This is a genomic window from Geodermatophilus sp. SYSU D00525, assembly GCF_054050475.1.
The window spans coordinates 1-114,437 of sequence record NZ_JBJGZK010000004.1 but is presented as its reverse complement, the minus strand read 5'-3'; the positions used below and the strand labels follow the sequence as shown (position 1 = coordinate 114,437).

Here is a 114,437-nt window from a genome sequence, read left to right as displayed (position 1 = left end):
GGAGGCGCTGCAGGTCAAGGAGGCGCAGGGCGGTGAGGTCACCGTGCTGACCGTCGGCCCGGGCAGCGCCACCGACGCGATCCGCAAGGCCCTGTCGATGGGCGCGGACAAGGCCGTCCACGTGCAGGACGACGCCATCCACGGCTCGTGTGCGATCCAGACCTCGGCGGTCCTCGCCGCGGCGCTGCAGCAGCTCGAGTACGACCTGGTCCTCATGGGCGCCACGTCGACCGACGGCCAGATGGGCGTCATGCCGGCGCTGCTGTCCGAGCGGCTGGGCATCCCGCAGGTCTCGGGCGCCCGCAAGCTCACCGTCGAGGGCTCGACGGTGAAGGTGGAGCGGCAGACCGACGGCGGCTACTGGGCCCTGGAGGCCCCGCTGCCGGCCATCGTGTCCACCTGGGACACCATCAACGAGCCGCGCTACCCCTCCTTCAAGGGGATCATGGCCGCGAAGAAGAAGCCGGTGGAGAGCCGGTCGCTGGCCGACCTGGGCGTGGACGCCTCGGCCGTGGGCCTGGCCACCGCCACCAGCCAGGTCCTCGACTTCGCCGGCCGCCCGCCGAAGGGCGAGGGCGTCAAGGTCACCGACGAGGGCAACGGCGCCGAGGAGCTCGTGGGCTTCCTCGCCGCCCAGAAGCTCGTCTGACCCGGCCCGGATCGAAGCGAAGAGGAGACTGAACAGCCATGGCAGAGGTCCTGGTCCTCGTCGAGCTGAACCCGGCCGACGGCACCGTCCGCAAGGGCACCCTCGAGGCGCTCACCGCCGCACGCGCGCTGGGTGAGGTCTCGGCGGTCGTCGCCGGCGGCCCCGGCGTCACCGCCGGCGCCCGCGAGCAGCTCGCCCAGTACGGCGCGGCGAAGGTCTACGTCGCCGCGTCCCCGGAGATCGACGACTACCTCGTCGCCCCCAAGGCCGAGGTGCTCGCCCAGCTGGTGCAGCAGGCGTCCCCGGCCGCCGTCGTCATCCCGTCCTCCCCGGAGGGCCGGGAGGTCGCCGCGCGGCTGGCGCTCAAGACCGGCAGCGGCTTCCTCACCGACGTCAGCGAGATCGCCGCCGACGGCACCGCCACCCAGGTGGTCTTCGCCGGCCAGCAGATCGTGCACTCGAAGGTGACGACCGGCACGCCGGTCTACACGCTGCGCGGCAACTCGGTCACCCCCGAGCCGGCCCCCGCCGCCGGCGAGGAGGTCCCGGTCGAGGTCAGCCTGTCCGACCAGGCGAAGCAGACCCGCGTGGTCGACCGGGTCGTGGAGCAGAAGAGCAACCGGCCCGAGCTGACCGAGGCCTCGATCGTCGTCTCCGGTGGCCGCGGTGTGGCCAGCGCCGAGAACTTCTCGATCATCGAGGCCCTGGCCGACTCGCTCGGCGCCGCCGTCGGTGCCTCGCGCGCCGCGGTCGACTCCGGCTTCTACCCGCACAGCTTCCAGGTCGGGCAGACCGGCAAGACCGTCTCGCCGCAGCTCTACATCGCCGTCGGCATCTCCGGCGCGATCCAGCACCGCGCGGGCATGCAGACCTCGAAGACCATCGTGGCCGTCAACAAGGACCCCGAGGCCCCGATCTTCGAGCTGGCCGACTTCGGCGTCGTCGGCGACCTGTTCCAGGTCGTCCCGGCCGCCACCGAGAAGATCGCCGCCCGGAAGTAGTCGGAGCACCCCGCTGCAGGGGTCTTTCCGGTCCGTCACCAGATGGGCGCCGATCCCCACGGGGGTCGGCGCCCGTCGCCGTTCCCGGGGGTCACCGGCGTCACCCGAGCGGGTCCGTCGTGCGCGACTAACCTGGGCGGAGTGACCTACCTCGACCACGCGGCGACCACGCCGGTGCTCCCCGAGGTCCTGGCCGCGATGACCGAGCAGCTCGGCCGGGTGGGCAACGCCTCCTCGCTGCACGCGAGCGGCCGGGCCGCGCGGCGGGCCGCCGAGCAGTCCCGGGAGCGGCTGGCCGAGGCGCTGGGCGCCCGCCCGTCGGAGGTGCTGTTCACCGGCGGCGGCACCGAGAGCGACAACCTCGCGGTGAAGGGCCTGTACTGGGCGCGGCGGGAGGCCGACTCGCGCCGGCGGCGGCTCGTGGTGAGCCCGGCCGAGCACCACGCCGTCCTCGACAGCGCCGAGTGGCTGGCCAAGCACGAGGGCGCGGAGGTCACCTGGCTGCGCCTGGAGCCCACCGGGCGGGTGACGCCGGAGGCGCTGGCCGACGCGCTGGGCGACGGCTCGGACGTCGCGATGGCCAGCGTCATGTGGGCCAACAACGAGATCGGCACGGTCAGCGACGTCGCCGCGCTGGCGGAGGTGGCGCACGCGGCCGGGGTGCCGCTGCACACCGACGCGGTGCAGGCCGTCGGCCAGGTGCCGGTGGACTTCGCCGCCAGCGGCGTCGACGCGCTCACCATGACCGGCCACAAGCTCGGCGGCCCGATGGGCGCCGGCGTGCTGCTGCTGCGCCGCGACGCCGAGTGCATGCCGCTGCTGCACGGCGGCGGCCAGGAGCGGGACGTCCGCTCGGGCACCCTCGACGTGGCGGCCATCGTCGGCCTCGCCGTCGCCGTGACCACCGCCGTCGCCTCCCGGCCCGAGCGCGTCGCCCGGCTGGCCGCGCTGCGCGACCGGCTGGTGGCCGGGGTGCTCGAGCAGGTCCCCGACGCCGAGCTCAACGGCGCCCCGCTCGACGACGTCGTGGCGGGCAGGCCCGGGCGGCTGCCGGGCAACGCGCACCTGTCCTTCCCCGGCGCCGAGGGCGACGCGCTGCTCATGCTGCTCGACGCCCGCGGCATCGAGTGCTCGACCGGGTCCGCGTGCAGCGCCGGGGTGGCCCGGCCCAGCCACGTGCTGACCGCGGTCGGCGCCGACGCCGCGCGGGCGCGCAGCTCGCTGCGGTTCAGCCTGGGCTCGCCGAGCACCGGCGAGGACGTCGACGCGCTGCTGGCCGTGATCGCCCCGGTCGTGGAGCGCGCCCGCGGGGCGGGGAGGTAGCGACGGTGCGCGTGCTCGCCGCGATGAGCGGGGGAGTGGACAGCGCGGTCGCCGCGGCGCTGGCGGTCGACGCCGGCCACGACGTCACCGGGGTGCACCTCGCGCTCTCGCCGGACCGGCAGACGCTGCGCAGCGGCGCCCGCGGCTGCTGCAGCGTCGAGGACGCCCACGACGCCCGGCGGGTCGCCGACGAGCTCGGCATCCCGTTCTACGTCTGGGACCTCGCCGAGCGGTTCACCGAGGACGTCGTCGAGGACTTCGTCGCCGAGTACGCCGCCGGCCGCACGCCCAACCCGTGCCTGCGGTGCAACGAGCGGATCAAGTTCACCGCGGTGCTCGACCGGGCGCTGGCGCTGGGCTTCGACGCCGTCGTCACCGGCCACCACGCGCGGCTGGCGGACGGGGAGCTGCGCCGGTCGGTGGACGCGGCCAAGGACCAGTCCTACGTCCTCGGCGTGCTCACCCCCCGCCAGCTGGCCGGGGCGGTGTTCCCGCTGGGGTCGACGACCAAGGAGCGGGTGCGCGCGATCGCCGCCGAGCGCGGGTTCGCCGTCGCCACCAAGCCCGACTCGCACGACATCTGCTTCATCCCCGACGGCGACACCCGCGGCTTCCTCACCCGGCGGCTGGGGACGGCGCCCGGGCCGGTCGTCGACGCCGCCACCGGCGCCACCGTCGGCACGCACGAGGGCACGCACGGGTTCACCGTCGGGCAGCGGCGCGGGCTGGGCATCGCCGTCGGCGACCAGCGGCCGCGCTACGTGCTCTCCATCGAGCCGGTCACCCGGACCGTGACGGTGGGGACCGCCGAGCTCGCCGGCGTCGCGGAGGTCCGCACCGGCCGGCCGACGTGGACCGGGGCGGCCCCGGAGCTCCCGCTGCGCGCGGAGGTGCAGCTGCGGGCGCACGCCACCGCCGTCCCCTGCACGGTGACCGCCGGTGCCGACGGCGGCCTGGTGATCGCGCTCGACGAGGCGCAGCGCGGTGTCGCGCCCGGGCAGTCGGCCGTCCTCTACGCGCCCGACCCGGAGCGGGGCGACCTAGTGCTCGGTCAGGGGACCGTCAGCGGCTGACCGCCCGACACCTGATCGTCACCTGGAGGACGTGGTGCCGGAACCGTCCGTCACCTACCGTGTCGGCCGAGCCACTTCCTGAGCACGGCTACGTAGCTCGGCTCACGACCCCCGCCCGGGCCGCCGTCTCCGATGGCCCGCTCCGCATGTCCTCCGGAGGACTCCTTGCGCCGAACGCGCTTCCCCCTCGCCGCCGCCGTCGCGGTGGCGACCACGGCCGGTCTCGTGGCCGTCCCGAGCGCGGCCCAGGCCGCGCCCAAGGACGTGACCGTCCAACTGCTGGCCATGAACGACTTCCACGGCCGGATCACGCCGCAGACCGGGACCGACGGCTCGCTGGCTACCTCCCCAGGGCCGAACGGCACCTACGGCAACTCCGACGACGTCACCGTCCCGGTCGGCGGTGCGGCACAGATCGCGGCCACCGTGCAGCGGCTCGAGTCCGCCTTCAAGGACACGACTCAGGGGCCGTCGACCTCGCTGTTCGTCGGCGCCGGTGACCTGGTCAGCGCCTCGCCGTTCGAGTCGAGCGTCTTCAAGGACGAGCCGACGATCGAGGCGCTCAACGCCATGGGCCTGGACGTCTCGTCGGTGGGCAACCACGAGTTCGACCGGGGCACCGAGGAACTGCGCCGCATCTCCGCCGCCACGGACGGCACGTACAGCGACGACGTCGAGGCCTGCGAGGGCGTCACCCCGGGCGTCGACGGCTGCTTCGGCGAGGACGAGCACGCCTTCCACGGCGCCGAGTTCCCCTACCTGGCCGCCAACGTCATCGACAAGGCCACCGGCCAGCCGATGCTGCCGCCGTACCAGGTCTTCCGGACGCCGGCGAACCAGCGCTTCGCGCTCATCGGGGTGGTCACCGAGACCACTCCGACCATCGTGTCGCCGACCGGCATCACCGACGTCACGTTCATCGACGAGGCCGAGGCGATCAACCGCTGGGTCCCCGAGCTGCAGCGGCAGGGCATCCAGGCCATCGGCGTGCTGATCCACGAGGGCGGCACGGTCACCGACCCGAACGCCCAGCCCTTCGTCAACGGCTGCGCCGGTCTGTCGGGCCCGATCGTCGAGATCAACAACCGGACGTCGTCCGCTGTCGACTTGATCATCAGCGCCCACACGCACAACGCCTACAACTGCCGCCTGAACGACCCGGACGGCACGCCGCGACTGGTCACCCAGGCCGGCTTCTACGGCCGTCTCGTGACCGACATCCGGCTGCCCATCAGCCGGACCACCGGCGACGTCAACCGCGCTTCGGCCGCCTACGCGGCCACCAACGTGCCGGTGACCCGCGAGGCTGCCGACCCCGAGGTGCAGTCGATCGTCGACTACTGGAACGCCCGCGCCGCCGAGCCCGGCAACGTGGTCGTCGGCACTGTCAGCGGCCCGCTGCTGCGGGCGCGGGCCGCGGACGGTGTGACCGTCGTCCGCAACGACGAGTCGGTCCTGGGGACCTTCGTCGCCAACGCGCAACTGGCCGGGGCACAGGCGCGACCGGAGCTGCTGTCCCCGGTGGTCGCCTTCATGAACCCCGGTGGTCTGAGGACCGACGTCGCCGCCGGTGAGGTCACCTTCCGGGAGCTCTTCGACGTCCAGCCGTTCAGCAACACCGTCAACACGATCACGCTGACCGGCGGGGCCATCGACGACGTGCTCGAGCAGCAGTTCCGCGGGCTCCCGGACGGGTCGCAGGACCTGGTCCTGTCCACCTCCGACGGCTTCCGTTACGAGTACGACCGCAGCCGGGCCGAGGGGGACCGGGTGTTCGACTGCTCGATCACCATCAACGGCACCCCGGTGAGCCCGACCGGCACCTACCGGGTCGCGGCGAACTCGTTCCTCGCCGGCGGCGGGGACTCCTTCACCGCGTTCCGGACCGGGACGAACCAGGTCACCGGCCCCGTCGACGTGGACACGTCGGAGGACTACCTCCGCGCCAACACCCCGCTGACGCCGCCCACGGGCGACCACGCGATCCCGGTGACGACGCCCAGCTGCGCCGCCTGACCGGGAGGGTGGCCACGGCGGCGGCGGTACTACCGTCGCCGCCGTGGCCACCCCGACCGAGCCCGACCCGACCAGCACCGACCCGAGGCCGGCTCCCGCACCGTGGGGGCCGGCCTCGGGCGTCGGGTCGCTGCCCGGCACCGATCCGGCCGAGGCGCTGCGCGTCGTCCTCGGGGAACTGCCGGGCCTGCCGCACCTGCCCGAGCTGCCCGCCCGCGGCGCGGGCGCCGACCTGCTCGGCCGCAGCGCCGCGCTGCTGGTCGACCTCGCCGTGGACCTCACGCCCGCCGGCTGGCGCCTCGTGCCGCGCCCCGGCCGGGACCTGCGCCGCGCCCAGGAGTTCCTCGCCCGCGACCTCGACGCCCTGCACGACGTCGCCGGCGACCACCGCGGACCGTTCAAGGTGCAGGCCGCGGGGCCGTGGACGCTGGCCGCCGGCCTCGAGCGCGAGCGCGGCGAGCGGGCCGTCGTCGACGCCGGCGCCCGGCGCGACCTCGGGCAGTCGCTGGCCGAGGGCATCGCCGCGCACGTCGCGGCCGTCACCGCACGGGTGCCCGGCGCCCAGGTCGTCGTCCAGCTCGACGAGCCCTCGCTGCCGGCGGTCCTCCAGGGCGCGCTGCCGACGGCGAGCGGCTTCGGCCGGCTGCCCGCCGTCGCCGCCCCCGACGTCGAGGCGGAGCTCGGCGCCGTCGTGGCCGCGCTGCCCGTCCCGGTGGTCGTGCACTGCTGCGCGGACCGGGCGCCGCTGGACCTGCTGCGCGCCACCGGCGCGGCCGGGCTGTCGTTCGACCTCGGGCTGGTCCAGGACCTCGACGCCGTCGGCGCCGCCGTCGAGGCCGGCACCCACCTGCTGCCCGGCGTCGTCCCCGGGACCGACGCGCCGCTGCCGGCGCCGAAGGCCACCGCCTCGCGGCTGCGCGCCTGGTGGCGCGAGCTCGGCTTCCCGGCCGATGCGCTGCACGAGGCGGTCACCCTCACCCCGGCCTGCGGGCTGGCCGGCGCGAGCCCCGCGTACGCGCGGGCGGCGATGGCCCACGTCCGCGAGGCCGCGCGGTACCTGCTGCCCGAGTGACCGACACCCGATCGGGCGGACCGGCACCGGAGTCACACCCGGCGGATACCGTGCCCGCGTGAGCACGGACGCCGAGCTGGACACCCCGCAGGTCCCCGCGGTCGCCGACCGGGAGGACCTCACCGAGGTCCCCGACGACGCGCGCACCCGCCACCGCGACCTCTCCGAGGAGCTCGACCGCTACGCCTTCGCGTACTACGTGCGCGACGAGCCGCTGGTCAGCGACGGCCAGTACGACGAGCTCATGGCCCGGCTCAAGGCCATCGAGGCCGACCACCCGGCGCTGGTGACGCCGGACTCGCCGAGCCAGAAGGTCAACGGCGGGTTCACCGCCACCTTCGCGCCCGTGCAGCACCTCGAGCGCATGCAGAGCCTGGACAACGTGTTCGACGGCGACGAGCTGTCGGCGTGGGCCGGCCGGGTCACCCGCGACGCCGGGGCGGGCGTGCGCTGGCTGTGCGAGCTCAAGGTCGACGGGGTCGCGGTCGCGCTGGTCTACGAGGACGGCCGGCTGGTCCGCGCGGCCACCCGCGGCGACGGGACGACGGGGGAGGACGTCACCCCCAACGTGCGCACGATGGCCGACGTCCCGCAGCAGCTCACCGGCGACGACGTCCCCGCGCTGCTCGAGGTCCGCGGCGAGATCTACTTCCCGACGGCGGCCTTCGCCGACGTCAACGCCGGCATGGTCGAGCAGGGCAAGCCGCCGTTCGCCAACCCGCGCAACGCCGCGGCGGGCTCCCTGCGGCAGAAGGACCCGCGGGTGACCGCCTCCCGGCCGCTGCGGCTGGTGGTGCACGGCCTCGGCGCGCGGCGCGGCTTCGAGCCGGAGCGGCAGTCGGAGGCCTACGAGCGGCTGCGCGCGCTCGGCCTGCCGGTGAGCGACCGGTTCGCGGTGGTCGACGACCTCGAGGCGGCGTGGGCCTACATCGAGCGCTACCGCGAGCAGCGGCACTCGGTGGAGCACGAGATCGACGGCGTCGTGCTCAAGGTGGACCAGGTCGCCCTGCAGCGCCGGCTGGGCTCGACCTCCCGGGCGCCGCGCTGGGCGATCGCGTTCAAGTACCCGCCGGAGGAGGCCACCACCAAGCTCCTCGACATCCGGGTCAACGTCGGCCGCACGGGCCGCGTGACGCCGTTCGCCTACATGGAGCCGGTCAAGGTCGCCGGCTCCACCGTGCAGCTGGCCACGCTGCACAACGCCGGCGAGGTGAAGCGCAAGGGCGTGCTCATCGGTGACACGGTCGTCATCCGCAAGGCCGGCGACGTCATCCCCGAGGTGCTCGGCCCCGTCGTCGCCGCGCGCACCGGCGACGAGACCGAGTTCGTCATGCCGACGCACTGCCCCGAGTGCGGCACCGAGCTGCGGCACGAGAAGGAGGGCGACGCCGACATCCGCTGTCCCAACGCGCGGTCCTGCCCCGCGCAGCTGCGGGAGCGGGTGTTCCACGTCGCCGGGCGCGGGGCCTTCGACATCGAGGTGCTCGGCTACGAGGCCGCGATCGCGCTGCTGGCCGAGCAGCTGCTCGAGGACGAGGGCGACGTCTTCGACCTCACCGAGGACAAGCTGCGCCGCACGTCGTTCTTCACGAAGAAGGACGGCGACCTCTCGGCCAACGGGCAGCGCCTGCTGGCCAACCTGCAGTCGCGCAAGGACGTCCCGCTGTGGCGGGTGCTGGTCGGGCTGTCGATCCGGCACGTCGGCCCGACCGCCGCGCAGGCGCTCGCCCGCGACTTCCGCTCGCTGGACCGGATCGCCGAGGCGTCGGAGGAGGAGCTCGCCGCCGCGGACGGCGTGGGCCCCACCATCGCCCGCTCGGTGCGCGACTGGTTCGCCGTCGACTGGCACCGCGAGGTCGTGGAGAAGTGGCGCCGGGCCGGGGTGAAGCTGGCCGACGCCGGGGAGGACGCCCCGCCCGGGCCGCTGACCGGCGTCACCGTCGTCGTCACCGGGTCGCTGCGGGACTACAGCCGCGACCAGGCGATCGCCGCGATCCAGGAGCGCGGGGGCAAGGTGACCGGCTCGGTGTCGAAGAAGACCGGCTTCGTGGTGGTCGGCGCCGACCCCGGCAGCAAGTACGACAAGGCCGTGCAGGTCAAGGCGCCGGTCCTCGACGACGACGGCCTGCGGGTGCTGCTCGAGGAGGGGCCCGAGGCCGCCCGCGCCGTCGCGACGATCGGCGACGGGAGCGAGCCGGCGGCGGAGTAGGCGCTACGCCGGGGGCAGGTGGGCGACGCTGGCCGCGATCCCGGTGAGGTGGGTCAGCCGCAGCAGCTCCGAGCGGCGGTAGGCGGGCCCGCCCGAGCGCCCCAGGACGACGGCGGTGCGCGGGTCGCCGAAGGGTGCGGCCATCATCTCGACGGCCATCTCCCGCCACCGCTCGGGCAGCCAGTCGTCCTCGCTGGGCAGCAGCCGGGGCGAGGCCAGCGGCATCCACGGCAGCCGCACGCCCTCGAACGCCGGTGCCGCGTCGGAGGCGGCCAGCGCCTCGCAGCCGCCGTCGTCGTCGGCGTGCAGCACAGCCGCCCAGCCGCTGTGGAACACACGCGGCAGCTCGGCGGCCAGCAGCTTGACCGCGGTGCCCTCGGCCGCCCGCGCCAGCCCCTCGAGCAGGTCGAGCTCGCGGTGGGTGTCCAGCGGCCCGGCGAAGGGGCGCAGCGTCTCCACCTGCACGCCGGGCACCGAGTGCACGGCGGTGATCAGGCTGTCGGGCAGCCGGCCGGGCGGGAGATCGACCACGACGTCGTCGACGGCGACGCCGCCGCCGCGCTCGAGCACGTCGACCGAGACGATGTCGACGCCCGCCGTGCCCAGCGCGGTCGCCACCGCGCCGAGCAGGCCGGGGCGGTCGGGCACGACCAGCCGCAGGAGATAGGACACGGGTGCCTCCGCAGGCGACGAGGTGAGCCGATCTCCGTCGATCGTGGTCCGAGCAGCTTCCCGCATGCGCCGCCCGGGGTCGAGCACCGCGCCCGGCCGGACCGGCGCCGCACCCGCCCCACGTACAGTGAACAGGTTGCGTCCCTGGCGCCGGCCGGCGCCGACGACAGGAGTCCTCCCCGAGCATGAGCCCGACCACGCCCGACCGCGGAGCGTCGCCCGCCCTCGGCCGCCAGGACATCGCGCACCTCGCGCGACTGGCCCGGCTGGCCGTCACCGACGAGGAGCTCGACCGCTTCGCCGGCCAGCTGGGCGCGGTCCTCGACTCGGTGGCCCAGGTGCAGCGCGCCGACGTCGAGGACGTCGCCCCGATGACCCACGCCGTCCCGCTGACCAACGTGCTGCGCGACGACGTCGCCACGCCGTGCCTGCCGCGCGACGCCGTCCTGGCCGGCGCGCCCGCCGCCGAGGACGACCGCTTCCGCGTGCCGCGCATCCTGGGGGAGGAGGAGTGAGCGACCTCACCGCGCTGCCGGTCACCGCGCTGCAGAGCGCGCTCGCCGCCGGCGAGACCTCCGCCGTCGAGGTCACCCGCGCCCACCTGGACCGGATCGCCGCCGAGGACGGCGACCTCGGCGCCTACCTGCACGTCGACCCCGAGGCCGCGCTCCGGCGGGCCGGCGAGATCGACGCCTCCGGCACCGCCGGCACGGGGCTGGCCGGCATCCCGGTCGCGCTCAAGGACGTCTTCGTCACCGAGGGCGTGCCCACCACCAGCGGCTCGCGGATCCTCGAGGGCTGGCGCCCGCCGTACTCGGCCACCGTCGCCACCCGGCTGCACGAGGCCGGCACGGTGCTGCTCGGCAAGACCAACATGGACGAGTTCGCGATGGGCTCGTCCACCGAGAACTCCGCCTACCGGGTCACCCGCAACCCGTGGGACCGCGACCGCATCCCCGGCGGCTCGTCGGGCGGCTCCAGCGCCGCGGTCGCCGGCCGGCTCGCCCCGTTCGCGCTCGGCACCGACACCGGCGGCTCGATCCGCCAGCCCGCGGCGGTCACCGGCCTGGTCGGCCACAAGCCCACCTACGGCTCGGTGTCGCGCTACGGCCTGATCGCGTTCTCCTCCAGCCTCGACCAGGCCGGCCCGATGGCCCGCACGGTCATGGACGCCGCCCTGCTGCACGAGGCGATCGGCGGCCACGACCCGGCCGACTCCACCAGCATCGACGCCCCGGTGCCCACCGTCGTCGAGGCCGCCCGCCGCGGCGCCGGCGGCGACCTGTCCGGCCTGCGGGTCGGCGTCGTCCGGGAGCTCGGCGGCGAGGGCGCGCGCGAGGGCTACGACGCCGGCGTGCTCGAGCGGTTCGCCGAGGCGGTCGCGCTGCTGGAGGCGGCCGGCGCCGAGGTGCGCGAGGTGTCCTGCCCGTCGTTCGGGCTCGCGCTGCCGGCGTACTACCTGATCGCGCCGAGCGAGGCGTCGTCGAACCTGGCCCGCTTCGAGGGCATGCGGTTCGGCATCCGGGTCGGCGACGACGGCACCCGCGACATCGACGAGGTCATGGCGCTCACCCGCGAGCAGGGCTTCGGAGCCGAGGTCAAGCGCAGGATCATCCTCGGCACCTACGCGCTGTCGGCGGGCTACTACGACGCCTACTACGGCCAGGCGCAGAAGGTCCGCTCGCTCATCACCCGCGACTTCTCCGCGGCCTTCGACGGCGGCGTCGACGTGCTGGTCAGCCCGACCAGCCCGACGGTGGCCTGGCCGCTGGGCGCCCGCGTCGACGACCCGCTGGCCATGTACGCCGCCGACCTGTGCACGCTGCCCGCGAGCCTGGCCGGCGTCCCGGCCATCTCGGTGCCGTGCGGGCTGTCCGAGGGGCTGCCCGTCGGCCTGCAGGTGATGGCGCCGGCGCTGGCCGACGACCGCTGCTACCGGGTCGCCGCCGCGGTCGAGGCGGCCCAGGGCGCGCCGCTGGCCGACCGGCTCGCGGAGCGTGCCGCGTGACCGGCCCGCTCAAGGTCGCGTGGGGCCTGGTGGCCTTCGTCGTCCTGGCCGGCCTGGTGCTCTGGCTGACCACCGGCCGGGCCGTCTTCGCCGTCTTCATCGTCCTGGGCCTGCTGACCGGCGTCGGTGCCTGGGTCACCGGCCGCAGCACCACCCCGAAGGGAGGGCCCACCCCGTGACCGAGTCCCTCGTCGACTTCGACGACGTCCTCACCCGGTACGAGCCGGTCATCGGCCTGGAGACCCACGTCGAGCTGGGCACCGAGTCGAAGATGTTCTGCGGCTGCTCGACGGCGTTCGGCGCCGAGCCCAACACCCAGACCTGCCCGGTCTGCCTCGGCCTGCCCGGCTCGCTGCCGGTGGCCAACGCCGCCGCCGTCGAGTCGACCATCCGGATCGGCCTGGCGCTGGGCTGCCGGATCGCGTCCTGGTCGCGCTTCGCCCGGAAGAACTACTTCTACCCGGACATCCCCAAGGGCTTCCAGACCAGCCAGTACGACGAGCCGCTGTGCACCGCCGGGCACCTCGACGTCGAGGTGGACGGCGAGACCTACCGCGTGGAGATCGAGCGGGTGCACCTCGAGGAGGACACCGGCAAGAACCTGCACGTCGGCGGCGCCACCGGCCGCATCCACGGCGCCGACCACTCGCTGGTCGACTTCAACCGGGCCGGCATCCCGCTGGTGGAGATCGTCACCCGCCCCGTGGCCGGCGCCGGCGCGAAGGCCCCCGAGGTCGCCCGCGCCTACGTCACCGAGCTGCGCGAGATCATCCAGACCCTCGGCGCCTCGGACGTGCGGATGGAGCAGGGCAGCCTGCGCTGCGACGTCAACACCTCGCTCGCGCCGATCGGCAGCCTGGAGTGGGGCACCCGCACCGAGACCAAGAACGTCAACTCGCTGCGGTCGGTGGAGCGGGCGGTGCGCTACGAGATGCGCCGGCAGGCCGCCGTCCTCGACGCCGGCGGGCGGGTGCTGCAGGAGACCCGGCACTTCCACGAGGACACCGGCAGCACCTCGCCGGGCCGCAGCAAGGAGGAGGCGACCGACTACCGGTACTTCCCCGAGCCGGACCTCGTGCCGCTCGCCCCGGACGCCGAGTGGGTGGAGAAGCTGGCCGCCGGGCTGCCCGAGCTGCCCGCCGCCCGCCGCCGGCGGCTGCAGGAGGAGTGGGGCCTGTCGGCCACCGAGATGACCTGGCTGGTCAACGCCGGGGCGCTCGGGCTGGTCGAGCAGACCGTCGCCGCCGGCGCCACGCCGGCCGACGCGCGCAAGTGGTGGCTGGGCGAGCTCGCCCGCCGGGCCAACGACGCCGGCGTGGAGCTCGCCGACCTCGCCGTCACCCCGGCGCAGGTCGCCGAGCTGACGACGCTGGTCGCCGAGGGGACGGTCAACGACAAGCTGGCCCGGCAGGCGCTCGACGGCGTCCTGGCCGGCGAGGGCGACCCGCGCGCCATCGTCGAGGCCCGCGGCCTGGCGGTGATGGGGGAGTCCGACGAGCTCGTCGCCGCCGTCGAGGCCGCGATCGGCGGTGCCCCCGACGTGGTGGAGAAGGTGCGCTCGGGCAAGGTCCAGGCGCTCGGCGCGCTGGTCGGCCAGGTCATGAAGGCCACCCGCGGCCAGGCCGACGCCCCGACCGTGCGGCGGATGCTCGAGGAGCGCGTCCTCGGCAGCTGAGGCCGGAGCACCCCCGCGGACCTCCGCGGGGGTGCCGCCTCAGACGGGGGAGCTGCCGGTCGACGACGGCGGCAGGATCCGCAGCACCTTGTCGTCGTCCTCGGCGGGGGTGCCGATGCCGTCCCGGTTGGACGTGGTCACCCACAGCCCGCCCTCGCTGTCGAGGACGACCGTGCGCAGCCGGCCGTAGCGGCCGGTGATCAGCTCGGTCGGCTCCTCGCTGACCCCGCCGTCGCCGTCGAGCTGGACGACGTGCACCCGCTGGCCGTCGAGCGCGCCGAGGAACACCGTGGTCCCCGCCGCCGTGCAGCCGCCCAGGCCGCCCTCGGCGTTGCCGACCTCGAGCAGCGGCGCGATCGTCCCGGCGCCCCCGGCCGGCCAGCCGTGGTCGCTGCCCTCGACCAGCTCGTTGAGCTCGTCGGGCCCGGCGGTGGACTCGTCGACGGCGTAGAGCGTGCCCGCCTCGTCGCCGGACGGGCAGACCGCCGTGACGTCGGAGAAGCCGCGGCTGAAGACCGGGCCCGTACCGGTCACGGGCTGGCCGAACACGTCGACGTGCAGCACCTTGCCGCCCAGCGAGGCCGGGTCCTGCGCCAGCGCCGGGTTGCCGGTGTCGCCGGTGCCGACGAACAGGGTGCCGTCGGGGGCGAACACGAGCCCGCCGCCGTTGTGCACCTCGCCGCGGGGGATGCCGGTGAGCACCGGGTTGGGCGTGCCGCCGAGCGGGAAGCGGACGACGCGGTTGTCGGTGGCCGTCGAGACGTAGGCGTAGAACAGCCCGTCCTCGTCGAACGTGGGGGACAGCGCCAGGCCGAGCAGCCCGCCGTCGCCGCCGGTGTCGACGCCGGGCAGGACCATGAGCTCCTGCGCGGGGGACCGGTCGGGGAAGACGTGCAGCAGCCGGCCGGTCTCGCGCTCGCCGACGACCGCGCTGCCGTCGGGCAGCACGACCAGCCCGGTGGGCACGACCAGGTCGGTGGCGACGACGTTCGGGTCCCCGGCGCTGGTGCCGGAGCCGGGGTCCGCGGGGTCGCCGGGCGAGGGCGCCGGGGAGGACTCGGTGGGCGGCGCGACCTCGGGCGGCGCCCCCTCGGGCAGCGGCCGGAAGGGCCCGGCCGGCTCGTAGCCGTCCCCGCCGCAGCCGGCCAGCACGAACGCCAGGGCGACCGCGCAGCCCGCCGCGGCGCGCCGCCGTCCCCGCTGCCGCCTCACCCGCCCCACAGTACGGGCGGAACGCCACCGGCAGCCGCACGCCGGGCGCCGTCCGGCACGCGCGCAGCGCCCCGGAGCGGTGCCCGTCCCCGGTAGGTTGCCGACCTCACCCGGGCGAGCAGCGGAGGCCGGCATGCGCATCGCGGGAGACGGCGGCGGGCGGCCGCGGGTGGTCACGGTCGGCGGCGGCTTCGCCGGGCTCACCGCCCTGCGCCGGCTGCAGCGGCTGCTCCCCGCGGACGCCGCCGACCTGGTCCTGGTCACCCCGACGGACTACCTGCTCTACAGCCCGCTGCTGCCCGAGGTGGCCACCGGCGTGGTCGAGGCGCGGCACATCGCGGTGTCGTTGCGGCGCCTGCTGCCCCGGGTGCGCCTGGTCCTCGGCCGGGTCGAGGACGTCGACCCGGCCGGTCACTCGCTGACCCTGCGGCCCGCGCACGGGAGCCCGACGGCGATGTCGTGGGACCGGCTGCTCCTCACGCCCGGCGCGGTCACCCGCCAGGTGCCGGTCCCCGGGGTCCCCGAGCACGGCCGGGCGCTCAAGACGCTGGTCGAGGCGGTGTTCCTCCGCGACCACCTGCTCGAGCAGCTCGACCTCGCCGACGCCCTGCCCGACACCCCGGCCGGCCGCGCCGAGCGCGCCGCGCGGCTCACCGTGGTCGCCGTCGGCGCGGGCTACACCGGCACCGAGGTGGTCGCCCAGACCCAGCGCTGGCTGCGCCGGATCGAGAGCCGGTGGGACCGCACCCGCGCGGAGGAGGTGCGGTGGGTGCTCGTCGACCTCGCGCCCGCGGTCCTGCCGGAGCTGGGTCCCGAGCTCGGCCGCCGCGCGCTGGACGTGCTCGCCCGCCGCGGGGTCGACGTCCGCCTGCGCACGTCGGTCGTCTCCGCCGACGAGGACGCCGTCGTCCTGACCGACGGCGAGACGATCCCGACCCGCACGCTGGTGTGGGGCGCCGGGGTGGTCGCGCACCCGCTGGTCGGCCGGCTGGGGCTGCCGCTGCGCCGGGGCCGGCTCGCCGTCGACCCCGACCTCGCCGTCCCCGGCGCGGCCGGGGTGTGGGCCGCCGGCGACGCCGCCGCCGTCCCCGACCTCGCCGCCGGGGAGCAGGACGGCGAGCTGCCGGACACCCCGCCGACGGCGCAGCACGCCCAGCGGCAGGGCGCCGTGCTCGGCCGCAACGTGGCCGCCAGCCTGGGCGTCGGGCGGCCCCGCCGGTACCGGCACCGCGACCTCGGCCTGGTCGCCGACCTCGGCGGCTGGGACGCCGTGGCCCGGCCGCTGGGCGTGCCGCTGACCGGGCCGCTGGCCAAGGTCGTCACCCGCGGCTACCACCTCTACGCGCTGCCCGCGATGGCCAACCGGGTCCGGGTCGCGGCCGACTGGCTGTTCCAGACGGTGCTGCCGCCGGAGTCCACCCAGCTGTCGGTGGTCCGGCCCGAGGACGCGCGGATCGCCACCGCGCAGGGGATCGCTCCCCAGGCGGTTCCCGGCCGGGAGGTCGCTGCGGGCGCCTCCTAGGGTCGGGGGCCGTGGCCCCCGAGATCCGCGGCACCGACGTCGTCGGCCCCGACGAGACCCTGACCGTCCTGGTGCCCTCGCGGGCGATGGCCGCGGCGGTGGAGGCGCTGTCCCCGCGGGTGCGCGCGGTCCGCGTCGACCCCTCCGGCGGGCTGCCGGAGGAGGCCGCGCGGGCGCAGGTGTGGGTGCCGCGCAGCGGCGGCGGCCCGGACGACGCCCCGCTCGCCGCCCTCCCGCGGCTGCGGCTGGTCCAGCTGCTCAGCGCCGGCGCCGAGCGCTTCGTCGGCCGGCTGCCCGAGGGCGTCGTGCTGTGCAACGCCCGCGGCGCGCACACGCCGTCGACGGCCGAGTGGGTGCTGGCCGTGACGCTGGCCGCCCAGCGCGGCCTGCCCGAGCTGGTCCGCGCGCAGGACGCCGGCCGGTGGAGCCCGGGCACGTTCTCCTCGCTGGTCGGCGCGCGGGTGCTCGTCGTCGGCGCGGGCGACATCGGCCGCCGGATCGGCGCCATGGTGTCCGGCTTCGACGTCGAGCTCACCTACGTCGCGCGCACCGCCCGCGACGGGGTCCACGGCACCGAGGAGCTGCCGCGGCTGCTGCCCGACGCCGACGTCGTCGTGCTCGTCGTGCCGGTGACCCCGGAGACCACCGGCCTGGTCGACGCCGAGTTCCTCGCCGCGATGAAGGACGGCGCGCTGCTGGTCAACGCCGCCCGCGGGGTCGTCGTCGACACCGACGCGCTGGTGGCCGAGCTGACCGCGGGCCGGCTGCGCGCCGCGCTCGACGTCACCGACCCCGAGCCGCTGCCCGAGGGGCACCCGCTGTGGTCGGCGCCGGGCCTGCTGCTCACCCCGCACGTGGGCGGGGCCGTGCCGCAGACGACCGCCCGCGGGGAGGCCGCCGTGGTCGCGCAGCTGCGCCGGGTGCTGGCCGGGGAGCCCCTGGCCGACGTCGTCGGCGACTACTGACGGGGATCATGGGGGACGTGGCCACCCTCGCGCGCATGCGGCTGAGCCGGGTCGCGCTGCTCCCCGTCGTCTTCCTCGCCGTGTGCGTGCTGCCGTTCGCCGCGGCCTCGCCGTGGGCCGCGCTGGTCCTGCTGCTGCCGCTGCTGGCGGCGGCGTGGGTGCTGCGGGTGGGCGTCGACGTCGACGAGGAGGCGATCACCACGCGCGGGCTGCTCGGCCGGCGCCGGGTGGCCTGGGACGACCTGGCCGGCATCCGCGTGGGCCGCAACGCCCGGCTGGTGCTGGTCACCGCCGGCGGCGGGGAGGTGCGGCTGCCGGTGCTGCGCGCCCGCGACCTGCCCCGGCTGGCCGGCTGGTCCGGCGGCCGCTTCGACGTGCCGGCGCCGCCGGCGGGCTAGCCCGCCAGCGCCCGCAGCCGCCCGGCGCTCTCGCTGCCCTCGGCCGCGGTGTAGACGACCAGCTGCAGCCCGGGGGCGTCGGCGGGCGTGAGCTGGTGGTGCTCGAGCAGCAGACTGCCCACCTCGGGGTGCTCGAAGCGGCGCTCGGCGGAGCTGAACCGGTCGACGTCGTGGCTGGCCCACCCCGCGCGGAACTCCGGGCTGGCCGCCTCGAGCCGGGCGACGAGGTCGACGACCGCCGGGTCGGCCAGCCGCGGGCCCACCTCGGCGCGGAACTGGGTGAGGAACCGCCGGCTGTCCCCGGCCCAGTCCGCCAGCAGCGCCCGCACCGCCGGGTCGGTGAAGACCAGCTCCAACAGGTTGCGCCGGCCCGCGGGGGCGGCCGCCACCCCGGGGTAGAAGCGCTCGTAGGCGCGGTTCCACCCGGCGATCCACCAGTCGGCGGTGATCGCGTAGGCGGGGGAGGGGCCCAGCGCGTCGAGCAGGCGCTGCACGTGCCCGGGCATCCCGCCGGCCGGGTCCGCCGGCACCGCGCCGGCGTGCCCGGTCAGCCGCAGCACGTACCCGGACTCCGCGGGCGACATCCGCAGGGTGCGGGCCAGCGCCTCGACCACCTGGCGGGACGGGCGGATGTCGCGGCCCTGCTCGAGCCACGTGTACCAGGTGTGGCTCACCCCGGACAGCAGCGCGACCTCCTCGCGCCGCAGGCCCGGCGTCCGCCGGGCGCCGCCGCCGGCGGGCAGGCCGGCGCTCTGCGGGTCGACCTGGCGGCGGCGCGAGCGGAGGAACTCGGCCAGCTCCCGTCGGGCGGTGGCGGACACGGCGGCTCCCGGGTGGTGGTGTCGGTACCAGTATCAGCCGCGTCTGGGAGCGCCCCGGGACCGCGCCTACGCTCGCGGCGTGACGACCGTGGACGACCCCCGCACCACCGCCGACGTCAAGCCGCGCAGCCGCGAGGTGACCGACGGCATCACCCGGGCCCCGGCCCGGGCGATGCTGCGCGCCGTCGGCATGGGCGACGACGACTGGGACAAGCCGCAGATCGGCGTGGCCTCGTCGTGGAACGAGATCACCCCGTGCAACCTCTCGCTGGACCGGCTGGCCAAGCGGGCCAAGGAGGGCGTGCACGCCGCCGGCGGGTTCCCGCTGGAGTTCGGCACCATCTCGGTCTCCGACGGCATCTCCATGGGCCACGAGGGCATGCGCGCCTCGCTGGTCAGCCGCGAGGTCATCGCCGACTCGGTGGAGACGGTCATGTTCGCCGAGCGGCTCGACGGCTCGGTCCTGCTCGCCGGCTGCGACAAGTCCCTGCCCGGAATGCTCATGGCCGCCGCGCGGCTGGACCTCGCCAGCGTCTTCCTCTACTCGGGCTCCACGCTGCCGGGGAAGCTCGGCGACCGCGACGACCTGACGATCATCGACGTCTTCGAGGCCGTCGGCGCCTGCGCCCGCGGGCTCATCACCCAGGACGAGCTGGCCGCCGTCGAGCGGGCCGCCTGTCCCGGCATGGGCTCCTGCGGCGGCATGTACACCGCCAACACCATGGCCAGCGTCGCCGAGGCGCTGGGCATGAGCCTGCCCGGCAGCGCCGCTCCGCCGGCGCCCGACAGCCGCCGCGACGCCTTCGCCGTCGCCTCCGGCGAGGCCGTCGTCAACCTGCTGCGCACGGGCATCACCGCGCGGCAGATCATGACCCGCGAGGCGTTCGAGAACGCGATCACCGTGGTCATGGCGCTGGGCGGCTCCACCAACGCCGTCCTGCACCTCATGGCCATCGCGCACGAGGCGCAGGTCGAGCTCACCCTCGACGACTTCAACCGGATCGGCGACCGCACGCCGCACCTCGCCGACGTCAAGCCCTTCGGCCGGTACGTCATGACCGACGTCGACCGCATCGGCGGCGTCCCCGTCGTCCTGCGCGCGCTGCTGGACGCCGGCCTGCTGCACGGCGACACGCTCACCGTGACCGGGAAGACGATGGCCGAGAACCTCGCCGAGATCGCCCCACCGGACCCCGACGGCGCGATCATCCACGCGATGTCCCAGCCCATCCACAGGACCGGCGGCCTGACGATCCTGCACGGCTCGCTGGCGCCCGAGGGCGCGGTGGTGAAGTCGGCCGGCTTCGACCGCGACGTCTTCGAGGGCACCGCCCGGGTGTTCGACGGCGAGCAGGGCGCCATGGACGCGGTCACCGAGGGCACGCTGCAGGCCGGCGACGTCGTCGTCATCCGGTACGAGGGCCCCAAGGGCGGCCCCGGCATGCGGGAGATGCTCGCGGTCACCGGCGCGATCAAGGGCGCGGGCCTGGGCAAGGACGTCCTGCTGCTCACCGACGGCCGGTTCTCCGGCGGCACCACCGGCCTGTGCATCGGCCACGTCGCGCCGGAGGCCACCGAGGGCGGACCGATCGCGCTGGTCCGCGACGGCGACCCGGTCCGGCTGGACCTCACCACCCGCACGCTGGACCTGCTGGTCGGCGACGACGAGCTGGCCCGCCGCCGCCAGGACTGGGCGCCGCTGCCGCCGCGCTACACCACCGGCGTCCTCGGCAAGTACGCCAAGCTGGTCGGCTCCGCGGCGAACGGCGCCATCTGCGGTTGAAGGACCCCGCTGCCCCCCACGCCTCGCGAGCTCGGCGTGGGCCCCTGCAGCGGGGCCGTTCCAGCACGTCACCAGGAGGGGTGAGACCGCCCCCCGGGGCCTGTCCCCGGGGGGCGCCGCTGCCGACACCCCCGGTGTGGACAGGCGGATCGGGTGGCTGCTGGCGTGTGCCGTGCCGGCCGCGGCGGCGTGCGCCCTGGCGGTCGGCGTGCCCGCGCTCGACCCGGTCTCCGACGCCGTCACCGGCCTGGCCGGGCTGCTCACCTCGCTCGCGCTGCTGGCGCTGAGCCGGCCCGGCGACCCCTCCGCCCCGCCGTGGCGGGTGCTCGCCGCCGCCGCGCTGTTCCCCGTCCTCGGCCTGCTGCTGACCACCGCGGCGCGGCCGGACTCCGTGCTGTCCGCGGTGGTGCTGCGCTGGCTGCCCACCGTCCCCGGCTACGTCCTCGTGGTCGTCGCCCTGCTCGGCATGGTCGAGCGGTCCAGCCTGCGGCGCACCTGCCGGCGGACGACGCTCGAGCTCGCCCTCTTCGGCGTCGCCGGGCTCGCCGTCATGCAGTTCCTGCTGGTCGGCCCGGGCAACAGCTGGTCCGCGCTGTCCCTGGGCGCCCGGCTCGTCCTCGGCGCCGCGGTCGTGGCCGCGGCCGCGACCATGGCCGCCGGCCTCACCGTCCTCGGGGCGGTCGAGGCGCACCGCCGGCGCATGGCCGCGGTGCTGCTCGGCGGCCTGGTCCTCCTCTGCGCCGCGCGTGGCACCGCCACCTCCGCGACGCTGCTCGGCGCGCACGAGCTCGTCCCGGTCACCCGCCTGGCCGTCGTCGCCGGCCTGGCGCTGCTGGTCCTCGCCCGCCTGCTCGACCCCGGCACCGGCCCGGACGTGCCCCGCCGCGGCACCGACGGCCGCGCCGACCAGCTGCGCCCGGTGCTGCCGCACCTGGCGCTGGTGGCCGTGGTGGCGCTGGTCGTCGTCCCGCTGGCGCTGGGCACCCGGCCGACCGCGGTCACCCTCGCCGGGGCCCTCGCCTGCGTGGGCCTGGCGGCCGCGCACCGCTGGGTCACCGCCCGCGAGGACCACCAGCGCGGCGCCCGGCTGCGCCGCGACGAGGCCTACTTCCGCAACCTGCTGCACTCCGGCCGCGACGCCGTCCTCGTCCTCGACGCCCGCCTGCGCGTCGGCTGGGTCTCCCCGGCGATGGCCGCGCTGGTCGGCGCCGCGCCGGAGGAGCTCCTCGGCCGCGACGTGCTCTCCGGCGCCGCCGGCCGGCCCGGGACCCTGGAGCCCGCGGACGCCGCCGCGCTGCGCCGGGTGCTCGACGCCGGCACCGACGGCGGCACGGACGGGCTCGTGACGCTGCACGTCCGCGACGCGGGCGGCGCCCGCCGCTGCCTCGAGGTCAGCGTCTCCGACCTGCGCGGCGACCCGGCGGTCGCCTCGGTGGTGCTGCACTGCCGCGACGTGACCGAGCGGGTGGCGCGCGAGCGGGCACTGGAGGAGCTCGCGTTCACCGACGCGCTGACCGGCCTGCCCAACCGGGCCGGCTGGGACGCGGCCCTGGAGCCCGCGACCGCCCGTGCCGGGTCCGCGGTCCTGCTCGTCGAGGTCGCCGGGCTGGACGAGGTCCGCGAGCACGCCGGCCGCGACGCCGTCGCCGCCGTCCTCGTCGAGCTGGGCCGGCGGCTGCGCGCCGCCGTGCGCGGCGACGAGGTCGTCGCCCGGCTCGTCGGCGGCACCTTCGCGGTCCTGGCCGAGGGCGACGGCGACACCGCCGCGCTGCTCGCCGACCGCTGCCTGGCCGTGCTCGAGCAGCCGGTCCCCACCCCCGCCGGCGTCTTCGACCTCACCGCCGCCGTCGGGATCGTCGTGGTCGAGCGGGGGACCGGCGTCGCCGAGGTCGGCGCCCGCGCCGAGCTCGCGGTCGCGGCCGCCCGGGCCTCCCGCTCGGCGCGGGCGACCTGCTGGACGCCGGCGCTCGGCGCGGCCGCCGCCCGCCGGGACCGGCTGCGCGCGGACCTGCCCGGCGCCGCCGGCCGCGGCGAGCTGTGGCTGGCGTTCCAGCCGGTCGTGTCGATGGCCGACAAGCGGGTCTCGGGCGTCGAGGCGCTGCTGCGCTGGCGGCACCCGGAGCTGGGGGAGGTCCCGCCGCGGGAGTTCGTCCCGATCGCCGAGCGGGCCGGGGTCGTCGGCGAGCTGCAGCGCTGGGCGCTGCGGGAGATCACCGCGGCCGCCGCCGTGCTGCCGGACGGCGACGGCGGGCCCCTGCGGATCGGCATGAACGTCTCCGCCGCGCACGTGGCCGAGCGCACCCTCGTCGACGACGTCGCCGGCGCGCTGTCCGCCTCCGGCCTGGCGCCGGAGCGGCTGGTCCTCGAGGTCACCGAGGCGACCGTGCTGGCCGACGGTGACGCCGTGGCCGTCGACGTCGAGGCGCTGCGGCTGATGGGCGTGCACGTGGCCCTGGACGACTTCGGCACCGGCTCCTCGTCGCTGGGCCTGCTCACCCGGCTCCCGGTCGACGTGCTCAAGCTCGACCGGTCCTTCGTCTCCCGCGTCGACCGCGACCGGCAGAGCCGCGCGCTGTGCGAGGCCGTCGTGACCGTCGGCCGGTCCCTGGGGCTGCAGGTCGTCGCCGAGGGCGTCGAGACGCCGGCCCAGCTCGGCGTGCTGCGCGGCCTGGGCGTCGACCAGGCGCAGGGCTTCCTGCTGTCCCGCCCGCTGCCGCTGGCCGACCTCGTGGGGCTGCTGCGCGACGGCGCCGGCCTGCTGTGGCCGGGGCTGGTCGGGCTGTCGGCCGACCCGGTCCCGGCGCCGGCCGAGCCCCCCGCCGTCCGGGCGGGCCGCCGTGGCTGACCGCGCCGCCCGGGCGGTCCACGTCCTGCCGGCGGTCCTCGGCGTCGTCGCCGTCGCCGGCCTGCTCACCGGTGCGCCCGCCTGGCTGGTGCCCGCCGCGCTCGGGGGAGCGTCCGCCGCCTCGGCCGCGGTGCTCGCCGGCTGCGCCGCCCGGCTGCCGGGACGCGCCGGCCGGCCCTGGTGGGCGCTGTCCGCCGCCGGCGCGCTGCTCGCGCTCGGCCAGGCGCTGACCCTCGCCCACCCCGGTCGCGACCTCGCCACCGGCGGCGTCGAGGACCTCCCGACGCTGCTCGGCGTCCCGGTGGCCGTCTCGGCGGCCGTGCTGCTGCTGCCGCCACGGTCGCACCGGCGGCTCGGCAGCCGGGTGCTGCTCGACGGCGTGGTCGTCACCGTCGCCGTCGCCCTGCTCGGCTGCGTGCTGCTCGGCGACCTCGTCGCCCGGACCACCGGGCCCGGCAGCGGCCTGGTCGCGGTCGGCTACCCGCTGGTCGGGGCGCTCCTGTGCGGCATCGGCCTGGTCACCCTCACCGCCGTCGCCGAAGCCCGCCGCCGCGCCGCCGGGTGGCTGCTCGCCGCCTTCGTCGCCATGTCGCTGGTCTCGGTCGCCGGCGCGCTCGGCCGCACGCCGGCGGGCACCGCCCCGGGATGGGGGGTCGTCGTCGTGCTCGGCTGGCTGGCCATGCTCGCCGCCGGCGTGCGCGCCGCCCGGGCCGACGCCGGCGCGCACGCCGCCGCCGACGCCGGCCGCCGCACCCTGCCCCTGCGCGGGGGCGTGCTCGCGCACGGCGCGGCCACCGCCGCGCTCCTCGCGGTCGCCGGCGGCGCCGCCGCCGGCCGTCCGCTGCCCGCGGCCGAGGCCGCCGCCACCGTCGTCCTCGTGCTGCTCACCTCGGCGCGGACGCTGTACTGGGCCGTGGACGCCGCGGCCCTGACCCGCCGCCTGGAGCGGACCGAGGGCTGGTTCCGCGCGCTGGTGCACAGCGGCGACGCCGTGACGCTGGTCCTCGACGGCTCGGGCCGGGTCACCTCGGCGACCGGCCCGGTCACCGAGCGGCTCGGCGTCGCGGAGGAGGACCTGATCGGCCGGGTGCTGCCCGGCCTGCTGCACCCGGCCGACCGGGACCTGCTCGACCGCGTGTCCGCCGCCCTGCGGGACGGCACGCCCGACGGCCTGCCCGCCACCGGCCGGCTGCGCGCCGCCGACGGCACCTGGCGCGACGTCGAGGTCTCCGGCGCCACCCCCGCCGCGGGCCGCCGGTCCGGCGACGGGCTGGTGCTGCACCTGCGCGACGTCACCGAGCGCCGCGCCGGGCAGCGGGAGCTCGAGCGGCTGGCCTACACCGACTCGCTCACCGGGCTGCCCAACCGCGCCCGCTTCATGGCCGCCCTCGACGGCGCCCTGACCCAGGCGTCCCGCGGCCGGCGCTCCTGCGTGCTGCTGCTCGACCTCGACGGCTTCAAGGCGGTCAACGACGTCGCCGGGCACGACGCGGGGGACCGGCTGCTGTGCGAGGTGGCCGACTCGCTGCGCGCCGAGGCCCGCGCCGGGGACCTGGTCGCCCGGCTCGGCGGGGACGAGTTCGCCCTCGTCGTCGACGCCGGCCCCGACGAGGCGCTGGCCCTGGCCGAGCGGCTGGTCGCTCGGCTGGACCGCACGCAGCGGTACGCCGCCCCGGGCGACCCGGAGGGCTCCGGCCCGGTGCTGCGCACCTCCGCCAGTGTCGGCGTCACCGAGGTGGTGGCCGGCGCCGACGCCTCGGCGACCGTCCGGGAGGCCGACCTCGCGCTGCGCACGGTCAAGGCGCAGGGCAAGAACGGCGTCCGGGCGTCGGGGGAGGCGCTGGTGGAGGAGTCCGCCCGGCGCAGCCGGCTGGCCCGCGACCTGCCCGCCGCGATCGAGCGGGGCCAGCTGCGGGTGGTCTACCAGCCGGTCGCCGGCGTGGAGGAGCGCCGCGTCCTCGGCGTCGAGGCCCTGGTGCGCTGGGACCACCCGGTGCTCGGCCCGGTGCCGCCGGAGGAGTTCGTCGGCCTGGCCGAGGAGGACGGGCTGATCGTGCCGCTGCAGCGGTGGGTGCTGCAGACGGCGACCGCCGAGCACGCGCGCCTGGTCGCGCAGGGCCACGACCTCAAGCTCGGCGTCAACATCTCGGTGCGCCACCTGCAGGCCCGCTGCCTGGTCGAGGACGTCACCCGCGCTCTGCAGCGCTCGGGCCTGCCCGCCCGCCTGCTGATGGTCGAGGTCACCGAGAGCGTCCTCATGGACGACGACGAGCGGCTGCTCGCCGAGCTCGCCGAGCTGTCGGCGCTGGGCTGCATCGTCTCCCTCGACGACTTCGGCAAGGGCTACTCGTCGCTGGCCTACCTCGCCCGGCTGCCCGTGCAGGTGCTGAAGATGGACCGCGGCTTCGTGTCCGGCATCGACACCGACCCGCGCGGCGCGGCGCTGGTCGGCAGCGTCGTCGACCTCGGCCGCACGCTCGGCATGGACGTCGTCGCCGAGGGCGTGGAGACCCGCGAGCAGATGGCCGTCCTCACCGCGCTGGGCTGCCGGTTCCTGCAGGGCTGGCTGATCGGCCGTCCCGTCCCCGCGGCCGCCCTGCCGGCGGTGGTCGACGCCTCCGTCCCCGCCCTGCCGAGCGGCCCGGTGCCCGTCGCCGTCCCATGAGACGGACGACACGAGTCCACTGTGTGGGACGGCCTGGTTGACGTCGCGGCGGCCGAGGCGCACAGTGTCCGCGTGCCCTCCGCCTGCCTGCTCCTCGTAGTCGCCTAGCGCGCCGGTCGCCCGACCGACGCGCTACGCCCCTCTGTGCCCGCGGCACGAGGGGTTTTTTGTTGGCACGAGGCCCGGGGCGGGGCCGGCCCGGCGGACAGCCGGGACCCTCCCGCGCCCGGAGCAGACACCCGGAACCCGCACGCCCGTCCCGCCCGTCCGGCACAGGAGACGCCCCGCATGACCAGCACCCCGAGCGAGTCCGCCACCCGAGAGGCCGCCGCGGCCCTCACCGGTGTCGAGACGACGGCCCGCTCGATCGCCGAGTCCGCCGCCGAGCCCGCGACCGGCATCACCGGCGCGCAGAGCCTGGTCCGCTCCCTCGAGGCCGTGGGCGTCGACGTCGTGTTCGGCATCCCGGGCGGCGCGATCCTGCCGGCCTACGACCCGCTGTTCGACTCGCGCGTGCGGCACGTCCTCGTCCGGCACGAGCAGGGCGCCGGGCACGCGGCCACCGGGTACGCGCAGGCCACCGGCCGGGTCGGCGTCTGCATGGCCACCTCCGGCCCGGGCGCGACCAACCTGGTCACCCCGCTGGCCGACGCCTACATGGACTCGGTTCCGATCGTCGCGATCACCGGCCAGGTGCCCAGCGGCGCGATCGGGACCGACGCCTTCCAGGAGGCCGACATCCGCGGCATCACGATGCCGATCACCAAGCACAACTTCCTGGTCACCGACCCGGCGGAGATCCCGCAGCGGATCGCCGAGGCCTTCCACCTCGCCGCCACCGGCCGCCCCGGCCCGGTCCTGGTCGACGTCCCCAAGGACGTCCTGCAGGCGACCACCGACTTCTCCTGGCCGCCGCGGCTGGAGCTGCCCGGCTACAAGCCGACCACCCGCCCGCACGGCAAGCAGGTCCGCGAGGCCGCCGCGCTGATCGCCGGGGCCCGCCGGCCGGTCCTCTACGTCGGCGGCGGGGTGCTCAAGGCCCGCGCCACCGAGGAGCTCGCCGAGCTGGCCGAGCTCACCGGGGCGCCGGTCGTCACCACCCTCATGGCGCGCGGCGCCTTCCCCGACAGCTCGCCGCAGCACCTGGGCATGCCCGGCATGCACGGCACCGTCGCCGCGGTCACCGCCCTGCAGAAGGCCGACGTCCTCGTCGCCCTCGGCGCCCGCTTCGACGACCGGGTGACCGGCCAGCTGTCGACCTTCGCGCCCGGCGCGCTGGTGGTCCACGCCGACATCGACCCCGCCGAGATCGGCAAGAACCGCAAGGCCGACGTGCCGATCGTCGGCGACGCGAAGGAGACGATCACCGAGCTGGTGACCGCGCTGCGCGCCGAGCACGCCGCCGGCCGCACGCCCGACCTCACCGCCTGGTGGGCCCAGCTCGACGACTGGCGGCAGCGCTACCCGCTGGGCTACGACTGGCCCGAGGACGGCGCGCTGTCGCCGCAGTACGTCATCGAGCGGCTCGGCGCGATCGCCGGCCCGGACGCGATCTACGCCTCGGGCGTCGGCCAGCACCAGATGTGGGCCGCGCAGTTCATCCGGTACGAGAAGCCGGGCACCTGGCTCAACAGCGGCGGCCTCGGGACGATGGGCTACGCCGTCCCCGCGGCCATGGGCGCCAAGTACGGCCGCCCGGAGACCACCGTCTGGGCCATCGACGGCGACGGCTGCTTCCAGATGACCAACCAGGAGCTGGCCACCTGCGCCATCGAGGGCATCCCGGTCAAGGTCGCCGTCATCAACAACGGCAACCTCGGCATGGTCCGGCAGTGGCAGACCCTGTTCTACGAGGGCCGCTACTCCAACACCAAGCTGCACCCGGTGGACGACGAGGGCCGGCCCAAGCCGGTGCGCATCCCCGACTTCGTGATGCTGGCCGAGGCGCTGGGCTGCGTCGGCCTGCGCTGCGAGTCCAAGGACGACGTCGACGCCGTCATCGAGAAGGCCATGGCGATCACCGACGCGCCGGTGGTCATCGACTTCGTCGTCGGCGCCGACGCCCAGGTGTGGCCGATGGTCGCCGCGGGCGCGAGCAACGACGACATCCTCGCCGCGCGCGACCTGCGCCCGGTCTTCGGCGACGACCAGGTGTAAGGAGCCCCCGGAGATGACCCGCCACACCCTGTCCGTCCTGGTCGAGAACAAGGCCGGTGTGCTGGCCCGCGTCTCGGCGCTGTTCAGCCGGCGCGCGTTCAACATCGAGTCGCTGGCCGTCGGGCCGACCGAGAACCCCGACCTGTCGCGGATGACGATCGTCGTCGACGCCGAGTCCGCGCCGCTGGAGCAGGTGACCAAGCAGCTCAACAAGCTCGTCGAGGTCATCAAGATCGTCGAGCTCGACGGCGGCGCCGCGGTCCAGCGCGAGCTGCTGCTGGTCAAGGTCCGCGCGCCGCTGGCCGAGCGGACGACGGTGCTGCAGACCGCGGAGCTCTTCCGCGCCCGCGTCGTCGACGTCAACACCGACACCGTGACCCTCGAGGCCACGGGCACCCCGGACAAGCTGCAGGCCCTGCTCGCCGTCCTCGCCCCGCTGGGGATCAAGGAGATGGCGCAGTCGGGCACCGTGGCCCTCGGCCGGGGGCCGCGCTCGATGAGCGGCGCCGGTAGCTTGCGCCCGGTCGACCGCAGCGCCTAGTCCCCGCACTCCCCGCACGAGAACAACCGAAGGAGCACGTACCGCATGGCCGAGATCTTCTACGACGACGACGCCGACCTGTCGATCATCCAGGGGCGCACCGTCGCCGTCATCGGCTACGGCAGCCAGGGGCACGCGCACGCCCTGTCGCTGCGGGACTCCGGGGTGGACGTCCGCGTCGGCCTGCCCGAGGGCAGCAGGAGCAGGGCCAAGGCCGAGGCCGAGGGCCTCCGGGTGGTCACCCCGGCCGACGCCGCCGCCGAGGCCGACCTGATCATGGTCCTGGCGCCCGACCACGTGCAGCGGACGCTGTACAGCGAGTCGATCGAGCCCAACCTGCAGGACGGCGACGCCCTGTTCTTCGGTCACGGCTTCAACATCCGGTTCGGCTACGTCAAGCCCCCCGCCGGCGTCGACGTCGCGATGGTCGCCCCCAAGGGCCCCGGCCACCTCGTCCGCCGCGAGTTCGAGAACGGCAAGGGCGTGCCGTGCCTGGTCGCCGTCGAGCAGGACGCCAGCGGCTCGGCGCTGCAGCTCGCGCTGTCCTACGCCAAGGCCATCGGCGGCACCCGTGCCGGCGTCATCAAGACCACCTTCGCCGAGGAGACCGAGACCGACCTGTTCGGTGAGCAGGCCGTCCTCTGCGGTGGCGCGAGCGCGCTGATCACCGCCGGGTTCGAGACGCTGACCGAGGCCGGCTACCAGCCCGAGGTCGCCTACTTCGAGTGCCTGCACGAGCTCAAGCTGATCGTCGACCTGATGTACGAGGGCGGCATCGCCAAGCAGCGCTGGTCGGTGTCCGACACCGCCGAGTACGGCGACTACACCTCCGGCCCGAAGGTCATCGACCAGCACGTCAAGGACTCGATGAAGGACGTGCTGGCCCGCATCAAGGACGGCTCGTGGGCGGCGGAGTTCATCGCCGACCAGGACGCCGGCGCCCCCGACTTCAAGCGCCGCCGCGCCGAGGCCGAGGCGCACCCGATCGAGGAGACCGGCCGCAAGCTGCGCGGCCTGATGAGCTGGGTGTCGGCCTCCGACGACTACACCGGCACCGCCGCCCGGAGCTGAACGCGCACACGGAACGGCCCCCGCTGCCAGGTGGCAGCGGGGGCCGTTCGGTGTGCGGGGGAGGTCGTCAGTACGCCAGGCCCCGCGAGGCGAAGTACTGCTTGGACTGCGGCTGCTGCAGGAAGAAGACGATCAGCCCCGGCAGCACGAAGCCGAGCAGCGCCGTGAAGTCGAACCCGCCGCCGACGGCCAGCGAGATGACCAGCGTCAGCAGCTGGATGCCGATCGAGGCGTAGCTGCCGAGCAGCAGCAGCCGGGGCGACTTGCCGGTGAGCACCTGGATGCCGCCGACCAGCACGACGACGGCCGTGGCGACCGCCAGCAGGGTGATGATCCCGAGCAGCGGGCTGAGCGCGAAGAGCACGCCGATGCCCAGGACGGCGAGCAGGCCGAACAGCGAGCCCAGGCCGCCGATGACGACGCCGATCACCGCGGCCGCGGTGACCTGCCCGGGACGCTGACCGGCCGGGGCGCCGCCGTAGGGGGAGGGGCCGCCGAAGCCGCCGCCGTAGGGGGCCGGGTTGCCGGGGGGCTGCTGGCCGTAGGGCTGGTGGCCGTAGGGCTGCGCGCCGTAGGGCTGGGCGCCGGGCGCGCCGTACCCGGGCTGACCCCCCGGCGGCGTGTTCTTGTCGAAGCTGGGGCTGGTCATGCTCGGGTTTCCTCCTGGAGGTGGCTCCGCCCGGTCGGCGGTCGGCGGCGGAGTGTAGGGGGCCCGCAGGCGCCCGTGGGGGGTCCGCCGCCGCGGCGTCCCCCCACGGACGGACTCAACGACCGCGGCGGGCGCGGTGTGCCGCGAAGAAGGCCGCGGCCGGCTTCATGGACAGCAGCACGACGATCGCCAGCGCGGCCAGGAAGAACAGCAGGCTGGTGACGATCCCGCCGGCACCGGCGGTGTCGGCGTCGGAGAGGTTGCCGATCAGGCCGAACAGGGTGAAGGCCAGGGCGATCGAGCCGCCGACCAGGAGCATCACCCGACTGCGGCCGGTGAGCGCCCACACCGAGCCCCAGATCATGACGACGGTCCAGATCAGCGCGACCAGGCCGAAGACCAGGATCACGCCGCCGACCGCGCCGGCGACCGACCCGAAGCCGGGGATCTCGTTGTCCAGCTCGTCACCGGCGCTGCTGGCCACGGCGCCGGCGAAGACCAGCAGCAGGCTGATCAGGACGCCGATCGCCCCCAGCACGAAGCCGAGGACCGCCGCGGTCACCACGCCGCCGGGCTTGGCCGGCACGCCGCCCTGGCCGTACTGCCCGTACTGCTGGCCGTAGGGCTGGGCCTGCCCGTACTGGCCGTAGTCCTGCCCGTAGGGCTGGGTCTGCCCGTAGCCCTCCTGCCCGTAGCCCTGCTGCCCGTAGCCCTGCTGCCCGTAGCCCTGCTGCCCGTAGCCCTGCTGGCCGTAGCCCTGCTGGCCGTAGGGCTGGGTCTGGCCGTACCCCTGCTGGCCGTAGGGCTGGGTCTGGCCGTAGCCCTGCTGGCCATAGCCCTGCTGCCCCTGACCCTGCTGGCCCTGACCCTGCTGGCCCTGACCCTGCTGGCCCTGACCCTGCTGGCCCTGGCCCGGCTGTCCGTACTGCTGGCCGTACGACGGGTCCTGGGGCTGACCCTGGCCGGAGGCCGAGGCCCCGCCGGTGTCCTTGCTGAAGTCGGTCATGGTCTCCTCCGGAGGCGCCGGCTCGTCCCGGCGCGTCGCGCCCCAGCGTGCGGGGGGCCACCCGGCAGGGCAAGCGGCCCTCCCTCCGCGGCGGGGGTGTCGTGGCGGCTGGTGCGTACCGTCACCGCCCGGTGATCACGGGCACCCGGACGCGAGACCCCGCCCGGCCACCCGCGTCCCTAGGCTGTGGACCCGTGACCCCGAGCGCGCCCGTCGTCCTGATCGCCGAGGAACTGGCCCCGAGCGTGGTGGAGGTCCTCGGCGGTGACGTCGAGGTCCGCCACGTCGACGGCACCGACCGGTCCGCCCTGCTCGCGGCGCTGGCCGACGCGGCCGCGGTCATGATCCGCAGCGCCACGCGGATCGACGCCGAGGCCCTCGCCGCCGCGCCGAACCTCAAGGTCGTCGCCCGCGCCGGCATCGGCCTGGACAACGTCGACGTCGCCGCCGCCACCGAGCGCGGCGTCATGGTCGTCAACGCCCCGACGTCCAACATCGTCAGCGCCGCCGAGCACGCCGTCGCGCTGCTGCTGGCCGCCGCCCGGCAGATCCCCGCGGCCGACGCGTCGCTGCGCGAGGGCCGGTGGGCGCGGTCGCGGTTCATGGGCGTCGAGGTCACCGACAAGGTGGTCGGCGTCGTCGGGCTGGGCCGGATCGGCCAGCTGGTCGCCCAGCGGCTGGCCGCCTTCGGCACCACCCTCATCGCCTACGACCCCTACATCCAGCCCGGCCGGGCCGCGCAGCTCGGCGTGCGGATGGTGTCGCTGGAGGAGCTGCTCCGCGAGGCCGACTTCATCACCGTCCACCTGCCCAAGACGCCGGAGACCCTCGGGCTGATCGGCGCCGAGCAGCTGGCCACCACCAAGCGCGGGGTGATCGTCGTCAACGCCGCCCGCGGCGGGCTGGTCGACGAGGCCGCGCTCGCCGACGCGCTGCGCTCGGGCCAGGTCGGCGCCGCCGGCATCGACGTCTTCGCGACCGAGCCCACCACCGACAGCCCGCTGTTCGGGCTGCCCAACACCGTCGTCACCCCGCACCTGGGCGCCTCGACGACGGAGGCGCAGGACAAGGCCGGCACCGCCGTCGCGCAGTCGGTGCGCCTGGCGCTGCAGGGCGAGTTCGTGCCCGACGCGGTCAACGTCCAGGCCGGCGGCGTCGTCGCCGAGGACGTGCGGCCGGGCCTGCCGCTGGCCGAGCGGCTGGGCACGGTCTTCACCGCCGTCGCCGGCGGGCTGGCGCAGTCGGTCACCGTCGAGGTGCGCGGCAAGCTCGCCGAGTTCGACGACTCGGTGCTGCAGCTGGCCGTGATCAAGGGCGTCTTCGCCGACGTCGTCGAGGAACAGGTCACCTACGTCAACGCGCCGCTGCTGGCCCAGCAGCGCGGCCTCGACGTGACCCTCACCAGCGACCTCGACAGCCCCGACTACCGCAACCTCGTCCGGGTGCGCGGCGCGATGGCCGACGGCCGCGAGATCTGCGTCTCCGGCACGCTGTTCGGCAAGAACCAGGTGCCCAAGCTGGTCGAGGTCGACGGCTTCGACATGGACCTCGACCTGTCCGGCCACCTGCTGTTCTTCGTCTACACCGACCGGCCCGGCGTCGTCGGCACCGTCGGCGCGGCGCTGGGGGAGGCCGGGGTCAACATCGCCGGCGCGCAGGTCAGCCGCACCACCCGCGGCGGCGAGGCGCTCATGGCGGTCGTCGTCGACAGCCCGGTGGGCGCGGACCTGCTCAGCGACATCGCCGGCCGGATCGGGGCGCGCGAGGCCCGCTCCGCGGACCTCGACCCGCGCTGACCTAGGGTCGTCGCCATGCGCCTGGCTGTGATCGCAGGGGACGGCATCGGTCCCGAGGTGGTGGCCGAGGGCCTCAAGGTCCTGGGCGCGGTCGCCCCCGACCTGGAGACGACGCCCTACGACCTCGGCGCCGCCCGCTGGCAGCGGACCGGCGAGCTGCTGCCGGACTCCGTGCTCGAGGAGCTCCGCGGGCACGACGCGATCCTGCTCGGCGCGATCGGCGACCCGGGCGTCCCGCCGGGGATCCTCGAGCGCGGGCTGCTGCTCCGGCTGCGCTTCGAGCTCGACCACCACGTCAACCTGCGCCCGGCGAAGCTCTACGACGGCGTCCGCAGCCCGCTGGCCGAGCCCGGCACCATCGACATGCTCTGCGTGCGCGAGGGCACCGAGGGCCCCTACGTCGGCAACGGCGGCGTGCTGCGCCGCGACACCCCGCACGAGGTGGCCACCGAGGTCAGCCTCAACACCGCCTTCGGCGTCGAGCGGGTCGTCCGCTACGCCTTCGAGCGGGCGACCGCGCGGCCGCGCCGGCACCTCACGCTGATCCACAAGACCAACGTGCTCACCCACGCCGGGTCGCTGTGGTCGCGGACGGTGGAGGAGGTGTCGGCGGAGTTCCCCGAGGTCACCGTGGCCTACCAGCACGTGGACGCGGCCTCGATGTTCTTCATCACCGACCCTGGCCGCTACGACGTCATCGTCACCGACAACCTCTTCGGCGACATCGTCACCGACGTCGCCGCGGCCGTGACCGGCGGCATCGGCCTGGCCGCCAGCGGCAACCTCGACGCCTCGGGCACCAACCCGAGCATGTTCGAGCCCGTGCACGGCTCGGCGCCCGACATCGCGGGCACGGGCATCGCCGACCCGACGGCGACGGTGCTGTCGGTGGGCCTGCTGCTCGACCACCTCGGGCACGCCGACCTCGCGCGCAAGGTGAACGCCGCGGTCGCCTTCGACCTGTCGACCCGCGACCCGCAGGCGCAGGTCCGCACCGCCGAGGTCGGCGACCGCCTGGCCGCCCTCGCAGGCGGCTGACCGGCGGCTGACCCCGGCCCGGACCTCGCCGTGTGGTGCCCGGCCGCGCCCCGCAGGGTGAGGCGGGGCACCGCCGCGCGCGGTCGGCGCGACGTCAGGGCCGCGGCGCGTACAGCGGCGAGACGTCCTGGTAGAGCCGGACGGACGTCACCAGGCCGTCGTCGCGGCGGTCGGTCCAGGCCGTGGCGCGGACGGTGACCCGGGGACCGCCTTCGCGGTCGTAGTGGTTCAGCGCCTCCAGCACGAAGCGGGAGTCGTCGCCGTAGACGTTCAGCGGTTCGTGCAGCAGGCGCCAGCCCAGGCCGGTGACCGAGCCCCAGAAGGCGCCCAGCCCGGCCGTGACGGCGTCGCGTCCCCGCAGCGGCTCGTCGTTGCCGAACTGCACCGACACCTCCGGGGCGAGGAAGGCCGCGTAGCCCTCCAGGTCGTAGGCGTCCAGCACGGTCAGGTACTCCTGGTACCACGTCCAGCCGGCGTCGGACAGTTGGTTGACGCGCAACGACCCCAGGTCCACGACCCCACTCCTCCCTCGACGGCGTGCGGACGGCGGGCTGCCACCACCAGCGTGCCGACGTCGGCGACGGGGGGCCAGGACCCGGCGATGGGACCTGCGGCCACCGGCGATCAGCGGGGTTGATCGCCGCCCCCCGGACGTGGTCGGATGCCGCGTGTCCGACCCGGACCCGCGTCTCCTCCCCCCGTTCGTGGTCCTCGCCGAGGAGCTGCACTTCGGCCGTGCCGCCGCCCGGCTGCACCTGACCCAGTCCGCGCTCACCCAGCAGGTGCAGCGCCTGGAACGCCAGCTCGGGACGCGGCTGTTCGACCGGGACAGCCACGGCGTGGACCTGACCCCGGCCGGGCACGCCTTCCTCGCCGGGGCGCGCGGGGCCGTGGAGCTGGCCCGTCAGGCGGCCGCCGAGGCACGCCGCGCGGGCGGCACGCAGACCAGGCTGCGGCTCGGCGTGGACATCCACTGTCCCGACCCGTGGGTGCGTCGGCTGCGGCGGTTCGGGACCTCCCGGCCCGACGTCGAGCTGCGGCTGGTCATCCAGCAGCAGGACGACGTGGTCCGGGACGTCCGTGCCGGACGGCTCGACCTCGGCGTGGGGTGGACCGCGCCTCCGGACGGCGACACCTCGGTGGACTGGGCGCCGCTCGTCCCCGTGCCGCTGCACGGGGTCGTGCGCGACGACGACCCGCTGGCGCGCCGGGAGCGGTTGCCCCGCGCCGACCTGACCGGCCGGTGCCTGGTGCTGTACCGGCCCACCGCGGGCACGCGCGCCTTCTACGACTCCTTCCTCGCCGCCCTGACCGACCCGGCCGGCCGGCGGCCGTCGGTCACCCACGTCCCGGTCCTGGACGACGCCCAGGCCGCCATGCTCGACGCGGTGGAGGCGGGACGAGGTGTCAGCCTGTGTCCGGCCGGGGAGCTCGACCGCCGGGCCCGGCCCCGCCTGGTCGCCCTGCCGTTCGACCCGCCGATCGACGCGGACCTCGTCGCCCTGTGGCCCCGCGGCCGCCCACCTGTGCTGCTGCCGGACCTGCGGTCCTTCCTCCGGCGCTGACGGTGCCACGCGGGCCGGCGACCGGTGGCGGCGCGCTAGACTCCGCGGTGATGCACCTGTCCGGCACGATCATCATCGCCTAGCGCGCGGTCAGCACCCCCGACCGCGCGCAGACCCTCCGTACCCGGGGGGTCTTTCTCGTGTCAGGGGCCTGATCGCCGTCGAACCCCCGGGAGCACCCGTGGCCACCGACGCCTCCACCCCAGCCGTCACCAGCGACTTCCACGTCTTCGACACCACGCTGCGCGACGGCGCCCAGCGCGAGGGGATCAGCTTCTCCGTCGCCGACAAGCTCGCCGTCGCCCGGCTGCTCGACGAGATCGGCGTCGGCTACATCGAGGGCGGCTGGCCGGGGGCGCTGCCCAAGGACACCGAGTTCTTCGCCCGCGCCCGCACCGAGCTGAAGCTCCGGCACGCGGTGCTGGTCGCGTTCGGCGCCACCCGCAGGGCCGGCGTCCGCGTCGAGGACGACCCGCAGGTGCGCGCGCTGCTCGACGCCGGCGCGCCGGTGGTCTGCCTGGTCGCCAAGTCCGACGTCCGCCACGTGCGGGAGGCGCTGCGCACCACGCTCGAGGAGAACCTCGCGATGGTCGCCGACACCGTCGCGTACCTCGTCGCCCACGGCCGGCGGGTGTTCCTCGACTGCGAGCACTTCTTCGACGGCCACGCCGCCGACCCCGACTACGGCGTCGCGGTGCTCCGGGCCGCGTTCGGCGCCGGCGCCGAGGTCGGCGTCCTGTGCGACACCAACGGCGGGATGCTGCCGATGGGCGTGGCCCGGGTGGTCGCCGACGTCCGGTCGCGGGTGGAGGGCCGGCTCGGCATCCACTGCCAGGACGACACCGGGTGCGCGGTCGCCAACTCGCTGGCCGCCGTCGAGGCGGGGGTGACCCACGTGCAGGGCACCGCCAACGGCTACGGCGAGCGGGCCGGCAACGCCGACACCTTCGCGCTGGTGGCCAACCTGGTCACCAAGATGGGCCTGCCGGTGGTGCCCGCGGAGTGCCTGGCCGAGCTGCAGCGGGTCAGCCACGCCATCGCCGAGCTCGCCAACATCGCCCCCGACGACCACCAGCCCTACGTCGGGACGTCGGCCTTCGCGCACAAGGCCGGCCTGCACGCCAGCGCGATCAAGGTCAGCCCGGAGCTGTACAACCACCTCGACCCGGCCGTCGTCGGCAACGACATGCGCATCCTGGTCACCGAGATGGCCGGCCGCGCCTCGGTGGAGCTCAAGGGCCGCGAGCTCGGCGTCGACCTCGAGGGGCACGCCGACGCCGTCGGCCGGGTGGTGGACCAGGTGAAGGTGCTCGAGGCCGAGGGCTGGTCGTTCGAGGCCGCCGACGCCTCCTTCGAGCTGCTGCTGCGCTCGCAGCTGCCCGGCGCGCCCGCCCCGCTGTTCGAGCTGGAGAGCTACCGGACGACGGTCGAGCACGGGGCCAACGGCGTCGTGATGAGCGAGGCGACGGTGAAGGTCCACGTCGACGGCGAGCGGATCATCAGCACCGGCGAGGGCAACGGCCCGGTCAACGCGCTGGACAACGCGCTGCGCCAGGCGCTGGTCAGCCGCCACCCGCGGCTGGCCGACGTCTCGCTGGCCGACTACAAGGTCCGCATCCTCGGGTGGAAGGGCGGCACCAGCGCCACCACCCGGGTGCTCGTGGACACCACCGACGGGGTGGGGGAGTGGACCACCGTCGGCGTCCACGACAACATCGTCGAGGCCTCCTGGCACGCGCTGGTCGACGCGCTGACCTACGCCGTCCGCCACCGTTAGGCCGCATCCCGGTCGCGGGGGCCGGAGGCCTCCCGACCGGGATGCGGGGGTGGGCTCAGCGCAGGTCGGGGACGGCACCTGGCCGCGGTGTCGGCCGGTGGGCCGACGGTGTCAGTGGTACTCGTCGAGGCGCCACCACATGGCCAGCGCCATCGCCGGGAGCATCAGCACGTGCCCGGCGGTGAACAGGGCCGACGCCGAGATGGTCCCGGTCCAGTACGGCACCAGCAGCACGACGAACGGTATGTACATCGCCGCGGACATCTCGGCGATCGCCGGCCAGGAGTGACGGCGGAACCGCATCCAGGCGGCCATCCCGATCGCCATGTCCGTCGCCATCACCATCGCGTGGACGTCGGCGCGGTCGTCCAGTCCCGGCCAGAGCCAGGTCCCGACCGGGCCCAGGACCACCATGCCGGCGACCATCGCCACGACCATCTCCAGGTAGTGGCGGACCAGGTGCCAGGTGTGCCGGGTGCGGGTGGGGGTCTGCTCGGGAGAGGTCTGCGTCGTCATGGCGGAGAGCGTCGGGCGCGGCGCCGTCCCCGCCAGGTGCCGGAGGTCACGGCCGCCGGTCACGGTCCGGCGTGACCGGCCTCAGACCAGGTCGAGCGCGCGGGCGCGCAGCGCCGCCTGGGTGCGGTCCCGGGCGCCGAGCTTGCCCAGCACGCTCGTCACGTGGTTCTTGACCGTGCCCTCCGCCAGGTACAGCGCCCGCGCGATCTCCCGGTTGCTGCGGCCCTCGGCCAGCAGCCGGAGCACGTCGAGCTCGCGGTCGGACAGCGGGACGACCAGCGGCTGCGGCCGGGACCGGGGGCCGTCGTCCAGCTGGGCGAAGCGGGCCACCACCTTCGCCGCGACCGACGGCTGCAGCACCGACTCGCCGCGGGCGGCCGACAGGACCGCCTCGACCAGCCGGTCGGAGGAGACGTCCTTGAGCAGGTAGCCCAGCGCGCCGGCGCGGAGCGCGGCGAAGACGTCCTCGTCGTCGTCGAAGGTGGTCAGCGCCAGCACGCGGACGTGCGGCTGCTCCACCCGCAGCCGGCGGGTCGCGCCGATCCCGTCGAGGACCGGCATGTGCAGGTCCATGAGGACGACGTCGGGACGCACGGCCGCCGCCCGCTCCAGCGCCTCGTGCCCGTCCCCGGCCTCGCCGGCGACCTCGACCTCCGGCCGCGCGCCGAGCAGGGTGACCAGCGCCTCCCGGAACAGCGCCTGGTCGTCGACGACGAGCACGCGGACGGCGCTCACCCGGGCACCTCGACCAGCAGCTCGGTGCCCGCACCCCCGCACGGCCCGACGGTGACCCGGCCGCCCACCCGGGCGGCGCGCTCGCGCAGCCCGAGCAGGCCGAAGGTCGGCCGGTCGTCGACGGTGTCGGGGAGGCCGCGGCCGTCGTCGCGGACCGCCAGCCGCACGGTGCCGTCCCCGCCGTAGGCCAGCGTCACCCGGGCACAGGTGGCGCCGGCGTGCTTGCGCACGTTGGTCAGCCCCTCCTGCGCCGACCGGAACAGCGACTCCTCGGTCTCCTCCGGCAGCGGGCGCTCGGGCCCGGTGACCTCGAGCGTGGCGGGCAGCCCCGCGGCCGCCGCCTCGCCGGTCAGCGTCTCCAGCGCCACGCGCAGCGGCGGGCGGGAGACCGGCGCCCGCAGCGTCGCCACCGACCGGCGCACCTCGGCCAGCGCCTCGCTCGCCTGGGACTGCGCCTTCGCGAGCACCTCGTCGGCGCGCGCGGGGTCGGTCGGCAGCACCGCGCGGGCTGCCTGCACCTGCATCTGGACGACGGTCAGGTGGTGGCCGAGCCCGTCGTGGATGTCGCGGGCCAGCCGGTTGCGCTCGCGCGTGGTGGCGAGCTCCGCGGCCTGGGCGGCGTACCCGCGCAGCAGCTCGTTGGCCTCGGCGAGCTCCGCCCGGGCCCGCTGGGCCTGCTGCAGCAGGGCGGTCACGACGGCGGTGAACACCGCGGCGCCGAGCAGCCCGAGCGCGTTGCGGGCGAAGTCGGCCCACCCCATCCCGAGGTGCACCAGCGGCACGACCAGCGTCACCGCCGCGGCGGCGGGCAGGGGGAGCAGCAGCACGCACTGGGCCACCAGCACCAGCAGCAGGAGGGTCGCCCCGACGCCGGCGTGCGCCGCGCCGAACAGCAGGACGCCGAGCGGCAGCTGCAGGCAGACGTGCCCGGCGGTCAGCCAGTACCGGCGCGGGGCCGGCTGCCGGGACAGCCACGGCAGCGCCACCAGGCTGTGCGCCGCGTACGTCGTCCCGAGGGCGACGGCGAGCAGCGGGTGGGGGTCGTCGGTGGCCTCGACCGCGACGGTGAGCAGCGCCAGCAAGGTCAGCACCGCGAGCGCGCGGGTCACCCGGTCACTGTCGCGCCGGCGCCGCGCCGGGGTCAACCACCGGGCCTCCGGAGGGGGCGTCGCCGCCCCTCCGGAGGCGGGCGTCAGCGCCTCGGCTCGACCTCGCCCATCGGGCCGAAGCCGGGGACCGACGGCTCGTCGACGTAGATGATCTGCGGCTGCTCGGCCACGAGCTCCGACATCCAGTCGAAGGCGGCCTTGGCGTGCGGGGTGGCCACGTGCGAGGCGCCGGCGTCGGCGTCCAGGAAGCCCTCGATGCAGACGAAGGTGTTGGGGTCCAGCACGCTGCGGGACCACTCGAAGAACAGGCTGCCCTCCTCGGCGTTCACCGCCGCGGCGTACTCGTCCGCGTGGGCCCGGAACTCCTCGATCTTGTCGGGCCGGACGGGGAACTTGATGACGATCAGGATCACGAGCACTCCTCTGGTCGGTCCGAGTGGGGCCCGGAGGGCTCCGCGCAGGAGCGGCCGCCTGGGCTCCGCCCGATCGGGGCCGCTCCCTGGCCGCGGTGTCGTCCGGAGGACGACAGTGTCACAGCGGGTCGAGCCGGCGGCGCAGCAGGCAGAAGGGATTGCCCTCGGGATCGGCGAGCACGTGCCAGCTCTCCTCCCCGGTCTGCCCGACGTCGGCCCGGGTGGCGCCGAGGTCCAGCAGGCGCTGGAGCTCGGCGTCCTGGTCGCGGTCGGTGGCGTTGACGTCCAGGTGCAGCCGCGGCTTGCCGGGGTCGGGCTCGGCCACCGGGGCGAACACCAGCGTGGGGGCCGCGCCGCCGAAACCGGCCTCCGGGCCGATCTCCACCGCCCCGTCGTCGTCGCGGCCGAGCACCCGGTAGCCCAGCACCTCCGCCCACCAGGCGGCGAGCGTCTCGGGGTCCCGGCTGTCGACGACGATCTCGCTCAGGCGGCAGGCCACCCGGTCACCGTAGGGCGGGCGGCGGGGACGCGCGGGGTCAGTAGCCTCGACGGCGTGCGCATCGTCCGCTTCGCCTCGCCCTCGGGCATGTCCTTCGGCGTCCTCGACGGCGACGGCCAGGTCGCCCAGATCGAGGGCCACCCGTTCGGGACCATCTCCTTCACCGGCCAGCGGTTCGCCCAGGCCGACGTCCGGCTGCTCTCGCCGATCCTGCCGAGCAAGGTCGTCTGCGTCGGCAAGAACTACGCCGACCACGTGAAGGAGATGAACACCGGCGACGCCCCGGAGCGGCCGCTGCTGTTCCTCAAGCCCTCGACGTCGGTCATCGGCCCCGGCGACGCCATCCGCATCCCGGCCGGCAGCACCAACGTGCACCACGAGGTCGAGCTCGCCGTCGTCATCGGCGCCCGCGGCGCGCGCAACCTGACGCCCGAGCAGGTCCCGGGCAGCGTCTTCGGCTACACGATCGCCAACGACGTCACCGAGCGGGACATGCAGAAGGCCGACGGGCAGTGGACCCGCGCGAAGGGCTTCGACTCGTTCTGCCCGCTGGGCCCGTGGATCGAGACCGACCTGCGGGGCCTGGCCAAGGACCCGGCCGACCTGGAGATCACCTGTACCGTCGACGGCGAGCCGCGGCAGGCCGGGCGCACCAGCCAGCTGCTGTTCGACGTCCCGACGCTGGTCTCCTACATCTCGCAGGTGATGACGCTGCTCCCCGGCGACGTCGTCCTCACCGGCACCCCGGCCGGGGTCGGGCCGATCCGGCCCGGCCAGCGGGTCGAGTGCTCGATCGAGGGCCTGGGCTCCCTGGCCAACACGGTCAGCGGCGCCGACACCGCCTCCACCGCGGGCGGCGCGCGATGACGGGCGTGCGCACCCGGTTCTGCCCCTCGCCGACGGGCATGGTGCACGTCGGCCTGCTGCGCACCGCGCTGTTCAACTGGGCGCACGCGCGGCACACCGGCGGCACGTTCGTCTTCCGCATCGAGGACACCGACGCCGCCCGCGACTCCGAGGAGTCCTACCGGCACCTGCTCGACTGCCTGCGCTGGCTGGGCCTGGACTGGGACGAGGGCCCCGAGGTCGGCGGCCCGCACGGCCCCTACCGGCAGTCGGAGCGCTCCGAGGTCTACCGCGAGGTGGCGCAGAAGCTGCTCGCGGCGGGGCACCTCTACGAGTCCTTCTCCACCAACGAGGAGGTCGAGGCGCGGCGCCTGGCCGCCGGGCAGGACCCCAAGCTCGGCTACGACAACGCCGACCGGTTCCTCACCGACGCGCAGAAGACCGCCTTCCGCGCCGAGGGCCGCGAGCCGGTGCTGCGGCTGCGGATGCCCGACGAGGACCTGTCCTGGACCGACCTGGTCCGCGGCGAGGTGCGCTTCGCCGCGGGATCCGTGCCCGACTTCGTCGTCGTCCGGGCCAACGGCGCGCCGCTCTACCCGTTCGTGAACCCCGTCGACGACGCCCTCATGGGCATCACCGACGTGCTGCGCGGCGAGGACCTGCTGCCCTCGACCCCCCGCCAGCTCGCGCTCTACGCAGCCCTGCAGGACGTCGGGGTCGCCGCCGGCACCCCGCGCTTCGGCCACCTGCCCTACGTCACCGGCGAGGGCAACAAGAAGCTGTCCAAGCGCGACCCGCAGTCCAACGTCGACGTGTACCGCGAGCGCGGTTTCCTGCCCGAGGGGTTCGCCAACTACCTGGCGCTGCTGGGCTGGTCGATCGCCGAGGACCGCGACGTGTTCTCCACCGCCGAGATGGTCGAGGCCTTCGACGTCACCCGGGTCAGCGCCAACCCGGCCCGCTTCGACGTCAGGAAGGCCGAGGCGATCAACGCCACCCACGTCCGCGAGCTGCCGGTGGAGGAGTACGTCGCCCGCGTGGTGCCCTTCCTCGCCGGCGCCGGGCTGGTCACCGACCCGCCGACGGCCGAGCAGGACCGGGTGCTGCGCGCGATCGCCCCGATGGCGCAGGAGCGGACGGTCGTCCTCTCCGACGCCGTCGGCCTGCTCGGCTTCCTCTTCACCGAGGAGGTGGCCGTCGACCCGGCCGCGGCGGCCAAGAACCTGCGCCCCGACGACGGCGCGGTGCTCGACGCGGCGGCCGGCGCGCTGCGCGACCTGGCCGACTGGAGCGCCGCCGGCATCGAGCAGGCGCTCAAGGCCGCGCTGGTCGAGGGCCTGGGCCGCAAGCCGCGGCAGGCGTTCGGGCCGGTGCGGGTGGCGGTGAGCGGCCGCACGGTGTCCCCGCCGCTGTACGAGTCGATCGAGCTGCTCGGCCGCGAGCGCACGCTGGCCCGGCTGGCGGCGGCCCGCGCGGCGACGGGGGGCACGACGGGGGACACGGCGGGGTGACCGTCCCGCCCTGGGGACCGCCGCCCCCGGACCGCCCGCCGGCCCCGGAGGACGAGCCCTACACCGGCCCGCCGCCCACCGGCCCGTACGGGGCGCCGCCGCAGGTCCCGGGCACGCCGTACGGGGCGGCTCCGTGGGCGCCGGCCGGGGGAGGAGGGGCCGGGCCGGTGCCCTGGCCGCTGGGTCCCGTGGCGCTGCCGCCGGGACCGCACGGCCCGGCCGGGCACGGCCCGTTCCCGCCCGGCCCCCTCCCGCACGGCCCGTTCCCGCCCGGTCCCCACCCGCACGCCCCGTTCCCGTCCGCGCCCCTCCCTCCCGGCGTCGCGCTGGCCCCGCCGCCCGGGACGCCGCCGCACGACGTGCCGCAGCCCTACCTGCTTGCGATGCGCGCGCGGGACTGGGGCTGGTGGCGGCCGGTGCTGGGCCTGCTGCTGTTCACCGTCGCCTACGGGGTCGCGGCGTTCGTCGTGGTCCTCGCCGTGCTGCTCACCGGCGTCACGCCGGACCTGCAGCTGCTCGACCTGGTCGACCCCGGCGTGCTGCTGCTCACCAACCTCTCGCTGATCGTCGCGATCCCCATCGTCTGGCTGGCGTGGGTGGCCGCCCACGGCATGGCGCCGGGGTGGTCGTCGTCGGTGCTCGCCCGGCTGCGCTGGCGGCTGTTCGCGCCGCTCACCCTCCGGGCGCTGGGCACCCTCGGCGTCGGCATCGCGCTGTCGGTCGCCCTCGGCTACCTGTTCGACGACGGCGAGGTCACCGGCCCGGTCGACGATCTGGCCTGGCTGCTGCTGGTCGTGGTCCTCACCACGCCGCTGCAGTCGGCGGCCGAGGAGTACGTCTTCCGCGGCTACCTGAGCCAGGCGATCGCCGGCTGGATCCGCGACCCGCGCGCCGGCGCCGTGGTGGCCGCGGTGGTCACCGCCGCGCTGTTCTCGCTGGCCCACGCGCCGGGCGACGTCGTCACCTTCCTCGACCGGTTCGCCTTCGGGCTGGCCGCCTCGGCAGTGGTCTTCCTCACCGGCGGCCTCGAGGCGGCGATCGTGCTGCACGCGGTCAACAACGTGCTGGTGTTCCTCCTGGCCGGGACCCTGGGCGAGGACGTCGCCACGGAGGAGGTCCCGGCCGGGGTCGGGCTGCTGTACCTGCTGGTCACGCTCGTGTCGATGGGCGCCTACGTCGCGCTCGTGGCCGCCTCCCGCCGCCGGCTGCGGTTCGAGACCCTGACCGGGGCGCTGGACCTGCGCGTCCCGGCCGTCGACCCGCGGACCGGGGGGTGGTGACACGGGCTCCGGGAACGTCGGGTATCGTCTTCCCCGGCGCCGCGAGGTGCCCGCCAACACCTTGGGGTATGGGGTAATTGGCAGCCCGACGGATTCTGGCTCCGTTAGTCTAGGTTCGAGTCCTGGTACCCCAGCGAGGAAGCACCACCTCCTCAACAGCACGACCCGCACCACCGCACGGCCCCGTCGTCTAGCGGCCCAGGACGCCGCCCTCTCACGGCGGTAGCGAGGGTTCGAATCCCTTCGGGGCTACAGCGCAGCGAGAGCCCCCGGTCACCGACCGGGGGCTCTCGCCGTTCCCAGGGCCGGTCGCCCGGACCCGGTCGCGGGTGCCGGTGCGGGGCGTGGCAGGATGGATCTCGTCCGGCCCCGTCGTCTAGCGGTCCAGGACGCCGCCCTCTCACGGCGGTAGCGAGGGTTCGAATCCCTTCGGGGCTACAGCGCAGCAGGGCCCCCGGCCACCCGGCCGGGGGCCCTGCGCCGTTCCCGGCCCCCGAGTGGCCCATGATCGCGAGCGGACGTAGCGTTCCCAGGGCCCCATCCCGGGCCGGGAACGGAGGCGGACCTGGTGATCCGGACCAGTCGACGGCTGGCCGACGGCCGCGAGATCGTCTACTTCGACGCGGACGGCACGCCCGCCCGCGTCGCCGAGGACACCCGCGACCTGCCGCCCGTCGGCACCCACTCGCAGCTGCGCCGGGACGCGCTGCTCGGCGAGTGGGTCGTGATCGCCGCCCACCGGCAGACGCGCACCTTCCTGCCGCCGGCCGACCAGTGCCCGCTGTGCCCGTCGCGGCCCGGCCGGCCCACCGAGGTGCCCGAGGCCGACTACCAGGTCGCCGTCTTCGAGAACCGCTTCCCGTCGCTGTCGACCGCGGTCGACCGCGACGTGCCGCCCACCGCGCCCGGGGCCCCGCTGGCCGAGCTGCGCCCCGGGTTCGGCCGCTGCGAGGTGGTGCTGTTCACCAGCGACCACGACCAGCACTTCGCCGGGCTGGGCCGCGACCGCGCGCGGCTGGTGATCGACGTCTGGGCCGACCGCACCGCGGAGCTCGGTGGCATCGACGGCGTCGAGCAGGTCTTCTGCTTCGAGAACTCCGGCGAGGAGATCGGGGTGACGCTGTCGCACCCCCACGGGCAGATCTACGCCTACCCGTTCGTGACCCCGCGGGTGGAGAAGGTGCTCGCCTCGGTGCGCCGGCACCGCGAGGAGACCGGCGGGGACCTGTTCGCCGAGGTCGTGGAGTCCGAGCGCACCGGGCCGCGGGTGGTGGCGGCGAACGAGCACTGGGTGGCCTTCGTCCCGGCCGCGGCGCGCTGGCCCTACGAGGTGCAGCTGTTCCCCACCCGCCGGGTGCCCGACCTGCCCGCCCTCGACGACGCGCAGCGGGACGCGCTGGCCGAGGTCTACCTCGACGTCCTCGGCCGCTTCGCGCACCGCATGGACACCCCGATGCCCTACATCGCCGCGTGGAACCAGGCGCCGGTGCGCACCGGGCGGGAGGACTGGTGGCTGCACCTGCAGCTGTTCTCGCTGCGCCGCGCGCCGGGCAAGCTCAAGTACCTGGCGGGCTCGGAGTCGGGGATGGGCGCGTTCATCACCGACACCAACCCCGAGGACGTCGCCGAGCAGCTGCGGAACGTGGTGGTCCCGTGAGTGGGCTGCCCACCGACGAGGAGGCCGCGGCCCGCGCCGTCGCCGCGTTCACCGAGCGGTTCGGCGCCGCGCCCGAGGGCGTCTGGGCCGCGCCCGGGCGGGTCAACGTCATCGGCGAGCACACCGACTACAACGGCGGGCACGTGCTGCCGGTCGCCCTGCCGCACACCACCCGGGCCGCGGTCGCCCGCCGCGACGACGGCCGGCTCGTCCTCGTCTCCGCCCAGCACCCCGGCGCGGACGCCGACGTCGCGGTCGCCGACCTCGAGCCGGGCACCCCGGGGGGCTGGGCCGGCTACCCGGCCGGCGTCGTCCACCAGCTGCGCGAGGCGGTGCCCGGGGGCCTGAGCCTGCTGGTCGACGGCGACGTCCCGGCCGGCGCGGGGCTGTCGTCGTCGGCGGCGCTGGAGTGCGCCGTCGCCGTGGCCCTGCGCGACCTGCTGGACCTGGATCTCGGCCCGGACGAGCTGGTCGACGTCGCCCGGCGGGCCGAGAACGACTTCGTCGGCGCGCCCACCGGGATCCTCGACCAGTCCGCGTCGGTGCTGTGCACCGCCGGGCACGCGCTGCACCTGGACACCCGCGACCGCGGCAGCGAGCAGGTGCCCCTCGACCTCGAGGCGGCGGGCCTGGCGCTGCTGGTGGTCGACTCGGGCACCACCCACAGCCACGCCGACGGCGGCTACGGCGACCGGCGCCGCGAGTGCGAGGAGGCCGCCCGGCGGCTGGCCGTCGGCCTGCTCTGCGAGGCGCCCGGCGTCGACGCCCTCGCGCCGCTGGACGACGGCACCGGGCGCGGCGCGCTGCTGCTGCGCCGGGCCCGCCACGTGGTCACCGAGGACGCCCGCGTCGCGGAGGTCGTCGGCCTGCTGCGGGCCGGCGGCGACCCGCGGGAGGTCGGCCCGGTGCTCACCGCCGGGCACGCCTCGCTGCGCGACGACTTCGAGGTGTCGGTGCCCGAGCTCGACGCGATCGTCGAGACGGCGCTGGCCGCCGGGGCGCACGGTGCGCGCATGGTGGGCGGCGGCTTCGGCGGGAGCGCGGTCGCGCTCGTCGACGCCGCGGCCGTCGACGACGTCGCCGCCGCCGTCACCGGGCGCGCCGGCGCCACCCGTTCCTACGTCGTGGTCCCCTCCGCGGGGGCCCGCCGCCTGTCCTGACCTGACCCGAGGGAGGCCCGAGTGGACGACCTGAGACTGGACGCGGGGTTCGTCGACTACCTGCTGGTGGCCGTCTACTTCGCCGTCGTGCTGATGATCGGCGCCGCCGCCCGCCGGCGGGTGTCCGACAGCCTGGACTTCTTCCTGTCGGGCCGCTCGCTGCCCGCCTGGATCACCGGCCTGGCGTTCATCTCCGCCAACCTGGGCGCGGTCGAGATCGTCGGCATGTCGGCCAACGGCGCGCAGTACGGCATGAGCACCGTGCACTACTTCTGGATCGGCGCGGTCCCGGCCATGCTGTTCCTGGGCGTGGTGATGATGCCCTTCTACTACGGGTCGAAGGTCCGCAGCGTCCCGGAGTTCATGCGCCGCCGGTTCGGCACCGGCGCCCACCTGGTCAACGCGCTCAGCTTCGCCACCGCGCAGATCCTCATCGCCGGCATCAACCTGTTCCTGCTCGCCACGATCGTCAACGCCCTGCTCGGCTGGCCGCTGTGGGTGTCGCTGATCGTCGCGGCGGCCGTGGTGCTCAGCTACATCACCCTCGGCGGGCTGTCGGCGGCGATCTACAACGAGGTCCTGCAGTTCTTCGTCATCGTCGCCGCGCTGCTGCCGCTGACCCTCATCGGCCTGCACCGCGTCGGCGGCGTCGGCGGTCTGGTCGACAAGGTCACCGACGCCGGACGCGCCGAGGAGCTCAGCTCGTGGCCGGCCACGGAGCTCTCCGGCATCGAGAACCCGGTCCTGTCGGTCATCGGCATCGTCTTCGGCCTCGGGTTCGTGCTGTCGTTCGGCTACTGGACGACGAACTTCGTCGAGGTCCAGCGGGCCATGGCGACCAAGTCGATGTCCGCGGCGCGCAGCACGCCGGTCATCGGGTCCTTCCCGAAGATGTTCGTGCCGTTCATCGTGGTGGTCCCGGGCATCATCGCCACGGTCCTGGTGCCGGAGGTCATCGAGGCCCGGGCCACCGCCGACGCGGAGTTCGACTACAACAACGCGCTGCTCATGCTGATCCGCGACACCCTGCCCAACGGCCTGCTCGGTGTCGCGCTCGCCGGCCTGCTGGCGGCCTTCATGGCCGGCATGGCGGCCAACATCTCCGCCTTCAACACGGTCTTCAGCTACGACCTGTGGCAGCAGTACGTGAAGAAGGACCGGCCCGACCACTACTACCTGGTCGTGGGCCGGTGGGCGACCGTCGGCGCCACCGTGGCCGCCATCGGGACGGCGATCATCGCGTCGGGCTACACGAACCTGATGGACTACCTGCAGACGCTGTTCGGCTTCTTCAACGCCCCGCTGTTCGCCACGTTCATCCTCGGCATGTTCTGGAAGCGGATGACGGCGACGGCCGGCTGGGCGGGCCTGGTGTCCGGGACGCTGGCCGCGGTCACCGTCGCCTTCCTCAGCGAGGACGCGTTCGGGGCGGCGTCGCTGGGTGTGCTCCCCATCAGCGGCCAGGGCGCGAGCTTCGTCGCCGCGAGCGCCGCGTTCCTCGTCGACATCGTGGTCAGCGTCGTGGTCAGCCAGGTCACCGCGCCCAAGCCGGTGGCCCAGCTCGCCGGGCTCGTCTACTCCGAGACCCCGAAGGAGCAGCGGACCGACCCCGACGCGCACCGGCTGCCCTGGTACCAGTCGCCGACCAAGCTCGCCGGCATCTCGCTGGTGATGGTCATCATCCTCAATGTCATCTTCCGCTGACGGCAGGAGTCCGGTCATGAGCAGCAGCACCTCGCGCTCCGGCGCTCCGGCGCACCAGGCGGGCGCGTTCGACGTCCGCAACGTCATCGCCGCACTCATCGGCTTCTACGGCGTCGTGCTGGTCCTCGCGGGCCTGTTCGGGAACTCGCCGGCCGAGCAGGAGAAGACCGGTGACGTCAACGCCAACCTGTGGGCGGGCCTGGCCATGATCGTGTTCGCGGCCGCGTTCGCGCTGTGGTCGCGGCTGCGCCCCATCGTCGTCGAGGCCCCGCCGGACCGGCAGGACCCCGAGGACGACGGCAGCGGCCGTACGGTCCCCGGGCACTGACCCCTCGGGCCCGCCGTCCCCACGGACGGCGGGCCCGGGCGCCGCTCAGCAGAGCAGCGCGGCGGCCACCGACTCCAGGTTGCCGCAGACCTCCACGGAGGGCGGGACCCCGCCGGTGTCCTCGACGGCGGGTTCGGCCGGGGGCGTCGTCCCGGTCACGGGCTCGTCGCTGCTCAGCTGCACGAGCAGGACGATGCCCACGGTGACGGCGGCCGCCATGAGGACGGCGATGACGGCGATGAGCATGCGGTGCGTGGCGGCCCACGCGCCGGCCGGGTGGTGGACGGGCACGGTCATCGGGAGCCCCTCTCCGGGTGCGGCCGTGCCGCCCCTGAGGCGCCGGTCCCGGGCGTGGCACACCCGGGGACGACGACGCTGCACCTCCGCCGCGACAGGCGGAATACGTCAGAGTGCGTATCCCGCGGGCGCGGCCGGGCGGCCTAGCGTGACCGGCACGGCCGACGGGGGGTCCGCCATGGCCACCGGGCACCTGCGCGCGCGGGACGCCGAGGACCTGCTCGCCCTGCTCCGGGCGGCGCGGTCCCTGGACCCCGGGCCCGTGCTGCCCTGGGGGCTGCTCGAGGGGTTGCTGCGCCTGGTCCCCGCGGACCTCGACCTGACCTGCCGGCTGGTCGACCACCGGGACCTGCGGACCGTCGTCGTCCAGGGCGTGCTGGCCGACGGGACGCGCGGTGTCGAGCGCGCCGGTGAGGACGCGCTGACGGGCCCCTCCGGCCGGCTGCGCTCCCCGCTGCTCGGGCCGCGGCCCCAGCGCGCGCTCCGGCGCGTCCTGTCCGCCGCGGACCACCACCCGGGCGACGGCGGCGGCCCGCTGTACCCCGAGGTGACCACCGACGTGCCCGGCGAGCTCGTGCTGCCGCTGCGGGCGCCGCTCGGCGAGCTGCCGGCCCTGCTGTTCCTCCGGTCCGACGGCACCCCGTTCGGCGCGCGGGACCGGCGGCTGCTGGAGCTGGCCCGTCCGCACCTGCTGGAGCTGTGGCTGGACGCCGAGCACCGCCGGGCGGGCGTGCCGCGGCTGACCGCGCGCGAGTGGGAGGTGCTCGGTCTGGCCGGCGCGGGGCTGTACGCCGAGGAGATCGCCGCGGCCCTGCGCATCGCCGTCGGCACGGTGCGCAAGCACGCCGAGCACATCCGGGAGAAGTGCGGGACCCACACCGTCGCCGAGGCGGCCGCCCGGTGCCTGCCGTACGGGCCGGGACCGGGTCAGCCGGTCGTGCGGTGGGGCGGCTGACCCGGTCCCGGAGCCGTCGGCGGAACGGGGTGGTCAGCAGATCGGCTTGGCCAGGACGATCGTCATCGCGCCGGGCAGGGTGCACGGGTCGTCGGCCGGGGCCTCCGGGACCGGCACCGGTGCGGCCGGGGCGGGGTCGTCGGCACCGGTCAGCAGCACCGTCAGGGTGACGGCCGCGGCGACGGCGAGGGTGGCCGCGATCGCGAACAGGACGAGCAGGGAGCGGTGGGCGGCGGCCCAGGCGGCGGCCGGGCCGTGGGTGGCGGTGGTCATCGGGAGGCCTCTCCGGTGCGGTACGGGACCGCCCTGGGATGCGCTGGTCCCGGCGGTTCGTGGCCGGGGAGGCTGACGCTCCGCCGGCGCAGGTCCGGGCGGAATACGCCGCGGGGCGTATCCCGGGGACCGGCGGGCGGCCCAGGGTCGGGGCCACCGGCCGGCGGCGGGAGCTCCCATGGGCAGCGGCCACCTGCGCGAGGGCGACCCGGACGCCCTGCTCGACGTGCTGGCGACGGCGTGGCACGACGACCCGGGCCGGTGTTCCCGTGGGCGCTCCTCGACGGACTGCTGCGGCTGGTCCCGTGCGACGTCGACCTGAGCTACCAGGTGCACGACGTCCGGGACCGGCAGTCGCTCCTGCTGCAGGGCGTGATGCCCGACGGGACCCGCGGCTTCCTCACCCTCGAGCCGCAGGACCCCGACGAGGACCGCTTCTGGCAGCTGTGGTGCACGTCGACGTGCAGCTGGCCGCAGCGCACCGGCGACCTGCGCAGCGTCGTCCACACCGGTGACTTCTTCCCCACCGACCGGGCCCGCCTGGCCGACCCGATGCACGCCGAGGTGCTGACGGGGTGCACGGCGGAGCTGATGGTGTCGCTGCCCGCGCCGCCCGGCGAGGCGCGCCGCCTGCTGTTCAACCGCTGGGACCGGCCCTTCACCGAGCGGGACCGGTCGCTGCTCGAGCTGGCCCGCCCGCACGTCCTGGAGCTGCTGCTCGACGCGGAGCGGCGGCGGGCCGGCGTCCCGCCGCTGACGCCCCGGGAGTGGGAGGTGCTGGCGCTGTTCGGAGCCGGCCTGTCGCGGGAGGAGGTGGCCGGCGCGCTGTGGCTGTCGGTGGGCACCGTGCGCAAGCACGCCGAGCACATCCGGGAGAAGTGCGGGACCCACACCGTCGCCGAGGCGGCCGCCCGCGCGCTGCCGCACGCGCCGTCGTCGGTGGTGCGCCGGCTCAGTCGTCCAGGACGGTGACCGGCACCCGCTGCACGAGGTTGTTGGCCATGCCCTGGCGGTTCCACGGCTGCTCGACCGGCTGCGGGCCCTCGGCGTCGGCGGCGCGCACGACCAGCTCGTACCCGCCGGGCTCCGCGTCCCAGGTGCAGGTCCAGGCCCGCCACGCGTGCGGGTGCGCGGGGTCGGCCGGCGCGAGGGCGGCCGGGGTCCAGGTGGCCCCGCCGTCGGTGCTCACCTCGACGGCGGTCAGCGGGGCGCGGCCGGACCACGCCCGGCCGGTGAGCGTCACGGGGCCGGGCCGCAGGAACCGCTCGCGGGTCATGAAGTCGGGGAAGCCGGGCGGGGCCAGCAGGGCCCGCGGGGCGATCCGGGTGACCGGCACCCCGGCCTCGTGCGCCTCGGTCTTCAGCCGGTAGGCGGCCGCGTTCTGGAACCCGTCGAAGGGGTGCTCGAGCACCTCGACCCGGGTCAGCCACTTCACGTGCGCCATGCCGTACCAGCCGGGCACCAGCAGCCGTAGCGGCGCCCCGTGCTGGGGCGGCAGGGGAGCGCCGTTCACGGCCCACACCAGCAGCACGTCGGGACGCAGCGCCTCGGCCAGCGGCAGGCCGCGGGCGTAGTCCTGCTCGACGCCGCGCTCGACCCCGTGGTCGGCGCCGGTGAAGGCGACGTCGACCGCGGCGGGGGAGACGCCGGCCTCCTCCAGCAGCGGTGCCAGCGGCGTGCCGGTCCACTCGGCGTTGCCGACGGCCTCGAGCAGCCACGGCTGGCTCACCGGGCGGGGCTCGAGCCGGGCGCGGCCGTTGCCGGCGCACTCGAGCAGCACCCGTGAGGTGACCGCCGGCCGGCGGCGCAGGTCGTCGAGGTCCAGCCGCAGCGGCCGCTCGACCGCGCCGGTGACCTCCAGCCGCCAGGTCGCCGGGTCGACCGCGGGGATGTCGTAGTGGGTGAGCACGTAGTGGAGGCCCGGCGGCGTGACGTCGTAGCGCAGCGCCTCGAGCGGCAGGCCGTGGTTGCGGGTGGCCAGCGCCAGCTCGTCCAGGCCGATGCCCTCACCGGGCCCGGCGATCCGGGCGCGCCCGCGCTGCCGGGGCTCCGTGGCGGTCATGCGGGCAGTCTCCGCCCCGCCGCGGGCGCGGTGAACCCCTCACCCGGCCGCGCGGGCGATCGCCGCCGCCGTCTCCAGGACGGCGCCGACCACCTCGGGGCTCGGCCGGCGGCCCAGCCGCTCGACCGGGCCGGAGATCGACACCGCGCCGAGCACGGTGCCCGCCGGGTCGCGCACCGGCGCCGACAGCGAGGCGACGCCGGCCTCGCGCTCGGCCACGCTGTGCGCCCACCCGCGCCGGCGGACGTCGAGCAGCGTGCGGGCGGTGAAGCTGGCCTGCGGCAGCAGCGGCGTGACCTCCTCCGGCGGCGCGAAGGCCAGCAGCGCGTGCGCCGCCGACCCCGCCGTCATGGGCAGCCGCGCGCCCACCGGCACGGTGTCGCGCAGGCCGTGCGCCCGCTCGGCGGCGGCGACGCACACCCGCGACCCGCCCTCGCGCACGTAGAACTGGGCGCTCTCCCCGCTGGCGTCGCGCAGCGCCGGGAGGTGCCGGCCGGCGACCCGGGCGAGGTCGGCGCTGCCGTGGCTGAGCTCGGCCAGGGCGGGACCAGGCGCCCAGGTCCCCGCCGGCGTCCGCCGGAGCAGGCGGTGGCCCTCGAGCGCGACGGCCAGCCGGTGGGCGGTCGCCCGCGGCAGGTCGGTGCGCGCGACGAGGTCGGCGAGCGACGCCGGCTCCTGCGCGACGGCGCGGAGGATGGCCACTGCTTTGTCCAGAACGGCGACGGGGTTAGGCTGTCCCACACAGCGATACTCCCATCCCACAGAATGAGACGCCACCGTGGGATGACCCCGACCGGGAGGGACCCCGTGCCGAAGACCCTGGCGGAGAAGGTCTACGACGCCCACGTCGTGCGCAGTGCCGCGGGCGAGCCGGACCTGCTCTACATCGACCTGCACCTCGTGCACGAGGTCACCAGCCCGCAGGCGTTCGACGGGCTCCGGGCCGCCGGCCGCCGCGTGCGCCGGCCCGAGCTCACCATGGCCACCGAGGACCACAACGTCCCCACGCTCGACGTCCTCGCGCCGATCGCCGACCCGGTCAGCCGGGCGCAGGTCGAGGCGCTGCGGAGGAACGCGGCGGAGTTCGGCATCCGGCTGGCCCCGATGGGCGACCGCGACCAGGGCATCGTGCACGTCATCGGCCCGCAGCTCGGGCTGACCCAGCCGGGCACGACGATCGTCTGCGGCGACAGCCACACCTCGACGCACGGCGCGTTCGGCGCGCTGGCGTTCGGCATCGGCACCAGCGAGGTCGAGCACGTCCTGGCCACCCAGACGCTGCCGCAGCACCGGCCGAAGCAGATGGCGGTCACGGTGAACGGGCAGCTGCCCGAGGGCGTGTGGTCGAAGGACGTCATCCTCGCCGTCATCGCGCGGATCGGCACCAACGGCGCCGCGGGCCACGTCATCGAGTACCGCGGCAGCGCCGTCGAGGCGCTGTCGATGGAGGCCCGGATGACGATCTGCAACATGTCGATCGAGGCCGGCGCCCGCGCCGGGATGATCGCCCCCGACGAGACGACGTTCGCCTACCTGCAGGGCCGCCCGCACGCCCCGCAGGGCGCCGACTGGGACGCCGCCGTCGCCCACTGGCGGACGCTGCGCACCGACGAGGGCGCCGTCTTCGACACCGAGGTGGTCCTCGACGCCGCCGAGCTGTCGCCGTTCGTCACCTGGGGCACCAACCCCGGCCAGGGCCTGCCGCTGACCGGGCGGGTGCCCGACCCGGCCGAGTTCGCCGACGACAACGAGCGCCGCGCCGCCGAGCAGGCGCTGGCCTACATGGGCCTCACGCCGGGCACGCCGTTGCGCGAGATCGAGGTGGACACCGTCTTCCTCGGCTCGTGCACCAACGGCCGGATCGAGGACCTGCGCACCGCCGCCGAGCTGCTGCGCGGGAAGAAGATCGACGCCAACACCCGGATGCTCGTCGTCCCCGGGTCGATCGGGGTCAAGCAGCAGGCCGAGGCCGAGGGCCTGGACCGGGTCTTCACCGAGGCCGGCGCCGAGTGGCGCGGTGCCGGGTGCTCGATGTGCCTGGGCATGAACCCCGACCAGCTCAAGCCGGGCGAGCGGTCGGCCTCGACCAGCAACCGCAACTTCCAGGGCCGGCAGGGCAAGGGCGGGCGCACCCACCTGGTGTCGCCGTCCGTGGCCGCCGCCACCGCGCTCACCGGCCGGCTGACCGCCCCCGCCGACCTGGCCGACCTCGAGACCGCTGGAGTCTGAGCCCGATGCAGCCCTTCACCACGCACACCGGCACCGCGGCCCCGCTGCGCCGCAGTGCCGTCGACACCGACCAGATCATCCCGGCCGAGTACCTGAAGCGGATCACCCGCACCGGGTTCGAGGACGGTCTGTTCGTCGCCTGGCGCACCAACGAGCCGGACTTCGTGCTCAACCAGCCGCACCACGCCGACGCCTCGGTCCTGGTCGCCGGCCCCGACTTCGGCACCGGCTCCTCGCGGGAGCACGCCTGCTGGGCGCTGCTCGACGGCGGCTTCCGCGTCGTGATCAGCTCGCGGTTCGCCGACATCTTCCGGAACAACTCGACCAAGTCGGGCCTGCTCACCGTCGTCCTGCCGCAGGCCGACGTCGAGGCGCTGTGGCAGGCGGTCGAGGCCGACCCGGCGCTGCCGGTGACGGTCGACCTGCAGGCCAAGACGGTCGCCTACGGCGACACCACCGTGCCGTTCGAGGTCGACGACTACGTCCGCTGGCGGCTGCTGGAGGGGCTGGACGACGTCGGGCTCACCGAGCGCCACCTGGCCGACGTCGAGGCCTACGAGGCGCAGCGCCCGTCCTGGCTGCCCAGGGCGCTCCCGGCCCTCCCTGCCTGACGCCCGCCGGCCCCGGCGCCCCTCAGGCGGGGGCGTCGGGGTCGGGGCCGAGGTCGCGGTAGTAGTCGGCGAGCAGCGCGCCGGGGCGCCCGCCCAGCGCCCACACGCTGCCCTTGGCCGCCGGCGGGTACAGCCGCCCGGCGACGCCCTCCCAGCGGACGCCGAGGCTCATCAGCACCGACGGGATCGCCCCGCCCTGGCTGCACACCACGGCGACCCCGGCGCCCTCCCGTGGCTCCAGCAGCCGCTCGACGGCGGCCAGGCCCGCCTGCGGGTCGGCGGCGAACTCCTCCTCGCCGAGCTCCGGCAGGTCACGCACGGGCAGCCCGGTCCGCTCGCCCAGCGGCTCCAGGGTCTGCCGGCAGCGCACCCGGGCGGCGGTGAGCAGCTCGACCGGCCCGAACGCCGGCAGGACGTCGGCCAGCTGCCGTGCCTGCCGCCACCCCTTGGTGTCCAGCGGCCGCTCGTCGTCGGGGCCGTCCCAGTCGCTGCGGCTGCCGGCCTTGGCGTGGCGCACCAGCAGCACCGACGGCGCCCGCGGGACGTCGGCGCGGGTCAGGTCGGCCAGCACCCGCCGGTCGTGCTCGTGGGTGACCAGCGCGGCGGCCGCGCCGAGCGGCAGCCAGCGCAGCTCGTCCACCTCGTCGTTGGGCTCGAACGGGTGCTCGGTGCCGACCGCCTGCATGAGCCAGTAGTCCACGTGCTTGGGCCCGGCGGCCACCTCGTAGCGGGTGCGCAGGCTGCGGCGGCCCACCACCACCTGCAGGCCGGTCTCCTCGACGACCTCCCGCACCGCCGCGGCCAGGGCGTTCTCCCCGGCGTCGAGCTTGCCCTTGGGCAGCGACCAGTCGTCGTAGCGCGGCCGGTGCACGAGCGCGGCCTCGACGCCGCCGTCGCCGGCCGGCCGCCAGACCACCCCGCCGGCGGCCGCGACGACGGCCGTGCGCTCAGCCGGCATGCTCGGTCACCCGGTGCATGAGGGCGGCCTGGTAGTCCCGGGACCCGATGCGGGCCCAGTGGCCCTCGGGGCCGAGCTCCCAGCAGCGCACGCCGGGGGCCATGGCGGCGTCGAACACCGCCTGCAGCTCCCGCTGGGCGGGGTCGTCGCACACGCGCAGCAGCACCTCGACCCGGCGGTCGAGGTTGCGGTGCATGAGGTCGGAGCTGCCGATCCACCACTCCGGCTCACCCGCGTTGGCGAACGACATGACCCGCGAGTGCTCGAGGAAGCGGCCCACGATCGAGCGCACCCGGACGGTCTCGCTCAGCCCGGGGACGCCCGGGCGCAGCGCGCAGATGCCGCGGATGAACAGCTCCACCGGCACCCCGGCGCGGGAGGCCTCGTAGAGCGCGTCGATGACCTGCTCGTCGACCAGCGAGTTCACCTTGAATCGGATGCCGGACGGGCGGCCCTCGGCGGCGTGCCGCGCCTCCCGGCGGATCTTCTCCACCAGCCCGGCGCGGACGCCGTGCGGCGCCACCATCAGCTGCCGGTAGGTGGTCTGCCGCGAGTAGCCGGTGAGCACGTTGAACAGGTCGGTGAGGTCGGCGCCCACCCGCGGGTCGGCGGTGAGGATGCCGAGGTCCTCGTAGAGCCGCGCCGTCTTCGGGTTGTAGTTGCCGGTGCCGATGTGGCAGTAGCGGCGGATCACGCCGCTCTCCCGGCGCACCACCAGCGCCGTCTTGCAGTGCGTCTTCAGCCCGACCAGGCCGTAGACGACGTGGCAGCCGGCCCGCTCCAGCGACCGGGCCCAGCTGATGTTCGCCTCCTCGTCGAAGCGCGCCTTCACCTCGACCAGGACGACCACCTGCTTGCCGAGCTCCGCGGCGGTGATCAGCGCGTTGACGATGGGGGAGTCCCCGGAGGTGCGGTACAGCGTCTGCTTGATCGCCAGCACGTGCGGGTCCTCGGCGGCCTGCTCGATGAAGCGCTGCACGCTCGTGGCGAACGAGTGGTACGGGTGGTGGACCAGCACGTCGCCCTCGCGCAGCGTGGCGAACACGCTCATCGGCGTCTCGCCCTCGGACAGCCGCGGGTGGGTGGCCGGCACGAACGGCTCGTCCTTGAGCTCGGGACGGTCGATGTCGTACAGCGCCCACAGCGAGGCCAGGTCGAGCAGCCCGGGCACGGTGACGACGTCGTGCGGGCTGACCTCGAGCTCGGAGACGAGGACGTCGAGGATCTGCGGGTCCATCGTCTCGGTGACCTCGAGCCGGACCGCGGGGCCGAACCGGCGGCGGGCGAGCTCGCGCTCGAGGGCCTGCAGCAGGTCCTCGTCGCGGTCCTCCTCCACCTCGAGGTCGGCGTTGCGCGTGACCCGGAACAGGTGGTGGTCGATCACGTCGAGGCCGGGGAAGAGCAGCGACAGGTGCGCGGCGATGAGGTCCTCGAGGGGCAGGAACGTCGCCTGCGCGTCGACCGGCCCCACCGGCACGAACCGCGGCACGTTGTTGGGCACCTTGAGCCGGGCGAAGCGCGGCGCGCCGGACTCCGGGTCGCGCACCACGACGGCGAGGTTGAGCGACAGGCCGCTGATGTAGGGGAACGGGTGCGCCGGGTCGACGGCCAGCGGGGTGAGGACCGGGAACACCTGGTCACGGAAGTACTCGCGCAGCCGCCGGGTCTCGGTCTCGGCGAGGTCGTCCCAGTGCACGATCCGGATGCCCTCGGCCTCCAGCCGTGGCGTGACGTCCTGCTCGAAGCACACGGCGTGCCGGTGCACCAGCTCCTGGGTCCGCTCGGTGACCCGGGCCAGCTGCTCGCGGATGGTCAGCCCGTCGGGGGAGCGGACGGTCAGCCCGGTGCTCTGCCGCCGCTTCAGCCCGGCGATGCGCACCATGTAGAACTCGTCGAGGTTGCCGGCGAAGATCGCGAGGAACTTGACCCGCTCCAGCAGCGGCATCGAGGCGTCCTCGGCCAGCTCGAGCACCCGCGCGTTGAAGTCCAGCCAGGACAGCTCCCGGTTGAGGAAGCGGTCCACGGGCAGCGGGGGCTGCTCGGCGGGCGCGGGGGTCTCGGGCCCGGTGGTCGGGGACGTCGTCTCGGCTGCCACCCGTTCATCGTGCCCCACGCACGTGAACGACCGGTGCCGTTCCGCGGCACCGGTCAGGCGGCCGGGCGGGGCAGCCGCGGCAGCAGCGCCGCCGTCGCCGTCCCGACGCCGAGGCCGGCGGCCGCGGCCAGGTCCGCAGGCGTGTCGACGTCGCGGCGCAGCCCCGGCCAGTCGCCGTCGAGGGGCACCGCGCCCGCGGCGGCGTGCGCGGCGGCGGAGTCCCGGCCGAACCGCGGGTCCAGGGGCACGCCGGCCGCGGTGAGCAGGGTGGTGCCGGTGCCCGCGGCGTCGGCGACGAAGCAGCGCGGCGCCGCCGCGGCCGCGGCCAGGGCGGCGGCCAGCTCCACCGGCCGCAGCGCCGGCAGGTCCGACGACAGGGCGGCGACGGGGTCCCCGCCGCCGGCCCGGGCGCCGTGGGCGAGCGCCGGGTTGAGCCCGCGGTCGGGCTCGTCGGGCACCGTGCGCGCGCCGAGCGCCCGGACGGTGGCGGCCGCGCGCTCGTCGTCGGTCACGACGACGACGTCGGCCACCGTGGGGCAGGCGCGGGCCGCGGCGACGGTGTCGGCCAGCAGCGCGAGCACCAGGTCCGCGTGCAGCCCCGGACCGCCGCCGGTCAGCGGCACGAGGCGGGTCTTGGCCGCGGACAGCCGCTTCGCCGGGACGACCAGGGACCACCGCACGGCACCATGTGAGCACACCGCCGCGGCCCGCCGCGGACGCCGGGAGGACCCCGGTGCGCACCCGGACCGGCCGGAGGGTCGATCATGTGCCGGTCGTCACGACCGAGCGGAGGTGTGCCGGTGACCGAGGAGCAGTCCTCCGGGACCACTGCGGTACAGCGGCGCGCGCTGCACGAGCGCGGCCGGCTGCCGTGGTCGCTGAAGCTGGCGGTCGCGCTCATCTACCCGACCACGTCGCTGGTGTTCCGGCTGCGCTACCGGGACGGCGACCGGCTGCCGCGCACCGGGCCGGTGCTGCTGGTGGCCAACCACGTGTCGGTGCTGGACCCGCTGGCCTGCGCGCGGCTGGTCTACGACAACGGGCGGGTGCCGCACTTCCTGGCCAAGCAGGCGGTGTTCAAGGGCGTCGTCGGCAAGATCCTCCGGCACGCCGGGCAGATCCCGGTGGCCCGCGGCTCCGCCGACGCCCGCGGCTCCCTGGCCGCCGCGGCGGCCGACCTGGAGGCGGGCAACGTCGTCGTGATCTACCCCGAGGGCTCGGTGACCCGCGACCCCGACTGGTGGCCGATGCAGGCGCGCACCGGCGTCGCGCGGCTGGCGCTGACCACCGACGCGGTGGTGCTGCCGGTGGCCCAGTGGGGCCCGCACCGGGTGCACGACTACCACACGAAGAAGCTGCACCTGCGCTTCCGGGCGCCCGCCGACTACGCCGTCGGGGAGCCGGTCGACCTGTCCGCGCTGCGGGCCGAGGTCCGCGCCGGCCGGCCGCTGACCCCGGACCTGCTCCGGGAGACCACCGACCTCATCATGGGCCGGGTGCGTGACCTGCTGTCCGGTCTCCGGGGTGAGCCGGCCCCCGCCTCGTTCGCCCCCCGGCCGGGGCGGTCGCTGCCCGGCGACCTCCCGGGGAGCGCTGCGTGAGCGAGCTGGACCGCCTCGGGCGGGGCACCCGCGCCGCCGTCCTGGGCGCCGGCTCCTGGGGCACCACCTTCGCCAAGGTGCTCGCCGACGCCGGCTGCACGGTGTCCCTGCACGCCCGCCGGGCGGAGCTGGCCCGGGCGATCGCCGAGACGGGGGAGAACGCCGAGTACCTGCCCGGCGTGCGGCTGCCCCGCGCCCTGACGGCGACCCCCGACGCCGCCGAGGCCCTCGACGGCGCCGACGTCGTCGTGCTCGCCGTCCCCTCCCAGTCGCTGCGCGCCAACCTGCTCGAGTGGACGCCGCTGCTGCCCCCGGACGCGACGCTGCTGTCGCTGATGAAGGGCGTCGAGCTCGGCACCACCAAGCGGATGAGCGAGGTGATCTGCGAGGTCACCGGCGCGGGGCCGGACCGGGTGGCGGCGCTGTCGGGGCCGAACCTGGCGCGGGAGATCGCCGAGGAGCAGCCGGCCGCCACCGTCATCGCCTGCCCGGACGGCGACCGCGCCGCCGCGCTGCAGGCCGCCTGCCACACCGTCTACTTCCGGCCGTACACCAACCAGGACCTCGTCGGCTGCGAGCTCGGCGGCGCGGTGAAGAACGTCATCGCGCTGGCCTGCGGCATCGCCGAGGGGATGGGCTTCGGCGACAACACGCGCGCCTCGCTGATCACCCGCGGCCTGGCCGAGACCACCCGCCTGGGGACGGCCCTGGGCGCGGAGCCCGCGACCTTCGCCGGGCTGGCCGGCCTGGGCGACCTCGTGGCCACCTGCAGCTCGCCGCTGTCGCGCAACCGCACGTTCGGGGAGAAGCTGGGGCGGGGCCTGTCGCTGGAGGAGGCGCAGGCCACCACCCGGCAGACCGCCGAGGGGGTCAAGAGCTGCCGCCCGGTGCTGGACCTGGCCCGCGCGCACGGCGTGGACGTGCCGGTGACCGAGGCGGTCGTCCGGGTCTGCCACGAGGGCGTGCCGGCCGCGCAGATGGTGAAGGAGATCATGTCCCGCGAGGCGAAGCCGGAGTGACCGACGGCTCCACCGGCCGAGCCGGAGGGACGCTGCCTGCCGGGTGGGGCGACGGCACCCGCTCGGTCCGGGCGGGCGACGCCCCGCCGGTACCCGGCACCCCGCTGCGCCCCTCGCCGGTGTTCGCCGCGCCCTTCCACCTCGGCGACCGGCCGCCGCGCGCCGGCGGCGCCGACGCCTATGCCCGCACCGAGCACCCCACGTTCCGGGCGTTCGAGGACGCCGTCGGCGAGCTCGACGGCGGGCGGTGCCTCGCCTTCTCCACCGGCATGGCCGCGGTCACCGCCGCGGTGACCGCGCTGGTGTCGGCCGGCGACCGGCTGGTGCTGCCCGCCGACGGCTACTACGCGACCCGGCTGCTCGCCCGCGACGAGCTGGAGCGGCTCGGGATCCGGGTGGAGTACGTGCCCACGACCAGGATCGGCGAGGTCGCCGCCCGTGGCGACCTCGACGGCGCCCGCATGGTCCTGCTGGAGACCCCCAGCAACCCGCACCTCGACGTCTGCGACGTCGCCGCGGTGGCCCGCGCGACGCGGGCGGCCGGTGCGCTGCTCGCCGTCGACAACACCACCGCCACCCCGCTCGGCCAGCGGCCGCTGGCGCTCGGCGCCCACCTCACCGTGGGCGCCGACACCAAGGCGCTCACCGGGCACAGCGACCTGCTGCTCGGCCACGTCAGCACCACCTCCGACGAGGTGTTCGACCGGCTCAAGGGCTGGCGCGACCACACCGGCAGCACGCCCGGCGCGTTCGACGCGTGGCTCGGGCACCGGTCGATGAGCACGCTGGACCTGCGGCTGGCCCGCCAGGCCGACACGGCCGCGGCGGTGGCGGAGGTCCTCGCCGGCCACCCGGCGGTGACCGGCGTCCGGTGGCCGTGGCTGGCCTCGGACCCCTCGCACGAGCTCGCCACCCGGCAGATGCTGCGGCCGGTCGGGGTCGTCTCGGCCGAGCTCGCCGACGAGGCCGCGGTGTCGCGCTTCCTCGCCGCGAGCCGGCTGTGGACGGCGGCGACCAGCTTCGGCGGGGTGCACAGCACCGTCGACCGGCGGGCGCAGTGGGGCGGGGACGCGGTCCCGGCGGGCTTCCTCCGCTTCTCCTGCGGCATCGAGGACACCCGCGACGTCGTCGCCGACCTCACCGCCGCGCTCGACGCCGTGTCCGCTGCCGCCTGACCCCGGATGAGCCGCACCACCCTCGACCGCGTCCTCGCCGCCGGCCCCGTGCTGCACGCCGGCCGGGACGGCGACTACCGGGCGCTCGCGTGGGCGGCCGGGGAGCCGCACCGGGTGCGCCGCGAGCTGGTCGGGCCGTCGTGGGAGCCGCCGCGCCGCGGGGTGCGGGCGGTCGCCTGTCTCGCGCACGTCACCGACCTGCAGCTGGCCGACGTCTGCTCGCCGGCCCGGTTCGAGTTCTTCCACCGCTTCGAGGCCGACCCGCGGATGCGCGCGCTCGTGCCCATGCACCGGCCGCAGGAGGCGCTGACCGCGCACGCCGTCGACGCGCTGGTGCGCACCCTCAACGGCCTGGCCGGCGCGCCGCGGACCGGTCAGCCGCTGCAGGTGGTGGTCACCACCGGCGACGCCATCGACAACGCGCAGTGGAACGAGCTGGAGCTGTACCTCGCCGTCCTCGGCGGGGGAGTGGTCTCACCCGGCGCCGGGCTGACGGCCTACGACGGCGTGCAGGCCTCGGGGTGGCCGCACGACCTGTTCTGGCGGCCCGACGACGACGGCGGCGTCCACCACGAGCGCTTCGGCTTCCCCGCCCGCCCCGGGCTGCTGGAGGCGGCGTTCGCGGCCTTCGCCGCCGAGGGGCTGCGGCTGCCGTGGCTGGGCTGCCACGGCAACCACGAGGCGCTCATCCAGGGCGTCGGCGTCCCCACGCCCGCGCTGGCCGCCGTCCTCGGCGCCGGGCGCAAACCGGTCGACGTCGACCCCGCCCTGCCGCTGGACGACGCGCTGCACCTGTTCACGCACCGCTCCGAGGTCTTCACCACCGCCACCTCGCGCCCGGTGACGCCGGTGGCCGACCGCCGCTTCATCGACCGCCGCTCGTTCGTCGCCGCCCACCTCGCCGACGACGGGGCGCCCGCCGGGCACGGGTTCACCGAGGAGAACCTGCGCGACGGCACCGCCTACTACGCCTGGGACGGGCTGCCCGGCGTGCGCGTGGTCTGCCTGGACACCACCCGGGTCACCGGCGGCGCCGCGGGCTCGGTCGACGCGGTCCAGGCGCGCTGGCTGGAGGAGCGGCTGCGCGAGGTGTCGTCGTCGGCGCCCGGTCCCGACGGCGGGCGGGTGGCCACCGGCAACGCCGACCGCCTGGTGGTCCTGCTCTCGCACCACGGGTCGGGCACCCTCACCCGCTCCGACGCCCTCGGCGGGCAGCCGGCCGCCGACGACACCGCCCTGGGCGCGCCCGAGCTCCTCGCACTGCTGCACCGGTACCCGAACGTGGTGCTCTGGCTCAACGGGCACACGCACGTCAGCGAGGTGCGGCCGTGGGCGCACCCGCGCGAGCCCGGCCGCGGGCTGTGGGAGGTGACCACCTGCGCCGTCGTCGACTGGCCCGGGCAGGCCCGGCTGGTCGAGCTGCTCGACAACGGCGACGGCACCCTGTCGCTGGTCTGCACGATGGTCGACCACGACAGCCCCGCACGGCCGCCGGCCGCCGAGGACCCGGCCGCCGGGGACCCCGCCGCGCTGGCGGCGCTGCACCGCGAGCTGGCGGCCAACGTGCCGTACGCCGGCCTCGGCTCGCCGCTGGCCGGCACGCCCGCCGACCGCAACGTCGAGCTGGTCCTCCGCGCTCCGTTCTAGGAGGACCCTCCTGCCCCCACCCCTCGCTCCGCTCGGCGCGGGCCCCTGCAGGAGGGCCGTTCCAGCCCGTCACCCGGCGGTGCGGGCGTCCCGGCGGCGGCGGTGGGCGGCGCGGGCGGTGAGCCAGCCGCTGAAGGCCAGGTAGTAGACGACGTAGGCGAACGACAGCGCGACCACGAACGGGTTCGGGTCGGGCAGCTGGGCGACGAGCACGGCGTAGGACACGAACCAGACGGCGGTCAGCGCCATGCTCACCTGCCACAGCGCCTCGGTCCGCGACGGGTACAGGTAGCGCACGGGCACGAACACCAGCACCGAGCAGACGACGAGCACCACGGCCACGGCCACCTGCGACAGGTCGAGCACGACCGCGTAGAACGCGACGACGTTCCAGTAGCTCGGGAAGCCCAGGAAGGTGTGGTCGTCGGTCTTCGCGTCGACCCGGCAGAACTGGTAGCTCGACGCCAGCAGCGGCAGGGCGGCGAGCACCCAGCCGGCCGGCCCGTGCGGCAGCACGCCGGTGGTCCAGAGCAGGACGACGGGGGCGAAGACGTAGGTCAGGTAGTCGACGATGTTGTCCAGCAGCGAGCCGTCGAACCAGGGGATCGTCTCCTTGACCCGCGCGCGACGGGCCAGCATCCCGTCGGTGCCGTCGACCACCAGCGCGGCCAGCCCGATCCACAGCGCGGCCTCGACCTCGCCCTCGATCGCGGCCAGCACGAACAGCAGCGCCAGCACCGAGCCCAGCGCCGTGTAGGCGTGCACCGCCGCCCCGGCCAGCCGCAGGGGGAGCGGGTGCCGGCGCGCGGCGGCGTCCCCCTGGTGCGCCGTCGTCGCCGGAGGCCGGGGGTCCACCGGAGGGGCCGCGTTCTCCCGCATCGCCGACGAGGTTCCCACACCGCCCGGGTGCCGGCCCCGCGGGAGCCGCAGGACGCGCGGGGGCGTCGACTAGGGTCGGCCGCGATGAGCGGAACTCGCAAGGTGCGCGTCGCGGTCGTGTTCGGGGGGCGCAGCGCCGAGCACGCCATCTCCTGCGTCAGCGCCGGGAGCGTGATGGCGGCGCTGGACCCGGAGCGCTACGAGGTCGTCCCCGTCGGCATCGCCCGCGACGGCCGCTGGGTGCTCCCCGACGAGGGCCAGCAGCTGGCCATCGCCGGCGGGCGGTTGCCCGAGGTCACCGGCGGGACGGCGGTGTCGCTGGTCGGCGACCCCGCCGGGCGCGGCCTGGCCGTGCTGGAGCCGGCCGCCGCGATCGGCCCGGCGCTCACCGAGGTCGACGTCGTCTTCCCGGTGCTGCACGGCGCCTACGGCGAGGACGGCACCATCCAGGGACTGCTGGAGATGAGCGGGCTGCCCTACGTGGGGTCCGGGGTGTTCGCCAGCGCCGCGTCGATGGACAAGGAGTTCACCAAGAAGCTCCTGGCCGCCGCGGGGCTGCCGCAGGGTGACCACGTGGTGCTCCGCGACGCCGGGGGTGCGCTGTCGGCCGACCCCGACGTGCTCACCGCCGAGGACCGCGAGCGGCTCGGCCTGCCGGTGTTCGTCAAGCCCTCGCGCGCCGGGTCGAGCATCGGCATCACCCGGGTCACCGACTGGGCGCAGTTCCCCCGGGCGGTGGCCACCGCGGCCGCCGTCGACCCGAAGGTCGTCGTCGAGGCCGCCGTGCCCGGCCGGGAGATCGAGTGCGGCGTGCTCGCCGGCCGCGACGGCGGGCCGCCGGAGGCCAGCCTGCCGGCCGAGATCCGGCTCAAGCCGGGCACCGACTGGTACGACTTCGACGCCAAGTACCTCGAGGACGCCGTCGAGTTCGACGTCCCGGCCGACCTCACGCCCGAGCAGACGCGGATGGTGCAGGAGGCCTCCCGCCGCGCCTACCTCGCCCTGGACTGCGAGGGCCTGGCGCGGGTGGACTTCTTCCTCGGCACCGGGCCCGACGGCCGCGAGCGGCTCGTGATCAACGAGGTCAACACCATGCCGGGCTTCACGCCCATCTCGATGTTCCCGCGGATGTGGGCGGCCAGCGGGGTGTCCTACCCCGAGCTGGTGGACCGGCTGGTCACCTCCGCACTGACCCGTGCGGGCCGGCCGGGGGACCACCGGACCCCCCGGTGACCCCGGGCCGGGTCGCGGCCGTGCTCGCCGGGCTGGTGTGCCTCGTGCCGGCCACGGGCTGCACACCGACCAGCGCCACCCCCGCGCCCGCCCCCGCCACGCCGGAGAGCGTCGAGGAGCTCGGGGAGCTGCTGCTCCACGAGGTGCCCTCCGGCCTCCCGCGGATCCCCGACGCCGACCTGCAGCCCCCCGCCGGCGCCAAGACCGTCGACGACGTGGCCACCTACTCCGAGGACCCCGCCCGGGAGCGCGCGGTGCTGCGCGAGTACGGCTACCGGCACGGCTGGGAGCGCTTCTGGGGCGCCACGACCGGCCCGCTCACCAGCGTCTTCCTCGACCAGTTCGCCGACCCCGCCGGCGCCGCCGCCTACGCGCGCGACCTCGCCGGCAACGACGCCGAGCTCTACGACGGCGTGCTGCACCACGACCCGTCGTCGCTGCCCGAGGGGTGCAGCCTGCTCACCGTGGCCGAGGCCGACCCCGCGACCGGGCTGTCCGGCCCGGCCGCGTTCGCCTGGTGCGGGCACGGGGTGTTCAGCGTGGGGGTCACCGCCGTGGCGGCCACCGAGGAGGCGGCGGGCGACGAGGTCCACGACGCCGTCCGCGCCCAGCTGGAGCGGCTCCCGGCCCCCTGAGCGGTCTCAGCGCGGCGGCAGCGTGTCGGCGATGACGCCGCTGAGCACGGTGACCGGGGCGCTGTCGACGTCCGGCGGCAGGGTCACCTGCACGTACGCCGCGCGGTCGACCGCGGTCCAGGTCGTGGCCTCCTCGGCCTGCTCGACGAACCAGGTGACCTGGTCGATCTGCAGCAGCCCCTCGCCGGCGACCAGGCCCGCGGGCTGCGGCACGCCGCACACCAGGACGATCGGCGGGTCGCCCCAGGCGGCGGCGTAGGGGGTGTCGGAGTCGACCAGCCGCTGCGGCTCCTCCGTCAGGTCGAGGGGCAGCCCCGCCATCAGCGCCGGGCAGTGCGCGTCGGCCTCCGGCGTCGGCGGCGGGACCTCGACCGGCAGCACCGGGAGGTCCTCCGCGCGCTGCTGCGTCGGGGCGCCGCCGACGTCGGCGACCGGGTCCTCGCCGTCGTCGTCGCCGCCGACCACCCGGACCAGGACCAGCAGCGCCACGAGCACCGGCACGACGACGGCGGTCGCGACCAGCGCCAGCCGGCGCAGCGGGTCGCGCGCGGGCGCCGGCGCCGGGTCCGGGGCGTCCTCGCTCAGCGGCTCAGATGTTGACGACGGGGCAGGTCAGCGTGCGCGTGATGCCGTCGACCGACTGGACGCGGGCCACCACCAGCCGACCCAGGTCGTCGACGGTCTCGGCCTCGGCGCGGACGATGACGTCGTAGGGCCCGGTGACGTCCTCGGCCTTGGTCACGCCGGCGATCTCGCTGATCGTGGACGCCACCTGGGCGGCCTTGCCGACCTCGGTCTGGATCAGGATGTAGGCGTGGACCACGGGACGACCTTCCTCGGACGGCTGCGCAGGCGGCTGCCTGCCACGGGCAGGCGGACTGGACCGCAACGTACCCCAGCGACCGGGAGTGACCTGTGACACGGCCCCGTCCGCTGGTCCCGCGCGAGGACCTCGCCGACAGCGTCCGGGTCGTCGGCGAGTTCGGCGTCATCGCCCGGGTGGTCGCCCGCGCCGGCTCCGCGCAGGTGGCGCAGGTCGGCCCCGGCGACGACGCCGCGGTGCTGCGCGTGCCCGACGGCCGGGTGGTCGCCACCACCGACGTGCTCGTCGAGGGCCGCCACTTCCGCCGCGACTGGTCCTCGGCCGAGGACGTCGGGCACAAGGCCGCCGCCGCCAACCTCGCCGACGTCGCCGCGATGGGCGGGGTGGCCACCGCGCTGCTGGTCGGGCTGGCCTGCCCCGCCGACACGCCCACCTCGTGGCTGGAGGGCGTGGCCGCCGGGATGGCCGCCGAGTGCGCGCCGCTGGGCGCCGCCGTCGTCGGCGGGGACACCGTGGCCTCGGCCCCCGACAGCGGCGCCGTCGTCCTGTCGGTCACCGCGCTGGGCGACCTCGGCGGCCGGGCGCCGGTGCTGCGCTCGGGAGCGCGGCCCGGCGACGTGCTCGCCGTCGCCGGGCGGCTGGGCTGGTCGGCGTGCGGGCTGGCCGTGCTGCGCCGCGGCTTCAGCAGCCCGCTGGCCGCCGTGACCGCGCACCGCCGCCCCACCCCGCCCTACCTCGCCGGGCCCGCCGCGGCCGACGCCGGGGCGACCGCGATGTGCGACGTCAGCGACGGCCTGCTCGCCGACGCCGGGCACCTGGCCGCCCACAGCGGCGTCGTCCTGGACGTCGACCGGGCCGCGCTGGTGCGTGCGACCCTGGAGCCGCCCGGTCCGCTGCAGCAGGTGGCGGCGGCCCTCGGCGCCGATCCGCTGGCCTGGGTGCTCACCGGCGGGGAGGACCACGCCCTGCTGGCGACCTTCCCGCCGTCCGCGGTGCTGCCGGAGGGGTGGGTGCCGATCGGGCGGGTCGAGGAGGGGGAGCCGGGGGTGTCCGTCGGTGGGGAACCCGCGGCCGCGGTCGCGGTCGCGGTCGGTGCGGAGGGGACCGGGCATGTCCACTTCGGCTGAGGTGCGGCTGCGCGACGGGTCGGTCGCGCGGCTGCGCGCGGTGCCCTACGACGACCCGCTGGCCCGCGACCTCGTCGGCCGGGTGCAGCAGGAGTACGTGGTGCGCTACGGCGGGCCCGACGGCGCCGTCGTCGACCCGGCCGAGTTCGTGCCCCCGGCCGGGCTGTTCCTCGTCGCGGAGGTCGACGGCGAGCCGGCCGGCTGCGGCGCCTGGCGCCGGCACACCGAGGGGGACGACCCCACCGTCGTCGAGGTCAAGCGCGTGTACGTCGTGCCGCGCTTCCGCCGGCGCGGCCTGGCCCAGGTGCTGGTCACCGCGCTCGAGGACTCCGCGCGCGGTTCGGGGTACCGCTCGGTCGTGCTCAACTCCGGCGACCGCCAGCCCGAGGCGCTCGCGCTGTACGGGGCGATGGGGTACACGCCCGTCCCGGGGTACGGCATCTACGCCGGTGAGGCCGGGGCGGTCTTCCTGGGCCGGCGGATCGGCGACGACATCGACGACGAGGACGAGGAGCGGCCGTGGGCGTCGTGACGATCTCCGCGTCCTACGGCGCGGGCGGGCCGGAGGTCGGCCCCGCCGTCGCCGAGCGGCTCGGCCTGGCCTTCCACGACCGGGCGATCCCCGCGCAGGTGGCCGGCCGCCTCGGCGTCTCCCAGGACGACGCCGAGGCCAACGACGAGCGGGTCGTGCGCGGCCTGTGGCGGCTGGTGGCCTCGCTCGGGGCCATGCCCGACCCGGTCGGCGGCGTGATGCCGGCGACCACGCAGCCCGACGAGCGGGCCTACCGCGAGCACACCGAGCGGGTGCTGCGCGAGATCGCCGACGGCGCCGGCGGGGTCGTGCTCGGTCGCGGCGGGGCGCTGGTGCTGCGTGACCGGCCCGACGCCCTGCACGTACGGCTCGACGGCCCGCCCGGGGCCCGGCTGCGGGCGGCGGTGGCGCGCTACGGCCGCCCCGAGGCCGAGCTCCGGCAGGAGCTCGAGGCCAACGACACCACCCGCGAGGCCTACGTCCGGCACTTCTACCGGTGCGACCCGGCCGCCGCCCGGCACTACCACCTCGTCCTCGACGGGACGGCGCTGCCGCTGCCGACCGTGGTGGACCTGGTGGTCACCGCGGCACGGGCCCGCGGCATCGGCGCCCGCTAGTCGGCGCACGCGAAGGACCCCGGAGGTCACGACCTCCGGGGTCCTCGGCGCGGGGCGGCCTCCGGTCAGGAGGCCCGGCGATCAGGCGCGGACGACCTTGCCCGCGCGGATGCACGAGGTGCAGGCGTTGATCCGCTTGCGGTTGCCGGGGGCGACGAGCGCCCGCACCGACTGGATGTTCGGGTTCCAACGGCGCGGCGTGCGGCGGTGCGAGTGCGACACCGACATACCGAAACCGGGCCCCTTGCCACAGACATCGCACACGGCAGCCACGGTGGATCACTCCCAGAGAATCGATTTTCAGACGGCGGCGCACAGGCGGCGACCGCGAGACCGTCGCCCAGCATAACCGCTCCTCCGCGGAGCCGTCGCCGAGGTCGGACGAGGACCGGGTCCGTCCGTCTCCGCAGGTACCCTCCGCCCGTGCTGCAGGCGCTGGACGACGCCGCGGTCGGTCGCTGGTGCCGGGCCGCGGTCACCGCGCTGTCCACGGGACGGCGCAGCCTCGACGACCTCAACGTCTTCCCCGTGCCCGACGGCGACACCGGCACCAACCTGCTGCTCACCGCGCAGGCGGCGGTCGCCGAGCTCGACGCCGCGGCGGGGCGCGAGCCGGCCTGGGCCGCGCTCACCCGCGGCGCGGTCCTCGGCGCCCGCGGCAACAGCGGCACGATCCTCGCCCAGCTGGTGCGCGGCCTGTCCGACCAGCTCGCCGGCCGGGAGCCCGCCGACGGCCCGGCGCTCGCTGCCGCGCTGCAGAAGGCCGCCGACACCGCCTACTCCGCGGTCGCCGACCCGGAGGAGGGCACCTTCCTCACCGTCGCCCGCGCCGGCGCCGAGTGCGCCGTGGAAGCCGTCGCCCAGGGGCGCACCACCCTGGCCGACGTCGTCACCGCCGCCGCCGACGGCGCCCGCGCCGCCCTGGAGGCCACCCCCGGCCAGCTCGACGCGCTGCGCGACGCCGGCGTGGTCGACGCCGGCGGCGCCGGCCTCTCCCTCGTCCTCGACGCCCTGGTCGCCACCGTCACCGGCGTCGAGCCCGCGCGCCCGCCGCTGGTGCCCCGCCCGGCGCACCCCGCCGACCCCGCCGACGTCCCGCACCAGCCGCCCCCCGGCCCCGGCAGCGAGGTGCAGTACCTGCTCGCCGACACCGACGAGGCCGCCGTCACCGCCCTGCAGTCCCGGCTGGCCGCCCTCGGCGACAGCCTGGTCGTCGTCGGGGTCGACACCCCCACCGGCCGGCAGTGGAACGTGCACGTGCACACCAGCGACGTCGGCGGCGCCATCGAGGCCGGCATCGAGGCCGGCCGGCCGCACCGCATCACGGTCACCCCGCTGGCGCCCGTCCGCCCCGCCGCCCCGGTGCCCGGCCGCCGCGCCGTCGTCGCGGTCGTGCCGGGGGAGGGCCTGGCGCAGCTGTTCTCCGGCGAGGGCGTCCGCGTGGTCACCTGCGGGCCCGACGGCGTCGACGAGGACGCGCTGCTCGACGAGGTGGTCGCCTCGGCCGCCGGCGACGTCGTCGTCCTGCCCAACGACCCCGCGCTGACCCCGGTCGCCGCCCGCGCCGCCGCCCGGGCCCGGGAGGCCGGCCGCGACGTCGCCGTCGTCCCCACCCGCTCGCCGGTGCAGGGCCTGGCGGCCATCGCCGTCGCCGACCCCGCCCGCCGCTTCGGCGACGACGTCATCGCCATGGCCGAGGCGGCCGCGGCCACCCGCTGGGCCGAGGTCACCGTCGCCGAGCAGGAGGCGCTCACCAGCGCCGGGTTCTGCCGGCCCGGCGACGCGCTGGGCTCGGCGGAGGGCGACGTCGTGGTGGTCGGGCGCGACCTGGCCGCGGTCGCCTGCGACCTGCTCGACCGGCTGCTGTCGGCCGGCGGCGAGATGGCCACCCTCGTCGTCGGGCCGGACGCCGCGCTCGGCGACACCGTCTGCGCGCACCTGGCCGCCGTCCACCCGACCGTCGAGGTGGTCCGCTACGACGCCGGCGCGGTCCTCCCGCTGCAGGTGGGGGTGGAGTAGCCCGATGGCGGTGACCCTCGACACCGACCTCGCGCGCGTGCTCGGCGCCAAGACGGCCAAGGCGATGGCCGAGTCGCTCGGGCTGCGCACCGTCCGCGACCTGCTGCGCCACTACCCGCGCCGCTACGCCCGCCGCGGCGAGATGACCCGGCTCGACGACCTGCAGGTCGGCGACCGCGTGACCGTGCTCGCGCAGGTCCGGCGGGTGACCAGCCGGCGGATGCGCAACCGGCCCGGCACCCTCACCGAGGTCACCGTCGGCGACGGCGCCGGCGAGATGCAACTGGTCTTCTTCAACCGGAAGTTCGGGAAGCTGGAGGAGGGCGCCTGGGGGCTGTTCGCCGGCACGGTCGGCGAGTACCGCCGGGCCAAGCAGTTCGCCCACCCGGACTTCCACCTGATCACCGGCGACGACGACGAGGACTGGGCCCGCGCGCTCATCCCGATCTACCCGGCGAGCAAGGACGTCTCCAGCTGGGTGATCCAGAAGTCGGTGCGGCTGCTGCTCGACGCCTCCGGCGGCTTCGGCTTCGTCGAGGACCCGCTGCCGGAGGACCTGCGCTGCCGCCACGGGCTGCTGAGCCTCCCCGCCGCCCTGCTCGACGTGCACCGCCCCACCAGCGACGAGGACGTCGAGCGCGCCGAGGAGCGCCTGAAGTGGGACGAGGCGCTGGTCCTGCAGCTGGTGCTCGGCGCCCGCCGGCGGGCTGCGGCCCTGGAGCCGGGCACCGCCCGCCCGCGCCGGAGCGGCGGCCTGCTCGACGCCGTCGACGGCGCGCTGCCCTTCGAGCTGACCGAGGGGCAGCGGCAGGTGGGGGAGGAGCTCGCCGCCGAGCTCGCCCGCGACCACCCGATGCACCGGCTGCTGCAGGGCGAGGTCGGCTCGGGCAAGACCGTCGTCGCGCTGCGGGCCATGGCGCAGGTCGTCGACGCCGGCGGGCAGGCCGCGCTGCTGGCGCCCACCGAGGTCCTCGCCGCGCAGCACGCCCGCAGCATCGGGGCGATGCTCGGCCCGCTGGCCCGCGCCGGCGAGCTGGACGGCGACCCCGCGGGCACGCGGGTCGTGCTGCTCACCGGCTCGCTCAAGGCCGCCGCCCGCCGCGCCGCCCGCGCCGCGGTGGCCGACGGCAGCGCCGGGATCGTCGTCGGCACCCACGCGCTGCTGCAGGAGGGCGTCGAGTTCGCCGACCTCGGCCTGGTCGTCGTCGACGAGCAGCACCGCTTCGGCGTGGAGCAGCGCGACGCGCTGCGCGCCAAGGGCAACCGGCCGCCGCACGTGCTGGTCATGACCGCCACGCCGATCCCGCGCACCGTCGCGATGACCGTCTACGGCGACCTGGAGACCTCCGTGCTGCGGCAGCTGCCCAGCGGCCGCGGCGGCGTGGCCAGCTCGGTGGTCCCCGTCAGTGACCGGCCCGCGTGGCTCGACCGCGCCTGGGAGCGGCTGCGCGAGGAGGTCGCCGCCGGGCGGCAGGCCTACGTCGTCTGCCCGCGGATCGGCGACGAGGACGCCGGCAGCGAGGACGAGCCCGACGAGGCCGACGCCCCGGAGGAGAGCGGCGGCGACGGCGACCGGCGCCCGCCGCTGGCGGTCCTCGACGTCGCCGAGGCGCTCGGCGAGGGGCCGCTCGGCGGGCTGCGGCTGGCGGTGCTGCACGGCCGCATGACGCCCGAGGCCAAGGAGGCGACCATGCGGGCCTTCGCCGCCCGCGAGGTCGACGTCCTCGTCGCCACCACCGTCGTCGAGGTCGGCGTGGACGTGCCCAACGCCACCGTCATGGTCGTCATGGACGCCGACCGCTTCGGCGTCAGCCAGCTGCACCAGCTGCGCGGCCGGGTGGCCCGCGGCAAGCACCGGGGCCTGTGCCTGCTGGTCACCGAGGCCCGGGAGACGACGGCGACCGGGCAGCGGCTGGCCGCGGTCGCCGGCACCTCCGACGGCTTCGAGCTCGCCCGCGTGGACCTCGAGACCCGCCGCGAGGGCGACGTCCTCGGCGCCGCGCAGTCCGGGCGGCGCTCCACCGTCAAGCTGCTGTCCCTGCTCGAGGACGAGGAGCTCATCGCCACCGCCCGCGCCGAGGCGACCGCGCTGCTGGCCACCGAGCGCGGGCTGGCCGACCACCCGGGCCTCGCCGCCGAGGTGGCGGCGCTGGCCACCGACGAGCGCTCGGGATACCTCGAGAAGGCATGAGGAAGGACCCCCTGCCCCCCGCCACTCGCGAGCTCGCGGCGGGACCCTGCAAGGGGCCGTCGACGTCCGGGACGGGCCAGTGACCAGACTGATCTCCGGGGTGGCCGGGGGGCGGCGGCTCAGGGTGCCGCCCAGCGGGGTGCGCCCCACGGGCGACCGCGCCCGCGAGGGGCTGTTCAACAGCCTCGGCACCCTGCTCGACCTCGACGGCGCCGCCGTCCTCGACCTCTACGCCGGCTCCGGCGCGCTCGGGCTGGAGGCGCTCTCCCGCGGGGCGGCGCAGGTGGTGCTGGTCGAGAACGGCCCCCGGGTGCTGCCGGTGCTGCGCGCCAACGTCGCCGCCGTCGGCCTGCCCGGGGCGCGGGTGGTCGCCGGGTCGGTGCCCACCGTCGTCGGCGGCGCGCCGCCGGCCCGCTTCGACCTCGTGCTCGCGGACCCGCCCTACGCCGTCCCCGCCGAGGAGGTGCGCGGCGTGCTGAGTGCCCTGGTGACGGGGGAGTGGCTCGCCCCGGACGCGGTGGTCGTCGTCGAGCGCTCCTCCCGCGAGGAGCCCTGGGAGTGGCCGACACCCCTCACCGGGATCCGCGACCGCCGCTACGGGGAGGCGATGCTCCGGTACGGTCGCCTCCCGTGAGGCGAGCGGTCTGTCCCGGGTCGTTCGACCCGGTCACCAACGGCCACGTCGACGTCATCACCCGGGCCGCCGCGCTGTACGACGAGCTCGTGGTCGCCGTCCTGGTCAACCCCGGCAAGGCCGGGCTGTTCTCCGTCGACGAGCGCATGGAGCTGCTGCGCGAGGCGGTCGCCGACCTGCCCAACGTCGTCGTCGACAGCTTCAGCGGCCTGCTCGTCGACTACTGCCGCAGCCACGACATCCCGGTGGTGGTCAAGGGCCTGCGGGCGGTCGGCGACTTCGAGTACGAGCTGCAGATGGCGCAGATGAACCGCGAGCTGGCCGGCGTCGAGACGCTGTTCGTGCCCACCGCGCCGCAGGTCGGCCACCTGTCCTCCAGCCTGGTCAAGCAGATCGCCACCTTCGGCGGCGACGTCTCCCGGCTGGTGCCCAAGGCGGTCCTCGAGCGGCTGCTGGCCAAGCGCGACGACGGGGCGCAGCCGTGACCGAGGTCGTCTACCGGCTCTACGAGGTCGTCGACGAGCTCAGCCGGGTCATCGAGAACGCGCGCAGCGTGCCCATGTCCGGCTCCTGCATGGTGCCGCGCGACCACCTGCTCGACCTGCTCGACGACCTGCGGGAGAACCTGCCCGAGGAGGTGCACGCGGCCGGCGCGATCGTCGAGCAGCGCACCGAGATCCTCGAGCAGGCGCAGGCCGAGGCCGAGCAGCTGACCGGCCGCACCCGCGAGGAGGCCGACCGGCTGGTCGCCGCCGCCCGCCGGCAGCGCGAGGAGGTCCTCGGCACCGCCCGGCGGCAGCGCGACGAGCTGCTGGCCCGCGCCCAGGCCGAGGCCGAGGACCTGCTCGCCCAGGCGGAGGCGGAGGCCGACCGGCTGGTCGCGGAGGCGCAGGCCCACCACGAGGCGGTGCTCGCCGACGCGCAGGCGCAGCACGCCGAGGTGCTCGCCGCCGCGCAGGCCGAGCACGAGCGGCTGGTCACCGAGACCGAGGTCTACCGCGGCGCGGTCGCCCGCTCCGACGAGCTCGGCGCGCAGACCGTCGCCGAGGTCAACCGGATGCGCGCCGAGGTCGACGAGTACGTCGACACCCGGCTGGCCGACTTCGGCACCACCCTCGAGCGGATGCTGCGCTCGGTGGAGAAGGCCCGCGAGACGCTGCGCGAAGCGTAGGCCGGGGGACGTCCCGGCGGCCGGACGGCGTCGGCGCAGGATCGGGTAGTCTCGGTTGCTGGTCCGACCACCGGTGTCCGTGCCCGGCCGGATCCCCTCCCACCTGACGACCGCGAGTACCGACATGCCTGCCGCACCTGCCGACCGCCGCCCCGGCGCCGCGTCCCCCGACGCCCGGCGCCCCGCTGCCGACCCCTGGGCCGTGGAACTGCGCGAGCTCGGCCGCCGCCCGGGCTCGATGCAGGAGCTCGACCGCACCATCCCGGCCCCCGAGGGCTGGCGGCTGGAGATGATCGGCGTCCCCGGGGGCGCGCCGGTCCACCTGCGGCTGCGGCTGGAGTCGGTGATGGAGGGCGTGCTGGTCTCCGGCGACGTCGAGGTCCCGGTCGAGGGCCAGTGCGCCCGGTGCCTCGAACCGGTCGAGGACACCTACGACCTCGACGTCCAGGAGCTGTTCGCCTACCCGGGCAGCACGACCGAGGCCACCAGCGAGGAGGACGAGGTCCGCCTCGTCGAGGGCGAGCGCATCGACCTGCAGCCGATGGTCCGCGACGCCGTCGTCCTCGCCCTGCCGCTCTCGCCCACCTGCACCGAGGACTGCGCCGGCCTGTGCTCCGGCTGCGGCCAGCGCCTCGACGACCTGCCGGACGACCACTCGCACGAGCTGGTCGACCCCCGCTGGGCCGGCCTCGCCGGCCGTTTCACCACCGGAGCGGTCACCGACCGTCCGGGCGACCCTGAGGAGAACTGACCGTGGCCGTCCCGAAGCGGAAGATGTCCCGCGCCAACACCCGCGCCCGCCGGTCGCAGTGGAAGGCGAGCGCTCCCACGCTCGCCCCCTGCCCGAACCGCGCCTGCGGCCAGCTCAAGCCGCCGCACCAGGCCTGCCCGAACTGCGGCCAGCACGCCGGCCGCCAGGTCCTCTCGGTCTGACCCGGCACGACGTGGGCAGCGCCGCCCGCCCGCCGGTCGTCCCCCACGGCGGCTCGCCGGCGGGGCCCGCGCACGCCGACACCGCGGCCGCCTGGCTGCTCGACGCCCTCGGCGTCGAGCTGCCCGGCGGCCTGCTGGCGTTGGCGCTGACCCACCGCTCGTACGCCTACGAGCACGGTGGCCTGCCCACCAACGAGCGGCTGGAGTTCCTCGGCGACGCGGTGCTCGGCCTCGTCGTCACCGACGAGCTCTACCGCAGCCAGCCGGACCTGCCCGAGGGCCGGCTGGCCAAGCTGCGCGCCTCCGTGGTCAACATGACCTCGCTGGCCGGGGTCGCCCGGCGGCTCGGCGACGGCGGCCTGGGGCCGCACCTGCTGCTCGGCCGCGGCGAGGAGACCACCGGCGGCCGGGAGAAGGACTCGATCCTCGCCGACGCGCTCGAGGCGCTGATCGGCGCGGTGCACCTGGGCCGCGGCCTGGACACCGCGGCGGCGATCGTGCACCGGCTGTTCGACCCGCTGCTGGTCGAGTCCGCCACCCGCGGCGCCGGCCTGGACTGGAAGACCAGCCTGCAGGAGCTCGGCGCCGCCCGCGGCCTGGGCGCCCCCGTCTACGACGTCACCGACGAGGGCCCGCCGCACGCGAAGACCTTCACCGCCGCGGTGTCGCTGGCCGGCGTCGTCCGGGGCAAGGGCACCGGCCGCACCAAGAAGGCCGCCGAGCAGGAGGCCGCCGAGGCCGCCTGGCGCGCCGTCTCCGCCGACGCCCCCGCGGCCGCCAGGAACTGACCCGTGCCCGAGCTGCCCGAGGTCGAGGTGGTCCGGCGCGGCCTGGAGCGCTGGGTCGCCGGGCGCACCGTGGCCGCCGTCGAGGTGCACCACCCGCGCGCGGTCCGCCGGCACCTCGAGGGCGCCGAGCACTTCGTCGAGGCGCTGACCGGCCGCACCTTCAGCGCCGCGCACCGCCGCGGCAAGTACCTGTGGCTGCCGCTGACCGAGGCCGACGGCACGCCCGCCGGCCGGGCGATGGTCGCCCACCTCGGCATGAGCGGGCAGCTGCTGGTGGAGAAGCGCTCCCAGCCCGACGAGACCCACCTGCGCGCCCGGTTCACCTTCACCGACGGCGGCCGCGAGCTGCGCTTCGTCGACCAGCGCACGTTCGGCGGGCTGGCGGTCGAGGACGCCGACGGGGAGAGCATCCCGACGCGGCTGGCGCACATCGCCATCGACCCGCTGGACGCCTCGTTCGACGAGGCCGGCTTCAGCGCCGCGCTGCGCCGCCGGCGCACCGAGGTCAAGCGCGCGCTGCTGGACCAGACGCTGATCGGCGGGGTCGGCAACATCTACGCCGACGAGGCGCTGTGGCGGGCGCGGCTGCACGGCAACCGCCCCACCGACCGGCTCACCCGCGCCCAGGTCACCGACCTCCTCGACGGCGTGCGGGACGTGCTGACCGAGAGCCTGGCGCAGGGCGGCACCTCGTTCGACTCGCTCTACGTCGACGTCAACGGGCAGAGCGGCTACTTCTCCCGGCACCTCGCCGTCTACGGCCAGGCCGACCGGCCCTGCCCGCGGTGCGGGACGCCGATCGTGCGGGAGTCCTTCATGAACCGGTCCAGCTACAGCTGCCCGCAGTGCCAGCCACGCCCGCGCGCGAGGCGGGCGTGAGCGGGGTCGTGCGGGTGCGCGTGCTCGTCTCCGGGCACGTGCAGGGCGTCGGCTACCGCTGGTTCGTCCGCGGCCTCGCCGAGGCGGCCGGGCTGTCGGGCTCGGCGCGCAACCTCCCCGACGGGCGCGTCGAGGTCGAGCTGGAGGGACCGGCCGACGACGTCCGCGCCGTCGCCGCCGCGCTGAGCGGCCCGAACGCCCCTGGCCGGGTGACCGGGACGGTGCAGGAGGACCGCGTGGTGCAGGGAGCGCGTGGCTTCACCACCACGTGACGAAGCCGACATCCCCCCGACACGATGAGTCTCCAGCCTGGACGTTGACCTGCGTCTCCGGGGCTGTCACCCTGGGGACACCGAGCCCGCGCCGACCGACCTCCCGGGGCGGCGGGCACACCCTCTCGCTGTCGGAAAGGCCGTTTCCGCCATGGCCAAGGCCCTCTTCGGTTCCGTCGTGTCCCCCGCGGAGCTCCGCGTATTCGAGGAGAACGCGGTCCTGCGTGCCAGGGTGCGCCGCCTGGAGCAGGAGCTGACCGAGCTGCGGGCCCAGCGGGAGGTCGCCATCGCCCACGAGCTGATGAGCCTGACCGGCGACAACGCCGAGCCGGCTCTGGCCTGAGCGCGTTCTCCACCCCACCAGCACCACCCGCCTCGTCCGCCCCGGCGCATCCCCCCGGGGGGACTAGGCTGCCGAGTCCGTGCACCTGTCCAGCCTGACGCTCAAGGGCTTCAAGTCCTTCGCGTCCCCGACGACGCTCCGGCTGGAGCCGGGCATCACCGCCGTCGTCGGCCCCAACGGCTCGGGCAAGTCCAACGTCGTCGACGCCATCGCCTGGGTCCTGGGCGAGCAGGGCGCCAAGTCGCTGCGCGGCGGCAAGATGGAGGACGTCATCTTCGCCGGCACCGCCGGCCGCCCGGCGCTGGGCCGGGCCGAGGTGACCCTCACCATCGACAACGCCGACGGCGCGCTGCCCATCGACTACACCGAGGTCTCGGTCACCCGCCGGATGTACCGCTCCGGCGAGAGCGAGTACGAGATCAACGGCGACAAGGTCCGCCTCCTCGACGTCCAGGAGCTGCTCAGCGACGCCGGCATCGGCCGCGAGATGCACGTCATCGTCGGCCAGGGGCAGCTCGACGCCGTGCTGTCCGGCCGCCCCGAGGACCGGCGCGCGTTCATCGAGGAGGCCGCCGGCGTCCTCAAGCACCGCAAGCGCAAGGAGAAGGCGCTCCGCAAGCTCGACGCGATGCAGGCCAACCTGGACCGGCTGGCCGACCTCACCGCCGAGCTGCGCCGTCAGCTCAAACCGCTGGGCCGCCAGGCCGAGGTCGCCCGCCGCGCCGCCGGGGTGCAGGCCGAGCTGCGCGACGCCCGCCTGCGGCTGCTCGCCGACGACCTGGTGGGCCTGCGCGACGCCCTGGCCAAGGACGTCGCCGACGAGACCGCGGCCCGCGAGCGGCGCGCCGTCGTCGAGGCCGAGCTGGGGGAGGTCTCGACGCGGGAGAGCGCGCTGGAGGCGGCGCTGGCCGCGGACGCGCCGCGGCTGGGCGCCGCGCAGGACACCTGGTACCGGCTGTCGGCGCTGACCGAGCGGTTCCGCGGCATCGCCCAGCTCGCCGCCGAACGGCACCGCCACCTGTCCGCCGCCGGGCCCGCCCCCACCGGCGGCCGCGACCCCGAGCAGCTGGAGGCTGAGGCCGACCGGGTCGCCGCGACCGAGACCGAGCTGGCCGCCGGGCTGGAGGCCGAGCGCGGCCGGCTGGCCACCGCCGTCGCCGCCCGCACCGGGCTGGAGGAGGAGCTGGCCGCCGAGGAGCGCGCCTGGGTGGCCGCCACCCGCGCGCTCGCCGACCGCCGCGAGGGCCTGGCCCGGCTGTCGGGCAAGGTGGCCGCCGGGCGCTCGCGCGCCGCCGCAGGGCAGGCCGAGGTGGAGCGGCTGGCCCAGGCCGCCGCCGAGGCCGCCGCGCGGGCCGAGGCCGCCGAGGCGCGGCTGGCCGAGCGACGGGCGGGCGCCGCCGACGCCGACGACGAGGACGTCGCGCTGGTCACCGCGCACACCGACGCGGTCGCCGCGCACACCGCCGCCGCACGCACCGTCACCGAGCTCGCCGACGCCGAACGCGCCGCCGAGCGCGACCGCGCCTCCTGGGCCGCCCGCCGCGACGCGCTCGCCCTCGGCCTGGCCCCCGCCGACGGCGCGGCCGCCGTCCTCGCCTCGGGCCTGCCCGGCGTCGTCGGGCCGGTCACCGACCGGATCACCGTGGCGCCCGGCGCGGAGGTGCCGCTGGCCGCCGCGCTCGGCGGGCTGGCCGAGGCCGTCGTCGTCACCGGGGTCGCCGAGGCGGCCGCCGTGCTCGCGCAGCTGCGCGACACCGACGCCGGCCGCGCCGGGCTGCTGGTCACCGGCGGCCCGCCGCCGCTGCCGCGGGAGGGCTGGCCGGCGCTGCCCGAGGGCCTGTCCTGGGCGCTGGACCTGGTCGAGGCGCCCGCGGAGCTGCACCCGGCGCTGGCCCGCGCGCTGGAGCGGGTCGCCGTCGTCCCCACCCTCGACGCCGCCCGCGCGCTGGTCGCCACGCACCCCCGGGTGCGCGCGGTCACCGCCGACGGCGACCTCGTGGGCGCCGACTCCGCCACCGGCGGCGCGACGAACGCGCCCTCGGGCCTGGAGGTGCGCGCCCGGGTCGACGAGGCCGAGCGCGAGCTCGCCGCCGCCAGCGACCGCGCCGCGGACCTCGCCGACCGGCTGGCCGCCGCCCGCGAGACCGCCCGCGCCCGCTCGGCCGACGTCGACACCGCGCTGGCCGCCCGCCAGGCCGCCGACCGCAGCCGCTCCCAGCTGGCCGCGCACCTCGCCGAGCTCGGGGCCGCGGCCCGGTCGGCCGCCGCCGAGGCCGAGCGCTCGGACGCCGCCCGGCGCCGCGCCGAGCGTGCGCTGGAGGAGTCGCAGGCCGGCCTCGCCGAGCTCGAGGCCCGGCTCGCCGAGGCCGAGGCCGCGCCGGTCGAGGAGGAGCCGTCGGCCGAGCAGCGCGACCGGCTGCGCCTGGAGGTGGCCGCGGCCCGGCAGGCCGAGACCGAGGCCCGGCTGGCGGTGCGGACGGCGGAGGAGCGGGCCCGCGCGCTGTCCGGGCGCGCCGACGCGCTGCGCCGCCAGGCCCGGCAGGAGCGGGCCGCCCGCGAGCGCGCCGCGGCCGCCCGGCTGGCCCGCCGCCGCGGCGCGGAGGTCGCCGCCCGGGTGCGCGCCGGCGCCGAGGAGGCCCTCACCGCGCTGGCCGGCTCGCTGACCCGCGCCGCCGCCGAGCGCGACGAGCTGGCCCGGCAGCGCACCGCCCGCGAGGCCGAGCTGCTGGAGGTCCGCACCCGGGTCCGCGCGGCGACCGCCGAGCTGGAGCGGCTCACCGACGAGGTGCACCGCGACGAGGTCGCCCGCGCCGAGCAGCGGCTGCGCATCGAGGCGCTGGAGGAGCGGGCCGCCGAGGAGTTCGGCGTCGACCTGCCCACGCTGGTCGCCGAGTACGGGCCGGCCGCGCCGGTGCCGCCGACCCCGGCGCAGGTCGCCGCCGCCGAGGCCGCCGGGGAGCCCGAGCCCGCCGCCGTGCCCTACGACCGCGCCACCCAGGAGCGCCGGGCCGCCCGCGCCGAGCGGGACCTCACCACCCTCGGCAAGGTCAACCCGCTGGCCCTGGAGGAGTTCGCCGCGCTCGAGGAGCGGCACACCTTCCTCGCCACCCAGCTCGAGGACCTCAAGGCCACCCGCCGGGACCTGCTGACCGTCGTCCGCGAGGTCGACGGGCGCATCCACGACGTGTTCGCGTCCGCGTTCGCCGACGTCGCCCGCGAGTTCGAGGGCGTCTTCGCCACCCTGTTCCCCGGCGGGCAGGGGCGGCTGGTGCTCACCGACCCCGACGACATGCTCACCACGGGCGTGGAGATCGAGGCCCGCCCGCCGGGCAAGAAGGTCAAGCGGCTGTCGCTGCTGTCCGGCGGCGAGCGCTCGCTGACCGCCGTCGCGCTGCTGGTGTCGATCTTCCGCGCGCGGCCGTCGCCGTTCTACGTGCTCGACGAGGTCGAGGCCGCGCTCGACGACGTCAACCTCGGCCGGCTGCTCACCCTCGTCGAGCAGCTGCGGGCGACGTCGCAGCTGATCGTCATCACCCACCAGAAGCGGACGATGGAGATCGCCGACGCCCTCTACGGCGTGAGCATGCGCGGCGACGGCATCACCGGCGTGATCAGCCAGCGCCTGCGGGAGCCCGACGCCGCCTCGGCCTGACCCGGGCGGCAGGAACGGCCGTTCCTGCCGCTCAGACGCCGGAGGGGACCAGCAGGTCGACGACGAGCGGCAGGTGGTCCGAGGCGCCGGCGCCGTCGAGGACGCGCGCCCCGGCGACCTGGATGCCCGGGGTCACCCACACCTGGTCGATGCGCGCGTGCGGGGCGCGGGCGGGGTGGGTGAGGCCCTCGTCGCGCTGCCAGAACCGCCACCGTGCCTGGTCCCCGCGCTCGCCGGCGACCTCCCAGGCGTCGGTGAACCGCTCGCGCAGGCCGGCGAGCTCGGGGGCGTCGGGGGCGGCGTTGAGGTCGCCGATCAGCACGCCGGTGGCCATGGGCTCGGTGGTCAGCGTCGCCAGCAGCTCCACCTGCTCGGCGCGCTCGGCCGAGGACCGGGTCGTCAGGTGGGTGGTGGTCACCCACAGCGCGCCGCCGTCGAGCTCCACCAGGGTGCGCAGCGCGCTGCGCGGCTCGCCGCTGCCCGGCAGCGGGTGGACGTCGCTGACCAGGATCGGCAGCCGGGACAGCAGCGCGTTGCCGTACTGACGCCGCGGCGCGTCCCCGGGGCGGGGCTCGTCGATCGCCGGGCCCCACGCCAGCTGCATGTCCAGCGCCCGGGACAGCAGCAGCGCCTGGTCGACGTCCTCGCTGCGCTCGCCGAAGTGCCGGTCCACCTCCTGCAGGCAGACGACGTCGGCGTCGGCGGCGGCGAGCACCTTCGCCAGCCGCGGCAGGTCGTGCCGCCGGTCGTCGCCCACGCCGTGGTGGGTGTTGAAGGTGACCAGCCGGACGGGGATGGGTGGCTGGTCGGGCCCGGGGGCCGGCTTCTGACCACGGGGATCGGTCACCCCGTCAGCCTGTCACCTCCGCCGCCGGGGCCGCAGCGGGCACCGGACCGGCCAGCGGCAGGTCGAGCACCTGCTGCAGGCACTCCTCGCCGTCGGGCCGGTGGTCGGTCACGTGCAGCACGAACCGCGCCCGCCGGCCCTCGAGCACCAGCTCGCCCACCTGGTTGCCGAAGAACGGCCCGGCCGCCTTGGTCCACTCGACCGACGCGGGACGGACGCGGGTGGCCCGCGCGAGCGCCCCGGTCAGCCGCCGCGCCCAGCGGCTCCAGCCGATCCGGAAGCCGACCCGGATCGGGTGCGGCGCCTGGTTGTGCAGCGGCGAGACGGTGAGCTGGTGCACCCGCCCGGCCAGGCCGCCGGGGGAGACCACCTCGGCGGCGTAGGCGTGGTGGACGTCGCCGGAGAGCACCACCGCCGTCGCCGGCGCCCGGCCCAGCTCGCCGCGGGCCACGGCCAGCAGCGCGGCGGCCAGCCGGTCGAAGGAGTGCCCGAACGCGGCCCAGTGCTCGAGGTCGGCGGCCTGCCGCAGCGCCTCGGCCAGACGGCCCAGCGGCCGCCCCTCGTGCCGGACCGCCAGCGCCTCGTCCCAGCGCTCGATCGCGTCGATCGCGTGGGGGAGCAGCCAGGGCAGCGACGTGCCGACCAGCAGGTGCTCGACGCCGTCCGCGACCGCGGCGCGCATCTGCTCCTCGATCCAGGCGAACTCGTCGTCGTCGACCATCCGGCGGGACCGCTCCTCGAGCACCCGCCCGGCCCGGCTGTCCACCATCAGCAGCCGCGCCTCGCCCCAGTGGCGCACGTAGCTCCAGCGCACCGACCGCGGGTCCCGGTCGGCGGCCTCGGCCATCTCGCGCAGCACCGGCTCGGCGTCGGCGCCCTCGGGCAGCGCGCACACGGCCTGCCACGTCCCGCTGGCCGCCAGCTCGGCGGGGGAGAGGTTGCCCAGGTGCTGGTAGACCCAGTAGCTGACCATGCCGCCGGCGATGCGGTCGTCCCACCAGTCGGTGGCGGTCACCCGGCGCCGCCAGGCGGCCGAGGTGTTCCAGTCGTCGATCATCTCGTGGTCGTCGAAGACCATGGACGACGGGATGGTGGCCAGCAGCCAGCGCACCTGCGGGTCGCTCCAGGACTCGGCGTAGAGCCGGGTGTACTCCTCCAGGTCGCGGACCTGGGCGCCGCGCTCCACCGCCCTGCCGCGGCGCAGGCCCAGCCACGTGCGGGTGGCCGGGGTGAGCTCGTCGGCGTAGACCTGGTCGCCGAGCAGCACCAGCGCGTCCGGCCACTCGTCCTCGGGCAGCGCCGCGACCCGCTCGGCGTAGGCGTCCAGCGCGTCGGGCGGGATGCCCTCGGCGACGTCGACGGTGCCCGGCGCGGCGTAGCGGCAGGAGCCGAAGGCCAGCCGGAAGGGCCCGGGCCGCCCGGGCGTGCGGATCCGGCTCGGCGGGAACGGCGAGCCCTCCTCGGGCCACACCCGGACGCCATCCGTGCCGTCGGCCGAGAGGTGCACCTCGCAGGGCGTGGTGCTGCCCGGCGCCAGCCCCTCCACGACGACGAGCGCGTAGTGGTGCCCGCCCACGCGGAAGGTGCGCGCGCTGCGCCCGAGGACCTCGACGGTGCACGCGCGGTCGGTCTCGACCCACACGGTCGCCGACACCGGGTCGACGTGCCGCAGCAGCGGGCCGAGCAGCAGGGCCGGGGGATCCCCGTCGGTCGGCGGCATGACCGCCAGCCTCGCCCACCGACCCGGGTTCCGCCCAGAGCCCGCCGTGCGGGAGCTGGGAGACTGACCGGCATGGAGTTCGTGCTGATCGCGATCGCGATCGTCCTCGTGGCCCTGGTCGCCGGGGTGGGTCTCCTGGTGGGCCGCGGCCGCCGCACCACCCGGCTGGACGAGGACGCTGCCGCCGGCACCACGCTCACCCGCCCGCGCCCGCCCACGGCGCCGCCCGCGCCGCCGCGGGAGGACCGCCCATCGGGGGCCACCGCCTCCGGTCAGGGCCTCGCGCCGGCCGAGCCCGACACCGTCTCGCCCGAGCCGCCGCCCGCCGTCGAGCTGCCGCCGGCCGAGGCGGAGCCGGGCGTCGTCTTCGAGACGCCGCCGCCGTCGGCCGGCCGGCTGGTGCGGCTGCGGTCCCGGCTGGCCCGCTCGCAGTCCTCGCTCGGCCGCGGCCTGCTCACCGTGCTGGCCCGCGAGCGGCTCACCGAGGACGACTGGGAGGAGGTCGAGGAGACCCTGCTGGCCGCCGACGTCGGCGTCGCCGCGACCACCCAGATCGTCGAGCGGCTGCGCACCCAGTCGATGGTGCTGGCCACCGCCACCCCCGCCGACCTGCGCGCGCTGCTCGTCCGCGAGCTGACCGCCGTCCTCGGGCCCGACCTCGACCGCGGCCTGGCCACCGACCGGCACGGGGGCCGGCCCGGCGTGCTCCTCGTCGTCGGCGTCAACGGCGCCGGCAAGACGACGACGGTCGGCAAGATCGCCCGCGTGCTCGTCGGGGACGGCAGGAGCGTCGTCCTCGGCGCCGCCGACACCTTCCGCGCCGCCGCCGCCGACCAGCTCGAGACCTGGGGCGAGCGGGTGGGCGTGCTCACCGTCCGCGGGCGGGAGGGCGCCGACCCGGCGTCGGTGGCGTTCGAGGCGGTGCGCACCGGCGTGGAGGCCGAGGTCGACACCGTCGTCGTCGACACCGCCGGGCGGCTGCACACCAAGTCCGGCCTCATGGACGAGCTGGGCAAGATCAAGCGGGTCGTGGAGAAGCAGAGCCCGGTCACCGAGACGCTGCTGGTCCTCGACGCCACCACCGGCCAGAACGGCATCGTGCAGGCGCGGGTGTTCACCCAGGCCGTCGACGTCACCGGCGTGGTGCTCACCAAGCTCGACGGCACCGCCAAGGGCGGGATCGTCGTCTCGGTGCAGCGCGAGCTCGGCATCCCGGTCAAGCTGATCGGCCTGGGGGAGGGCGCCGACGACCTCGCGCCGTTCGAGCCGGAGGCCTTCGCGGAGGGACTGGTCGGCGCCGCGGACTAGCGGGCCTCGGCCGGCTCCGACCAGCGCTGCTCGATCCGGCCGTACCGCCAGACCACCGCGGCGACCACCCAGGTCACCACGAACAGCCCGACGATCGCGAACCCGACGAACTCCAGGTCGAGGGAGGCCAGCCAGGCCAGCGGGCCGCCGTCGACGTGCAGCCGCTCGACCAGCAGGCCGACCAGCACGAGGGTGCCGATCACCAGGGCGACGGTCACCGACAGCACCGTGATGGTCAGGTTGTAGAAGACCTTGCGGACCGGCTTGAGGAACGCCCAGCCGTAGGCGCGGGACATCAGGACGCCGTCGGCGGTGTCGAACAGGCTCATGCCGGCGGCGAACAGGACCGGCAGGACGAGGATCGCGTACCAGGGCAGCACGAACGCCGCCGAGCCCGCGGCCAGCACCAGCAGCGCGACCTGGGTGGCGGTGTCGAAGCCGAGGCCCATGAGCAGCCCGACCGGGTAGAGGTGCCAGGCGCGGTCGACCCGGCGGGTCACGCGGCCCAGCAACCGGGCGAGGAAGCCGCGGTTGTGCAGGTGGTGCTCGAGCTCGGCCTCGTCGTACTCGCCGGTGCGCATCCGGCGGAACACCCGGGCGATGCCCACGGCCGAGCCCAGGTTCATCAGGCCGATGAGCAGCAGGAAGCTGCCGGCCACGAGGGTGCCGACCAGCGCCAGCGTCTGCCCGACGGCGTTGTCGTCCTCCTGGACCACCCCGGCCACCGAGCGCACCCCGGCCACCAGCAGCAGGCTCGCCGCGAAGACCACCGAGGAGTGGCCGAGGGAGAACCAGAAGCCGGTGCTCACGGACGGGCGGCCGTCCTCGACCAGCTTCCGGGTGGTGTTGTCGATCGAGGCGATGTGGTCGGCGTCGAAGGCGTGCCGGACGCCGAGCATGTAGGCGGTCAGGCCCACGCCGACGCCGAGCACGCCGGTGCTGCCCAGCCGGTACTCCTGCGGCGCCACGGCGAGGACGAGGACGCCCCAGCCGACGACGTGCAGCAGCAGCACGAACGCCGCCATCCCGCCGATGGACCGCCACTCGCGGGGCGAGAAGCCCCCGCCGACCCGGCCGGGCGATCGCGGTGCACCGAGCGGGGCGGGCACGGCTCGGGCGGGCACGCTCACGGGTTCCTCCAGCGGGGGGCGGCGGACGGACGGGCCGACCTTATTGCACACGGTTTGCAACTGCACACGCCTCGCAGACCGCGGCCGCGGGTGGCCGCGGCCACGCCGGTGCGCGCCCGCAACACGGCCGTCACACGACCCCGGGACACGCGGCGCGGAGTTCACGGTCCGGAAACGCGGCGACGACGCCTCCGGAAACAACGCCCCGGCACCGTGAACGCCGCGTCGCCGCCAGGGAGGGGGGCGACCGCGACCCCGACCGTCCCCGGCCCGCCGGGGCCCGTTTCCCTCGTTGCGGCCGACGGCCCACGACCCACCTCAGGAGGTTGCCGTGGTCAACACCGGCGACACCGCCTGGATCCTCACCAGCGCGGCTCTCGTGCTGTTGATGACGCCGGGCCTCGCGCTCTTCTACGGCGGCATGGTCCGCGCGAAGAGCGTGCTCAACATGATGATGATGAGCTTCGGCGCGCTGGCGCTCATCACCGTGCTCTGGGTGCTCTACGGCTACTCCGTCGCGTTCGGGAACGACGTCGGCGCCGGCCTGCTGGGCGACCCGGGCGAGTTCTTCGGGCTCAAGGGCCTCATGGAGGACACGACGAGCGAGGCCGGCGGCCTGCCGTCGACGGCCTTCGTCGGCTTCCAGGCCGTCTTCGCGATCATCACCGTCGCGCTGATCTCCGGCGCGATCGCCGACCGGGCGAAGTTCGGCTCCTGGATGGTCTTCGCCGGCCTGTGGGCCACCGTCGTCTACTTCCCGGTCGCCCACTGGGTCTTCGACTTCACCCTCACCGACGACGACGGCGTGGTCACCCACACCGGCGGCTGGATCGCCAACGACCTGGCGGCGATCGACTTCGCCGGCGGCACCGCGGTGCACATCAACGCCGGTGCGGCGGGGCTCGCGCTGGCCCTGGTGCTCGGCAAGCGGCGCGGCTTCGGCCGCGAGGCGATGCGCCCGCACAACCTGCCGCTCGTCATGCTCGGCGCCGGCCTGCTGTGGTTCGGCTGGTTCGGCTTCAACGCCGGCTCCGCGCTCGCGGCCAACAACACCGCCGCCGTCGTCTGGGTCAACACCCTCGCCGCCACCGGCGCCGCCGTCCTCGGCTGGCTGGTCACGGAGAAGCTCCGCGACGGCCACGCCACCTCGCTGGGCGCGGCCTCCGGTGCCGTCGCCGGCCTGGTCGCCATCACCCCGGCCTGCTCGTCGCTGTCACCGGTCGGCAGCCTCGTGGTGGGCGTCATCGCCGGTGCGCTGTGCGCCCTCGCCGTCGGGCTGAAGTACCGCCTCGGCTACGACGACTCGCTCGACGTCGTCGGCGTGCACCTGGTCGGCGGCCTCTGGGGCACCCTCGCCGTCGGGTTCCTCGCCACCGCCGGCGCCCCGGCCGGGGTCGACGGGCTCTTCTACGGTGGCGGTGTCGACCAGCTCTGGCGGCAGGCCGTCGGTGCCGTCGCGGTGCTCGTGTTCTCCTTCGTGCTGACGCTCGTGATCGCCACGGTCGTCAAGGCCGTCATGGGCTTCCGGATCAGCGAGGAGGACGAGGTCGCCGGGATCGACACCGTCGTCCACGCCGAGTCCGGGTACGACTTCACCAGCCTCGGGGGCGGCAGCGGGTCCGCCCTCCACCAGGCCACCACCCCGAAGACCACGGAAGGGGTCCGGGCATGAAGCTCGTCACCGCCATCATCAAGCCGTTCAAGCTCGACGACGTGAAGAACGCCCTCGAGCTGATCGGGATCACCGGGCTCACCGTCAGCGAGGTCCAGGGCTTCGGCCGCCAGCGCGGCCACACCGAGGTCTACCGCGGCGCCGAGTACCAGGTGGACTTCGTCCCGAAGGTGCGCATCGAGGTCGTCGTCGGCGAGATCGAGGCCGCCCGCGTGGTGGACGCCGTCGTCGAGTCGGCCTCCACCGGCCAGATCGGCGACGGCAAGGTCTGGGTCACGACGATCGACGAGATCGTGCGGGTCCGGACCGGTGAGCGCGGCGAGGACGCGCTCTAGCCGGGTCCCTGACCCGGAGACCGGGCATCGGCCGGGGTGGTGGGAGGACCCGCCGCCCCGGCCGACGCCGTTCCAGCCCGTGGACCGAACCGACCAGGGGGGACCGTGCCGGACCTGAAGGGGCTGCCCGACCTGCCGCGCGCCGAGCGGGTGCGGGTGCTCGACGCCTGGCTGGGCGGCCTGCTGGCCGACGCCGTGGCCGGCACGCCGCCGCCGCGGCAGGGCCGCGGCGGGCCCCCGCCGCTGACCGGCACCGACGGCGTCGCGCTCGTCGCCGTGGGCAGCCTCGGCCGCCGCGAGCCGCCCCCGCACGGCGACCTGGACCTCGTGCTGGTCCACGACGGCCGGCCGGAGGTCGCCGCCCTCGCCGACGCCGTCTGGTACCCGATCTGGGACGCCGGCGTCCGGCTGGACCACTCGGTGCGCTCGGTGCCCGAGGCCGTGTCGGTGGCCTCCACCGACGTGAAGGCCGGCCTCGGGCTGCTCGACGCGCGGCTGGTCGCCGGCGACGCCGCCCTCGCCGCGTCGCTGCGCACCGCCACGCTGGCCAGCTGGCGGCAGTCGGCGTCGAGGCTGCTGCCGCAGCTGCGCGACCTGCGCCGCGGCCGCGCCCGCCAGGTCGGCGAGCTGGCCTTCCTCCTCGAGCCCGACCTCAAGGAGGCCTACGGCGGCCTGCGCGAGGGCCAGGTGCTGCGCGCCGTCGCCGCCGCCCAGCTCGGCGACGAGCCCTCCGCCGAGGCCGAGGCGGCCTACTCCTTCCTGCTCGACGTCCGCGACGAGCTGCGCCGCCGCACCGGCCGGCCCAACGACGTGCTCGTGCGCCAGGAGCAGCGCCCGGTCGCCGCGGCGCTCGGCCTCGCCGACGAGGACGTGCTGCTGCGCGAGGTGAGCCTGGCCGGGCGCCGGCTGGCCTTCGTCGCCGACGACACCTGGCGGCGCGTCGAGGCCGCGCTGGTCCGGCGGCCGCGCGCCCGCTACCGCCGGGTGCGCCGCGAACCGCTGGCCGAGGGCGTGGTGCGCCAGGGCGACGAGGTGGTGCTCGCCCGCGACGCGCGCCCGGCGGCCGACCCCGGCCTCGTGCTGCGCGGCGCCGCGGCCGCCGCCCGCGCCGACCTGCTGCTGTCGCCCTACACGCTCAAGGTGCTCGCGGTGCACTCGCCGCCGGTGCCCGAGCCGTGGCCGGCCGAGGTGCGCTGGTCGTTCCTGCGGCTGCTGGCCAGCGGCCGCTCGGCGGTGCCGGTCCTCGAGCAGCTGGACCAGGAGGGCCTGCTGGCGCGCCTGCTGCCGGAGTGGGCCCGGGTGCGGTCGCTGCCGCAGCGCCACCCGTGGCACCGGTTCACCGTCGACCGGCACCTGGTCGAGGCCGCCGCGGCCGCCGCCGAGCTCACCCACGACGTCGACCGGCCCGACCTGCTGCTGGTCGCGGCGCTGCTGCACGACCTCGGCAAGGGCTGGCCCGGCGACCACAGCGTCGTCGGGGAGCCGATCGCCGCCGGCGTCGCCGAGCGCATGGGCTTCGCGCCGGCCGACGTCGCCACCGTGGGCACGCTGGTCCGCCACCACCTGCTGCTGCCCGACACCGCCACCCGCCGCGACATCGACGACCCGGCCACCATCGAGCGGGTCGCCGACACCATCGGCCGGGACGCCCAGGTGCTGCAGCTGCTGCACGCGCTGGCGCAGGCCGACGGCGCGGCCACCAGCACCTCGGCGTGGTCGCCGTGGAAGGCGCACCTGGTCGCCCACCTGGTGGCCCGCGTGCAGGCGCACCTCGGCGGCACCGTCGTCGACGGGCCCGACCCGGTGCTGCACCCCACCGAGCCGACGGTCACCCAGGCCGGCGGCGACGGTGCGGTCACCGTGGGCGTCGAGGACGTCGCCGACGGCCAGCAGGTGACCATCGGGGCGCCCGACGCGCACGGCCTGTTCAGCCGGCTCGCGGGGGTGCTCGCGCTCAACCAGCTCGACGTCCGCGCGGCCAAGGTGAACGTCGTGGGGGGCCGGGCCACCGCCGTGTTCGCCGTCCGCCCGCGGTTCGGCCGCGCACCGCAGCCGACGATCCTCGCCGACGCCGTCCGCGCCGCCCTGGAGGGGACGCTGCCGCTGGCCGACCGGCTGCGCCAGCGCGAGGCCGACTACCGGCAGGACGCCGCCCGGTCCGCGCCGCCGCGGATCTCCTGGCACGACTCGGAGGTCAGCGGGGAGGCGACCAGCATCGTCGAGGTGCGCGCCGGCGACCGGGCCGGCCTGCTGTACCGGCTCACCGCCGCGCTCGCCGCCGAGGGCCTCGACGTCACCTCCGCGCGGATCGAGACCCTCGGGGCCGACGCCGCCGACTACTTCTACGTGTGCACCCCCACCGGCTGCCCGATCGACGCCGGGCAGCGGGCCCGAGTGGAGGCCGCGCTGGTGGCCGCGGCGCGCGGCGCCGTCCCCGACCCGGCGCGCACCGGAGGCGACACGCCGGGCTGAGGCGGCCGGGAACTGTCGGTGACCCGTGCGACCGTCGGGACGAGGCGGGACGGACCGGTCCCGCATCCGACGCCGAGGGGGATCCGCGTGACCGTCCAGCAGACCGCAGCCCTGCCGACCTGGCCGTGCCGGGACTGCGGGGAGGACCGCGTGTTCGAGCAGCCGCCGTGCGCCGACGGGCACACCGACGACGGCGGCGAGTGCCCGGAGTGGATCTGCACCGGCTGCGGCGGTGCGCTCCTGGCCGGCGGGGCCGAGGTCGTCGTCGTGGCGGCGGTGCGCCGCGCGGCCTGAGGGAGGACCTCCGCGGCCTCCGGGTCACCGGAGGGTCAGCGCCACCCGGCCGGAGGCGGACAGGGCGCCGTCGGTCACGAACGCGATCCACCCGCCGCGGAGCAGGACCAGCTCGATCAGCTCGTCCACCACGTCGTCGACCACGTCGGGGTGCTCGACGTCGTCGGCGGGGAGGAGGAAGTCGCCGTCCGGGCTCAGGCGGGCCGGGTGGGCGAACCCCTCCTCGACGGCGAGCATCTCCGGCCGCTCCCGCCGGGCGGCCAGCCAGGCCGCGTCGATGCCCTCGACCACCGCGTGCCGGGAGCGCCGCCGCTCCAGGTGGGCCAGCGCCTCGCCCTGACGGGACAGCAGGTACTGCTCGAGCACCTCGCGGATCCGCGGTACGAGCACCGGCAGGGGCGCGCGGGTCAGGTCGGCGGGCACCGTCCCGGCCAGCCGGGCGGTGTTGCGCGACAGGCGGCGGAAGCGGGCCGTCGCGCGGTCGTTGCCCACGAGGACCAGCGGGGCGGGGTGCAGCCGCAGGTGGGTACCCAGCGCCCGGTCGACCCGGCGCAGGAAGGCGTCGGCGTCCTCGTCCCGCGCCGTGAGCGGGAACGCCGACCGCGGCGGTGGCCGCAGCTCGCCGGCGACGCCCTCGAGCAGCCGCGCCTCCCGGCCCGACAGCAGCAGGACGACGTGTCGCGGCGTGCGGTGCAGGGCGCGGACCAGGTCCCGGGTGGCGAAGGTCGGGTCCACGACGACGCGGTCGGAGACGGGCACCGGCAGGCGCACCACCTCCTGCACCACGCCGTTCACGTAGACCGCGATCCCCGCCCCGGTGGGACCGCGCCGCGCGCCGGCCACCGCCCCGGCCACCGCGTCGGCCAGGGACGGGGGTGCGCCGTCGCGGGCCAGCCGGTCCGCGGCCTCGGCGGCCAGGCGCTGCAGGCGGGCGGCGTCGTCGTCGGTCATGCGGGGCGCCGGGGTCGTCGCCGCCAGCAGGGACACGCACCGGTCGGCGCGGACCGACTGCAGCAGGAGCACCTGCTCGGGGGAGGGCCACTCGATCCGGGCCCGGGTGGCCGTCACGGCGCCGGCCAGCCCAGCGGCACGGCGTCCAGCCGCCGGGCCAGGCGGGCGACGGTGCGGTCGAGGACCCGCTCGCGGCGGGGGCCGTGCAGTCCGGACAACCGGTGGACGCCGATGCGCACCGGGACGCCGGCGGCGGCCGCGCGCTGGACCACCAGGGTGACCAGCTCGGTCTCCTCCCGGTCGGCCTCCTCCACCAGCCGGGCCACGAGAGCGGCGTCGAGGGCGACGGGCACCCGCGGGACGGGCACGCGGGGGAGGAGCAGGGCGGTGTGCACCTCCAGCCTGGTCTCCCGGGCGGTGCGGTGGGCCTCGTCGAGGACCTCCGACGCGCGCTCGCGGCCGGTGACGACGGCCAGCAGCCGGGACGGGCCGCCCCTGGGCGGCCCGAGGGGACGGGCTGCGGCGGGCGCCGGGACGTCCGGCCGCGCGGGGGTGGTCGGCGGGGCGAGGTCGAGCGTGGTCACGGGGACTCCCACGGTCGGGCGAGGTCTCCCCCGGTCCCGGAGGACCGGCCGCGCCCGGGCGGGAGCCGGGACTGACGGGCGGCGGCTTCGCGGATGCGGTCGGGTACTCCCCTCGCACGAACCACAATACGTGCAATCCACTTCGGGTACAAGGCTGCGCGTGCGGAGCGGGGCCCGCGTACGGTGCTGCCCGTGGCCGTCTCCTCGCCCGGGTGGACCTTCCTGTCCAACCACGGCCACGTCCTGGTGAGCCTGGCGGCCGATCCCGAGGCCCGCGTCCGCGACGTGGCCGAACGCGTCGGGATCACCGAGCGTGCGGTGCAGATGATCGTGGCAGACCTCGAGCAGGCGGGCTACGTCGTCCGCGAGCGGGTGGGCCGGCGCAACCGCTACACCGTGTCCACCGAGGGGCACTTCCGCCACCCCCTCGAGGAGCACGTCCGCACGGGGGAGTTCCTCGCCCTGGTGCTCGGGGACGCCGCCTCCTCCCGGGGCTGACGGGCGGCACCGGTCGCGGCCGGACCGGTCGGCGCGCTGCGGTCGATACGCTGGGGACAGGAGGCGCGAGGACCCGGCCGGGTCCGTGCCGTGTCGCCGGTCGGTCTGACCGGCGGGCCGTGCCCGCGACACCCGACGAGGACGTGCTGTGTTCGAGACTCTCTCCGACCGCCTCGACAAGGTCTTCACCGGCCTGCGGGGCAAGGGCCGGCTGACCGACGCCGACATCGACGCCACCGCGCGCGAGATCCGCATCGCGCTGCTCGAGGCCGACGTCGCGCTGCCGGTGGTGCGCGCCTTCATCGCCGCGATCAAGGAGCGGGCGCGCGGCGCCGCGGTGTCGCAGGCGCTCAACCCGGCGCAGCAGGTCATCAAGATCGTCAACGAGGAGCTCATCGAGATCCTCGGCGGCGAGACCCGGCGGCTGCGCTACGCCAAGACCTCGCCCACGGTGATCATGCTCGCCGGTCTGCAGGGCTCCGGTAAGACCACGCTGGCCGGCAAGCTCGGCCGCTGGCTGAAGAGCCAGGGGCACGCCCCCCTGCTGGTGGCCTGCGACCTGCAGCGCCCCAACGCGGTCAACCAGCTGACGATCGTCGCCGGCCAGGCCGGGGTCGACGTCTACGCGCCCGAGCCGGGCAACGGCGTCGGCGACCCGATCCGGGTGGCCGCCGACTCGATCGAGCACGCCCGCCGCACCATGCACGACGTCGTCGTCGTCGACACCGCCGGCCGGCTGGGCATCGACGCCGAGCTGATGGCGCAGGCCGCCGGCATCCGCGACGCCGTCCAGCCCGACGAGACGCTGTTCGTCGTCGACGCGATGATCGGCCAGGACGCCGTCACCACGGCCGAGGCCTTCCGCGACGGCGTCGGCTTCTCCGGCGTGGTGCTCACCAAGCTCGACGGCGACGCCCGCGGTGGTGCCGCGCTCTCGGTCCGCTACGTGACCGGGCAGCCGATCATGTTCGCCTCCACCGGAGAGAAGCTCACCGACTTCGACGTCTTCCACCCCGAGCGGATGGCCTCGCGCATCCTCGGCATGGGCGACGTGCTCACCCTCATCGAGCAGGCCGAGCAGGCCTTCGACGCCGAGCAGGCCGAGAAGATGGCCGGCAAGCTCGTCAGCCGCGAGGGGTTCACCCTCGAGGACTTCCTCGAGCAGATGATGGCCATCCGCAAGATGGGCCCGATCGCCAACCTGCTCGGCATGCTGCCCGGCGCGGGCGCGATGAAGGAGCAGCTCAAGCAGGTCGACGACCGCGACCTGGACCGCACCGCGGCGATCATCCGCTCGATGACCCCGCAGGAGCGGGTCGACTCGAAGATCATCAACGCGTCGCGGCGGGTGCGCATCGCCAACGGCTCGGGGGTGACCGTCACCGAGGTCAACCAGCTGCTGGAGCGCTTCGCGCAGGCCCAGAAGATGATGGGCCAGATGGCCGGCAGCATGGGCCTGCCGGGCATGGGCCCGATGTCGAAGAAGGCCCGCGGCCGGCAGATGCAGGCCCAGTCCTCGAAGAAGGGCAAGGGCAAGAAGGGCAGCGGCAAGAAGGCTGGCGGCGGCAAGGCCCCGGCCCGCCGGCCGATGGGCGCCCCGGGCCTGCCCCCGGGCGCCGGCTTCCCGGGCGGGCTGCCGGGCGGCATGCCCTCGCTGCCGCCGGGCCAGGCGCTGCCGGACCTGAGCAAGCTCGACTTCAGCAAGTTCGGGGACGAGCGGCCCGGGCGGTGACCGCCCCCGCCCTGCACCTGTCCGGGGTCGTCCTCCCCGAGGGCGAGCACCGCGACCTGTGGATCCGCGACGGCCGGGTCACCTTCGAGCGGGTCCCGGGCGCCGAGACCGTCTCCCGCGGCGGCTGGCTGCTGCCGGGCCTGGTCGACGCGCACTGCCACGTCGGCATCGGCCGGGGCGGGGTGCCCGTCGAGGACCTCGCCGGGCTGCGCGAGCAGGCGCTGGCCGAGCGGGCCGCCGGGGTGCTGGCGCTGCGCGACTGCGGCTCGCCGGTGGACACCCGGGCGCTGGACGACGAGCCCGACCTGCCGACGATCGTCCGCGCCGGCCGGCACCTGGCCGCGACCCGGCGCTACATCCCGGGGCTGGCGGTCGAGCTGGAGCCCGCCGGGCTGGTCGAGCAGGTGCGGGTGCAGGCCCGGCGCGGCGACGGCTGGGTGAAGCTGGTCGGCGACTGGATCGACCGGTCGGTGGGGGACCTCGCGCCCGAGTGGCCGGCCGACGTCGTGGCCGAGGCGATCGCGGCGGCGCACGAGGAGGGCGCGCGGGTCACCGCGCACACCTTCGGCACCGACGCGCTGCCCGACCTGGTCCGCGCCGGCATCGACTGCATCGAGCACGGCACCGGGCTCACCGAGGACCTGGTCGGCGAGATGGCCGCGCGCGGCACCGCCGTCGTCCCGACGCTGGTCAACGTGGAGAACTTCCCCGGCTTCGCCGCCGCGGGGGAGGCGAGGTTCCCGGCGTACGCGAGCACGATGCGGCGGCTGTACGCGTCCTCGGGTGCGGTGGTGCGGGCGGCGTTCGAGGCCGGCGTGCCCGTGTTCGCCGGCACCGACGCCGGCGGCGGCATCGAGCACGGCCGGATCGCCGACGAGGTCCGCGCGCTGTGCGACGCCGGCCTGCCCGCCGAGGCCGCGCTGGCCGCGGCGTCGTGGTCCGCGCGCACCTGGCTGGGCCTGCCCGGCATCGAGGAGGGCGCGCCGGCCGACCTCACCGTCTACGACGGCGACCCGCGCGCCGACCTCGGCGTCCTGACCCGGCCGCAGCTCACCGTGCTGCGCGGCCGGGTGCACCGCTAGGGGCCCCGAGCTCGAGGACCACCTCCGTGCCGCGGCGGGACGACGCCAGCCGTAGCCCGCCGCCGGAGGCCTCGGCGGTGCGCCGGGCGATGTCCAGCCCGAGCCCGGTCCACCGCCGCCTCGGGCAGCCCCGGGCCGTCGTCGCGCACGGTCACCCGGGCGGCGCCGCCCGCGCGCGGCCGGACGCCGAGCACGAGCCCCGTGCCGTCGGGGGTGTGGGCGAAGACGTTGCCGATCAGGGCGTCGAGCGCGGCGGCGAGGTCCTCGGCGGGCACCCGGGGCCGGCGGGCCTCGCGGATCACGTCGTCGACCGCGCGGCCGACCGCGTCGACCCCGTCGAGGACGCGGTCGCGCCCCGCCGGCGGCAGCGCCTCGGCGTCCAGCTGCAGCGCGGTCAGCGGCGTGCGCAGCCGGTGGGCGAGGTCGGCGACGGACTCCCGCTCGGCGACCAGCAGCTCCTCGATCCGGCCGGCGAGCTGGTTGACCGCCGCCGTCGGCGCAGGTGACGTGCACCGGGGGGACACGGTTCCGACGACCCGCCGGGCGACGACCGCGGCGGCGACTCCGGCGGCGGGCACGGCGCCGACGACGGCTCCGACGACCACGGCTCCGACGACCGGGCGCTCCCGCCCGGGACGGCGTCCGCACGCCGTCCGGGCGGGAGCGCGGTCCGGTCAGACGCTGACGCCGGCGGCCGCGCAGGCGGTGCCGAACTCGGTGACCGGTCCGGTGAGGCCGGTGACCGCGGTGATGACGTCGCCGCCGGACTGCACGTCGTCGATCGCGGCGTCGGTGGCCGCGGAGACGGCGTCGGCGGCGGCGAGCACCGGCGCGCTGGCGTCCCGGTGCCCGGCCGGGGCGTCGCGCAGGGCCTCGAGCAGCGGGACGACGCCGGCCGGGTCGACGTAGCCGGTCTCGTCGACCGAGATCAGCGACAGGCCGACGTAGCCGAACCACCCGGCCACCGCCTGGCACAGGCCCTCGTCGCCGGGGACGCCCGCGCCGGGGACCGGCAGGTCCTCGTCGCTCGTGGGCACGCTGCCGGACCCGGGCGCGGGCTCCGTCCCGGGCGCGGGGTCGGTCACGGGCTCGGTCCCGCCGGTCTCCTCCACCGGCGGGGCGGCCGGCTCCGTCGAGGCCTCCGACCCCTGCGACACGGGCGTGGCCGAGCCGCTGACCGCGGTGGAGCAGGCGGCCAGCGAGGCGCCGGCGGTGAGGGCGAGGACGGCGGTGGCCAGGCGACGGGGGGTGCGCACGGGGGACTCCAGGGAGCTCGAGCCGGGTCTCGGCGGGGGAGGGCCGCCGGTCGGCGGCTCGCTGGGGACGACGGTCGCGGCCCCTGCTTGCGCCGCTCTTGCGAGCGGCTGACCGCGCGGCACAACCCGTTCGCGCGCCCTGGGAGACTCGTGCCGTGCTGTTGCGGATGTCCTCCCTGTTCCTGCGCACCCTGCGCGACGACCCGGCCGACGCCGAGGTGCCCAGCCACCGCCTGCTCGTGCGGGCCGGCTACATCCGCCGGGCCGCGCCGGGCGGCTTCACCTGGCTGCCCCTGGGCTACCGGGTCTTCCGCAACGTCGAGCGCGTCGTCCGCGAGGAGATGGACCGGATGGGCGCGCAGGAGGTGCACTTCCCGGCGCTGCTGCCCCGCGAGCCCTACGAGGCGACCAACCGCTGGACCGAGTACGGCCCCAACCTCTTCCGGCTGCAGGACCGCCGGGGCGCGGACTTCCTCCTCGGCCCCACCCACGAGGAGGTGTTCACGCTCCTGGTGAAGGACCTGTACTCGTCGTACAAGGACCTCCCGCTGTCGCTGTACCAGATCCAGACCAAGTACCGGGACGAGGCGCGGCCCCGGGCCGGGCTGTTCCGCACCCGCGAGTTCACGATGAAGGACAGCTACTCCTTCGACGTCGACGACGCGGGCCTGGACGCCTCCTACGCCGCGCACCGCGCCGCCTACGTCCGGATCTTCGACCGGCTGGGCCTCGACTACGTGATCGTCTCGGCGATGTCCGGGGCGATGGGCGGCTCCAAGAGCGAGGAGTTCCTCCACCCGACCGAGATCGGCGAGGACACCTTCGTCCGCTCGGCCGGCGGCTACGCGGCCAACGTCGAGGCGGTCGGCACCGTCGTCCCCGACCCGCTGCCGATCGAGGGCCTGCCCGAGGCGCACGTCGAGGACACCCCCGACACCCCGACCATCGAGACGCTGGTCGCCGTCGCGCGGGAGCTGTTCCCCGACGCCGGGTACACGGCCGCGTCGACGCTGAAGAACGTCGTCGTCACCCTGGTGCACCCCGACGGCACCCGGGAGCCGCTGGTGATCGGCATCCCCGGCGACCGCGAGGTCGACGCCAAGCGGCTGGAGGCGCAGGTGGCGCCGGCCGAGGTGGAACCGTTCACCGACTTCGAGGCGCACCCGGCGCTGGTCAAGGGCTACATCGGCCCGCAGGTGCTCGGGAAGGACAGCGAGTCGGGCATCCGCTACCTCGTCGACCCCCGCGTCGTCCCCGGCACCCGCTGGGTCACCGGCGCCAACGAGCCGGGCAAGCACGTGTTCGACCTGGTGGCCGGCCGCGACTTCTCCTGGGACGGCACCGTGGAGGCCGCCGAGGTGCTGCCCGGTGACCCCGCGCCCGACGGCTCGGGCCCGCTGGAGCTCGCCCGCGGCGTGGAGATCGGGCACATCTTCCAGCTGGGCCGCAAGTACGCCGACGCCCTCGGCCTCCAGGTGCTCGACGAGAACGGCAAGCTCGTCACGGTCACCATGGGCTCCTACGGCATCGGCGTCTCCCGCGCCGTCGCCGCGATCGCCGAGTCCACCCACGACGAGCTGGGCCTGGTCTGGCCGCGCGAGATCGCCCCGGCCGACGTGCACGTCGTCGCCACGGGCAAGGACGCCGCGGTGTTCGAGGCCGCGCAGGCCCTGTCCGACGAGCTGGTCGCCGCCGGGCTGACCGTGCTCTACGACGACCGGCCGAAGGTGTCGCCCGGGGTGAAGTTCAAGGACGCCGAGCTGCTCGGGATGCCGACCATCGTGACCGTCGGCCGGGGGCTGGCCGACGGCGTCGTCGAGCTGCGGGACCGGGCGACGGGGGAGCGGTCCGAGGTGCCGGTGGCCGACGCCGCCGCTGCGGTGCTCGCTCAGGTCCGGTCGGAGACCAACTCGACCTCGTAGCCGTCGGCGTCCTCGAGGTAGGCGGCGCGGTGCTGCGGGCCGCCGGCGAACGGGTGGCGGTCGGCGAACAGCAGCCGCCACCCGTGCGCCGGCGCCGCGGTCACCAGGTCGTCGAGGTCGTCGGCGGTGCCCGCCCAGAACGCGAGGTGGTTGAGGCCCGGCCGGCGGCGCTCGTGGGTGTCCGCGGCGAGGTCGGGGGAGTGCTCGACGACGACGTACACGTCGCCGAGCCGCCAGGACCGGCCGTGCTCCCACGACTGGTACGGCTGCGCGCCCAGCGCGGTCAGCAGCCAGCCCCACGAGCGCTCGGCGCGGGCGAGGTCGGGCACCCACAGCTCGACGTGGTGGAGCAGACCCCGGCTGGTCATGGCACGCCTCCCGGCATCTGGCATCATGGTCGGTCGAACACGGCGGTGCGCGGCCCTCTCACCGACGCCGGCCGTGTCCCTGGCTCCGCCCCGGCGTAACCCCACGCGTCCGTCCGGCGAGCACCGACGAACAGCGTTCGAGGAGATTCCGAGCCACCGTGGCCACCAAGATCAAGCTCATGCGTCTGGGCAAGATGCGTGCTCCGTACTACCGCATCGTCGTCGCCGACTCGCGCACCAAGCGCGAGGGTCGCGTCATCGAGACGATCGGCAAGTACCACCCGAAGGAGGAGCCCTCCTTCATCGAGGTCGACAGCGAGCGCGCGCAGTACTGGCTGGGCGTCGGCGCGCAGCCGACCGAGCCGGTCGCGGCGATCCTCCGCGTCACCGGCGACTGGCAGAAGTTCAAGGGCGAGCCGGCCCCGCCGCCCATGAAGGTCGCCGCCCCCAAGCCCGACCGCAAGGCCCTCTACGAGGAGGCCGTCCGCAGCGCCGGCGAGGAGCCGGCCGCCGGTGCGACCACCCCGAAGAAGAAGGCCGCTCCCAAGGCCGACGACGCCGCCGCCACGGTGGCCGAGGCCGCCGCTGCCGGTGGCGAGGGCCCGGCCGCCGGCGCCACCGCGACGCCCGCCGAGTAAGACGTGCTCGAAGAGGCGCTCGAGCACCTGGTCAAGGGCATCGTCGACCACCCGCGCGACGTCACCGTCGACCTGGTCGGCGGCCGTCGCGGCAAGACCCTCGAGGTCCGGGTCCACCCTGACGACCTCGGCAAGGTGATCGGCCGCGGCGGGCGCACCGCCAAGGCGCTGCGCACCGTCATGACCGGCGTCGGCGGCCGCGGCCTGCGGGTCGACGTCGTCGACACCGACGGGCGCTGAGCCGCGCGGCTTGGACGCGCAGAACTCCTCCACCGACACCGTGGTGGTCGGCCGCATCGGCCGGCCCCACGGTGTCCGTGGTGAGGCCACCGTCGAGGTCCGCACCGACGACCCCGGTGAGCGCTTCCGCCCCGGGGCCGTCCTGCGCACCGTCCCCGCCGAGCGCGGTCCGCTGACCGTCGCCGGCGCCCGCTGGCACCGCGAGGTGCTGCTGCTCGCGTTCGAGGGCTACGACAGCCGCGAGACCGTCGAGACCCTCCGCGACACCCTGCTCGAGGTCCCGGTCGCCGACCTGCCGGCGCTGGAGGACCCCGACGCCTTCTACGACCACCAACTGGTCGGCCTGGCCGCCCGGCTGACCGACGGCACGCCGCTGGGCGAGGTCACCGCGGTCCGCCACGAGGGCGCGGACCTGCTGGTCGTCGACCGCGCCGAGGGGGGCGAGCTGCTGGTGCCGTTCGTCACGGCGATCGTGCCGACCGTCGACCTCGCCCGCGGGTTCGTCGTCGTCGACCCGCCCGAGGGGCTGCTCGAGCTGTGAGCGCCCCGTACCGCGTCGACGTCGTCACGATCTTCCCCGAGTACCTGGCGCCGCTGCGCCAGTCGCTGCTCGGGAAGGCCGCCGAGCGCGGCCTGGTCTCCGTCGGCGTGCACGACCTGCGGCAGTGGACCGACGACGTCCACCGCACCGTCGACGACGCCCCCTACGGCGGCGGCCCCGGCATGGTCATGCGCCCCGAGCCCTGGGCGCGTGCCCTGGAGGCCGTCCGCCCGCCCGGCACCCGGCTGGTGGTGCCCACGCCGGCCGGGCGCCCGTTCACCCAGGCCGTCGCCGCCGAGTGGTCCGCCGAGCCCGGGCTGGTGTTCGCCTGCGGCCGCTACGAGGGCATCGACCAGCGGGTGGCCGAGTGGGCCGCCGCGGCCGGGCCGGTGTCGGAGGTCTCGATCGGCGACTACGTGCTGGCCGGCGGCGAGTCCGCGGTGCTGGTGATGGTCGAGGCGGTCACCCGGCTGCTGCCCGGCGTCGTCGGCAACCGGGAGTCGGTCGAGTTCGACTCGCACGCCGACGGGCTGCTCGAGGGGCCCTCCTACACCCGCCCGGCGTCGTGGCGCGGGCTGGACGTCCCGCCGGTGCTGCTGTCCGGCGACCACGCGGCGATCGCCCGCTGGCGGCGTGCGGAGTCGCTGCGGCGGACCGCGACCCGGCGTCCCGACCTGCTGGCCGCGCTGCCGGAGGACGCGCTGTCGCCCGCCGACCGCGCGGTCCTCGACGGTGCCTGACCGCCCCTGGGTCCGGCCGACGGCGCGGGTGGTCGTCCTCGACCCCGACGGCCGGGTGCTGCTGCTCGGCGCCCGGCTGACCGACCCCGCCGTCCCGCCCGGCGACGTGCTGTTCTGGTACACGCCCGGCGGGGGAGTGGAGGACGGCGAGAGCGTCCGCGAGGCCGCCGCCCGCGAGCTGGCCGAGGAGATCGGCCTGGTCGTCGACCCCGCGGCCCTGGAGGGCCCGGTGTGGTTCCGGCGGCACGTCGGCCCGTTCGCCGGCGTGCAGATCGACTCGCGGGAGACCTTCTTCGTCCTGCGCGACGTCGTCCACGAGGTGGACGCCACCGGCCGCACCGAGCTGGAGCTGCTCGGGGAGGAGCCGCACCGCTGGTGGACCGCCGCCGAGATCGCCGCGGCGGACGTGGAGTTCGCACCCCGCGAGCTCGCCGGCGTCCTGCCCGAGCTGCTGGCCAGGCCGTGGCGCCGGCCACCCCGCGTGGTCGACTGACCGGCCCCGGGACCAGCCCGGTCCGGCCCGCGCTCGGCAGCGTGGCGCCCGTGTGGCACAGTAGAGAGTCGCTGCAGACCGGAGGCGCCGCCGACGGGCACTCCTCCCGGAGTCGCAGCCACCTGGTCCGGAGCGTGGGGCACCCCGATGCCCGGGCCGACGACGAGCCAACGCTGAGACCGAGGAATGCTGCGATGAACACCCTGGACGTACTCGACGCCGACTCGCTGCGCGACGACATCCCCGAGTTCCGCCCCGGGGACACCGTCAAGGTGCACGTCCGCGTCGTCGAGGGCAACCGCTCGCGCATCCAGGTCTTCCAGGGCGTCGTCATCCGGCGCCAGGGCGGCGGGATCCGCGAGACCTTCACCGTCCGCAAGGTCAGCTTCGGCGTGGGGGTGGAGCGCACCTTCCCGGTGCACACCCCGGTCGTCGAGAAGATCGAGGTGCTGACCCGCGGTGACGTCCGCCGGGCCAAGCTCTACTACCTCCGCGAGCTGCGCGGCAAGGCCGCCAAGATCAAGGAGCGTCGCGAGACCGTCGCGCGCTGACCGTCCCCGGCTCCGGCCGGACGACTCCGGGCCGGTCCGACCCGGCCTGACCACGGCGGGTCCTCCGCGGCCGTACGCTGGCTCCCGATGAGCAGCGATCGGTCCGGAGGGCCCGCCGACGTCGTCCCGGGGGACGACCCCACGCCCGAGCGGCCGGACGCCGGTGGCCGCCGCCGCACCTGGCGGCGGAGGGACGATCCCGAGAAGAAGAGCTCGCTGCTGCGCGAGCTGCCCGTGCTGCTGCTCGTGGCCTTCGTGCTCGCGCTGCTGGTGAAGACCTTCCTCGCCCAGGCCTTCTTCATCCCCTCCGGGTCGATGGAGCAGACGCTGCACGGCTGCACCGGCTGCACCGGTGACCGCGTCCTGGTCAACAAGGTCCCGTACTGGTTCGGCGACCCTGAACCCGGTGACATCGTCGTCTTCCAGGGCCCCGACACCTGGACGCCCGAGGTCGAGGTCTCCGAGCCCTCGAACTGGTTCACCGGCGGGCTGCTGTGGCTGGGCCGGGCCGTCGGCGTGGCGCCGCCGAGCGAGGACGACTACGTCAAGCGGGTCATCGCCGTGGGCGGGCAGACCGTGCAGTGCTGCGACGCCGAGGGCCGGGTGACCGTCGACGGCGAGCCGCTCGACGAGCCCTACATCTACGAGGACACCCCGCTGGAGTCCCGCGCCTTCGGCCCCGTCACCGTGCCCGAGGGCCGGCTGTGGGTCATGGGGGACCACCGGTCGGCCTCGGCCGACTCCCGCTCGCACGTCGGCGACCGCTACGGCGGCACCATCGCCGTCGACGACGTCATCGGCAAGGCCGCGCTCATCGTCTGGCCGGTGTCCCGGTTCGGCACGCTGGACTCCCCGGACATCCAGGGCACGGAGGCGGCCGCCGCGGGCGCGGTCGGCCAGGTGCTCCCGCTGGGTGCGGGCCTCGTCGGCGCGCTGCCGGTCGCGGCGTGGAACCGCCGGCGCCGGCTGCGCCGCCCGCCCCCGGACTGACCTCCCCCCGCCTCCCGACGGCGCCGTCCCTCCCCAGGGGCGGCGCCGTCGTCTTTCCCGCGCCATTTCTCGCAATCGGCGTCCCCAAGTCGACAAATGGGAGACGCTCACCTCTCCGGTTTCTCCTGTGACGAGCGCTACCGATACGGGCATGAGAAAAATCCCCAGGAAGTGTTCAAGGACCGCGCCATTCATCCCGATGGAGTAGTCGAGAGCAACCCGGTCCACCGAAATGGAGAAAGTCGTGTCCGCACCCCTGGCGAGCGCTACCCGAGGCGTCACCCGCGTGCTCCTCCTCGCCGACGCCCCCGTCCTGCGGCGCGGCCTGGTCAGCATGATCAACGAGACCGCCGGCATGCAGTCGGTGGGCACCCCCGGCGAGCTGCGCCGCGCCCTCACCCTCGTCGAGACCGCCCGGCCCGACGCCGTGGTCGTCGAGATGGGCGCCGGCCGCGCCGCCACCCTCAACGTCGTCCGCGACCTGCGCCGCCGCTTCCCGCGGGTCGCCGTCGTCGCCCTCGCGACCTCCGAGGACCCGGCCGTGGTCAACGAGGCGGTCGCCGCCGGTGTCCGCGGCTACCTGATGCTCAACACCTCGCCGACCCTGCTCGGCTGGGCGATCCTCGCCGCCCGCGCCGGCCGGACCGTCGTCGACCCGCAGATCCGCCGGGTCGAGCCGACCGCCGCCCCGGTCGGCAAGCCGCTGACCCCCGAGGTGCCGCTCACCCGGCGCGAGCAGGACGTCCTCGACGAGCTGCTGCAGGGCCAGTCCAACCGGCAGATCGGCCGCAACCTGTTCATCAGCGAGGACACCGTCAAGTCGCACGTGAAGGCGATCCTGCGCAAGCTCGGCGCCCGCGACCGCGCGCACGCCGTCTCGCTGGTCCTGTCCTCCCGCTCCTCCGGCACCTGCAGCTGCGGCGCCCACGCGCTGACCGTCCCCGCCCCGGCCCCGGCCGAGGTCTGATCCCGGCGCCCGGACCCGGCAGCACCGCGCCGGGTCCGGCGCCCCCCGGCCGGCCGTCCGCCTCCTCGGCGGCCGGACCGGGACGACGGGCCGGCCCCCTCTGACCCCGGGGGCCGGCCCGCCGCCGTCCGCGCGTCCGGGCACCCCGCCGTCCCGAGGCCGGGTGGTGTCCCCGGGGCGTCGTAGGGTCGGACGGCGATGGCAGGCCGTCTTCCCCCCGCTCACCGGGCCGCCGCGACGCCGGCCGCCCGCACCCGCCGTGCCGACCCCCTCGGCGACACGGGTCCCGACGACTCGCTCTGGGACATGGAGCGCTCGCTGCGCCGGCGCGGCTTCTCCGCCGTCGCCGGTGCCGACGAGGCCGGCCGCGGCGCGTGCGCCGGACCGCTGGTCGCCGCCGCCTGCGTGCTGCCCGCCGGCCGCCGCGGACGGGTGCCCGGGCTGGCCGACTCCAAGCTCCTGACCGCCGCGGCGCGGGAGCGGGTCTACGCCGAGGTCGTCGGCCGCGCGCTGTCCTGGTCGGTCGTGGTCGTCCCGGTGGCCGACCTCGACGCGCGCGGCATGCACGTCACCAACCTCGAGGCGCTGCGCCGCGCGGTCAGCGCGCTGGACCCGGCGGCGGACTACGTGCTCACCGACGGCTTCGCCGTGCCCGGCCTCGGGGTGCCGACCCTGGCCGTGTGGAAGGGCGACCGGGTCGCCGCCTGCGTGGCCGCGGCGTCGGTGCTGGCCAAGGTCACCCGGGACCGGATCATGCTCGACCTGCACGAGCGCTTCCCCGAGTACGACTTCGCGGTGCACAAGGGCTACACGACCGAGGCGCACACCGCCGCGCTGGAGCGTCACGGGCCCTGTCCCGAGCACCGGTCCCGCTTCGTCAACGTCGTCCGGGCCCGCGACGCGCGCGCCGTCCGGGAGCTCCAGCTCACCGCTGCCGGCGGCATGGTCGATGATGGGGGCATGCGCACGATCTCCGGAGAGCCGCGATGAGCACCGAGGACCTGGAGAAGTACGAGACCGAGATGGAGCTGCAGCTCTATCGCGAGTACCGGGACATCGTCCGGCAGTTCACCTACGTGGTGGAGACCGAGCGGCGGTTCTACCTGGCCAACTCCGTCGACCTGCAGGTCCGCGAGGCCGGCGGCGAGGTGTTCTTCGAGCTCAAGCTGTCCGACGCCTGGGTCTGGGACATGTACCGGCCCGCGCGCTTCGTCCGCAACGTCCGGGTGCTGACGTTCAAGGACGTCAACGTCGAGGAGCTGGACAAGCCCGACCTCGAGCTGCCCGACGGGCCCCGCCTCACCTGATCGCATCCGCACGCCCGGGAGGCTGACCGCCCGGGCCGACGGGACCGCCCGCGCCGTCCACAGCCCGGGCCGTCGTCCACAGACCGCCGTCCCGCGCCGTGCGGGGCGCCCGCCCGGGCCACGGTCGGCAGGTGTCCACGAGAACCGAACTCGGCAGCCGCGGGGAGACGATCGCCGCGGCCTACCTCACCGACGCCGGCCTGGCCGTCCTCGACCGCAACTGGCGGTGCCGCGACGGCGAGCTCGACATCGTCGCCCGCGAGGGCACCGCGATCGTCTTCTGCGAGGTCAAGACCCGCCGGGCCACCGGCTTCGGCCACCCCGTCGAGGCGGTGACCGCGGCCAAGCAGCGGCGGCTGCGCACGCTGGCCCAGCGGTGGCTGGCCGCCCACGCCGAGCACGCGCCCGACCTGCGCTTCGACGTCGTCGGCGTGCTGGTGCGGCCGGCCGCGCCGGCGCTGGTCACCCACCTGCGCGGGGCGTTCTCGTGACGCTCGCCCGCACCTGGTCGGTCGGGCTGGCCGGGGTGTCCGGCGCGATGGTCGAGGTCGAGGTGGACATGTCCGCCGGCGTCCCCGGCGTGGTGCTCGTCGGCCTGCCCGACGCCGTGGTGCGCCAGTCGGTCGACCGCGTCCGCGCGGCCGTGGTGAACACCGGCGCGTCCTGGCCGATGCGCCGGATCACCATCGGGCTGTCGCCGGCGTCGATGCCCAAGCAGGGGAGCGGCTTCGACCTCGCGCTGGCCGCCGCCGTGCTCGCCGCGGCCGGCACCCTCCCGGCCGACGCTGCCGACGGGCTGGTGCTGCTCGGCGAGCTCGGGCTCGACGGCTCGGTGCGCGCGGTCCGCGGCGTCCTCCCGGCCGTGCTGGCCGCCGCCCGGGCCGGGCACGGCACGGTCGTCGTCCCGGCCGGGAACGCGGAGGAGGCCGCGCTGGTCGACGGCGTCGACGTCCTCGCCCCGCGCACCCTCGGCGACCTGGTGGCCCACCTGTCCGGCCGCGCCCGGCTGACGCCGCACGTCCGCGGCCCGCTGCCCCCGCCGGCACCGGCGCCGGACCTCGGCGACGTCGTCGGCCAGGCCGCGGGCCGGCGGGCGGTGGAGGTGGCCGCGGCCGGCGGGCACCACCTGCTCCTCACCGGGCCGCCGGGGGCGGGCAAGACGATGCTCGCCGAGCGGCTGCCCGGCCTGCTGCCCGTCCTCGACGAGCGGGCCGCGCTCGAGGTCACCGCCATCCACTCGGTCGCCGGCACGCTGCCGCCGGGGGCGCCGCTGCTCAGCCGCCCGCCGTTCGAGGCGCCGCACCACTCGGCCACGATGGCCGCCCTCGTCGGCGGCGGCTCGGGCGCCATCCGCCCCGGCGCGCTGTGCCGCGCCCACCGCGGCGTGCTGTTCCTGGACGAGGCGCCGGAGTTCCCCCGGGCCACGCTGGACACGCTGCGCCAACCGCTCGAGCGGGGCCAGGTCACGATCAGCCGGGCCGCCGGGTCGGCGACCTTCCCGTGCCGCGCCCAGCTGGTGCTCGCCGCCAACCCGTGCCCGTGCGCCAGCGCGGCCGGCGACTCCGTCTGCACCTGCAGCCCGCTGGAGCGCCGCCGCTACCAGTCGCGGCTGTCCGGCCCGCTGCTGGACCGCATCGACCTGCGGATCGAGCTGCCGCCGGTCACCCGCGCCGCCTGGCTGGACACCGGCGCGGCCCCGGAGCCGACCGCCGAGGTGGCCGCCCGCGTCGCGGCCGCCCGCGGGGCCGCGGCCGCCCGGCTGCGCGGCACCGGCCTGCTGCTCAACAGCCAGGTGCCCGGGCGGCTGCTGCGCGAGCGCTGGGCGGTGCCGCGGCCGGCGCTGGCCCTCGCCGAGCGGGCACTGGACCGCGGCCTGCTGTCGGTCCGCGGACTCGACCGCGTGCTGCGGGTGTCCTGGACCCTGGCCGACCTCGCCGGGCGGGCCGTCCCCGACGGCGGCGACGTCGCCGAGGCGCTGGGCATGCGGCTGCAGCGGGTGGCGGCGTGACCGCGCCGGCCCTGGAGGAGGACCTCGAGGACGCCCTCGGCGGCCCGGCCGCGGTCGACGGCGTGGCGGTCCCCGGCATCCGGCGCGCCCGCGCCTGGCTGACCCGCGCCGCGGAGCCCGGCTCGGTGGCCCTGTGGCGGTGGGTCGACGACGTCGGCCCGGTCGCGGCGGTGCGCGCGCTGCGGGGCGGGACGGCGCCGGAGCGGGCCCGCGCCCTGGTCGGCGTGCGCGCCGAGCAGGACGCCACCCTCGCCGACCTCCGCCGGGCCGAGCGCTGCGGCGCCCGGCTGGTGGTCCCCGAGGACGACGAGTGGCCGGCGCTGCCCCTGCACGCGCTGACCGTCGCCGCCTACGCCGGCGGGACCGGCGACGGCGACGGCCGGCACGACCGGACCACCGCGCTCGTCCCGCCGGTCGCCCTGTGGGTGCGTGGGGACCCGCCGCTCGGGCCGGCCGTCGACCGCTCGGTGGCCGTGGTCGGCGCGCGGGCGTCGACGGCCTACGGCGAGCACGTGGCCGCCGACCTCGGCGCGCAGCTGGGGGAGCGCGGCTGGACGGTGGTCTCCGGCGGCGCCTACGGCATCGACGTCGCGGCCCACCGCGGTGCGCTGGCCGCGGGCGCCCCGACCGTGGTGGTGCTCGCCTGCGGGGTCGACCGGGCCTACCCGGCCGCGCACTCCGCGGTGTTCGAGCGCATCGTCGGCAGCGGCGGCCTGCTGGTCAGCGAGTGGCCACCGGGCGCGGCACCGCACCGGCACCGCTTCCTGGTCCGCAACCGCATCATCGCCGGGCTCACCCGCGGCACCGTGGTGGTCGAGGCCGCGGCCCGCTCCGGCGCGCAGGCGACCGCCCGGCGCGCCCGCTCGCTGGGCAAGGAGGTGCTGGTCGTGCCCGGCCCGGTGACGAGCGCGATGTCGGTCGGCTGCCACGAGCTGCTGCGGGAGGAGGAGTCCGGTGCCCGGCTGGTCGGCAACGCCGCGCAGGTCATCGAGGCGGTCGGCAGCCTCGGGGACGACCTGGCCGCTCCGGAGCAGCGGCCCGCGTCCCCGCGCGACGGCCTGTCCGACCTGGCCCGCCGGGTGCTCGACGCCTGCCCCGTCCGGACCGGCGTGAGCGCCGAGCGGCTGGCCGCGGTGGCCGGTTGTGACCCGCTGGAGGCGATGCGGGTGCTGCCGGGCCTGGAGATCGCCGAGCTCGTGCAGTGGACCGGCACCGGGTGGCGGCTCGCCCCGCCGCCGAAGGCGGCACGGCGCCCCTGAGGACGGTGGGACGCCCGTTCCGTCGTGGACAACGGACCGGCGCGGCGCCTTGACCGGGCGGGGGCGCCGTCGGACGGTCGGAGCGTGACCGCCCGGACCGCCGACGCCCGCGCCGCGCTGCCGCCGGCGCTCGCGGCCGCGCTCGAGGGCTACGAGGACGCGCTGCGCGACGAGCGGGACCTGTCCGCGCACACCGTCCGCGGTTACGTCACCGACGCCGTGTGGCTGCTCGACCACCTCGCCCGCCGCGGTGGCACCCGGGTCGACGAGCTGGACCTCGCGGCGCTGCGCAGCTGGCTGGCCCAGGGCCGCACCCGCGGCGCCAGCCGCGCGACCACCGCCCGCCGCGCCGCCGCCGCCCGGTCGTTCACCGCCTGGCTGCGCCGCTCGGGGCACACCCCCGAGGACGTCGGCCTGCGGCTGGTCAGCCCCAAGGCGCACCGGACGTTGCCCGACGTGCTCGCCCCCGACCAGGCGCGCGCCGTCGTCGAGTCCACAGCCGGCGCCGACGACCCGGTGGGCCTGCGCGACGCCGTCGTCCTCGAGCTGCTCTACGCCAGCGGCATCCGGGTCAGCGAGCTGGTCGGCCTCGACGTCGACGACGTCGACCGCGGCCGCCGGCTGCTGCGGGTCCTCGGCAAGGGCCGCAAGGAGCGCAGTGTCCCCTACGGCGCGCCGGCCGAGCGGGCGCTCGACGCCTGGCTGACCCGGGGCCGCCCGGCGCTGGCCACCCCCGACTCCGGCCCGGCGCTGCTGCTCGGCCGGCGCGGGCGGCGGCTGGACCCGCGCGAGGCCCGCCGGACCGTGCACGCCGCGGTGGCCCGCGCGCCGGGCGCCCCCGACGTCGGCCCGCACGGGCTGCGGCACTCCGCGGCCACCCACGTCCTGGAGGGCGGCGCCGACCTGCGCTCCGTCCAGGAGCTGCTCGGCCACGCTAGCCTCGCGACGACGCAGATCTACACGCACGTGACCGTCGAGCGGCTACGTGCGGTGCACGCCCAGGCGCACCCGCGGGCCTGAGCCGACCGCCCACTGCACCGACCGTCCCTTGGGTCCGGCAGGACCCCAGCCACCACGAACCGGGAGACCGACGTGCCCGAGGCCACCATCCACCGGATCGGCGGCGAGTCCGAGGAGGACGCCGACGCCGCGCTGGCCGAGCTGTGGGCGCAGTACGTCGCCGACCGTGCCCCGGAGCTGCGCGACCGGCTGATCCTGCACTACGCGCCGCTGGTCAAGTACGTCGCCGGCCGGGTCGGCAGCGGTCTGCCGGCGCACGTCGAGCAGGCCGACCTGGTCTCCTACGGCACCTTCGGGCTCATCGACGCGATCACCCGCTACCAGCCCTCGCGCGAGGTCAAGTTCGAGAGCTACGCGATGTCCCGCATCCGCGGCGCGATCATCGACGAGCTGCGCAGCACCGACTGGATCCCGCGGTCGGTGCGGATGCGCGCCCGGCAGTTCGAGCGGACGGTCGCCGCGCTGGAGAACCAGCTCCGGCGCAGCCCGACCGACGAGGAGATCGCCACGGCGATGGAGATGGACGTCGAGGACGTGCGCAAGTTCCTCGGCCAGCTCTCCTTGGTCAACGTCGTCGCCCTCGACGAGCTGCTCACCGACGACGACGGCGGCGCGCCGCGGCTGGTCGACACGCTGCAGGACGCCAACGCCCTCGACCCGCAGGCGATGGCCGAGCACGGCGAGGCCCGCCAGCTGCTCGCCCGTGCCGTCGAGCAGCTGCCCGAGCGGGAGAAGGTCGTCGTCAGCCTGTACTACTTCGAGGGCCTGACGCTGGCCGACATCGGCCGCGTCCTCGGCGTCACCGAGAGCCGCATCTGCCAGCTGCACACCAAGGCCGTGCTGCACCTGCGCACCAAGCTCACCGACATCGCCTGACCGCCGGTGGTGCTCGAGCACGCGCTGCTCCCGGTCCGGCCCGGCCGGGAGGAGGAGTTCGAGGCGGCGTTCGCGCGGGCCCGGCCGGTCATCTCGGCGTCCCCGGGCTTCCGCTCCCTGCGGCTGTCCCGGTGCCTCGAGCGCCCGGGGACCTACCTGCTGCTGGTCGAGTGGGACCGGCTGGAGGACCACACCGAGGGGTTCCGCGGCTCGGCCGCCTACCAGGAGTGGAAGGCGCTGCTGCACTCCTTCTACGACCCGTTCCCGGTCGTCGAGCACTTCACGGACGTGACGGTGGCCGGGGATCAGGCCGCCGCGACGCGGCGCCGCAGCACGGACTCGACCGGCCCGGACAGGAACAGCAGGAACATCGCCCAGTAGTGCACCCCCGGCAGCAGCGTCCCGGCCAGCAGGGCGACGAGGAACAGCCCGCTGGCGACCAGCGACGGCCACGGGGGGCCGACCGGCGCCGCGGCGTCGCGGCGCAGGACGGGGCGCCGCCACAGCAGCAGGCTGATCGCCGTGAGGCAGAACGAGCTCAGCGTGATCGTGCCGATGTAGAACGCGACCGCGGGCCGGTCGGTGCCGTAGCGGGCCGACACCTGGGTGGCGAACGGCAGCAGGACGATCGTGAGGATCCACAGCAGGTTGGCGGTGAGGAACGCCCGGTCGTAGGACCCCACGGTCTCGACCACCCGGTGGTGGACCAGCCAGAGCCGCGCGATCACGGCGAAGCTGAGGAAGAACGCGCCGATCTGTGACGACTCGTCGGCCAGCAGCGTGCCCAGGCCGGTCCGCGGCTGCGCGCCGTCGAGCAGCTCGGTCAGCGGCAGCACCAGCAGGGTGATCGCGATGGCGACGACCGCGTCGAGGAACGTGACGAAGCGGTCGAGGCCCCGTTCGGTCCGCATCCGCGCAGGCTAGGGGCGGCGGGCCCGGCAGCGGTTCCCGCGCGTCACCGGGCCGGCGGCCGGTCCCCTCCTGGGGTGGGGTCCCCCCACCCCTCGGGGGCGCACGCCCAGCCCTGGGGTCCCTGGTCGTGGGGTCACCCCGATCCGAGCCTCGTGGACGTCGGGAACGACCACACCACGAGGAGCACGCCATGAACCGGAACCACCGCACGCACGCGGACACCCCGAACCGGCCCTCCGGCCGCCGCCTGCTGGGGCGTCTCGGCCTGGTCGCCGTGACCGTCGCGGCCGGGGCGACGCTCGCCGCGTCCCCGGCTGCCGCCACGTCGACGGGCGTCTGGTACACGATCGACACCTGGTACGGGGACGGGATCCACGACACCTGGGTGCTCAACGCCGACGGTGACGCCGAGTTCGAGTACTTCTACTTCGACACCGACGAGTACCCGGACGGGTACGCCGACGTCGGGGTGCTCGACCTCCTCGGCGACGGCTCGGTCCTGTTCTACGACCTGGCGCCGCTCGACGGCGTCTTCGAGACCGTGGCCGACGCCAACGGCCGGCCCGTCACGCAGTCCGGCATCCCGCTCGTCATCAGCCCCGGCGACGTCCCCGTGAGCCCTCCCGGGATGCCGAACTCCGGGTGCCTGCCGTTCGCGCTCCCCGAGGGCTGGGAGTGCCGCCCGGTCTGAGCCGACGGACCCGGGATCCCCGCCCCCGGCGCCCCCCCCCGGGGGGGCGGGGGGGGGGCCGGCTCACCCCGGGCCCCCGGGGGGGACCCGCGGGGCGCGGCCGCGGACAGGCTGGC

Annotated in this window: 113 protein-coding genes and 3 tRNA genes (1 of these 116 running past the window's edge); 85 read left to right on the top strand and 31 right to left on the bottom strand. The window is 76.0% G+C overall.

Annotation, left to right across the window (positions count from 1 at the left end; all coding sequences use genetic code 11):
* The 7 genes from ACI796_RS05480 to ligA all read left to right on the top strand — a co-directional run.
* A protein-coding gene (locus ACI796_RS05480; RefSeq protein WP_456940228.1) for an electron transfer flavoprotein subunit beta/FixA family protein crosses the window boundary here: on the top strand, positions 1-649 show its 3' portion. Its footprint begins 131 nt before the window's first position; only the last 649 of its 780 coding nucleotides appear in the window; its start codon lies beyond the left edge, outside the window; it ends in the stop codon at positions 647-649.
* Positions 650-687: 38 nt separating this feature from the next.
* On the top strand, positions 688-1,650 hold the full coding sequence (locus ACI796_RS05475) for an electron transfer flavoprotein subunit alpha/FixB family protein (protein WP_456940227.1): 963 nt from the start codon (positions 688-690) through the stop codon (positions 1,648-1,650).
* 141 nt (positions 1,651-1,791) lie between these two features.
* Entirely contained in the window at positions 1,792-2,973 is a 1,182-nt protein-coding gene (locus tag ACI796_RS05470) for a cysteine desulfurase family protein (RefSeq protein ID WP_456940226.1), read from the top strand.
* 5 nt (positions 2,974-2,978) lie between these two features.
* Complete coding sequence (mnmA, locus tag ACI796_RS05465) at positions 2,979-4,046, top strand: tRNA 2-thiouridine(34) synthase MnmA (RefSeq protein WP_456940225.1); 1,068 nt, start codon at positions 2,979-2,981, stop codon at positions 4,044-4,046.
* A 165-nt stretch (positions 4,047-4,211) separates the two neighbouring features.
* The gene (locus ACI796_RS05460; RefSeq protein ID WP_456940224.1) at positions 4,212-6,062 is read left to right on the top strand and encodes a bifunctional metallophosphatase/5'-nucleotidase; all 1,851 of its coding nucleotides are present in this window, start codon (positions 4,212-4,214) and stop codon (positions 6,060-6,062) included.
* Positions 6,063-6,105: 43 nt separating this feature from the next.
* Positions 6,106-7,134, top strand: a complete 1,029-nt coding sequence (locus tag ACI796_RS05455) for a methionine synthase (RefSeq protein ID WP_456940223.1) — start codon at positions 6,106-6,108, stop codon at positions 7,132-7,134.
* 58 nt (positions 7,135-7,192) lie between these two features.
* Positions 7,193-9,343 carry an NAD-dependent DNA ligase LigA gene (gene ligA, locus ACI796_RS05450; RefSeq protein ID WP_456940222.1) on the top strand — a complete coding sequence of 717 codons (2,151 nt, stop codon included), beginning with the start codon at positions 7,193-7,195 and terminating at the stop codon, positions 9,341-9,343.
* A gap of 3 nt (positions 9,344-9,346) precedes the next feature.
* Here the strand turns inward: ligA and ACI796_RS05445 are convergent, their stop codons facing one another.
* Positions 9,347-10,015 (bottom strand): ACT domain-containing protein, encoded by a 669-nt coding sequence (locus tag ACI796_RS05445; RefSeq protein WP_456940221.1) that lies wholly within the window; start codon positions 10,013-10,015, stop codon positions 9,347-9,349.
* A 185-nt stretch (positions 10,016-10,200) separates the two neighbouring features.
* Here ACI796_RS05445 and gatC point away from each other — a divergent pair, with 185 nt between their 5' ends.
* From gatC to gatB, 4 genes are read left to right on the top strand one after another with little or no spacing between them, the layout of a single operon-like run.
* Positions 10,201-10,530, top strand: a complete 330-nt coding sequence (gene gatC, locus ACI796_RS05440; protein ID WP_456940220.1) for an Asp-tRNA(Asn)/Glu-tRNA(Gln) amidotransferase subunit GatC — start codon at positions 10,201-10,203, stop codon at positions 10,528-10,530.
* Positions 10,527-12,023, top strand: a complete 1,497-nt coding sequence (gene gatA / locus ACI796_RS05435) for an Asp-tRNA(Asn)/Glu-tRNA(Gln) amidotransferase subunit GatA (protein WP_456940219.1) — start codon at positions 10,527-10,529, stop codon at positions 12,021-12,023. Before gatC ends, gatA begins: the two co-directional genes overlap by 4 nt.
* On the top strand, positions 12,020-12,202 hold the full coding sequence (locus tag ACI796_RS05430) for a hypothetical protein (protein ID WP_456940218.1): 183 nt from the start codon (positions 12,020-12,022) through the stop codon (positions 12,200-12,202). Before gatA ends, ACI796_RS05430 begins: the two co-directional genes overlap by 4 nt.
* On the top strand, positions 12,199-13,698 hold the full coding sequence (gatB, locus tag ACI796_RS05425) for an Asp-tRNA(Asn)/Glu-tRNA(Gln) amidotransferase subunit GatB (RefSeq protein WP_456940217.1): 1,500 nt from the start codon (positions 12,199-12,201) through the stop codon (positions 13,696-13,698). The genes ACI796_RS05430 and gatB overlap by 4 nt, the downstream gene beginning before the upstream one ends.
* 39 nt (positions 13,699-13,737) lie before the next feature.
* Here gatB and ACI796_RS05420 read toward each other — a convergent pair whose 3' ends face one another.
* Positions 13,738-14,910, bottom strand: a complete 1,173-nt coding sequence (locus tag ACI796_RS05420) for a PQQ-dependent sugar dehydrogenase (protein WP_456940216.1) — start codon at positions 14,908-14,910, stop codon at positions 13,738-13,740.
* Positions 14,911-15,043: 133 nt separating this feature from the next.
* Here ACI796_RS05420 and ACI796_RS05415 point away from each other — a divergent pair, with 133 nt between their 5' ends.
* From ACI796_RS05415 to ACI796_RS05405, 3 genes are read left to right on the top strand one after another with little or no spacing between them, the layout of a single operon-like run.
* The gene (locus ACI796_RS05415; RefSeq protein WP_456940215.1) at positions 15,044-16,432 is read left to right on the top strand and encodes an NAD(P)/FAD-dependent oxidoreductase; all 1,389 of its coding nucleotides are present in this window, start codon (positions 15,044-15,046) and stop codon (positions 16,430-16,432) included.
* Positions 16,433-16,443: 11 nt separating this feature from the next.
* Positions 16,444-17,397, top strand: coding sequence for a 2-hydroxyacid dehydrogenase (locus ACI796_RS05410; RefSeq protein WP_456940214.1), 954 nt, complete (start codon positions 16,444-16,446; stop codon positions 17,395-17,397).
* A gap of 17 nt (positions 17,398-17,414) precedes the next feature.
* Positions 17,415-17,795, top strand: a complete 381-nt coding sequence (locus ACI796_RS05405) for a PH domain-containing protein (RefSeq protein WP_456940213.1) — start codon at positions 17,415-17,417, stop codon at positions 17,793-17,795.
* On the opposite strand, the gene ACI796_RS05400 is transcribed toward ACI796_RS05405, so the two are convergent.
* Positions 17,792-18,616: a helix-turn-helix transcriptional regulator gene (locus tag ACI796_RS05400; RefSeq protein WP_456940212.1), complete on the bottom strand. Its 825-nt coding sequence runs from the start codon at positions 18,614-18,616 to the stop codon at positions 17,792-17,794. The genes ACI796_RS05405 and ACI796_RS05400 overlap by 4 nt on opposite strands.
* Positions 18,617-18,695: 79 nt before the next feature.
* Here ACI796_RS05400 and ilvD point away from each other — a divergent pair, with 79 nt between their 5' ends.
* The 6 genes from ilvD (at position 18,696) to ilvC (ending at position 29,678) form a co-directional block, all read left to right on the top strand.
* Entirely contained in the window at positions 18,696-20,399 is a 1,704-nt protein-coding gene (gene ilvD, locus ACI796_RS05395; protein WP_456940211.1) for a dihydroxy-acid dehydratase, read from the top strand.
* Between the two features lie 136 nt (positions 20,400-20,535).
* A complete protein-coding gene (locus ACI796_RS05390) occupies positions 20,536-23,244 on the top strand; it encodes a putative bifunctional diguanylate cyclase/phosphodiesterase (RefSeq protein WP_456940210.1) in 2,709 nt (902 codons plus the stop codon).
* The gene (locus ACI796_RS05385; protein WP_456940209.1) at positions 23,237-25,909 is read left to right on the top strand and encodes a putative bifunctional diguanylate cyclase/phosphodiesterase; all 2,673 of its coding nucleotides are present in this window, start codon (positions 23,237-23,239) and stop codon (positions 25,907-25,909) included. Before ACI796_RS05390 ends, ACI796_RS05385 begins: the two co-directional genes overlap by 8 nt.
* 288 nt (positions 25,910-26,197) lie before the next feature.
* Positions 26,198-28,066 (top strand): acetolactate synthase large subunit, encoded by a 1,869-nt coding sequence (locus ACI796_RS05380; RefSeq protein ID WP_456940208.1) that lies wholly within the window; start codon positions 26,198-26,200, stop codon positions 28,064-28,066.
* Between the two features lie 13 nt (positions 28,067-28,079).
* On the top strand, positions 28,080-28,607 hold the full coding sequence (ilvN, locus tag ACI796_RS05375) for an acetolactate synthase small subunit (protein WP_456940207.1): 528 nt from the start codon (positions 28,080-28,082) through the stop codon (positions 28,605-28,607).
* Between the two features lie 45 nt (positions 28,608-28,652).
* Positions 28,653-29,678 carry a ketol-acid reductoisomerase gene (gene ilvC, locus ACI796_RS05370; protein ID WP_456940206.1) on the top strand — a complete coding sequence of 342 codons (1,026 nt, stop codon included), beginning with the start codon at positions 28,653-28,655 and terminating at the stop codon, positions 29,676-29,678.
* Positions 29,679-29,745: 67 nt separating this feature from the next.
* On the opposite strand, the gene ACI796_RS05365 is transcribed toward ilvC, so the two are convergent.
* Positions 29,746-30,327: a hypothetical protein gene (locus tag ACI796_RS05365; protein ID WP_456940205.1), complete on the bottom strand. Its 582-nt coding sequence runs from the start codon at positions 30,325-30,327 to the stop codon at positions 29,746-29,748.
* A gap of 115 nt (positions 30,328-30,442) precedes the next feature.
* Positions 30,443-31,333: a hypothetical protein gene (locus ACI796_RS05360; protein ID WP_456940204.1), complete on the bottom strand. Its 891-nt coding sequence runs from the start codon at positions 31,331-31,333 to the stop codon at positions 30,443-30,445.
* A 194-nt stretch (positions 31,334-31,527) separates the two neighbouring features.
* Between ACI796_RS05360 and serA the strand changes: the two genes are divergently transcribed.
* On the top strand, positions 31,528-33,129 hold the full coding sequence (gene serA / locus ACI796_RS05355) for a phosphoglycerate dehydrogenase (RefSeq protein WP_456940203.1): 1,602 nt from the start codon (positions 31,528-31,530) through the stop codon (positions 33,127-33,129).
* 15 nt (positions 33,130-33,144) lie between these two features.
* A complete protein-coding gene (locus ACI796_RS05350; protein ID WP_456940202.1) occupies positions 33,145-34,167 on the top strand; it encodes a 3-isopropylmalate dehydrogenase in 1,023 nt (340 codons plus the stop codon).
* Positions 34,168-34,261: 94 nt separating this feature from the next.
* Here ACI796_RS05350 and ACI796_RS05345 read toward each other — a convergent pair whose 3' ends face one another.
* The gene (locus ACI796_RS05345; RefSeq protein ID WP_456940201.1) at positions 34,262-34,681 is read right to left on the bottom strand and encodes a nuclear transport factor 2 family protein; all 420 of its coding nucleotides are present in this window, start codon (positions 34,679-34,681) and stop codon (positions 34,262-34,264) included.
* Between the two features lie 154 nt (positions 34,682-34,835).
* On the opposite strand from ACI796_RS05345, the gene ACI796_RS05340 reads away from it, so the two are divergent.
* Together ACI796_RS05340 and cimA are read left to right on the top strand one after the other, a co-directional pair.
* On the top strand, positions 34,836-35,732 hold the full coding sequence (locus ACI796_RS05340; RefSeq protein WP_456940200.1) for a LysR family transcriptional regulator: 897 nt from the start codon (positions 34,836-34,838) through the stop codon (positions 35,730-35,732).
* Between the two features lie 181 nt (positions 35,733-35,913).
* Positions 35,914-37,509 (top strand): citramalate synthase, encoded by a 1,596-nt coding sequence (cimA, locus tag ACI796_RS05335; protein ID WP_456940199.1) that lies wholly within the window; start codon positions 35,914-35,916, stop codon positions 37,507-37,509.
* A gap of 111 nt (positions 37,510-37,620) precedes the next feature.
* On the opposite strand, the gene ACI796_RS05330 is transcribed toward cimA, so the two are convergent.
* The 5 genes from ACI796_RS05330 to ACI796_RS05310 all read right to left on the bottom strand — a co-directional run bounded on the left by ACI796_RS05330 (position 37,621) and on the right by ACI796_RS05310 (position 40,781).
* Positions 37,621-38,025 (bottom strand): hypothetical protein, encoded by a 405-nt coding sequence (locus ACI796_RS05330; protein ID WP_456940198.1) that lies wholly within the window; start codon positions 38,023-38,025, stop codon positions 37,621-37,623.
* A gap of 81 nt (positions 38,026-38,106) precedes the next feature.
* Positions 38,107-38,760 carry a response regulator gene (locus tag ACI796_RS05325; RefSeq protein ID WP_456940197.1) on the bottom strand — a complete coding sequence of 218 codons (654 nt, stop codon included), beginning with the start codon at positions 38,758-38,760 and terminating at the stop codon, positions 38,107-38,109.
* Positions 38,757-39,869: a sensor histidine kinase gene (locus ACI796_RS05320; RefSeq protein ID WP_456940196.1), complete on the bottom strand. Its 1,113-nt coding sequence runs from the start codon at positions 39,867-39,869 to the stop codon at positions 38,757-38,759. The genes ACI796_RS05325 and ACI796_RS05320 overlap by 4 nt, the downstream gene beginning before the upstream one ends.
* A gap of 83 nt (positions 39,870-39,952) precedes the next feature.
* On the bottom strand, positions 39,953-40,282 hold the full coding sequence (locus ACI796_RS05315) for a putative quinol monooxygenase (RefSeq protein ID WP_456940195.1): 330 nt from the start codon (positions 40,280-40,282) through the stop codon (positions 39,953-39,955).
* 118 nt (positions 40,283-40,400) lie between these two features.
* Positions 40,401-40,781 (bottom strand): VOC family protein, encoded by a 381-nt coding sequence (locus ACI796_RS05310; protein WP_456940194.1) that lies wholly within the window; start codon positions 40,779-40,781, stop codon positions 40,401-40,403.
* Between the two features lie 54 nt (positions 40,782-40,835).
* Here ACI796_RS05310 and ACI796_RS05305 point away from each other — a divergent pair, with 54 nt between their 5' ends.
* The 10 genes from ACI796_RS05305 to ACI796_RS05260 all read left to right on the top strand — a co-directional run bounded on the left by ACI796_RS05305 (position 40,836) and on the right by ACI796_RS05260 (position 49,267).
* On the top strand, positions 40,836-41,648 hold the full coding sequence (locus tag ACI796_RS05305) for a fumarylacetoacetate hydrolase family protein (protein ID WP_456940193.1): 813 nt from the start codon (positions 40,836-40,838) through the stop codon (positions 41,646-41,648).
* Positions 41,645-43,138, top strand: a complete 1,494-nt coding sequence (gene gltX, locus ACI796_RS05300) for a glutamate--tRNA ligase (RefSeq protein ID WP_456940192.1) — start codon at positions 41,645-41,647, stop codon at positions 43,136-43,138. Before ACI796_RS05305 ends, gltX begins: the two co-directional genes overlap by 4 nt.
* Before the next feature lie 167 nt (positions 43,139-43,305).
* A complete protein-coding gene (locus ACI796_RS05295) occupies positions 43,306-44,418 on the top strand; it encodes a CPBP family intramembrane glutamic endopeptidase (RefSeq protein WP_456940191.1) in 1,113 nt (370 codons plus the stop codon).
* A 62-nt stretch (positions 44,419-44,480) separates the two neighbouring features.
* A tRNA-Gln gene (locus ACI796_RS05290) sits at positions 44,481-44,552 on the top strand.
* Between the two features lie 45 nt (positions 44,553-44,597).
* Positions 44,598-44,670 (top strand) — tRNA-Glu (locus ACI796_RS05285).
* A 113-nt stretch (positions 44,671-44,783) separates the two neighbouring features.
* A tRNA-Glu gene (locus ACI796_RS05280) sits at positions 44,784-44,856 on the top strand.
* 130 nt (positions 44,857-44,986) lie between these two features.
* Entirely contained in the window at positions 44,987-46,075 is a 1,089-nt protein-coding gene (galT, locus tag ACI796_RS05275) for a galactose-1-phosphate uridylyltransferase (RefSeq protein ID WP_456940190.1), read from the top strand.
* A complete protein-coding gene (gene galK / locus ACI796_RS05270; RefSeq protein ID WP_456940189.1) occupies positions 46,072-47,235 on the top strand; it encodes a galactokinase in 1,164 nt (387 codons plus the stop codon). The genes galT and galK overlap by 4 nt, the downstream gene beginning before the upstream one ends.
* A 21-nt stretch (positions 47,236-47,256) precedes the next feature.
* Positions 47,257-48,939: a sodium:solute symporter family protein gene (locus ACI796_RS05265; RefSeq protein WP_456940188.1), complete on the top strand. Its 1,683-nt coding sequence runs from the start codon at positions 47,257-47,259 to the stop codon at positions 48,937-48,939.
* 16 nt (positions 48,940-48,955) lie between these two features.
* Positions 48,956-49,267: a hypothetical protein gene (locus ACI796_RS05260; RefSeq protein ID WP_456940187.1), complete on the top strand. Its 312-nt coding sequence runs from the start codon at positions 48,956-48,958 to the stop codon at positions 49,265-49,267.
* Positions 49,268-49,312: 45 nt separating this feature from the next.
* Here the strand turns inward: ACI796_RS05260 and ACI796_RS05255 are convergent, their stop codons facing one another.
* Positions 49,313-49,564: a hypothetical protein gene (locus ACI796_RS05255; RefSeq protein ID WP_456940186.1), complete on the bottom strand. Its 252-nt coding sequence runs from the start codon at positions 49,562-49,564 to the stop codon at positions 49,313-49,315.
* A gap of 178 nt (positions 49,565-49,742) precedes the next feature.
* On the opposite strand from ACI796_RS05255, the gene ACI796_RS05250 reads away from it, so the two are divergent.
* Complete coding sequence (locus tag ACI796_RS05250) at positions 49,743-50,519, top strand: helix-turn-helix transcriptional regulator (RefSeq protein ID WP_456940185.1); 777 nt, start codon at positions 49,743-49,745, stop codon at positions 50,517-50,519.
* A 33-nt stretch (positions 50,520-50,552) separates the two neighbouring features.
* On the opposite strand, the gene ACI796_RS05245 is transcribed toward ACI796_RS05250, so the two are convergent.
* Complete coding sequence (locus ACI796_RS05245) at positions 50,553-50,792, bottom strand: hypothetical protein (protein ID WP_456940184.1); 240 nt, start codon at positions 50,790-50,792, stop codon at positions 50,553-50,555.
* Positions 50,793-51,032: 240 nt separating this feature from the next.
* On the opposite strand from ACI796_RS05245, the gene ACI796_RS05240 reads away from it, so the two are divergent.
* Complete coding sequence (locus ACI796_RS05240; RefSeq protein ID WP_456940183.1) at positions 51,033-51,764, top strand: response regulator transcription factor; 732 nt, start codon at positions 51,033-51,035, stop codon at positions 51,762-51,764.
* Here ACI796_RS05240 and ACI796_RS05235 read toward each other — a convergent pair.
* Positions 51,745-52,854 carry a molybdopterin-dependent oxidoreductase gene (locus ACI796_RS05235; protein ID WP_456940182.1) on the bottom strand — a complete coding sequence of 370 codons (1,110 nt, stop codon included), beginning with the start codon at positions 52,852-52,854 and terminating at the stop codon, positions 51,745-51,747. The two genes, ACI796_RS05240 and ACI796_RS05235, sit on opposite strands and share 20 nt — an antisense overlap.
* Before the next feature lie 39 nt (positions 52,855-52,893).
* A complete protein-coding gene (locus tag ACI796_RS05230; protein WP_456940181.1) occupies positions 52,894-53,556 on the bottom strand; it encodes an IclR family transcriptional regulator in 663 nt (220 codons plus the stop codon).
* Positions 53,557-53,661: 105 nt separating this feature from the next.
* Between ACI796_RS05230 and leuC the strand changes: the two genes are divergently transcribed.
* Together leuC and leuD are read left to right on the top strand one after the other, a co-directional pair.
* Positions 53,662-55,083, top strand: a complete 1,422-nt coding sequence (gene leuC, locus ACI796_RS05225; protein WP_456940180.1) for a 3-isopropylmalate dehydratase large subunit — start codon at positions 53,662-53,664, stop codon at positions 55,081-55,083.
* Positions 55,084-55,088: 5 nt separating this feature from the next.
* The gene (gene leuD, locus ACI796_RS05220) at positions 55,089-55,694 is read left to right on the top strand and encodes a 3-isopropylmalate dehydratase small subunit (protein ID WP_456940179.1); all 606 of its coding nucleotides are present in this window, start codon (positions 55,089-55,091) and stop codon (positions 55,692-55,694) included.
* A gap of 22 nt (positions 55,695-55,716) precedes the next feature.
* On the opposite strand, the gene ACI796_RS05215 is transcribed toward leuD, so the two are convergent.
* From ACI796_RS05215 to cofC, 3 genes are read right to left on the bottom strand one after another with little or no spacing between them, the layout of a single operon-like run.
* A complete protein-coding gene (locus ACI796_RS05215; protein WP_456940178.1) occupies positions 55,717-56,652 on the bottom strand; it encodes an NUDIX hydrolase in 936 nt (311 codons plus the stop codon).
* The gene (locus tag ACI796_RS05210; RefSeq protein ID WP_456940177.1) at positions 56,642-58,747 is read right to left on the bottom strand and encodes an RNA degradosome polyphosphate kinase; all 2,106 of its coding nucleotides are present in this window, start codon (positions 58,745-58,747) and stop codon (positions 56,642-56,644) included. The genes ACI796_RS05215 and ACI796_RS05210 overlap by 11 nt, the downstream gene beginning before the upstream one ends.
* A 53-nt stretch (positions 58,748-58,800) precedes the next feature.
* Positions 58,801-59,427: a 2-phospho-L-lactate guanylyltransferase gene (gene cofC, locus ACI796_RS05205; protein WP_456940176.1), complete on the bottom strand. Its 627-nt coding sequence runs from the start codon at positions 59,425-59,427 to the stop codon at positions 58,801-58,803.
* A 120-nt stretch (positions 59,428-59,547) separates the two neighbouring features.
* Here cofC and ACI796_RS05200 point away from each other — a divergent pair, with 120 nt between their 5' ends.
* Genes ACI796_RS05200 through ACI796_RS05185 form a run of 4 tightly spaced genes read left to right on the top strand, consistent with a single transcriptional unit; the run spans position 59,548 to position 64,189 of the window.
* A complete protein-coding gene (locus ACI796_RS05200; protein ID WP_456940175.1) occupies positions 59,548-60,348 on the top strand; it encodes a lysophospholipid acyltransferase family protein in 801 nt (266 codons plus the stop codon).
* Positions 60,345-61,367 carry an NAD(P)H-dependent glycerol-3-phosphate dehydrogenase gene (locus ACI796_RS05195; protein ID WP_456940174.1) on the top strand — a complete coding sequence of 341 codons (1,023 nt, stop codon included), beginning with the start codon at positions 60,345-60,347 and terminating at the stop codon, positions 61,365-61,367. Before ACI796_RS05200 ends, ACI796_RS05195 begins: the two co-directional genes overlap by 4 nt.
* Entirely contained in the window at positions 61,364-62,542 is a 1,179-nt protein-coding gene (locus ACI796_RS05190) for a cystathionine gamma-lyase (RefSeq protein WP_456940173.1), read from the top strand. Before ACI796_RS05195 ends, ACI796_RS05190 begins: the two co-directional genes overlap by 4 nt.
* Positions 62,543-62,548: 6 nt before the next feature.
* A complete protein-coding gene (locus ACI796_RS05185) occupies positions 62,549-64,189 on the top strand; it encodes a TIGR03767 family metallophosphoesterase (RefSeq protein ID WP_456940172.1) in 1,641 nt (546 codons plus the stop codon).
* 69 nt (positions 64,190-64,258) lie between these two features.
* Here ACI796_RS05185 and ACI796_RS05180 read toward each other — a convergent pair whose 3' ends face one another.
* Positions 64,259-65,044 carry a CDP-alcohol phosphatidyltransferase family protein gene (locus tag ACI796_RS05180; protein ID WP_456940171.1) on the bottom strand — a complete coding sequence of 262 codons (786 nt, stop codon included), beginning with the start codon at positions 65,042-65,044 and terminating at the stop codon, positions 64,259-64,261.
* A gap of 108 nt (positions 65,045-65,152) precedes the next feature.
* On the opposite strand from ACI796_RS05180, the gene ACI796_RS05175 reads away from it, so the two are divergent.
* Positions 65,153-66,301, top strand: coding sequence for a D-alanine--D-alanine ligase family protein (locus ACI796_RS05175; RefSeq protein WP_456940170.1), 1,149 nt, complete (start codon positions 65,153-65,155; stop codon positions 66,299-66,301).
* Positions 66,298-66,936 carry a hypothetical protein gene (locus tag ACI796_RS05170; RefSeq protein ID WP_456940169.1) on the top strand — a complete coding sequence of 213 codons (639 nt, stop codon included), beginning with the start codon at positions 66,298-66,300 and terminating at the stop codon, positions 66,934-66,936. Before ACI796_RS05175 ends, ACI796_RS05170 begins: the two co-directional genes overlap by 4 nt.
* 6 nt (positions 66,937-66,942) lie before the next feature.
* Here ACI796_RS05170 and ACI796_RS05165 read toward each other — a convergent pair whose 3' ends face one another.
* Both ACI796_RS05165 and ACI796_RS05160 read right to left on the bottom strand, forming a co-directional pair.
* A complete protein-coding gene (locus ACI796_RS05165) occupies positions 66,943-67,437 on the bottom strand; it encodes a DUF3515 domain-containing protein (protein WP_456940168.1) in 495 nt (164 codons plus the stop codon).
* Positions 67,438-67,525: 88 nt separating this feature from the next.
* Positions 67,526-67,759: an Lrp/AsnC ligand binding domain-containing protein gene (locus tag ACI796_RS05160; RefSeq protein WP_456940167.1), complete on the bottom strand. Its 234-nt coding sequence runs from the start codon at positions 67,757-67,759 to the stop codon at positions 67,526-67,528.
* A 92-nt stretch (positions 67,760-67,851) separates the two neighbouring features.
* Here ACI796_RS05160 and ACI796_RS05155 point away from each other — a divergent pair, with 92 nt between their 5' ends.
* Genes ACI796_RS05155 through ACI796_RS05145 form a run of 3 tightly spaced genes read left to right on the top strand, consistent with a single transcriptional unit; the run spans position 67,852 to position 70,035 of the window.
* Positions 67,852-68,886 (top strand): thiamine-phosphate kinase, encoded by a 1,035-nt coding sequence (locus ACI796_RS05155; RefSeq protein ID WP_456940166.1) that lies wholly within the window; start codon positions 67,852-67,854, stop codon positions 68,884-68,886.
* Positions 68,870-69,418 (top strand): GNAT family N-acetyltransferase, encoded by a 549-nt coding sequence (locus ACI796_RS05150; protein ID WP_456940165.1) that lies wholly within the window; start codon positions 68,870-68,872, stop codon positions 69,416-69,418. Before ACI796_RS05155 ends, ACI796_RS05150 begins: the two co-directional genes overlap by 17 nt.
* Positions 69,406-70,035: a cytidylate kinase-like family protein gene (locus tag ACI796_RS05145; RefSeq protein ID WP_456940164.1), complete on the top strand. Its 630-nt coding sequence runs from the start codon at positions 69,406-69,408 to the stop codon at positions 70,033-70,035. The genes ACI796_RS05150 and ACI796_RS05145 overlap by 13 nt, the downstream gene beginning before the upstream one ends.
* 81 nt (positions 70,036-70,116) lie before the next feature.
* Here the strand turns inward: ACI796_RS05145 and rpmB are convergent, their stop codons facing one another.
* Entirely contained in the window at positions 70,117-70,299 is a 183-nt protein-coding gene (rpmB, locus tag ACI796_RS05140) for a 50S ribosomal protein L28 (protein WP_436277817.1), read from the bottom strand.
* A gap of 159 nt (positions 70,300-70,458) precedes the next feature.
* On the opposite strand from rpmB, the gene ACI796_RS05135 reads away from it, so the two are divergent.
* The 12 genes from ACI796_RS05135 (at position 70,459) to smc (ending at position 82,917) form a co-directional block, all read left to right on the top strand.
* Positions 70,459-72,054 carry a DAK2 domain-containing protein gene (locus ACI796_RS05135; protein WP_456940163.1) on the top strand — a complete coding sequence of 532 codons (1,596 nt, stop codon included), beginning with the start codon at positions 70,459-70,461 and terminating at the stop codon, positions 72,052-72,054.
* A gap of 4 nt (positions 72,055-72,058) precedes the next feature.
* Entirely contained in the window at positions 72,059-74,245 is a 2,187-nt protein-coding gene (recG, locus tag ACI796_RS05130) for an ATP-dependent DNA helicase RecG (protein WP_456940162.1), read from the top strand.
* 79 nt (positions 74,246-74,324) lie between these two features.
* Complete coding sequence (gene rsmD / locus ACI796_RS05125; protein ID WP_456940161.1) at positions 74,325-74,879, top strand: 16S rRNA (guanine(966)-N(2))-methyltransferase RsmD; 555 nt, start codon at positions 74,325-74,327, stop codon at positions 74,877-74,879.
* A complete protein-coding gene (coaD, locus tag ACI796_RS05120) occupies positions 74,876-75,364 on the top strand; it encodes a pantetheine-phosphate adenylyltransferase (RefSeq protein WP_456940160.1) in 489 nt (162 codons plus the stop codon). Before rsmD ends, coaD begins: the two co-directional genes overlap by 4 nt.
* Positions 75,361-76,050, top strand: coding sequence for a hypothetical protein (locus tag ACI796_RS05115; RefSeq protein ID WP_456940159.1), 690 nt, complete (start codon positions 75,361-75,363; stop codon positions 76,048-76,050). The genes coaD and ACI796_RS05115 overlap by 4 nt, the downstream gene beginning before the upstream one ends.
* 124 nt (positions 76,051-76,174) lie before the next feature.
* Positions 76,175-76,801 (top strand): YceD family protein, encoded by a 627-nt coding sequence (locus ACI796_RS05110; RefSeq protein WP_456940158.1) that lies wholly within the window; start codon positions 76,175-76,177, stop codon positions 76,799-76,801.
* A gap of 2 nt (positions 76,802-76,803) precedes the next feature.
* The gene (rpmF, locus tag ACI796_RS05105) at positions 76,804-76,983 is read left to right on the top strand and encodes a 50S ribosomal protein L32 (RefSeq protein ID WP_089402499.1); all 180 of its coding nucleotides are present in this window, start codon (positions 76,804-76,806) and stop codon (positions 76,981-76,983) included.
* A gap of 11 nt (positions 76,984-76,994) precedes the next feature.
* Positions 76,995-77,771 carry a ribonuclease III gene (gene rnc, locus ACI796_RS05100; RefSeq protein WP_456940157.1) on the top strand — a complete coding sequence of 259 codons (777 nt, stop codon included), beginning with the start codon at positions 76,995-76,997 and terminating at the stop codon, positions 77,769-77,771.
* Between the two features lie 3 nt (positions 77,772-77,774).
* Positions 77,775-78,650 (top strand): bifunctional DNA-formamidopyrimidine glycosylase/DNA-(apurinic or apyrimidinic site) lyase, encoded by an 876-nt coding sequence (gene mutM, locus ACI796_RS05095; protein ID WP_456940156.1) that lies wholly within the window; start codon positions 77,775-77,777, stop codon positions 78,648-78,650.
* Positions 78,647-78,922, top strand: coding sequence for an acylphosphatase (locus ACI796_RS05090; RefSeq protein WP_456940155.1), 276 nt, complete (start codon positions 78,647-78,649; stop codon positions 78,920-78,922). The genes mutM and ACI796_RS05090 overlap by 4 nt, the downstream gene beginning before the upstream one ends.
* A 151-nt stretch (positions 78,923-79,073) precedes the next feature.
* Entirely contained in the window at positions 79,074-79,265 is a 192-nt protein-coding gene (locus ACI796_RS05085; protein ID WP_456940154.1) for a hypothetical protein, read from the top strand.
* A gap of 79 nt (positions 79,266-79,344) precedes the next feature.
* Positions 79,345-82,917 (top strand): chromosome segregation protein SMC, encoded by a 3,573-nt coding sequence (gene smc, locus ACI796_RS05080; protein WP_456940153.1) that lies wholly within the window; start codon positions 79,345-79,347, stop codon positions 82,915-82,917.
* 31 nt (positions 82,918-82,948) lie between these two features.
* Here smc and ACI796_RS05075 read toward each other — a convergent pair whose 3' ends face one another.
* Both ACI796_RS05075 and ACI796_RS05070 read right to left on the bottom strand, forming a co-directional pair.
* Entirely contained in the window at positions 82,949-83,764 is an 816-nt protein-coding gene (locus tag ACI796_RS05075) for an endonuclease/exonuclease/phosphatase family protein (RefSeq protein WP_456940152.1), read from the bottom strand.
* Between the two features lie 4 nt (positions 83,765-83,768).
* Positions 83,769-85,484, bottom strand: coding sequence for an alkaline phosphatase D family protein (locus tag ACI796_RS05070; RefSeq protein WP_456940151.1), 1,716 nt, complete (start codon positions 85,482-85,484; stop codon positions 83,769-83,771).
* 72 nt (positions 85,485-85,556) lie between these two features.
* On the opposite strand from ACI796_RS05070, the gene ftsY reads away from it, so the two are divergent.
* A complete protein-coding gene (gene ftsY / locus ACI796_RS05065) occupies positions 85,557-86,792 on the top strand; it encodes a signal recognition particle-docking protein FtsY (RefSeq protein ID WP_456940150.1) in 1,236 nt (411 codons plus the stop codon).
* On the opposite strand, the gene nicT is transcribed toward ftsY, so the two are convergent.
* On the bottom strand, positions 86,789-87,916 hold the full coding sequence (gene nicT / locus ACI796_RS05060; protein WP_456940149.1) for a Nickel transporter NicT: 1,128 nt from the start codon (positions 87,914-87,916) through the stop codon (positions 86,789-86,791). The genes ftsY and nicT overlap by 4 nt on opposite strands.
* A gap of 337 nt (positions 87,917-88,253) precedes the next feature.
* Between nicT and ACI796_RS05055 the strand changes: the two genes are divergently transcribed.
* The 4 genes from ACI796_RS05055 (at position 88,254) to ACI796_RS05040 (ending at position 92,695) form a co-directional block, all read left to right on the top strand.
* Positions 88,254-89,594: an ammonium transporter gene (locus tag ACI796_RS05055; protein WP_456940148.1), complete on the top strand. Its 1,341-nt coding sequence runs from the start codon at positions 88,254-88,256 to the stop codon at positions 89,592-89,594.
* Complete coding sequence (locus ACI796_RS05050) at positions 89,591-89,929, top strand: P-II family nitrogen regulator (protein WP_073421809.1); 339 nt, start codon at positions 89,591-89,593, stop codon at positions 89,927-89,929. The genes ACI796_RS05055 and ACI796_RS05050 overlap by 4 nt, the downstream gene beginning before the upstream one ends.
* A 105-nt stretch (positions 89,930-90,034) precedes the next feature.
* Positions 90,035-92,401 (top strand): [protein-PII] uridylyltransferase, encoded by a 2,367-nt coding sequence (locus ACI796_RS05045; protein WP_456940147.1) that lies wholly within the window; start codon positions 90,035-90,037, stop codon positions 92,399-92,401.
* A gap of 87 nt (positions 92,402-92,488) precedes the next feature.
* Positions 92,489-92,695 carry a hypothetical protein gene (locus ACI796_RS05040; protein WP_456940146.1) on the top strand — a complete coding sequence of 69 codons (207 nt, stop codon included), beginning with the start codon at positions 92,489-92,491 and terminating at the stop codon, positions 92,693-92,695.
* Positions 92,696-92,719: 24 nt separating this feature from the next.
* Here the strand turns inward: ACI796_RS05040 and ACI796_RS05035 are convergent, their stop codons facing one another.
* Together ACI796_RS05035 and ACI796_RS05030 are read right to left on the bottom strand one after the other, a co-directional pair.
* Positions 92,720-93,763 (bottom strand): baeRF3 domain-containing protein, encoded by a 1,044-nt coding sequence (locus tag ACI796_RS05035; RefSeq protein ID WP_456940145.1) that lies wholly within the window; start codon positions 93,761-93,763, stop codon positions 92,720-92,722.
* Entirely contained in the window at positions 93,760-94,230 is a 471-nt protein-coding gene (locus tag ACI796_RS05030; protein WP_456940144.1) for a hypothetical protein, read from the bottom strand. The genes ACI796_RS05035 and ACI796_RS05030 overlap by 4 nt, the downstream gene beginning before the upstream one ends.
* Before the next feature lie 192 nt (positions 94,231-94,422).
* On the opposite strand from ACI796_RS05030, the gene ACI796_RS05025 reads away from it, so the two are divergent.
* The 3 genes from ACI796_RS05025 to ACI796_RS05015 all read left to right on the top strand — a co-directional run bounded on the left by ACI796_RS05025 (position 94,423) and on the right by ACI796_RS05015 (position 97,542).
* Entirely contained in the window at positions 94,423-94,728 is a 306-nt protein-coding gene (locus ACI796_RS05025) for a helix-turn-helix transcriptional regulator (RefSeq protein WP_456940143.1), read from the top strand.
* A gap of 148 nt (positions 94,729-94,876) precedes the next feature.
* On the top strand, positions 94,877-96,460 hold the full coding sequence (ffh, locus tag ACI796_RS05020; protein ID WP_456940142.1) for a signal recognition particle protein: 1,584 nt from the start codon (positions 94,877-94,879) through the stop codon (positions 96,458-96,460).
* Positions 96,457-97,542, top strand: coding sequence for an amidohydrolase family protein (locus ACI796_RS05015; protein ID WP_456940141.1), 1,086 nt, complete (start codon positions 96,457-96,459; stop codon positions 97,540-97,542). The genes ffh and ACI796_RS05015 overlap by 4 nt, the downstream gene beginning before the upstream one ends.
* Here ACI796_RS05015 and ACI796_RS05010 read toward each other — a convergent pair.
* Entirely contained in the window at positions 97,539-98,147 is a 609-nt protein-coding gene (locus tag ACI796_RS05010; protein WP_456940140.1) for a histidine kinase dimerization/phospho-acceptor domain-containing protein, read from the bottom strand. The genes ACI796_RS05015 and ACI796_RS05010 overlap by 4 nt on opposite strands.
* Positions 98,148-98,216: 69 nt before the next feature.
* Complete coding sequence (locus ACI796_RS05005) at positions 98,217-98,798, bottom strand: hypothetical protein (RefSeq protein ID WP_456940139.1); 582 nt, start codon at positions 98,796-98,798, stop codon at positions 98,217-98,219.
* Between the two features lie 155 nt (positions 98,799-98,953).
* On the opposite strand from ACI796_RS05005, the gene ACI796_RS05000 reads away from it, so the two are divergent.
* The gene (locus ACI796_RS05000; RefSeq protein ID WP_456940138.1) at positions 98,954-100,720 is read left to right on the top strand and encodes a proline--tRNA ligase; all 1,767 of its coding nucleotides are present in this window, start codon (positions 98,954-98,956) and stop codon (positions 100,718-100,720) included.
* Here ACI796_RS05000 and ACI796_RS04995 read toward each other — a convergent pair.
* The gene (locus ACI796_RS04995) at positions 100,687-101,088 is read right to left on the bottom strand and encodes a VOC family protein (protein ID WP_456940137.1); all 402 of its coding nucleotides are present in this window, start codon (positions 101,086-101,088) and stop codon (positions 100,687-100,689) included. The two genes, ACI796_RS05000 and ACI796_RS04995, sit on opposite strands and share 34 nt — an antisense overlap.
* A gap of 158 nt (positions 101,089-101,246) precedes the next feature.
* On the opposite strand from ACI796_RS04995, the gene rpsP reads away from it, so the two are divergent.
* From rpsP to ACI796_RS04915, 16 genes are all read left to right on the top strand, one after another.
* The gene (rpsP, locus tag ACI796_RS04990; RefSeq protein WP_456940136.1) at positions 101,247-101,726 is read left to right on the top strand and encodes a 30S ribosomal protein S16; all 480 of its coding nucleotides are present in this window, start codon (positions 101,247-101,249) and stop codon (positions 101,724-101,726) included.
* A gap of 3 nt (positions 101,727-101,729) precedes the next feature.
* Positions 101,730-101,966, top strand: a complete 237-nt coding sequence (locus tag ACI796_RS04985) for an RNA-binding protein (RefSeq protein WP_387993447.1) — start codon at positions 101,730-101,732, stop codon at positions 101,964-101,966.
* Positions 101,967-101,976: 10 nt separating this feature from the next.
* The gene (gene rimM / locus ACI796_RS04980; RefSeq protein ID WP_456940135.1) at positions 101,977-102,507 is read left to right on the top strand and encodes a ribosome maturation factor RimM; all 531 of its coding nucleotides are present in this window, start codon (positions 101,977-101,979) and stop codon (positions 102,505-102,507) included.
* Positions 102,504-103,247, top strand: coding sequence for a tRNA (guanosine(37)-N1)-methyltransferase TrmD (gene trmD / locus ACI796_RS04975; RefSeq protein WP_456940134.1), 744 nt, complete (start codon positions 102,504-102,506; stop codon positions 103,245-103,247). The genes rimM and trmD overlap by 4 nt, the downstream gene beginning before the upstream one ends.
* Positions 103,240-103,740, top strand: a complete 501-nt coding sequence (locus ACI796_RS04970; protein ID WP_456940133.1) for an NUDIX hydrolase — start codon at positions 103,240-103,242, stop codon at positions 103,738-103,740. Before trmD ends, ACI796_RS04970 begins: the two co-directional genes overlap by 8 nt.
* Before the next feature lie 194 nt (positions 103,741-103,934).
* Entirely contained in the window at positions 103,935-104,291 is a 357-nt protein-coding gene (gene rplS, locus ACI796_RS04965; RefSeq protein ID WP_387993438.1) for a 50S ribosomal protein L19, read from the top strand.
* A gap of 87 nt (positions 104,292-104,378) precedes the next feature.
* Positions 104,379-105,281: a signal peptidase I gene (gene lepB / locus ACI796_RS04960; protein ID WP_456940132.1), complete on the top strand. Its 903-nt coding sequence runs from the start codon at positions 104,379-104,381 to the stop codon at positions 105,279-105,281.
* Between the two features lie 244 nt (positions 105,282-105,525).
* Positions 105,526-106,248: a LuxR C-terminal-related transcriptional regulator gene (locus tag ACI796_RS04955; RefSeq protein WP_456940131.1), complete on the top strand. Its 723-nt coding sequence runs from the start codon at positions 105,526-105,528 to the stop codon at positions 106,246-106,248.
* Positions 106,249-106,446: 198 nt separating this feature from the next.
* A complete protein-coding gene (locus ACI796_RS04950; RefSeq protein ID WP_456940130.1) occupies positions 106,447-107,238 on the top strand; it encodes a ribonuclease HII in 792 nt (263 codons plus the stop codon).
* Positions 107,235-107,555 (top strand): DUF2469 domain-containing protein, encoded by a 321-nt coding sequence (locus tag ACI796_RS04945; RefSeq protein ID WP_446756854.1) that lies wholly within the window; start codon positions 107,235-107,237, stop codon positions 107,553-107,555. The genes ACI796_RS04950 and ACI796_RS04945 overlap by 4 nt, the downstream gene beginning before the upstream one ends.
* A 131-nt stretch (positions 107,556-107,686) precedes the next feature.
* On the top strand, positions 107,687-108,046 hold the full coding sequence (locus ACI796_RS04940; protein ID WP_456940129.1) for a YraN family protein: 360 nt from the start codon (positions 107,687-107,689) through the stop codon (positions 108,044-108,046).
* Complete coding sequence (locus ACI796_RS04935) at positions 108,043-109,563, top strand: YifB family Mg chelatase-like AAA ATPase (RefSeq protein WP_456940128.1); 1,521 nt, start codon at positions 108,043-108,045, stop codon at positions 109,561-109,563. The genes ACI796_RS04940 and ACI796_RS04935 overlap by 4 nt, the downstream gene beginning before the upstream one ends.
* Positions 109,560-110,822, top strand: coding sequence for a DNA-processing protein DprA (gene dprA, locus ACI796_RS04930; RefSeq protein ID WP_456940127.1), 1,263 nt, complete (start codon positions 109,560-109,562; stop codon positions 110,820-110,822). Before ACI796_RS04935 ends, dprA begins: the two co-directional genes overlap by 4 nt.
* An 84-nt stretch (positions 110,823-110,906) precedes the next feature.
* A complete protein-coding gene (locus ACI796_RS04925) occupies positions 110,907-111,842 on the top strand; it encodes a tyrosine-type recombinase/integrase (protein WP_456940126.1) in 936 nt (311 codons plus the stop codon).
* A gap of 72 nt (positions 111,843-111,914) precedes the next feature.
* The gene (gene whiG / locus ACI796_RS04920) at positions 111,915-112,718 is read left to right on the top strand and encodes an RNA polymerase sigma factor WhiG (protein WP_456940125.1); all 804 of its coding nucleotides are present in this window, start codon (positions 111,915-111,917) and stop codon (positions 112,716-112,718) included.
* Between the two features lie 6 nt (positions 112,719-112,724).
* Entirely contained in the window at positions 112,725-113,099 is a 375-nt protein-coding gene (locus tag ACI796_RS04915; RefSeq protein ID WP_456940124.1) for an antibiotic biosynthesis monooxygenase family protein, read from the top strand.
* Here the strand turns inward: ACI796_RS04915 and ACI796_RS04910 are convergent.
* Positions 113,024-113,629 (bottom strand): TMEM175 family protein, encoded by a 606-nt coding sequence (locus ACI796_RS04910; RefSeq protein WP_456940123.1) that lies wholly within the window; start codon positions 113,627-113,629, stop codon positions 113,024-113,026. The two genes, ACI796_RS04915 and ACI796_RS04910, sit on opposite strands and share 76 nt — an antisense overlap.
* Before the next feature lie 191 nt (positions 113,630-113,820).
* Here ACI796_RS04910 and ACI796_RS04905 point away from each other — a divergent pair, with 191 nt between their 5' ends.
* The gene (locus ACI796_RS04905; protein WP_456940122.1) at positions 113,821-114,321 is read left to right on the top strand and encodes a hypothetical protein; all 501 of its coding nucleotides are present in this window, start codon (positions 113,821-113,823) and stop codon (positions 114,319-114,321) included.
* Positions 114,322-114,437: the final 116 nt, after the last annotated feature.

Excerpts from the sequence above, each read along its gene's own strand:
- lepB (WP_456940132.1), top strand. The coding sequence starts at position 104,379 with ATGAGCAGCGATCGGTCCGGAGGGCCCGCCGACGTCGTCCCGGGGGAC.
- ACI796_RS04950 (WP_456940130.1), top strand. The coding sequence starts at position 106,447 with ATGGCAGGCCGTCTTCCCCCCGCTCACCGGGCCGCCGCGACGCCGGCC.
- ACI796_RS05185 (WP_456940172.1), top strand. The coding sequence starts at position 62,549 with ATGAGCCGCACCACCCTCGACCGCGTCCTCGCCGCCGGCCCCGTGCTG.
- ilvN (WP_456940207.1), top strand. The coding sequence starts at position 28,080 with ATGACCCGCCACACCCTGTCCGTCCTGGTCGAGAACAAGGCCGGTGTG.
- ACI796_RS04945 (WP_446756854.1), top strand. The coding sequence starts at position 107,235 with ATGAGCACCGAGGACCTGGAGAAGTACGAGACCGAGATGGAGCTGCAG.
- recG (WP_456940162.1), top strand. The coding sequence starts at position 72,059 with ATGGCGGTGACCCTCGACACCGACCTCGCGCGCGTGCTCGGCGCCAAG.
- gatC (WP_456940220.1), top strand. The coding sequence starts at position 10,201 with ATGAGCCCGACCACGCCCGACCGCGGAGCGTCGCCCGCCCTCGGCCGC.
- ACI796_RS05175 (WP_456940170.1), top strand. The coding sequence starts at position 65,153 with ATGAGCGGAACTCGCAAGGTGCGCGTCGCGGTCGTGTTCGGGGGGCGC.
- ACI796_RS05250 (WP_456940185.1), top strand. The coding sequence starts at position 49,743 with ATGGCCACCGGGCACCTGCGCGCGCGGGACGCCGAGGACCTGCTCGCC.
- ACI796_RS05070 (WP_456940151.1), bottom strand. The coding sequence starts at position 85,484 with ATGCCGCCGACCGACGGGGATCCCCCGGCCCTGCTGCTCGGCCCGCTG.
- ACI796_RS05415 (WP_456940215.1), top strand. The coding sequence starts at position 15,044 with ATGCGCATCGCGGGAGACGGCGGCGGGCGGCCGCGGGTGGTCACGGTC.
- leuD (WP_456940179.1), top strand. The coding sequence starts at position 55,089 with ATGCAGCCCTTCACCACGCACACCGGCACCGCGGCCCCGCTGCGCCGC.
- gltX (WP_456940192.1), top strand. The coding sequence starts at position 41,645 with ATGACGGGCGTGCGCACCCGGTTCTGCCCCTCGCCGACGGGCATGGTG.
- ACI796_RS05245 (WP_456940184.1), bottom strand. The coding sequence starts at position 50,792 with ATGACCACCGCCACCCACGGCCCGGCCGCCGCCTGGGCCGCCGCCCAC.
- ACI796_RS05475 (WP_456940227.1), top strand. The coding sequence starts at position 688 with ATGGCAGAGGTCCTGGTCCTCGTCGAGCTGAACCCGGCCGACGGCACC.
- ACI796_RS05050 (WP_073421809.1), top strand. The coding sequence starts at position 89,591 with ATGAAGCTCGTCACCGCCATCATCAAGCCGTTCAAGCTCGACGACGTG.
- ACI796_RS05235 (WP_456940182.1), bottom strand. The coding sequence starts at position 52,854 with ATGACCGCCACGGAGCCCCGGCAGCGCGGGCGCGCCCGGATCGCCGGG.
- ftsY (WP_456940150.1), top strand. The coding sequence starts at position 85,557 with ATGGAGTTCGTGCTGATCGCGATCGCGATCGTCCTCGTGGCCCTGGTC.
- ACI796_RS04905 (WP_456940122.1), top strand. The coding sequence starts at position 113,821 with ATGAACCGGAACCACCGCACGCACGCGGACACCCCGAACCGGCCCTCC.
- ACI796_RS05350 (WP_456940202.1), top strand. The coding sequence starts at position 33,145 with ATGCGCCTGGCTGTGATCGCAGGGGACGGCATCGGTCCCGAGGTGGTG.
- ACI796_RS05260 (WP_456940187.1), top strand. The coding sequence starts at position 48,956 with ATGAGCAGCAGCACCTCGCGCTCCGGCGCTCCGGCGCACCAGGCGGGC.
- ACI796_RS05085 (WP_456940154.1), top strand. The coding sequence starts at position 79,074 with ATGGCCAAGGCCCTCTTCGGTTCCGTCGTGTCCCCCGCGGAGCTCCGC.
- ACI796_RS05330 (WP_456940198.1), bottom strand. The coding sequence starts at position 38,025 with ATGACGACGCAGACCTCTCCCGAGCAGACCCCCACCCGCACCCGGCAC.
- ACI796_RS04995 (WP_456940137.1), bottom strand. The coding sequence starts at position 101,088 with ATGACCAGCCGGGGTCTGCTCCACCACGTCGAGCTGTGGGTGCCCGAC.
- ACI796_RS05215 (WP_456940178.1), bottom strand. The coding sequence starts at position 56,652 with ATGCCGGCTGAGCGCACGGCCGTCGTCGCGGCCGCCGGCGGGGTGGTC.
- ACI796_RS05365 (WP_456940205.1), bottom strand. The coding sequence starts at position 30,327 with ATGACCAGCCCCAGCTTCGACAAGAACACGCCGCCGGGGGGTCAGCCC.
- ACI796_RS04910 (WP_456940123.1), bottom strand. The coding sequence starts at position 113,629 with ATGCGGACCGAACGGGGCCTCGACCGCTTCGTCACGTTCCTCGACGCG.
- ACI796_RS05150 (WP_456940165.1), top strand. The coding sequence starts at position 68,870 with ATGTCCACTTCGGCTGAGGTGCGGCTGCGCGACGGGTCGGTCGCGCGG.
- ilvC (WP_456940206.1), top strand. The coding sequence starts at position 28,653 with ATGGCCGAGATCTTCTACGACGACGACGCCGACCTGTCGATCATCCAG.
- rplS (WP_387993438.1), top strand. The coding sequence starts at position 103,935 with ATGAACACCCTGGACGTACTCGACGCCGACTCGCTGCGCGACGACATC.
- ACI796_RS05110 (WP_456940158.1), top strand. The coding sequence starts at position 76,175 with ATGCCTGCCGCACCTGCCGACCGCCGCCCCGGCGCCGCGTCCCCCGAC.
- ACI796_RS05380 (WP_456940208.1), top strand. The coding sequence starts at position 26,198 with ATGACCAGCACCCCGAGCGAGTCCGCCACCCGAGAGGCCGCCGCGGCC.
- ACI796_RS05255 (WP_456940186.1), bottom strand. The coding sequence starts at position 49,564 with ATGACCGTGCCCGTCCACCACCCGGCCGGCGCGTGGGCCGCCACGCAC.
- ACI796_RS05360 (WP_456940204.1), bottom strand. The coding sequence starts at position 31,333 with ATGACCGACTTCAGCAAGGACACCGGCGGGGCCTCGGCCTCCGGCCAG.